We start from the raw sequence: 115,343 nt of genomic DNA, 5'->3' as shown, positions 1-115,343 counted from the left end.
GAGGACAACGCGGACGCGGCGGACATGCTCTCCGAGCTGCTCGGGCTCTGGGGCTACGACGTGCGGGCGACGAAGAGCGGCGAGGAGGGCGTGTCGGTCGCGGCGACGTTCTGTCCGCACGTGGTGCTGCTCGACATCGGTTTGCCGGGCATGGACGGGTTCGAGGTGGCGCGGCTGCTGCGGGCGACGCGGCCGACGTCGCAGGCGCTCCTGATCGGCGTGAGCGGGTACGGGCAGGAGGCGGATCGACGCAAAGCCGAGGAGGCGGGGATCGATCATCAGCTCATGAAGCCGCTCGATCCGCAGGTGCTCAAGGGGCTGCTCGAGCGCGCGAAGGGGCGGCGCGCGCGTAGTTCGTAGGGGCTCAAACGACCGGCACCAGCTTGTAGACATCGACGTCGACGCCGGGGCTGTAGAGCGCGAGCGGCTCGCCGGAGGGCTCGGGCAGGCCCGCGGCCGCGACCATTCCATCACGCCACGATTCGACCTTCACCTCGTGGAGCGGATACGGCACGTGATGCACGCGTCCGAGCGACAAACCCGAGCGGGTGCGGGCATAAAGAATGTACCGCTCGGCGAAGAAATGCGTCAGCGTCCCGGGTTTGGCGGAGCCGATCGATTCCCCGATATGGTAACGCGCCTCGAACTCGGCCGGCTTCGGGCCGGGGAAGAGGCGCTTGCTCCGGTAGTCGACGGTACTCCCGGAGATGTCGAGCTTCATCGAGGCGCGGTGGTACGGCAAGTGCCAGCCGGCGCGCGCGACCGCCACGGCAATCGTCGCGGCCGCGTCGAGGCTGAAGAACCAGACGCCCGGATCCTTGCCGCGGAGATGGACGTACGTGCGGACGTTGAGCTCGTGGAAATGCGAGATCCCCGGGACGGACGGGGACCAGCGGGGCGCGACGTCGCGCATCGTGAAGGGCACGACCCCGACCCACGCTTTTCCCTCGAACGTGTCGACCGAGAGCTCGGCAGGCAAGAGCCTCGCGATCGCCTCCGCGGGCACCTCCCAGTGCAGAAACAAGAGGGTTCGCCATCGCTGGAAGCCGGCGGGCCGATCCGGCGGACGTAGGGCCGGAGAGATGCGGTCGATCATGGCGGGGAACATGGTACCTCTTCCCGCGCTTGACGCGCCCCTCCGAAGGGACGAACGGAGAGACCCGTGACGCCCGAGCAAGCCATCCAGGAAGCCACGAAAGGGAACTTGCGGCCCGTCTACCTCGTGCTCGGCGAGGAGCGGTACCTCGCCGACAAGGTCGTGCACGCCATCAAGGAAGCAACGATGAAGGGCGGCATCGCGGGCTTCAACGAGGACAAATTCACGGCCGGCGAGTCGAACGTGGACGCGGTCCTCTCGGCCTCGAAGATGGTGCCGATGATGGCCAAGCGCCGGTTCGTCCTGGCGCGTGGCCTCGAGCGCTGGGAGAAGAAGGGCGACAGCGACGACGACGACGGCGGCAAGGGCCCAGCGGAGGGCAAGCGCGGGGTGAAGGACGGAAGTCCGCTCGACGCGCTCGCCGAGTACGCGAAGGCGCCGGCCTCGAGCACGGTGCTCGTGCTGTCGGCGACGAAGCTCCACGCGCAACGCAAGATCGTGACGGCGGCGAAGAAGGAGGACTTCCTCGTCAACTGCGAGCCCGTGAGCCGCAAGGCGCTGCCGACCGTGGTGCGGCAGATGGCCAAGGAGCGCGGGCACGACATCGCGCCGGACGTGGCCGATCACCTGGCGGAGATCGCCGGGCCGGAGCTCGGCTACGTGGCGGACGCGATCGAGCGGCTGAGCTTGTTCGTCGGGGAGGGCAAACCGTTCACGGAGGACGCGGTCGTGACGATGGTCATGAAGGTCCGGCCGGGCTCGGTGTGGGACCTCGTCGATGCGCTGACGCGGCGGCGGCTCGACAAGGCGCTCGCGGTGCTGGCGGAGGTCGTGGATTCGAAGGACGGGGGGCTGCCGCTGCTCGGGCTCGTGGCGTCGAACGTGCGTAAGATGGTGAAGATGGATTCGGCGCTGCGGGCGGGGGCAAACGTGAACGAGGCGGCCGCGCGCGCGGGCATTCCGCCGTTCAAGGCGCAGGAGACGGCGCAGACGTTGAAATCGCTGCCGCGGGGGACGCTCCCCGCGTGGGTGCGCCTGCTCGCGGAGGCGGATCGAGCGCTCAAGGGCTCGAAACGCTCGCCGCAGGCGGTGCTCGAAACGATGTTGATTTCGATGTGTCGGTGAGGCTCAGGCGGGGGGCGAGGCTTCGATCGCGGCCGCGGCCGTGGCTTTTGGCGCCTCGTTTTCGCCGCTCTCCTCCTCGGAGGGCAGCGTGGGCATCCACTTGCCGAGGCGCTCGAAGGCCGCCGAGATATCGCCGCGCACGCGCTCGCGCAGGGTTTCGAGGTCGTCCATCGTCATGCCTTTCACGTCGATGGGCGGCAGGACCTCGATGCGGGCCTGGCATTTCACGCCGAAGACCCACGAGTTCTTGGGAATCGCGTGGCGGGTGCCGGCGACCGCGACGGGCAGGATGGGGATGCCCGTCTCGAGGGCGAGGCGGAAGGCACCGTCCTTGAAGGGCTTGATCTCGCCGTCGGAGGAGCGCGTGCCTTCGGGGAAGATCATCACGCTCATGCCGCGGTCGAGGTACCATTTGCAGCGCTCCATCGCCGATTTCGCGCTCTCGCGCTCGCCGCGGCGGAGCGGGATGTCGCCGGCCATGCTCATCATCCAGCCGAGGCCCGGGACCTTGAAATTGCTCTCCTTCGAGAGCCATTTCATTTCCCAGGGCAAATAGCTGATCGCCGGAATGTCGGCGATCGACTGGTGATTCGCGACGACGATGAAAGGCCCGCTGTTCGCGGGGCGCTTCCATCCGGAGACCTTCACGCTCCAGAGCGGATTCAAGCGGACGAGCATCGTGCCGCAAATGCGGAAGAATCTGCCCGTGATTTTGCGGACGCGATCGAATGGTGCGGTCGTGACAAACACCGCCGCGACCGCGCCGGTCGACAGGGCCACGACGCCGATGATCTCGAACCAGTTCCAGAGCGAAACAAGCTTGGCCTTCATGAGGGAAGGCCCATCTTTACCCGACCCCAGAATAGCGGGCAAGAGGAGGGAAGGCCGTTTTCGGCATGACGCAATGCGCGTCTCGCACTGCGTCGTTGGATTTCGTGCAATCGTGACGAGAACCTGACAGAACGAGGGCGAAAACCCTACATTCGTCTCGCGAGGCGGTTATTTTTTGCCGCCCTTGCCACCGCCGCCGCCGCCGCCCTTCGCGTCACCGCCGCCGCCCTTCGAGCCGCCGCCGCTGCTCTTCGCGCTGCCGCCGCCCTTCGAGCCACCGCCGCCGCTGCTCCTCGCGCTGCCGCCGTGATCGTCGTGGCCGCCGCCCTTCGAGCTGCCCCCGCTGATCTTCACGCTGCTGCCGTGATCGTGGCCGCCCTTCGCGCTCGGGCCGCGATCGTCGTCGCCGCCGCCCTTCGCCTTGCTGCTGCCGGGGTGCACGGCGTCATCCTGCTTGAAGCCGCCGCTGTCACGCGCGAAGGTCCCATCCTGGCCGAAATGCCGGCCGTTGTTGCCCTTCCTGTGATGGTCGTGGTCGTCGTCGTCGCCGTGGAACCTCGTCTTCACGTGGGCGCGGCCATAAACGTCCACGCCGCTGTCGAAGCCGCCCTGCAGGCTGAATCGAATGCGCGGCGCGCTGGCGATGCGCACCGTGGCCGTGGGGGCATAAATGCGGATGCCCGGTCGATAGCCCCAGATCGCCGCGTGCGTGACCGTGCCGATGCTGAGCGACGCCGTCACGCGCAGCGGATTGAGCAGCGACGCCGAGGCGCCGAGCCGCGCCGAGAAAAAGAAGCCCGACGGCTCGGGATCGAAGTTCACGAACGTGGTCTTCTCGGCGACGAAGCCCATCCGCAGCTTGCGCGACTCGATCCGCACGGGCTTGAGGTTCACGTCGAGCACGTACACGCGCGTCTCGCCCGAGCTCGCGTCCGCGACCATCTCCAGTCGATCGTCACCCACGATCTGGATCGTGCCGCCGTGCGGGCCCACGGTCTCGTCGGGCAGCTTCGCCTCGGCCGTCACCTTGGCGCCCGCCACGAGCTCTGCCGTGCCGCCCACGGGCACGTGCATGACGCCGGTCCAGGGTTTGCCCGAGACCGTCACCGTGTAGTTGACCTCGGTGAGATCCGCCTCGAGCTTCGGCCCGGCCGCGACGAGCAGGCCCGTCTTCGCGTCGAGCACGAGCGGCACCGTGCGCGGCTCGGCGCCCTCGACCTTGTAGATGAGCGAGCCGCCGACGTCTTCCTTGACGCGACCGGTCGCCGTGGCGGTGACCGCGGCCTTCACCTGGCCGTCGCTGTCGATGCGCCAGGCGACGGTCCCCTCGTCATGCTCCTCGACCAGCGCCTCCGCCCCGAGATCCGCGTTGACGGCCGCCTCGGCCTCGACGTTGACCGCTGCCGGTGCCGTGGCCTCGGAGCTGCTGCACGCCGACGCGAACACGAGAACGAGAGACACGAGCGATACGTGAGCGAAACGGGTCATGAGGTTCCCTCCGTCCTTCTCTCCGTGCATACACTGCGCCTGACGGAGAGATCATCAAAAAGGTCCAAATCCCCTCGAAAATACCTCGCATCGGCACGGTTTCGACGCTATCCGGTCACTACAGATACCACCCGACAAGACCAACCGCGCATTCATTGTTGCAGATGGGACGGCCTTTTCCCATTTCAACGGTCCGCAATGGCCGCGACAATGTTATGGCGCACCCGCGTCCCCGGCGGCGGCCGCGTCCGTCCGCGGGCGTCCGGGAGGCGTTTCGCCGTTCGCTGGGGGGTCTCGGGCGCCCGTGCTAGGTTCGGCGCCGATGACGACCCAAGCTGGATCCTCCCTCACCGCCATCGTCCTCGCCGCCGGACAAGGCACGCGCATGAAGAGCACGAAGCCCAAGGTGCTCCACCCGCTTTGCGGCCGGCCGATGGTCGACTACGCCATCGAAGCCGCGCTCGCCGCCGGGTGCGGGGACGTCGTGGTCGTCGTGGGGTATGGCCGGGACGAGCTCGCCGCGCATCTCACGAAAGCGTTCGGCGATCGCGTGCGGACGGCGGTGCAGGAAGCCCAGCGCGGGACCGGGGACGCGGTGCGATCGGCCCTGCCAGCGCTGGATCCCTCGGCCGAGCGGGTGCTCGTGCTCTGCGGGGATACGCCGCTGCTCGATCCGGCCGAGCTCGTGCGGCTGGCGGGCTCGATCGAGGGCGGCGCGCCGCTCGCGATGCTGACGGCGATGACCGAGGATCCGACGGGGTACGGGCGCGTGCTGCGGGACGCCGAGGGAAAGATCTTCGCCGTGCGGGAGCAGCGGGACGCGACGGAAGAGGAGCGGCGCGTGCGCGAGGTGAACACGGGCGTGTACGTGGCGCGGGCGGGCTTTTTGCGAGAATCGGTGGCGGGGCTTTTGCCGAACAATGCGCAGGGCGAGCTTTATTTGACGGACATCGTGGCCGTCGCGGCGAAGGCAGGCGGAGTCGCCTCCGTGCGGGCCGAGAGCGCGGCGGCGCTCGTGGGGGTGAACGATCGGGCGCAGCTCGCCGCGGCCGAGGACATTCTTTACGGGCGCATCGCGGACCGGATCCGGCGCGCGGGCGCGACGGTGCGGGCGACGGCGCGGATCGACGCGACCGTGGTCGTCGAGCCGGACGCGGTGATCGAGCATTACGTGGTTCTGCGCGGAAAAACGCGCGTCGGCGCGAATGCGAAAATCGACGTGGGCTCGGTGCTGACGGACGTGGAGGTCGCGCCGTCGGCCCTGGTAAAACCTTATTCGATCGCGAGTGATTCGACGATCGGCGAAAATGCGCAGATCGGACCCTTTTCGCACCTGCGCCCGGAGAGCCGCATCGAGGCCGAGGCGCACATCGGCAATTTCGTGGAGACGAAAAAGACCGTGGTCCGCCGCGGGGCCAAGGCCAATCACCTCGCGTATCTCGGCGACGGCGACATCGGCGAAGGCGCGAACATCGGCGCGGGGACCATTTTCTGCAATTACGACGGGTTCAAGAAGCACCGCACCGAGATCGGCGCGGGCGCGTTCATCGGCAGCGATTCGCAGATCATCGCGCCGGTGCGGATCGGCGTGGGCGCCTACGTGGCCACGGGCACGACGATCACGCGCGACGTGCCCGACGATGCGCTGGCCATCGCCCGGGTGAAGCAGGAGAACAAAGAGGGCTACGCTTCGAGGCTCAAAGCGCGGCTCAAGGCGGGCTCGACCAAGAAGTCGGGCGGCTGAGCGTCACTCGGCGTCGATGTTGTCGGCGGGGGCGAGGAGCGCCGCATCCAGCGGCGGCAGCGAGTGCCCCATTCGCACCCGCTTCGCCTCCAGATACCCCTGGCTGAACGGGTTCGTCTCTACAATCGAGGGCTCGCGCGCCTCGACCCGCGTCCCGAGCTGCCGGAGCGCCTGCACCTTGAGCGGGTTGTTCGTCATGAGCTGGATCGAGGCCACGCCGAGGTGCTCCAGCATCGCCGCGGCCGGCGCGTAATCACGCGCGTCGTCCGGAAGCCCGAGCAGCCGATTCGCGTCCACGGTGTCGTGCCCCCGCGCTTGCAGGTCGTACGCGCGGATCTTGTTCGAGAGGCCGATGCCCCGGCCTTCCTGGCGCAGGTACACGACGACGCCCTGCCCCCGCCGCGCGATCTCGGCCTGCGCCGCCTCGAGCTGACCACGGCAATCGCATTTCAGCGAGCCGAAGACCTCGCTCGTCAGGCACTCCGAGTGCACCCGGACGAGGACGGACGACCGTCCACGCACATCGCCCATCACCAGCGCCACATGGTCCGGAGAGAGCCCGCTCTCGGCGGTCTGCTCACCGTACCGGAACACGATCATCTCGAACAAGCCCGTCTGCGTCGGCACCGGGGCCTTCGCTAGAATCTCGAGTCGAGGCCGTATCACCATGTCGGGGACGTACATCTCGCTCTCCTCTGCGTTTACGTGGACGTGTATAGCATCTCCTGGGCGCTCCCAGGACCTCGGGATCTCCGGGGACGTCTTACGTAGCGTAAGGCCCGGGGTGTGACAAGGTCGGGGGCGCCCGCACGCCCCTCGCAAAGATTCCAGAAAGACAAACCCGAAACCGCTGCTCGACCGCTTTTTTCCGCTGCCGAGCCGTCACGCTCTGCTTCGGAGCACACTCTCGACGCCGACACCGACCCCGTGACGGCCGCGCCCCCTCTCCCGTCAGGAAGAAGCCCCGAAGAAGCCCCCGCATGAGCCACCTGCCGACGCTCGTCGTGTTCATTGCGACCTACGTGCTGATCGCCTTTCGGCGCCTGTCGCTCCTGCCGATCGGAAGGCCCGCCGGCGCGCTCGCAGGCGCGTGCATGATGGTCGTGCTCGCCTCGATCGAGCCGCGCTGGGGCATCGACGCCAAGACCGCATTTGCCGCGGTCGAGCCGAACACGATCGGGCTTTTGCTCGGGATGATGCTGCTCTCGGCCGCGCTCGCAGAGGCCGGGTTCTTCGAGAGGGCCGCGTCGTTCCTGCTCGAGCGGAAACCCTCGCCGGTGGGCCTTCTCTACGGCACGACGATCGCCTCGGGCCTGCTCTCGGCCGTGCTGGTGAACGATCCGGTCTGCGTGCTCTTCGCGCCCGTGGTGGACGCGACGGCGCGGAAGGCAGGCCTGCCACGCGTGCCGTATCTGCTCGCGCTGGCGATGGGAGCGAACGCCGGCAGCGCGATGACGCTCGCGGGAAACCCGCAGAACATGCTCGTCGCGCACCTGTCGGGTCTGTCGTACCGGAGCTATTTGCTTCGTGGAGGGCCGGCCGGGTTTCTCGCGCTCTTGGTGACGGCGGCGACGCTGCACTTGCTCTTCCGCAAGCGCCTGCGGCCCACGAGCGCCGCGCAGATTGACGCGGACGTAACCGTCGCCCCGCGATCCCGCAGCGAGCTCATGATGGCGCTCGTCGTGATCCTCGGCGTCTCGATCGCCTTCCTCGCCGGCGCGAACCTCGCGTTCGCCGCGCTCACGGGCGCGGCGGCGCTCCTCGTCCTTCGAAGGCGTGATCCCGCGTCGCTCTTCTCGGGCGTGACGTGGACCGTGCTCGTCTTCTTCGGCGCGCTCTTCATCGTGGCCGCCGCGTTCCAGCGCACGGGCCTCGTCGACGAGACGCTCGCCGCGGCGCGCCCGTTCATCCCGGAAGGTCGTGGCGCCGCCATGGCCGCGCTCTCCGCGATGTTCACGCTCGGCTGTCAGGTCGTGAGCAACGTGCCCTTCATCCTGCTCGCCGAGCCGATGATCCGCACGCTGCCCGATCCGACGCTCGCCTGGACCGTGACGGCGATGGCCACGACGCTCGCCGGAAACCTCACGCTGCTCGGCTCCGTCGCGAACATCATCGTCGTCGAGGCCGCGCACGCGGAGGACGAGATCGGATTCGTCACGTACCTCCGCGCAGGTTTGCCCGTCACGATCGTCTCGATGGTCGTGGCGATCGGGTACCTGCTGCTCGTGGGTTAGTCGGTCGCCGACGAGAGAAGCGCGTTGAGCACGTGGCGCGCGTAGCGCCCCTCGCTCTCGCTGAGTCCGTGGTTCGGATCGGTCACGCACGTCCAGAACACGGCGTTGATGACGGTCTGGAGCATCAGGCGGAGCTTCGTGGCCTCGGGATCCATCGTCTCGGTGCAGATCGCGCGGGCGAGGTGGCCGAGCGCGCGCTCGACCTGGGTGTTCTCCTCCTCGCTCGCGAGACAAACGACGCCGAGCGACGACTCCTCTTCCGGCGCGAGCCGCAGCGGGAAGCACAGGATCCAGCGGTAGTGCCGCGCGAAGAGGCGGTGATGGTCCGGGCTCGGCTGGTAGATGATGCTCGTCGTCGCGTGCGCGTCGCGATGCCAGGCCGCGGCGATGTTGAAGCGGAAAGCGTGGCCCGCGACGCCGCTGCCGCAGGTGAAGCGCGCCGCCCAGGACTGCGGCCAGAACTGGCCGAACGCCGGGCAAAGGACGCGCAGGTTCGCGTCCCAGATCATGCCCATCCACGATCCGCGCTCCGAGAGCAGCCCGCTCCGCACGATCGGCGCGGTCTGCACGCCCCACGGCGAGGCCGTGGCGATCTTGTAGATGGAGTTGCCGACGGCCTCCGTGAGCTTCGCCGAGAGCGAGTGGTTCGACATCGGCTTGCCGCAGCAGCGCTCGAGCAGTGCGCGCGCGGTCCACTTCGCGGCCTCGGGGTACTCCTTACCGGCGCCGCCCGGGCGATACGCGAGCGAGTACCGGTAGCCCACGATCGGCCCCGGGATCTTGAGCTCCACGTGCGTCTTGCCCACGATGAAGTGCGAGCGGCACCGCTCCTGCTCGAACTCGACGGGCTCCCAGCGCGGTTCGCCGAACTGCTCGTAGCAGCGCTCGACCATGGGATACGCGTCCTCGATCGTCGCGCCCGAGCTCTCCGCGAACACGAGCGCCAGCGTGAGGTGGTCGGACTCGAAGCGGACGACGTGCGAGCGGACGTCGTAGCCGTCGATCAAGTTGGGGTACCAACGATCACGTTTTTCCAGCAGGTTCAGCTCGGCCTGCGTGAGCGCGACCGCGTTCGAGAGATGGTAGCTCCACGTGAGGTACCGCTCGGTCTTGTCCGCGCCCTGCAGCATGAAGCGCACGCGCCCGCCGCCGAGCGGCTCTTCCTTCACCTCGCGGCGGCCGCGCCACGTGGTCGCGCGTGGCTCGGCCTGGACGTTGTTGTAGGGCGGTTCGAGCACGGCGATCGGCGTCTCGACGGGCGCCACGAAGTCGCGCAGCTCCACCTCGACGAGCGCGATGCCATCGTCCCCGACGCTCCAGATCCGCGTGTGCTCGCGGGCCTTCACGAAGCGCTCGGCCTGCGCGACGGGCTCCCAGTTCACCTCGAAGTACTTGCGCTTCGGCTCGAGCGCGTACTCGCCGGCCTCGCCGTCGCGCTCGTACACTTCGACACTGACCGTGCTCGGGCTGAGCCGCACGACCGAGAACTGGTTGCCCACGGCGCCGGGCCGCTCGTGCGCGGCCGAGCCGAGCGATCCCGTGGAGATGATGACGAAGCGGCTCTTGAAGAGCTCGACGAGCTTCGAGCTCTCCTGGTGCGTGTGGCCGTGAAAGCCGATGCGGAAGCCCGCGGCGTAGAGGGTGCCGACGTCCTGCAGCGTAAGGTAATCGGGACGCCCGCGTTCACTGGTGAAGCCATGGTGCCAGACGGCGACGCGCAGCGTGTCCCGATCGAGGCCGTTCGCGAAGTCGCGCGCGGCGGAGACGGCGCGCGTGGAGATGCAGGCACCGGTCCAGTACTTGTCGTTCCGGTGGCAGGAGTTGAAGCCGAAGAACGCGACCTTCTCCTGGGGGAAGACGTGCGCCGACCAGTGCTCGCGTTCGTTGGGGTCGAGGAGATCGAAGGCGCGGCCGCGTCCATCCAAGGACTCGCCGTAGAAGCGGTCGAAGAATCGCTGGACGTTCGCGAAGCGCTTGTTGTACTCCGCGCCCGCCCGCAGCTTGACGAGGTCGAGGTGTCCGTAGCGGCCCACGTCGATGCGCAGATCCGAGAGATCCGGCGAGCGCTTGAGCCGCTGCATCTCCTGCTCGAGGAGGTCGAAGTCGTGCGCGGTACGCAGCGAGGTGACGCGCACGGGCTCGCCGATGTCGGCGCCCCAGTCGACGTCGTGGTTGCCCGGAACGAACACGACACGCGCGCGCTCGCGGTTCACGACGAGCGGCAGGACGCGGTGCTCCGCGAACTCGAGCAGCTCGTCGTACTCCGCGGCGCTCCCGCGCTGCGTGAGATCGCCGCTGACGACGACGAAGTCGAAGGGGGCCGGGTGCAGCGTGCCCAGCGCTTGCGCCGGGTGCATCCACACGTCGTCGAGCGTTTGCCCGGGCTCCGTGACGTGAAGATCCGACAGGTGGAGGATGTACATTCGGTCCCAGCGCTACGTCGACGCGCGGACCGCTTTGGAAGTTCTAGCGGCCGCTCGCAGTCCGTCGCCTCGAGGTCGACGGGTTGGAGGATGGCACGGACTCACGTTGTGCGTTCGGCGCGAAAGAGCCGGACAGGAGCTCCTTCGTGTAGCGGATGGCCTGCATGGCCACCGTCCGGTCGATGACGAAGGGTTCACGAACGAGGACCACTGCATCCTGAAACGCCGCTTCGCGAGGAGCAACAGCGACGGCCGGGGCGTGAGGTCGGTTCTTGGCGCTCATCGTTCATCTCCCGAAAGCCGATTTTTCAGATTTTCCAGGGAACCCTGCCCTGGGAGCAAGAAAAGATTGTTGCCGGTGGGTCGTGAAGAGGGGGAAGGCGCGAAGGGAGCGCCGTGTTTGCCCCGGCACCGAGTGTGCGCGGCGCGATCGTCTCTTGGATCGCGGCAGCGTGACACCCTCGGCCCCCAGCAGTCGGCATGCGCCAATCCTACACGATGTGCAGAAGAAGCAACCCTTCTGCGTAACGGTTTGTGCACGTTCGTGTCGCCCGAGGCGAACCCCCCACCGTCCAGGCTGCGGAATACTCTTTGCAGCATGAAGTCCTCGCGGCGCACCTAAAGCCGAGCCTCCCAAACGGCAACAGCTTCGATCGATTTTTCTGCCGGGACGGGAGGGCGCAAGCACGAGTTGGTCGGTGGAGTTTCCACCCGAGACCCGTCGCGTCAAGCGTGAGGCGGAGGCGGGACCGGTTCGGCGAGCGGTGGCGAAGACGTGCGACGGACGCGCGCGAGGCGCGCCGCGATGCGATCGGCGACGACGTAAAACGCCGGCACCACGAGGAGGCTCAGGCCCGTGGAGATCACGAGGCCGCCGATGACCGCGATCGCCATGGGCGCGCGCACCTCGCTGCCTTCGCCGAGCGCGAGCGCCGAAGGCACGGCCGCCATCAGGGTCGCGATGGATGTCATCAGGATGGGCCGGAGACGAACCGGGCCCGCTTCGAGCATCGCGTCGAGCGCGTTCTTGCCGTGGTTTCGGAGCTCCGTCGCGTAATCGACCAGGATGATCGAGTTTTTCTTCACGATCCCCATCAAGAGGACGATCCCGATCATGCTGAAGATGTTGAGCGTCTGCTTCATGAGGAGCAGCGCGAACGCAGCGCCCGCGACGGAGAGCGGGAGGATCGTCAACACGGTCACCGGGTGCAGGAACGAGTTGAACTGCGACGCGAGGACCATGTACGCGACGATGATCCCGAGGATCAACGCGAAGACGAGGCCACCCATGGACTCGCGGAAGGCGACCGACGCGCCGCCGAGCACCACGTGGTAGCCAGTCGGTACGTCCTTGCCGAGCTTCTCCACGAGCGCGAGGGCCTCGCTCTGCGACTTGCCCGGCGCGACGTTGCCGAAGAGGGTGATCGCGCGTTCGCGATCCCGACGCGTGATCGCCTGGAGCGCAGGCTGCTCCTCGTACTTCACGAGCGTGGAGAGCGGCACGAGCTCTCCGCTTTTCGCGCGGACCTTGAGGCGCGAGAGATCCTCGGGCCGCGAGCGCTGATCGGCGAGCAGGCGCATGCGCACGTCGACACGTCGCCCGCCCGCGCTGTACTTGCCCACGCGCGTGCCGCCGACGAGCGCGTTCAGGGTCGTCGCGATCTCCTCGACCGAGATGCCGAGATCCGCGGCGCGCGCGCGGTCGGGCACGATCCGTAGCTCGGGCATGCCGAGCTGGTAGTCGGAGTCGAGGTCGACGACGAGGCCTGCCGCCTGGAGCTCGGCCTTGATGCGCTCGCTGTGCGAAACGAGCTCACCCCACTCGGGACCGCGGATCGAGAACTCCACGGGGAAGCCACGCGACGCGGTGAAGCCCGACTGCGAGAGGTCCTGCACGATGGCGCGTACGCCCGGGATTCCGTTGAGCTCCTTGCGCAGGACGGCGGCGAACTCGTTCTGCGTGGCCTTGCGCTCGTTCCGAGGCTTGAGCGTCACGAAGATCATGCCGCTGTTCACAGCGCCCGTGCCGAAGCCGCCGACGACCACGAGCGTGCGCTGCACCTCGGGCGCGTTGTTCACGATGGCCTCGGCCTTCGTCACGATCTTGTCCGTCTCGCGGATGTCGGAGCCGACCGCGGTCGTGAGCCGGACCATGAGGCGGCTCTGATCCTGCGAGGGGACGAACTCGCCGGGGAGCGCCTGGAACGCGAAGACCGCGCCCACGAAGAGGCCGATGGAGGCGACGAGCACGAGCGAGGGGACCTTGAGGCCCCGCGCGAGGAGCCAGCCGTAGCCGGCGGAGAGTTTGTCGAAGGCGTGATCGACGAAGATGCCGATCTTGCTGCGGCCCTCGCGCGAGGTCGTGAGGAGCTGCGCGCAGCGCGCGGGCGCGAGCGTGATGGCCTCGACGTACGAGAGGGCCACGGCGATGCAGAGCGTCACGCCGAACTGGAGGAAGAAGCGCCCCATCACGCCTTCCATGAAGATGACGGGGATGAAGATCGCGATGACGGCGACCGTGGCGGCGAGCGCGGCGAACGTGATCTCGGCCGTGCCCTCGCGCGCGGCACGCACGCGATCCTTGCCCTGCTCGGCGTGCCGGAAGATGTTCTCGAGCACCATGATCGCGTCATCGACGACGATGCCGACGGCGAGCGAGAGGCCGAGCAACGTAAAAGTGTTCAGCGTGAAGCCGAGGAAGTAGATCGCCGCGATCGTCCCGAGCAGGCTCATCGGGATCGCCAGGATCACGTTGAGCGTGCTGGAGAGCGAGCCGAGGAAGAGCCAGCAGACGAGGGCCGTGAGCGCGACCGCGAGGATGAGCTCGAGCTCGATCTCGTGGACGGATTGCTCGATGAAGCGCGTCGAGTCGAAGTTGATCTGGAGCTCCATGCCCTCGGGCAAGGTCTTCCGGATCTCGTCGAGCATGCCCTTCACGCCGTTCGCGACGGCGACGGCGTTCGAGCCGCGCTGCTTCTTGATGCCCATGCCCTGCGCGGGCTGGCCGTTCACACGCGACATGCGCCGCATGTCCTCGAAGCCGTCCTCGATGATCGCGACGTCCTCGATGTACGTCGGGACGCCCGCCTGCTCGCGCACGACGATGCGGCGGAGCGTGTCGAGGTCGAGCGCCTCGCCGAGCACGCGCACGTTGACCTCGCGGCCCGTGGTCTCCAGGCGCCCCGCCGGCAGCTCCACGTGCTCGCGTCGCAGCGCCGCGATCACGTCCGTGACGGTGAGCGATTTGGCCGCGAGTTTGTCGGCGTCGAACCAGACGCGGACGTTGCGCTCGAGGTAGCCGCCCAGCATGACCTCGCCGATCCCCGGCACGGTCTGGAGCTTCTCCTTGACGCGGTAACGCGCGTAGTCGGAGAGGGTCTGGGGCGAGTACGGACCCGACAGACCAATCCACATGATGGGCTGGTCCTCGGGGTTCGACTTGGAGATGACGGGCGGGTCGATGTCACGCGGCAGGCGCGACTGGGCCTGCGAGACCTTGGCCTGCACGTCCTGGAGCGCGGAGTCGACGTCGCGCGAGAGGTCGAGCTCGACCGTGATCGAGGCGCCGCCCTGGCGGGACGAGGAGGTGAGGGATTTGACGCCCTCGACCTGGACGACGGCCTCCTCGATCTGCTCGACGATGTCGTGCTCGACGGCCTCGGGCGCGGCGCCTTCCCAGGAGACGTTGACGTTGATGGTCGGGAAGTCGACGTCGGGGAACTGGCTGATGCCGATGCGCGTCGCGGCGACGATGCCGAAGACGATCGTCGCGAGCATCATCATCCACGCAAGGACGGGCTTGCGCAGGCACGCTTCGGTCAGGCTCATGGCGCGCTCCCTCCCTTCGAAGGCGCGCCGACGCCTTCGGAAGGCGCGCTCGTGGTGGCCGGCGGAGCGGCCGCGCTGGGCGCCCCGGGCGGACCTTTGCCGGGCCCTTGCCCCAGCGGCGCGACGCGCACCGTGGTGCCATCACGCAGAGGTTCGGCCCCACGCACGACGAGCATCTCGCCGGGCTTCAACCCTTTGCGGACCTCGACACGCCCGTCGGCCGTGCGCATGCCGAGCGCGAGCACGCGCTCCTGCGCGACGTTGTTCTCCACAACGAACGCCAGAAATCCCTTCTCGCTCGGACGAATCGCAGTCTGCGGGATGACGGGCGAGTTCTCCGTCGCGCCGACGCGCACCGTGACGTCGGCGAACGCGCCGGGCCGGAGCGTGTCTTTTTTCTCGTCGGCGACCTCGGCGACGATCGGGACCATACGCGTCGCGGGATCCGCGGCGTCCGCGACGAGCGTGATCTTCGCGGTGAAGTCGTGCTCGATGCCCGTGACCTTGAACGAGACGTTCATGCCGGTCGAGAGGCGCGGCGCGTCGGCCTCGGGGACCGGGAAACGAAGCAGCAAGGGATCGCGGCGAAGAACCGTGCCGAGCACCGTGCCGGGCTGGACGAACTGGCCGGTCTGGACCGTACGCGTCTGCATCTTGCCCTCGATGGGCGCTCGCACGTACGCGTCACGCAGGTTCAGGTTCGCCTCGTCGAGCGCGGCGCGGGCCTCGGCGACCTGCGCCGCGCCCGTGCGCGCGCGCGTCCGCCAGCCATCGACGTCTTCCTTCGAGAAGACGCCCGCGCCGTCGGCGCCCGCTTTTTCGCGGCGTTCGAGGTTCTGCTGGGCCTCGGCCGCGGATGCCTGCGCGCGCTCGAGCGTGGCCTTGGCGCTGCGGACGGCAAGGTTGAAGCGCGCCGGGTCGATCTCGACAAGGACCTGGCCCTTCTTGACGACGTCGCCCTCGGCGAACCGCACGTGCTCGATCACGCCGGACACGCGCGCCGTGACCTGCACACGCTCGTACGCGTCGACGGTGCCGACCGCGGTGACGGTGTACTCGACGCGCTCGCCGGAGACGGGCGCGAGCTCGACGGGGAACGCCATCTTCCCCTTGCCGCCCGCGGGAGGGCCGCCCTCCTCCTTCTTCGAACAGCCGAAGAGCAAGAGCACGAGAAGCGTGGCGGCGAGGGAAAACCAGACCGAAAGCCTTCGGGGTGTTGCGAAAAAAGGCATGATCACGGGGCCGATGGAGCGAGGACCACGCCGCCTGCGGGGCTGTTCGTGGTCATCCACGTGGTGAGCGAGTCGTACCATTTGGTGACGTCGCCCTGACCGTCGTCGGTTCCAGCCAGGGGATCGATGTGCGTGAGGTCGACGATGTCGAGCACGACGAACGCGTCGGATTCCGTGCGGGGTTTGCCCGCGAGGGGCCGGCCCGGTCCGATGGGAACGTTCTGAACGAGAGCGCGCAGCGGGTCGAGGGCGGCGGTGTCGCCGACGAGGCCCGCGACGGCGGCGAAGATCGGGAGGTCCATGGAAGCGCCGTGAATCGCGCGTAGTCCGTGGTTTGCACGGGGCCAGTCGGTGTCTTTCAGGACGAGCGTGGCCGCGGCCTGGGCGTCGAGCGAGAGGCGCGCCGGGAAGTACCACTCGCCGAAGTCGAGCGAGGGGCCCTCGAACCAGGAGCGCGAAATGTCTTCCAGCGAGGTGTGCTCGCGGGGGTTCGTGGCGTCGTACTCCACCCAATCGTACGTGGCCGTAGGATCGGAGGGCTGGACGAGCTTGGTGCCGAAGAGGCTGTCGTACTCGGCGAGCGCGCCGCCCTTGCTCGCGCCGCAGGAGACGGCCGCGAAGGAGACGCCGTTCGAGGCATCGTCCATCGCAAACCCCATGGCCGCGCGATTCGTCATGCGCGGAACGTCGGTGAGCGAGAGGAGCGTGAGGAAGGCGCTATCGCGGTAGGGATCCTCGGTGATCGCGGTCGGCGACCAGAGCGCGCGCATGCCGGCGATCGCGGCGACGGGGTAGACCTTGAGGCCGAGCAAAGGGAGCGCGATGTAGCGCGTGGTCTTGCGGATCGTTTCGAGGCCCGGAGTGAGGTAGGCGTCGACGTTCTGGGACGAACCTTTCAGGTAGTCTTCCTCGGTGATCGTCGGAGCCGCGGCGCCCTCTTGCCGCGCGACGCCGTCGACGAGGACGAGGCCCGCGAGCTCGCCGTAGCCGGGTTTGCCGTCGAAATCCCAGGCCGCGTACTCCTCGGCGATCGTGGCGCCGAGCGAGTGGCCGACGAGGAAGACGCGCGCCTTGCGCTCCTCGGGCGCGACGATGTCGACGACGCGGCGGAGGTCGCCGATCGTGGTGTCGAGGCCCCACTCGGAGGCGTAATCGACCGCGGTTTGATCGAGGAAGCCCGGGAACGTCTTGCCCTCGGCAGGCTCCTCCTCGAAGTAGTAACGCTTCGCGATCTCGGGGTCCTTGCGGAACTCGGCGACGTCGAGGCCGTGGTGATCCTCGAGCAGGTTCGAGCGTCGATCGATGGCCCAGGCCTCGAAGGCCTCGCCCTCCTTGGATCGGCGAACGATGGCGCGCGCCATCGGATCGTAGCTATTCGCGCCGCCAAGGAAGCCAGGCATGAGGACGGCGACCGCGCGGGCAGGAGCCGGCGGATCGGCGTCGACGCGGTACCGAACGACGCGGACGGCGTTGTATTCGGCGGGCGTCGCGCTGCCGGTGACGGGGTTCGGCGGCGGCGTGACGCCGGGGACGAGGAAGACGTCGCGGCGAATGCGCACGGATCCCTCCTCGACGACGGCCGAGCTCGGAGGCGGCGCATAAGGCGCGGGCGGGACCGGGAGCTCGGCAGGATCGGAGCAAGCAACGAGGAGGGCGGCGGCGCTCGCGAGGGCAAGCACCGAAGGACGCATGCGGCGCAGGGGCATGCGGGGCATCATGAAGGAAGGCGGGGGCCCTCGGGAGGGGTTCGCCCGGTTTCCGACGCCGATGGATCGCGGGATCAGGGCCGCGTCGTCCGGGCCTCGGCGAACGCGAGGACCTCGGCGCTCGAAGCCTCGTCGCCCTTGGCCTCGAGCGCCGCTTGCAGCGTGGCCTTGGTGTCGGGCGCGGCCGTGAGGTCGACGGCGATGCGCAAGCGGCGCAAGTTCTCGTCGTCCTGCGAGGATGCGAGCGCGACGAACGCGGCGGCGCGATCGACGGTCGGCGCGCTCGGGCTCTCGGCGATGCGGAGCAGCTCGTCGGCGGGGATGGGCGAGGTGCGCATGCCTTCGTGGGCGCCGGAGCCGATCGCCCGAAGCGCGCGCGCCCAGGCGTCGTAGGGCCTGCCGCCGCGGCCGAGGGCCTCGGGCGCGCGGGCGGGGCGGCGCGCGCTCGCGGCCTCGATGGTGACGCGGATCAAGCTGAGGAGCGCGTCACGCTCGGCCCAGCGATCCTTGAAGACGCTGGTCGCGAAATCGACGGCGTGGCCCGAGCGAAGGGCGATGTTGATGCCGGGGTTGCGAAAGTAGAACCCGTCGGAGGTCTCGACGTAGGCGATGTCCCGATAGGGGATGAAGCGCGCGCCGACCCAGACGAGCAGGAGCCCATCCTCGCCGACGATGAGCTTGCGCGGAAAGAGCACGATGACGAGGATCGCGAGGACGAGGGCAGCCCAGAGCGTGACGCCCCAAGGTCCCTCGCGCGTGAGCCCGGGCGCGAGGAGCGCGACGGCGACGCCGAGAAGGAGGGCGAGCCAGGGGAGGAGGGGCGAAGGCAAGGAAAAGACGGGGCGCTCGTCGGGCGCGCGGCCGAGATCCCGGAGCAGGACTTCGCGGGAGGGCAGGCCCGTGGGGGAAGGGCGTGCAGCGCGCGTGCTGCTCGTTTTCGGCCGGCTCATCCGCGGGGCATGATGACATAAGTGACCCCATGCTTCGGGCCCGGGCCCCCTCCTTGATCGTCGCCCTCCTCGCGTCGCTCGGCCTCGCCGCCGATGCGCACGCGTCGAGCGGGGTGCGTCTGCGATGGTCCGCCCCGGAGGGGTGTCCCACGGCCGAGGCGATCTCGGCCGAGGTCGATCGGCTTCTCGGGGGGCGAGGCGCGCAGACGGAGCCGCTCGACGTGACGGCCGAGGTGAAGCGCGACGCGGGGCGGTATCGGGTTCGTCTGGAGACACGGGGCGAAGAGGGACCACGCACGCGTGAGGTCGAGGCCACCACGTGCGCCGCCCTCGGTGAGGCCGCGGCCCTGATCATCGCCATGATGATCGATCCCGACGTGATCGCCGAACCGCCGCCGGAGGTCCCCCCCACGACGCGAACCGAAGCGCACATCACCCCGAGCCCTCCCGCCACGACCCCAACCGATACGCGTATCGGTCCGAGCCCTCCCGCCACGACCCCAACCGATACGCGTATCGGTCCGAGCCCTCCCCCCCACGACCCAAACCGAAGCGCGTATCGGTTCCAGCCCTCCCCCCCACGACCCGAACCGATACGCGTATCGCCTTCGAAGGTCCCTCTGTCGGTATCCCCACAACCGCCACCGCCGCCGATGGCCCTCTCCGTGCGCGCCCTCGCCGACGTCGGCGCCTTCCCCGCGCCCACCGTCGGCTTCGGCGCCGCCCTCTCCCTCTTCGTCGGCCGTTACCGCCTCGAAGCCGGCATCTCCTTCCTCCCGACACGCACCTTTCCCTTCCCCAACCTCGACACCGCCACCGGCGACATCGACCTCACCCTCGCCCATGTCGGCGCCTGCGCCGCCTTCCTCCGGCGTCCCCCCTTCGAGCTCGGCCCCTGCGTCTCCTTCGAAGCCGGCCGCATCCAGAGCACGAGCGCCGGCATCTCTTCCCCGGGCCAGGGCGCCGCCGCCTGGCTCGCCGTCTCCGCGGGAGGACGTTTCACCTGGACGTTCGCGCGCCCCGTCGCCCTCGTCGCGGGCCTTGGCGCCGGCGTCCCCGTCGTCCACCCGGAGCTCGCCGTCTCGGGCCTCGGCGCCGTGCACCGCGCCTCGCCTGTCCTCGGGCGGGCCGAGCTCGGCATCGAGGTCCGGTTCTGAGATTTTTGATCACGGAACCCGAAGGCGCTGGCCACCAAGGACAAGCTTGCCTCCTTCCGCTTCCTTCCAGGCCACCCTCCCCTCGCCGCTCGCCCCCGAGCCCACGGCCGCGGCGCGCTCGGGTGGCGGCGAGGCGGTGTCCGTGCCGCCTTTCGAGTCCGTCTACGAAGAGCATTTCGACCTCGTCTTCCGCAACGTCCGCCGCCTCGGCGTTCCCGACGCGCTCGTCGACGACGCCGTCCAGGAGGTCTTCCTCGTCGTCTATCGCCGCCTCGGCCAGTTCGAGGGGCGCTCCTCGCTGAAGACGTGGATCTGCTCCATCGTCACCCGCGTCGCGCGTGATCACCGGCGCACGCTCCGGCGAAAGAGCCCGCACGCCTGCGGGAAGGCCGAGGCCGTCGACGTCGATTCGGTGCCGGACGAGCGCGCCGAGGGCCCGCACGAGCATACGGTGCGGCTCGAAGGCGCGCGCCTTTTGCACAAGCTGCTCGACGAGCTCGAATTCGACAAGCGCACCGTGCTCGTGCTGGCCGAGCTCGAGCAGATGACCGCGCCCGAGATCGCGGACGCGCTCGGGGAAAACGTGAACACCATTTATGCGCGGCTGCGGGCGGCGCGGCGTGATTTCGAGCAAGCGGTCGCCCGGGAGCGGGCGCGCGATACGTGGAGGCTCCGATGAGCGAGCTCGGCCCCGAAGCGCGGGCCATCCTTCTTGCAGGGCGTGACGGAGACGATCCCTCGCCCGAAGACCGCGCCCGCGTGCGCCGCGCGCTCGCGGCCGCCATTGCCGCAGGTGGAGCGGCTTCGGTCGGGGGAGAGCGTGTCGCCGACGCCGCGACGGCAAAGCTCGGCGAGGCCGCCTCCGCGACGAAGATCGCGTCCGCAGCCAAGGCCGGCGCGGTGTTTTCCCTCGGCGGCCTGGCGTGGAAAGGAATGCTCGCCGTCCTCGTGGGTGGCGCCGCCTCCGCCGTGGCGATCCTCGGGCCGACGGCGACGCACATGGAGACGCCTCCGGCAGCGACGCATCTCGAAGCACCTGCGGAGCGGGGACAACCCCCGCCCGCGCAGATGCCGGTGGAAGCGCCGCCGCCGGTGGTTGCCCCGACGAACGACCCGCCGGCTCCCCCGGCGCCCGTGCTTCAGAATACGCCGTCGGTGAATGCTCCGGCCAAGCGTCCGGCGCCGACCGTCGCCACGAGCGAGCCTCCCCCCGCGCCCACGGACCCGCTGCTCGCGGAAACGCGCCGCCTTCGCGCCGTGCACGGCGCCATGCAGGGCGGCGATCCGGAGCAAGCTTTGCGTTTGCTCGACGAGAATTCGGCGAGCGCGGAAGGGCAATCGCTCCGCGCCGAGCGCACCGCGGCGCGCGTGCTCGCGCTCTGCAAACTCGGCCGGGTCTCCGAAGCCCGCGCCGAGGCCGCCCGATTCCTTTCGGAAAGCCCTGGCTCGCCCCTCGCCGATCGCGTCCGGAAAGCCTGCCCCACGAGCCCTTAACATTTCCTCACGGATCGGCTGACCGCCGGCCACGAAGGCAGACGAAGACACGGACAGCCGCGCCGAGCGTCCTTTGCGGGGACGAACGGCCGCGCGCGCCCCTCCATCCACGAGAGAGACGATCACGCCATGAAAAACTTTCGCGCTTCCTTCCTCAAGGCCCTCCTCCCCCTCGGCGCCCTCTTCGCGATCGCGCCGTTCGCCGGGTGTATCGATCACGTCCTCATCGGCGGCAATGAGCAATGTAACGTCGCCTCCGACTGCGCCGCCGGCCAGTTCTGCGTGAACGGCGTTTGCGTCTTGCAGAACGACGGCCCCCAGCCCGAGGTCTGCAATGGTGTCGACGACGATCTCGACGGCCAGATCGACGCGACCCCGAACGGGCCCGTCATCTGCGCCGACGGGAGCATCTGTCAGAACGGCATGTGCGGCGGCGGGGCGCAATGCGACCAGGACCACGCGTGCCCGCCGAACTCGTATTGTGACCCGAACGGCGTGTGCCAGCTCGTGTGCGACTGTCCCCCCAACCATTTCTGCGACATGTTCGGGATGTGTGTCCCGGACCCGGTGTGCAGCGCGCTCCCCGAGCAATGCGACGGCATCGACAACGATTGCGACGGCTCCGTCGACAACCCCACGCCCGGCGCGATCCTCTGCCCGAACGGCGGCGCCTGCGTGGCCGGCGCCTGCGTGGTCGTGCAATGCATGACCGACGCCGAGTGCCCCGCCGGCCAGCTCTGCAACCCGATGGTCGGCGTCTGCTACCCGGGCGGCTGCGTCCCGGCGCCTGAGGCCTGCAACGGCCTCGACGACGATTGCAATGGCATCCCCGACAACAACGCGTTCTGCGCCGACGGCAGCGCCTGCGTCAACGGCCAGTGCGGCGGCGTGTGCACGCCCGGGCTCGAGCTCTGCGACGGCTACGACAACGATTGCGACGGCCTGATCGACGAGAACACGCCCGGCGCGACCCTCTGCCCGATGGGCGGCACCTGCGTCAACGGCATGTGCGCGTTCCAGGGCTGCATGGCCGACGCCGATTGCCCCGCCGGGCACGTCTGTGATCCGGCGACCGCGACGTGCGTCAACCCGAACGGCTGCATCCCGCAGCCCGAGGCCTGCAACGGCGTCGACGACAATTGCAACGGCTCGATCGACGAGAACACGCTCTGCGCCGACGGCACCCTCTGCGTCAATGGCCAGTGCGGCGGCATGTGCGCGCCCAAGGCCGAGTACTGCAATGGCCTCGACGACGATTGCGACGGCCAGGTCGACGAGGTCACGCCCGGTGGGCTGCTCCTCTGCCCGAACGGCGGCACCTGCATCATGGGCTCGTGCGTCGCGGAGTCCTGCCAGATCAACGCCGATTGCCCGCTCGGCCAGATCTGCACGCCGAACGGCGTCTGCACGCCCAGTGGCTGCACGCCGAGCAACGAGACGTGCGACGGGATCGACAACGACTGCGACGGCGTGGTCGACGACGTCACCCCGGGCTCCTTGATCTGCCCCGCGCCCCAGTTCTGCCTGAACGGCAACTGCACGATCATGCAATGCGCGAGCGACGCCGACTGCCCGGCCGCCACGACCTGCCAGAACGGCCTCTGCAAGTGACGCCCCGCCGCGCCCGCCGGGCCTGACGAGCCCGGCCGGACGCTCGGCCCGTGGCACGTGCGCTGCTTCGCCCGACCTCGACCGCGAAAGGAGTGCGCATGGCCACACAGACGCAGCAAAAGCAGACGGGTGCTTCGAACCTCGAATACGACATCGTCGCGGAGATGCACGAGCTGCTTCAGGGCAACTCGGCGCTGGAGCAATACATCCAGGACGCACGCCAGGCCGGGGATCAAGACGCCGAGCGTTGCTTCCAGCAGATCCACGACCAGAACAAGCAAAACGTCACGACGCTCCGCACGCTGCTCGCGAAGCACATCCAGGCCACCAAGGCCTCGTGACCCGGGTCGCCTGACCCGGAGACGGCGCCGGTCGTCCGTCCCTTTGCAATTCTCGCACGGCTCCGTGAAGAACACGCGAGGGGACGCGGCGACCGGGGCGCCTGCACCCGGAAGTCCGGCCGTACGTTCCGGCCGGTGAACATTTTTCGTCACATCGGTTCGCAGCGGGAACTCTCTCGGAGATGGCTGGGGGGCCGTCCGTCCGGCCCGGGACCTTTGGTTCGTTCTTCCGAGGAGAGTTCGCCATGATCAGTGGGCACATCGGCGCAGGTCAGTACATCCTTTTCCAGCGCGATCCGCGCGTTCCGAGCGCGCCGCTGCTCGAGGTCGGTCGCCTCGTGGTCACGGAGCTCGACGGGGACACCCGCTACGAGCACTGGTTTTTGTACACGAGCGCGCCCGTCGGTTCTGGCTACGCCGCTTACATTCGCCCGAGCAGCGCGTTCCTGGGTACGCCCGTGGGCCTGTCGCTCCGGGGCACGGGCGCGCCGCCGCCCGAGTTCAACGTGAACGATTGCCTCGCCTGGCTTTCGCTCTCGACGGGCTGCGGCGTCGCGTACATCGAGGCCCGTTGCGCCCGGCTCGCCTCGAACGACGCCGGCAGCATCTCCGCCGCAATACCGAGAAAGCCGCAGCAGGTCGACCTCGGCATCTACGACATCACCCAGGGAAGCCGGCGCGTCGGCGTGCTCGTCGTGACGCGCATCGCGGGCGGCACCCTGGAGACGTGGCACCTTTTCGACCGCGTCCCGACGTCCACGCCAAACCCGCTGAGCGCGCACACGCAGAACGAAGGCCCGTACAGCGTCCCCGACGCGAATATCGGCGGGACGTACGCGCTGACCTACCTCGGCGCTGTCAGCGCCCCCGATCTCTCGGGCCACGCCGTGGTGACGGTGAACGCGCTCTGCGCTGTCGCTGCCTGAAATGTCTCTCGTGCTCGTAGGAGACCGCCGCGCCTACACCTACACGAATATACCACTGTAGTGCGTACACGAGTGCGCGGTTACGTTCATGCTTGACGAGCCTCCGTGATTTCGACCACGATGTACGTGCGAACATCGTCTTTGCTCGGAGGTTTTCTTGAAGCATCAAATCAGCTTGCTCGGCACGATCGTGGTCATGATGGGCGTCGCGACCGGCTGCGGCGCGAACGACGCCGCATTCGAGGACGAGGAGGTCGGGGAAGCGGAGCTCGCTCAGGTCGACCTCGGCCTCGACTGGCGCTCCTATACCGTCACCTACGAGAACTCCTTGCCGTTCGGCACGATCCTCGTGACCGGCTCCAACGTGAGCGGCAATTTCAGGCCGAACAGGGAGTACTGGTACGTCAACGCCAGCAATCTGCAATATCTCGGCACCGAGGACCTGAATTTCTCGTACACGGACGGGACCGGCACGCCGCCCTCGTACAGCGGCACGCAGGAGTTCAATCTCCCCGCCCTCGCGACCTGGACTGCGATCTCGAGTGATACGACCTCGGGTTATCGTTATACGTCCGGGAACCTGAACCTGCGCCTCTTCACGAATTCGAGCGGCATCTCGCAGGTCGTCTGGTATCAAACGATCTGGCCCACCTCGACGCCGGCCAACGTGACGCCGAGCGGGACCTTCACGACCAACACGGGCGCCGTGGGCACCAGCTTCAGCACCGGCATTACCACGTACAAGGTGGATCAGACCCTCTGATTCGATGACGACGTCAGCCGCCCCTCGATTCGCTCGGATCGGCGACCTCGCCGCCCGTGTCGAGGGGCGGCGCCTGCCCACGAACATCGTTTTTGCTCGGAGGTTTCCTTGAAGCATCAAGTCACGTTGCTCGGCTCCATGGTCATGATGAGCTTCGCGATCGGCTGCGGCGCGATCGATGCCGCTCAAGGCGAAGAGGATGTCGCCTCAGCGGAGCTCGCCCAGCTCGACCCCGGTGACGGGATCTGGCGGATCTACACCATCAACTACGACAACAGTGCGGAGTTCGGTACCATCCTCGTGTTCGGCAGCTCGGCCCCCACGGGTTTCAGGGCCAATTACGAGTACTGGTACGTCAACGCAAGCAACCTGCAATACCTCGGTACCGAGGATCTGAACATCTCGTACACGGACGGGACCGGCACCCCGCCCTCGTACAGCAACTCGCAGCAGTTCACGCTCCCCGCCGTGGTGACCTGGGCCGAGCTCGCGGAAGATTCGAGCTCGGGATACCTCTACGACAACGGGAACGTGCACCTGCGCATCTTCAAGAACAGCAGCGGCATCACGGGGGTCAAATGGCTTCAATCGATCCCAACCGGCTCGACGCCGGCCAACCTCTCGCCGAGCGGTACGTTCACGGTCGGCTCCGGCACGGTGACCCCCGGTAGCGGCCAGGTCACTTACTTCGTGTCGCAGGCCCTCTGATTCAATCGCTGGATGACCTCCGCGGCCGAACGCGGCCGATCCGCGGGGTTCGTCGCGACGAGCTGATCGAGCACGAGCGCCACGTCGACGGGCAAACCCGGGACGAGCGTGCGCAAGCTCGTCGCTGGCTCGTTCAATCGTGAGAGGATGAACGCGCATTTGTCGCGTTTCTCGTGGGGAACACGCCCCGTGAGCGCGAGATAAACCATGATTCCCACGGCATAGAGATCGGTGCGCGCCGTGGCGCGTTGCTCGCGGAACTGCTCGGGCGCGATGTACGAGAGGGTGCCGACGATCTGCCCCGCGTCCGTGATCGGTTCCCACGACGTGGCGGACGGCGACGAGAGGCCAAAATCGAGGACCACAGGCCGCTTGTCCGGCCCGACGAGCACGTTGTCCGGCTTGAGATCACGATGGACGATGCCCGTGGCATGGATGCACGCGAGCGTCTCGAGGAGGCCAACGAGCACGGGCTCGAGCTCGTCCCAGGAGCAAGGGACGCCCACGCCGGGGAAAGGCCGGCCCAGGATGCGCTCGGTCACGAGGAAGGGGCGGTCGCCTTGCAGACCCTCGCCGACGAGACGCACCACGCCGGGCAGACGCAAGAGCCGCAGCGCCGCGATCTCCCGCTGCGCGCGCGCCGCGCACGTCGCCGACATCGAGCGCAGCACCTTCACCGCGACCCGCTCGCCCGTGCGCGTGTCCTCCGCCTCCCACACCGCCCCTTGCCCGCCACTGCCGAGCAGCGCGACGAGCACGTACCGATCCGCGAGCAGTTTGCCCGCGCGCTCCTCGCGCTTGCGGGGCACGGGCACGTCGTCGATGCGCGCGACCTCGCGCAAGAACGAGTCGTCCGACGCATCCTCCGACGAGGCTGTCGACGCGAGCGTGGGGTCGAGCCTGGCGGAGCTCTGGGACGACATCGTGCTCACCCGTCCTCGTCGAGCAGACCCTCGCGACGAGCCATCTCGCGCAGGCGCTGCTTCAGGATCTGGAACTTCTTGCGCAGCCTCGCCCCCTCGCGGCGTTTGTCCTCCGCCGAGAGGGGCGCCTCGTCCTCGCCGCGCAGCACCACGGCGAGCTCCTCCCAGGGCAGCTTGCGGTCCACGCGCAGCATGAGCAGCACCTGGTCCTCCTCGGGCAACGAGGCGCGGAGCGTGGCGAGGCGGCTCCGCGTCGTCGTCCGCAGGTACGCGGCCGTGCGCTCGCGAACCTCGGCCATGACGCCCGAGATCTCGGCGCTGTCGAGCTCCTCCTCGCGCTTGCGACGACGCGCCGCGTCTCTCCGGAAGCGGACCGAGGTTCGTCGCGCGACGGCGTACGCGAAGGTGCGGAAGGAGCCCTTGCCCTCGAAGCGCTGCAGGCCCTGCCAGAGCGCCTCGCCGAAGCGGGAGAAGACCTCCTCGGCGTCGCTCTCGTCGCGGTGCAGGGCCGCGAGGAACGCGTAGATCTCGGGCCCGTACGCCGCGAGCACTTCCGTCGCGGCGCCCTTTCGGTCTCCTGTGGCAAGGCGGGTCAAGAGCTCGCGCTCGAGATCGCCCCGATCCTCCGCGGTCATGGTGACGTGGTCCCGGAACCCGAACGCCGAGCGACGTCGGGCCCCGGTCCATCCTACACCATGGGACGGGCTTCCGATCGCGGATGTCCCGGGCCGTCCGCGCCCTACCCCTTGGCATCCCGTGCGCACCGGAATCCACTCATCACCATCCGGTAGCGCGGCGGATGATGGACGCGATTCGTCGAGCGCAGGCCCGTCGCGTGATAATTGAATCCGCCGCCGCGCAGGACCCGCTCGCATTCGGTGGGGATCTCGTTCGACCCCGTAAAACCCTGCTTTCGTTTGCGCCGGAGCTCCGCGTAGGCTTCGAGGGTCTCCTCGCACGTGCCGCCGCGGCCCTCGGCGGCGCCGGGGCGCCGGTAGGCGAACGGGTCGTAGACGTCCTCGGCCCACTCCCAGACGTTGCCGGCGAGGTCGTGATGCCCGTAAGGACCACGCCCCGCGGGGTGTGTCCCGACATCCGCCGTCACGCTGACCGCGAAGACCGCGCGCTCGGGCCCGGGCGGCGAGTGTCCCCAAGGATAGAGCCGGCCGCTCTCGCCGCGCGCCGCTTTTTCGAGCTCGGCCTCGCGCGGGAGGCGCTTGCCCACGAACGTGCAATAGGCGCGCGCGCTCTCCCAGGAGATGCTGCTCACGGGCTGCTTCGGGCCCCGGAAAAGTTTGTCCGGGCCCACGCCATTGCGATCCGCGTTGCTCGGCTCGGGCGGTGGGCAGATCTTGGCTTCGATGCAGCGCGTGTAGTCACCGTTCGTCACCTCGAATTCGTCGAGGTAATACGCCGGCAGCGTCACCGTGTGCGCCGGCCATTCGTCGGGCTCGCCGCCGCTGTCGGCGCCCATCGTGAAAGGACCCGCGGGCACGAGGACCATGCCGTCCACGCGTGTCGGCAGCGCGCTCGTCTCCGGGGGCGCGGGCGGCGGCGCAGGCTCCACCGGCGCGGGCGGCGGGGGCTTTTTGGGTTCGAGCGGCGGCGGGGCGATCGACGGCGGATTCGGGACGACCGGCAGCGGCGCGGGCGGCGGCGCGGAGGGCCCGACTTCGGGCGCGGGCCCCCGGCTCGTGCATGCGGTCGCGAGGAAAAGGGCCCCGAGGAGGAGGGGCTCGCGGAGGGATCGAATCATCACTGGCAGCGGCGAACGACGACGTCGTCGAGGTTCCAGGAAGACATCGTGTACAGGTCCACGGTGTCGCCGATCGCGAACCCGAAGCGCACGCGCAGGTTCGCATTCTTGTGCGTGGTGATGTCGTGCACGATGTTCTTCCAGGAGCCATCCTCGATGGACGTCGAGGAGCTCTGCCAGACGACAATCCAGCTCGACCCGTTGTAGACCTCGATGGCGTTCGTCATGTAAGGCGAGTAGTCGCTGTTGAGCCACCGCCAGAAATCGAGGACGATCGAGCCGGCGCCGGCGGTGTTGATGATGGGGCTCGTCAGGTAATACATCGCGTGCGTGGAGGCGGTGCTGGCGTTGCCGCCGATGACCACGCCGGCGAGCTTGTTGTCGGCCGTCGTCGTGTGATCCGTCGACGGGTCGCCATACCCGTCGTCGTGCCCCGTGGAGGCCGTGGCCGTGCCGATCTGCCATTCGGTGCCGAGCGTCCAGCCGTTCCAGCTATTCGCCGCCGTCGCGGTCGCGAACGTCTCCTCGAAGACGTTCGCGACGCCGCAGACGAGCACGCCGTTCTGGCAGATCGTCTTGTTGTTCGTGCAGGGCGCGGCATACGCTGTCCCGCAGGCCACACCGCCGCCCGGGTTGTCCTCGTCGACCGTGCCGTCGCAATCGTTGTCGAGCCCGTCGCAGATCTCGGCCGACGGCGTCTTCGTGGCCACGCACGAGAGCGAGCCGCCCTGACAAACGTACGTGCCGGTGCCGCAGACGCCCTGCTGGCCCGTCGTGCACGCGGCGCCGCCGCCCGGGTTGTTCTCGTCGACCGAGCCGTCGCAGTCGTTGTCCTTGTTGTCGCAGGTCTCGGTCGTGGGCATGGTCGTCGCGACACACGAAATCGTGCCGTTCTGACAAACCTGCGTGCCCGCGCTGCAGAGGCCCGGCTGGCCCGTCGCGCAGGCCGAGCCCCCGCCCGGGTTGCCCTCATCGACCACGCCGTCGCAGTCGTTGTCCTTGTTGTCGCAGGTCTCGGCCGAGGGCAGGGTCGTCGGGGTGCAAACGATGCCCCCGTTCGTGCACGTCGACGTGCCAGCGCTGCAGACGCCCTGCTGGCCCGTCGCGCAGGCCATGCCGCCGCCCGGGTTGTTCTCGTCGACGGCCCCGTCGCAATCGTTGTCCTTGTTGTCGCAGGTCTCGGCCGAGGCCATCGTCGTGGACACGCAGACGAGCGCGCCGCCCTGGCACTGGTAGGTGCCCGCGGCGCAGACGCCCTGCTTGCCCGTCGGGCACACGCCGCCGCTGCCCGGGTTGCCCTCGTCGACCGTGCCGTTGCAGTTGTTGTCGAGCCCGTCGCAGATCTCCAGGCTCGGCTGGTTTGTCTGGACGCACGTGGTCTGGCCGTTCTGGCAGGACGTCGTACCGGTCGCGCAAACGCCCGATTTGCCGGTCTGGCAGGACACACCCCCGCCGGGGTTCTGCTCGTCGACCGCGCCGTTGCAGTTGTTGTCGAACCCGTCGCAGGTCTCGACGGTGGGCTGAGCGTTCGGATTGCAGACGGGAGCGCCGTTCTGGCAAGCCGTCGTGCCGGCCGCGCAGACGCCGAGCTGCCCCGTGTTGCAGGCGCTCCCGCCGCCGGGGTTCTGCTCGTCGGTTTGTCCGTCGCAATCATCGTCCTTGCCATTGCAGGACTCGGCCACGGGCTGGACCGTGGGCATGCACTGGATCGTGCCGCCGGTGCAGACCTGCGTCCCTTGCGCGCAGGCGCCCGAGAGCCCCGTCGTGCAGCCCGCGCCGCCGCCGGGGTTGCCCTCGTCCGTGTTGCCGTCGCAATCGTTGTCGATGTTGTCGCAGACCTCGGCCGACCCGAGGCCCGGCATGCACGTCTGCGCCTGCCCGCCGATGCACGCTTGCACTGTGGTGTGGCAAGCGCCGAGACCGCAGGAGAGGGTGCCGAGGCCGTCGTCGATGAGCAGGTTGCAATCGTCGTCGACGCCGTTGCACGTCTCGGCCTTGGGATTGCCTGGCGAGCACGTCTGCGGCACGCCGCCCGCGCAGGCCTCGATGCTGACGAAGCAGGCGCCGGCGCCGCAGGTGAGCTGCCCGAGATCCTCGTCGGTTTTCCCGTCGCAATCGTCGTCGGCCCCGTTGCAGGTCTCGACGCCGGGCACGGTCTCGCCCTCGCAAGCGCCCCACGCGCCGCCCACGCACGTCTGCGTGCCGGACTTGCAAATGCCGACGCCTTGCGTGCCCGCGCCGCCCGAATAACAGGACTGCGTGTCGCCGTCTTCGCAGGAGCAGCCCTCGTCGATCATGCCGTCGCAATCGTCGTCGACGCCGTCGCAGGCCTCGACGGTCGCGGGCGGGAGCGGCGTGCATTCGGGGACCGTTTGGTCCACGCAGCCCGGGACCTTCACCTGGCACTGGCCGAGCCCGCAGGTCACGTCCGCGATGTTGTCGTCGACCTGGCCATTACAATCCTCGTCCTTACCGTCGCACGCTTCGGAGGCAGGCAAGACCTGGCCCGTGCACGCGCCCCAGACCGAGCCTGTGCACGTTTGCGTGCCCTGCTTGCATTCGCCCTTGTCGGCGGTGGCCGGATCGGCGTCATAACAGGCGCGCGTCTCGCCGTCGGTGCAAGCGGCGCCGCCTTGTCCACCTTGTCCACCTTGTCCACCTTGTCCGCCGCCCTGCCCGCCGGTGCCACCTTGCCCGCCGGTGCCGCCTTGCCCCCCGGTTCCTCCTCCGGCCGCGCCCGCGCCGCTGTTCGCGCCATCACCCGCACAACCGGAAGCCCCCACGAACGAAATCGCGAGGCCGAGAGACAACAAGGAAGCACGCGTGAATCGCCTCATGTGAGTATTGGAGAGCAACGCTCGCAAAGTGTCAACTTCAATAGGTCCCGGGGAGCGGGAACCGCTCGATGGTGGCGCCGGAGGCGGGCGTGGCGTTCACGTGGTAAAGATAGTTGTCGCGCGCGAGCGCGATCCGGCCGCTCTTCGTGCCCTTCGCGAACAGGCCGAGGTCCTTGCCGGATCCATCGAGGTCGTGGATCTCGCCACCAAAAAGCGAGACGTAGACGTGGCCGGTGAACGGGTCGCGCGCGAGGCTCGTGATGTTCGCGGAGAGGGCCGCGAAGGGCGTCGTCGTACCGGCGTTCACGTCGAGCAGCACGATCTCCTTTGTGGCGAGCGCAACGAGCAGGCGGCTACCGTCGTACGGCGAAGCGGCGTAGACGCGGGCCGGCAGGGTGGCGACGAGGCCCTTCGTGCCACTGTCGAGGTCGACCGTGTGGAAATCGCCGTCCGTATCGACGTTGCCCACGTAAAGCTTCTTGGTGAGGCCCCAGGTGAGGCCCTGCGGGCCGGTGTCGAGGTAGCCGCTCTGGAAGGGGCCGCTGCCCGTCGTGATCTTCGCGCTCGGAATGACGAGCGGCAAGGCATTCGTCGCCTGGTCGTAGAACGCGACGCCCTGGGGTGTGCCCTGACAACCACAGTTTGCACAGCAATTGTACGTGAGCCCGACCTCGGTGACGCTGCCGCCGAACGTGCCGTTCTGGCCCTGAATCGCTGCGACCTCGCCCATGTTGAGGTTCGTGACGCCCTGGACCGTGGAAACTTGCCCGGTGGGGCTGACCTTGCGCAGGTAATCGGGTCCGCTGAGAACGGTGACGCCCCAGGCATTGCAGGCGAGGTCGAAGTCGATGTCGACGAGGCCATTTACGAAGGCCGGGACGTTGAGCTGGTCCAGCGTGGCGCCGGCGCAGGTGGGCGGGGGGCGCTCGCAGGGGCAAGCGACGCCGTGACAAACCGTGCCGATGCACGCGATGCCGGCGCAAGGCAGGGACGCGACGCAGGTGTTCGTGGTCGGATCGCAGGTGCTACCGGGGCCGCAGGTCGAGGCGCCACAAGGGACGAGCGGGCCGGTGACGACGCAGCCGGAATCGGGCGCGACGCAAGCGCCGGGGTTCTGGTCGCTCACGTTGCAGACAGTGCCCGCCGCGCAAGGGTTTGCCCCGGGAGGAACACAATCGGCCTTGCAAGCGCCCGCGGCGCAGATTTCGCCGGGCCCGGAACACAACGAGGCGTCTTCGTCGATGGCGCCGTCGCAATCGTCGTCGATGCCGTTGCAGACCTCGTCCGTGCAAGCGACGCCGCCCGCGCCGCCGGTCGACGAGGACGAGCCGCCCCCCACGCCGCCTGCGCCGCCGCTGCCGCCCGCGCCGCCGGTCGATGAGGACGAAGCCGAGGAGGCGCCGGCCCCCGAGGACGAGGCGGCGTCGCCGCTACAGCCGGACGCGGCGAGGCAGGCGGCGAATGTGAACGGCGCGGCAAAATGGAGAAGGCGCATGGGCGTGGGTGCTCCCTTGGGAAAACGCCCACGATCGTACCGCGCAAAGCCGCGGCGCCACAAGGCGCATGCGGCGCGGCGCTCAGCGCAAAAGCTCTTCCGGCACGAACCCGTATTCGGGCTTCTTCTCGCTCGTGCTCGGCTTCCACTTGAAGACGGAGTCGTTGCGGAGAAGCATCACGCAGCAGATGCCGAGCGCCGCCACGAGCGGGACGAACCCGAGCACGCTGCTCACCCACGACCGCTGCACGACCTCGGCGTCCCGCACGACCTCGAGGACGTCCGGGTGCTCCGCGAGCAGCTTGTTCCAGAGCGCCCCGTGCACGCGCTCCGCATCGGCCCGCATCGGGCCCACGGAGAGCGAGGCGTCGATGCAGGCGAGCGTGAACGCCGCTTCGAGATACTCGCGATCCCGCATCGACGGCTCGAGCGCGAGCACGCGATAACCGGCCTTCACGGGGCCGCCTTTGCGGTAGTTCGCGCCCGTCATCGCGGCCGCCGCGCGCTCCTCCAGGAAATCACGCAGCTTCTGGGCGATCGAGCCGCGCATGTCCTCGTCGAGCACCGAAGGATGCACGGGGTGCCCGAGGAAACGCGCGTAGATGAGCCGCTGCGCCTTCTCCTCGCGGCTCAGGCGGCCGATCATCGAGAACGCCGCCGTGGTCAGGCCCGCGCAGACGACCACGAGGCCCGCGCCGACATACGCCGTCGGCACCTTCGAGGTGCCCGCCATGGCGAGGCCCGGGATGAGCGCGATCAGGCTCGCGGCGATGCCGTACGCGCGGAGATACCCCGTCGCCACGCTCTTCCAGTGCGTCTTGATGTGCACGACCTTGTGCGTGTCGGCCGAGCCCTCGGCGACGACGATGTGCGACTGCACGGGGAAGAGCGGAAAGAACTGGAGGAAGGCGAACGTCGTCGCGATGTAGGTGCTGCCTACCTGCTCGACCTTGCCGTAGAGGCGTCTCCCACCAACGACGAACACGCCCGAAGGCTACCTGTGTCGCCCGCGTTTTTCAACGCCTGGATCAGCGCCGGTTGCGCTTTCCCGTGGCCTGCGCAATCGGTTCAATCACGCGGTACTGGCCCGTCGGGAACTCGCGGCGCGGGGGATTGCGGCGGAGCGCGAGCAGGGTGATGTCGTCGAACTGCGCGGCGCTGCCGATGTGGTTCCGGAGCGCGGCCACGACGTCGCCGAGCATGGCCGTGACGGAGGGCGCGCCGCCGCGCAGGATCGAGAGGAACGCCTCCTCGCTGAACGGGCGCTCGGACGGATCGAGCGCGTCGCTCACGCCATCCGTGAAGGCGACGAGGGAATCGCCGGGGAGAAGGATCACGCGGCCCGTCTCGAATTCGACGTCGCAAATGGCGCCGAGCGCGGGGCCCGTGGATTCGAGGCGCGTCTCCTCGCCCGTCGCGCTGAGGATGATCGGCGCGTCGTGCCCACAATTGATATAGGAGAGCTCGCCGCTCTCCGGATCGAGGAGCCCGAAGAAGAGCGTCGTGAACATGGCCGTGCGGCCATGGTTCTCGGCGAGGTAATCGTTCGTCTGGGTGATCGCCGTGAGGGCCTCGGTCGGATCGGCGGCGTGGAGCGCGAAGGCGCGGAGGAGGCCGCGGACGAGGGACATGAAGAGCGCGGCGCCGACGCCCTTGTCGCAGACGTCGGCGATCGCGACGGCGACCTCGCCGGAGGCGAGCTGAAAGACGTCGTAGAAATCGCCCGAGAGCTTTCGCGCCGGCAAAAAGCGCGAGGCGATCTGCCAGCCGGGCAAGGAGGGCAGCTCGCGCGGGAGGAACTCGGATTGCAGGACGCGGCCGATCTGCATCTCGCGCTCGACGGCCGCGAGGCCATTCTCTGCGCGCTCGCGGGCCACGGCGAGCTCCTTGTAGAGGCCTTCGAGCTCGAGGAGGCGTTGCTTAAGCGCCTCGTCCGTCTGCCCGAAGAGCTTGGCATTGTGGATCGCGATCGCGGCCTGCCCCGCGAACGCCTCCAGCAAATCGAGCTTCGACTGGGAAAACTGCCCGCTGAAGGCGCGGTTGTCCACGTAAAGGACGCCGATCACCTTGCCCCGGATGCGGAGCGGCGCGGCCATGATGCTGGTCAGCCGGAACATCGCCACGCTGCGCTGGAGCGCGAATCGCTCGTCCGTCTGCGCATTGCTCGTGAGGACGCTGCGGTCGCTGCGCAGGACCTCCTCGACGACGGAGCTCGAATACGCAAACTCCATGCTGCGAATCGTGTCCTGATCGAGGTTCCGCGCGACCTGGACGTCGAGGTTGCCCTGCTGGTCGGCGAGGACGAGGTACCCACGCTCGGCCTTCGTCAATTCGATCACGGAGTCCATGCACTGGTTCAGCACGGTCTTCAGATCGAGCGAGGAGGTGATCGCCTTGCCAACCTCGAAGAGCGCGGCCTGCGCCTCGCGCGACATCGCGCCCTCCTGCTCGCGCCGATCCGTGTCGAGGCTCGCGCGAAAGCTCGAGAGCTGCGCGACCACGGCGTCGATGTCGTTCGGCAGGTCCCGCGCGTGCTCGCCGCCGCGCTCGCGCAGGAGGCTAGAGACCCTGGCAAGCTCGATCTGGAGCCGCGTGGCGTCGCGAAGGATGCGCTCGGGGTCCAAGGCGGTAGGCTCGTCGGGGGCTCTTCGGGTGGCGGTCATGAGCGGTCTCTAGGGGCGGCAGCACGAGATCGAAGGGACGGCGCATCTTACGTGGCAAGCCGGCGCGCGCCCACCGTCCCGCGCAGCGCGGCGCAAACGTCAGCCAGCGTTCGGATTCGATGTCCGCGGCGAACGAGGCCCCGCGAGCCCCCCCTCCGCGAGGAAACCACAGCCGAGGCCCTTGGCTCGCTTCTCGACGTCGCGCGCCGTGGCCGATTCCTTCGGATTGCTCCAGCGGGAAAGGACGCCGCGATACGCGCTGCAAGCGCCGGGTTTGTCGCCCTTGGCCTCGCGGGCGAAGCCGAGGCGCGCCTGCTGCTCGACGTACCGCAGCGCGTTCCCCGGCGTGGGGCAGATCCGCGTGGCCTTCTCCAGATAGGGAAGCGCTTCGACTTCCCTGCCGGCGAGGAGGCGCACGTGACCGAGCGCCCCGGACCCGCTGGCTTCTCCGGTGTCGAGCTCGCCGGAGGGGAGCCGCACGAGCTCCTCCTCCTTGGCGAGGGCCTCCCGCGCGAGCTCGGGCGAATACGCGGGCAAGGCATACGCCGCCTCCCAGGCCCGTTTCCGCCGCAAGGCGCTTCCGAGGTCTTGCTTCGCGAGCCACGAAGACCGCGCCGCCTCGTATTCGGCGCGCGACGCCTTGCCGGCGCGGAGCCGGAGCGAATGCATGTACACGGTGGGATCGACGACGCCGTCGGGCTCGGAGTACGACGCCCGGAGAGCGCTCTTCGCCAGGTACTCGTCCGCGACCGCGGCCGCTCCCTCGATGTCGCCGAGCTCGACCCGCGCAAACGTCCGCAAACCATACAGGATGAGCTCCTCGTGCGGCAGCGGCGGGGTCATGGAAGCCATCGAATCGGCGACGCGGGCCGCGGTCGCGAACTCGCCGAACGCAGCCGCGCGGCGGGCCACGAGATCCTCCGCTTGCCAGAGGAGGCCCGCCGCCCGGAATCGCCGCTCGGCCTGGTCGAGCGCGGCGCGGACGGCCGCCTCGGGCTCTCCCGCGCCGTAGAGCGCGCCGCCGAGCATCAGGTGCGGCTTCGGCGAGGAGGGCTCCTTGGCCATCCACCGCCGCGCCGTCTCCGCCGCGAGATCACACTGGCCGAGCGACGATACGATCTTGATCTTGTCGTTCAAGCAATCGACCGCGCCGGCCGAGACCTCGATGCATTTTTCGAGCGCGATGAGCGCCTCCTCGTTCCGGCCGAGGGGCTTCAGGGCAAACTGCTTCGTCTGCCAGCAGTCGGCATATTGAGGGTCGAGCTCGACGCAACGGTTCGCGAGCGCGAGGACCCCCTCGGGATCGCCGCTCTTCGTGGCGTTGAGCTGCTGGCGCGCCTGCCAGAAGACGAGCTCCGCGTCGCCCGGCCATTTCGTCACGAGGGCCTCGAACCGCCGGGCCGACGTGGCGCAATCGCTGGGATCGTTCTGGATCATCGGCTCGAGCGCCTCGAGGAACGCCTGGTCGCGCTCGGCGAGCGCGGCGCGGAGGCCGATCGCCTTGCGAAACGCCTCGCGGGACGCGTTGATGTCGAACGAGGTCTGGAGCGCCGCATACCGAAGGTGCGCCGCGGCCATGCCCGGATCGGCCTTGCGCGCCCGATCGAACGCGGCAATCGCCGTGTCCCACGTAGCGTCTCGGATCGCCTGGAGCCCTTCGCGAAATGCGAGCCGCGCCGCCGCGCTGTCCGTGGGCGGAATGGGCAAATCGGTGACGGCCGTGGGCGCGGGCTGCGGAGGCGCGGCCGCCGAGGAAGGCGGAGGCGTCTGCACGTCGGTCGGAGACTTGCGGAGGGCAAACGTGGCGCCGCCGGCCGCGAGCAGGGCGACGAGGGACGCCGCGATCACCCAGGGCCTGCGCGCGGGCCTCGCGGGCGGGATCGAGGCGGCGACGGGCGCGCGGGTGTCGCCGGTCGAGACGAGGACGACGTTGCGGCGGCTCGTGATGGTCCGCGTGTCCTCCGCAGTGACGAATACGTGGAGGTTCTGGGCGACCTCGTCCATCGAGGCGAACCTGTCCTCGGGCTCCTTGGCGAGGGCGCGCGCGAGGATCTGCCAGACGCCGTCGGGCACACTGGTGAGCCGGGGCGGCTCGTCGCTCAGGATCGAGGCCATGAGGCTGACGGCGCCTCTGTCCGAGCGAAACGGGAGCTTGCCTGCGAGCAATTCATACGCGACGACGCCCCACGCGAACTGGTCGGCGCGCGCGTCGATCTCTTCGCCGCGGAGCTGCTCGGGCGCCATGTACGCCGGGGTGCCGACGAGCGCGCCTTCGGCCGTCATCGTGGAGAGCGCGCCGTCGGCCGTGGGCCCGAGGGGATCGGCGCTCGTGCGCGCGAGCTTGCGGGCGATTCCGAAATCGAGGACCTTCACGGCGCCGTCGGCGCGCACGACGACGTTCTCGGGTTTGACGTCGCGATGCACGAGGCCCGCCTGATGCGCGGCCGAGAGGGCCCGCGCGATCTCGAGCAGGATCCGCAGGCGCGTGCCGAGGGGTTCGTCCCCGCCGACGAGGGCCCGCAAAGGGCGGCCTTCGACGAGCTCCATCGCGATGAACGGAGCGCCCTCTTGCTCGCCGACGTCGTAGATGGCGACGATGCCCGGATGCGAGAGCGCCGCGACCGCGCGCGCCTCGCGCAGCATGCGCGCGACCGCGCGTCCCCAGGTCTCGCTGTCGGCCTCGTCGCCGCGGCGCAGCACCTTGAGCGCGATTTTGCGGCGCAGGCGCGTGTCCTCGGCGCGGTACACCTCGCCCATGCCACCTTCGCCCAAGAGCGACTCGATGACGTAGCGGTCGAAGGACTCCCCCGGCGAGAAACGCATGGCAAGAACATCGTAGCCCGTCCGGACCCTCCCGCCCAGGGACGATGGCGCGGTTCGTCAGGGTCCGCGCCGGGCTCACAGCCGAGCGTCTTGGCGCGACGCCATCAAGACCAGGACGGTATCGCTTCCTGCCTCGCCGCGGTCAGAGGCTCTCGAGGAGCTTGAGGAGCTCGAGGTTGGGCGTCGCTCGCTCGGAGGCGGGGATGTAAAGCGTGCTCGCCGGGGTGAGCCGCGCCTTGTCCAGGTCCTGAATGGCGACCCAGTCCTCCCTCGGCTTGCAGCCGGGGAACATGGCGGACTCGTAGATACAAACCTTGTGGTCCGTAGGATAAAACTTGGCGAGATGCTCCACGAAATAGTGGAACCCTTTGAGCTGGTAGTTCGAACGGCTGTAATCGCCGCGGCCGAAGACCCCAACCTGCCAAAGAATGAGCGCCGCCTTCGGGTTCGGAACGTGGCCATTGATGACGAAGGCCGTGGCCTCGTAGCTCTGGCATCCGGTCGTGGCCGGATCGACACCGAGCTCGGCGAAGAGACAATCCTCAGCCGAGATGCCCGGCAACATGAACGCCTCGTACCCCTGCTTCCGAAGCCTCTTGATGGCCATGTGCGTGGGATAAGCAAATACCCCAGGGTGGCCGTAGTAGGCGGCGCACGTGCGCATGCCCGCATGGACGCTGGCCATCATGCGCTCGATCATCTGCTCGTAGGTCTCCATGCGGCGCTTCCCCTCTTCGTAAAGCCCGGTGAGCGATTCCGACTTCCCAGGGTTGAGGCGTTGAATGACGCCTTCGGCGACCGGGTCGGAGACCACGTAAAAGACCTTGTCCGCTGCCTTGATCCAGGCGAGCGCCTCCTGGGTCAGGTGACCCACCGTCTTGATCCCACTGCCCACGACGACCAGTGAACCCTTTTTGCTATCCAAGGCTTTCCTCTCCGCGGCGTCTCGTTCATGGACGCTGACCGGCGATGACCGAGTCAATGGCGATGATATTCCAAGCGACAGCGCTGGCACGCTCGTCCTCTACGGGACAGATGCGTGCAGCGCTGGAGTGCTAGGTAAGTATGTTATGTGCGGACGGGGGCGGCGGGCTGGTCCTTCGATGACCCCGCCCGCGTGGGACGACGGAGCAGGAGTCGTCCGCAGCTCGTCAAACGGTCTCGCCCGTGTCGTTGGGATAGTACGGGTAATTGTAATTCGTGATGGCTTGTGCGCTGCTCGAGAGCGGGTCATTGGGATCGTACGTCCGCCCCTGGATGCGCGCGTAGATGATGTCGGGGTTTCCGGTCCGCAGCGCCCGCTCATCGTCCGCCGAGAGCTGCGCCGATTGGATGGCCGACTGCGGATCGGTCAAAAAGACCATGAGCTGGTCGTGATCGAGTGCCGCATCCGTGAGAAAGTCCTTCAGTCGCGAGTCCATGTTCTCACCTCCTGAACACGCGCAGACGCATTGACGTTGCCGCGTGTTCGTTTACGCGTGATCCGAGGCAGAAGGTAACAGCCCTCTGTGAGGGGCAGCAAGTAGTTTCTACACGGAGCCCGCTTTCACCTCGCATCGCGAACCGCTCGCAGCAAAGGAGGACGTACGGTCCGATGGGAACAAAGCCGCGTCCTCCTCCCTCCGGGCTCCCCTCGCCGGCATGCGCCTACGCAAGCGTGACCGCCATCGACTCCCCCCGGAGGGTCCCCGACCGCTTCGCATTGCGTGCGAGGTGCCTCCCGAGGGGTCCGATACGCAAGGCGGAGCGGTGCGAGGCGCCCTCGAGGGGTCGAAATGGGCTCGGGGATGTGAGATGGAGAGCCTCAGGAGGCCCGAACATCGCTCACGCTTGCGATGAGGGAGGCCTCCGAGGCCCGACCCTCGCAAGGCGCTGCGCCCATCGACCCCTCGAGGCCAGGCCAACCGAAGCAGGAAGCGCTCCTTGGCCCTCCGAGGGTGCCCCTCGACGGTTGGTCTACGCACCAAAGGAGGCCTCGAAGGCCCACGCACCGCAACGTCGAGCGTTGCCCTCCCCCTCGGAGGGCATTCGGCACGCTCGACGTTGCGGTGCATGCCCCCTCGGGGGGCCCGGAGTGCGCTTTGCCTTGCGGTTCATGCCCCCTCCGGGGGCCTGAAGAGCGCAACGCCGTGCGAAACGACACGCCCAGCGCGGGCCATCAAGGTCCGGGCCGGGACTCGCAGCCGAGCGCCTTGGCCCGACGCGCGACGTCGCGCGCAGTGATCGAGTCCTTCGCCGCGCCCCACCGCGAAAGGACGGACCGGTACGCCTCGCACGCAAGGTCCTTTTCGCCCCGCGTTTCACGCGCGACACCGAGGCGATGCTGGTTCTGCAGATAATGAACCGGATCCAGCAACATGCCGCAATGGGAGGAGGCCTCGACGAGGTCCGGGAGGGCCCCGTCCATGTCGCCGGCGAGGAAACGGACTTTTCCGCGCAGGGCGGCGGCAGACCGGGCGCGGTAGTAAGGGAGGCCTTCAGGAAGCGAGGGGCGGGAGGGCATGGCGGCGAGGGCCTCGCGCGCCTCGTCGGGCGTCGTTGCTGGCAGGGCATACGCGCCGTACCAGGCGCCTGCGGCGTCACCCTCCTGCACGCAGCGGCGTATCCAGGACTCCCGATGGGAGGCTCGCTCGGCCTCCGAGAGCAGGCCCGCGCGATGCGCGGCGGCGTAAAACGACGGCTCGGGATCGACGGTACAATCCATGGTGCCCGAACGGAGCGAGGCGGTCTGCCGCGCGAGAAAGTCCTGCGCGACGCGGCCCGCGTCCTCAGTGCGTCCGAGCTCGATCAAAAGAAAGACGTGTTTGGCCGTGGGGCCGGCCTCGTGGTCGATGTCGCCGACGACGCCCGTTTGTCGCGCGATCCGGAGCGCGGACTCGAAATCCCCCGTGCCCGCGGCAAAGCCGAAGTCGAGCGTCAAGGCCTCCACCTGGAATCCCGAGGCGCGGAGCTTTTGCGTCGCCGTGTCCACGACGGCGCGGACGGCGGCGTTCTCGCGGCCCTGCCCATAAAGCGAACACGCGAGATAGCTGTGCGCCCGGCCGAGATCGGGCTCGCGCGCGACCCAGCTCCGCGTGACCTCTTCGAGGCCCACGCATCGGTTCGACATGATCTCCACGGCCGCCCGGTCGAACATGCAGTCGCCCGCGGTGGGAGCGACTTCGACGCACCGATCGAGCGCGCGCCGCGCTTCCTCGTGCCGCCCGAGCGCGATGAGCGCGCGGGCCTGGATCTGCAAGCAATCGGCATATCGATCGTCGAGCGCGAGGCAACGCTCGGTGAACGCGAGGAGATCGGCCGGCTTGCGCTGGGGGATCGGGAAAAACTCCCAGTACACGAGCTCGGCGTCGCCGGGGTACCGGGCCGAGAGGTCCGCAAAGCGGCGGCGCATCTCGGCGACGTCGGGCGGGTCGCGCTGCAAAAAGGGTTCGAGCGCGTCGAGCAGGGAGCGATCCCGGTCGCTGAGCGAGGACCGCAAGAGGAAGGCGACCCGGTAGGCCTCGCGCGAGGCGTTGAGGTCCTCGCTGTCCATCGCGACCATTGCATAACGCAGGTGCGCGAGCGCGAGCGAAGGATCGGCCTTGCGGGCCCGATCAAAGGCGAAGCGCGCCGTCGTCCACGAGGCGTCGCGCACGGCCTGGACCCCCTCGCGATACGCGACGAGCGCTTCGGGGTTGTCCGTGGTCGGGAGCGGTAGATCGGTGATCGCAATCCTGACGAGCGGCGCAGCCGATGGAGTCGGCGCGACGGGCGCGCTGTCGACGGGTTTTTCCCGGCGAAACAGAAACCATGCGGCGGCGGCGAGCGCGGCAAGGACGGCGACGAGGGCGAGCGCGCGGGTCGCAGAAACACGGGCCGCGGCGGGCGGGAGCGGCGTGGGTTCGGGTTCGGGTTCAATCGACAGGAGCGCGAGCTCGTCGGCGAGCACGGTCATCGAGGGGAATCGATCCGCGGGATCCTTGGCGAGCGCGCGTTTCACGAGGGCCCGGATTGCCTCGGGCGCGCGGTTCATGGGCCTGGGCTCGTCGGCGAGGATCGAGCTCATGAGGGCTGCCGGGCCCTTGTCCGCGCGGAACGGGAGCTCGCCCTCGAAGAGCTCGTGGGCGACGACGCCCCAGCCAAACTGATCGGTGCGCGCATCCAGCGCCTCGCCCGTGAGCTGCTCGGGCGCCGTATACGCGGGGGTGCCGTGGAACAGGGACTCGGCGGGCTCGGCCTCGAGCGTGCGCGCGCCCGGATCGGTCTCGCGATCGAGGCCACGCGCAATGCCGAAATCGAGCACCTTCACGGTGCCCGCGCGGCTCACGACGATGTTCTCGGGTTTGACGTCGCGGTGCACGAGGCCCGCCTGGTGGGCCGCGGCGAGCGCACGCGCGACGTCGTGGAGGATCTGGATCTTGCGCGCATCTGCCGCGTCCCCGCCGACGAGCGCGCGAAGCGGCTCGCCCTCGGCGATCTCCATGGCGATGAACGCCGTGCCGTCGAGCTCGCCGACGTCATAGATCGCCACGATGCCGGCATGCGAAAGCGCCGCGGCCGCGCGCGCCTCACGGAGCATGCGCGAGGCCTCGTGCGCCCACGCGTCCTCGGAGAGATCGCCGTCCTTGCGCAGGACCTTCAGCGCGACCTTGCGGCCGAGGCGCGTGTCGAGCGCGCGATACACCTCGCCCATGCCCCCCTCGCCGAGGAGGGATTCGACGACGTACCGGCCGAAGGTCTCGCCGCTCGAAAACCGCGTGGACTCGGCCATGCGTCAACCGGCCTTCGATTCACACCCGAGCGCCTTCACGTGCGCGCGGGCCTCGGACGCGGTGCGCGAGGCGCGCGCCCCGCCCCAGCGCGCGAGGACGCGGCCGAAGGCGTCACAAGCGCCCGAGCGATCGCCGAGGGCCTCGCGGACGAGGCCGAGCTGGTGGAGGCTCTTCGTGTGGCGCATGTGCTGCGTGGACATCATGGGCTCGATGAGGCCGCCGCACGAGACGGTGGCGGCCGTGAGGTGCGGCAGCGCGGCCTTGGGGTTCCCCGCGAGCCAATACGTCTGGCCGAGCGCGCTGTCGAGCACGAGGCCGAGGTGGAGGGAAAAGCTCCGATCCTTGGTCAAGGCCTCTTGCGGCATCGCGGCGAGCGCGGCCTTGGCGTCCTCGGCGTCGCGGGCGAGGAGCGCATATCCGGAAATCCAGACGCCGATGCGATACAGGGGCTCGGGGTGGCTCTTCACCCAGGCCGCGCGCTCGGCCTCGTACGCCTCCCGGGTGACGAGCCCGGCAGCGAGCTCGGCGCGCAGGAGATGCAGGGAAAAATCCCCGCTGAGCGGCTCGGCGATCAGCGCCCCGCGGCGCGCGCGGAAGCTCTGGGCCTCGCGGCCCGCATCCGCGTCGCGGCCCATTTCTTCGAGCACCTGGACGAGTGTGATCGCAGCCCAGCCGTGCGCCCCCGCGGCCGGATCGTTCGCGACGAGGCGCTGGTGATCGCGGAGCATGCGCTCGGCTTGCTCGAACCTCCCCACGGCGATCTCGTGCAGGATGAGGTGCTTACTGGCCTCGGCTTCGAGCCCCTGCGCGCGGAACTGCGCCGCGGCGGTCTCGACGGCGGTCTTCACGGCGGCCTCGGGCGCGCCGCGCGCGTACATCGCGGCCGCAAGCTGCATGTGGGCGATGGGCGCGGAGCCGACCTTGGCGATCCATTCGCGCGCCCCGGTCTCGACGAGCGAGCATCGGCCGAGCGCAATGTTCGTGTCGCCGCGATCCATGAGGCAATCGGAGGCGGCCGGCGTGGCCTCGATACACCGCTCGAGCGCCGCGAGCCCCTCCTCGACTTGCCCGGTGCGGCGGATGAGCAGGCGCGCCCGACCCTGCAAGCAATCGCCATAGAGCGGATCGAGCGCGAGGCATCGATCGACGAGCGGGAGGACCTCGGAGGGCGGCAAGTAGCCGATCGCGAACATCGAATAGTAGTTCGCGATCTCGGCGTTGCCTGGGAATCGCGTGGTGGCGAGCGCGAGGCGTCGGACGGACTCGCCGACATCACTCGGCGTGCGCTGAATGAGAGGCTCGTGCGCGTCGAGCAGGGCCTGGTCGTGCGGTTCGAGCGTCGCGCGGCCCATGACCGCGCGGCGAAAATGCTCCCGCGCGGTCGTGACGTCGGCATCCCAGATGACGATGGCCATGCGCAGCCAGGCCGCGGTGAGGCCCGGATCAGCCTGCGTGGCGCGCGAAAAGGCGGCATACGCCGTCCTCCAGGCGCCGTCCCGCAACGCCTGAAGCCCTTCACGATACGCCGCGCGCGCCTCTTCATTGGCGAACGAAGGCAAAGGCAGGGCGGTGACGGCCGTCGGGACCGGCGTGAGCGCGGTCCGCGCGAGCACGGGCGGCGGGGCGGTTCTCGCCTTGCGCGCGAGGAAAACGCCGGCCGTCGCGAGGCCCACGGTGACGACGGCAGCGAGGCCGAGGAAGCGGCGCGAGCGCGAGGGAGCACGCGTGCTCGTCGCGGGCGGCGTGTGATGCGTGGCAGCGCGGCGCGCGGACGAGCGGGTCGTCATGGCGCGCGAGGAGGTGTTCGCCGGCGGGCGCGGCTCCTGCACGGAACGACGCGCGGCGCTCGCGGGCTCGTCGTTTCTGCGCACGAGCGTGGTGATCGGCATGGCGAAGGGCGCGAGCGCCGCGGCGATGGCCTCCATCGAGGCGTAACGATCGGCGGGCTCCTTGGCGAGCGCGCGCCGGACGACGGATTCGATCTCGGGCGGCACGCCGTCCATCGGCGGCGGGTCGTCGCTCAGGATCGAGGCGATGAGGCTCACGGGCCCGCGATCCGAACGGAACGGGAGCTTGCCCATGAGCAGCTCGTACGCGGTCACGCCCCAGGCGAATTGATCGGCCCGCGCGTCGATGGCCTCGCCCTTCACTTGCTCGGGCGCCATGTACGCGGGGGTGCCGATGAACGAGCCGTCGCCGGTGCGCGTGGCGAAATCGTCCTGTCCCTCGGCCGCGAGCTCGTCGTCGGTGCGTCGCGCGATGCCGAAATCGAGGACCTTGATGGCGCCGTCCTCGCGGATCATCACGTTCTCGGGCTTGACGTCGCGATGCACGAGCCCGGCGCGGTGCGCGCAGCAGAGGACCTCTGCGACCGCGGAGAGCAGGGCGATCCGCTCGCCGATCGGCGCGTCTTTGCGGATGAGGTCGCGCAGGAGCTTGCCCTGCACGAGCTCCATCGCGATGAAAGGCGTGCCCTCGTGCTCGCCGACGTCGTAGACCGCGACGATGCCGGGATCACTCAACGCCGCGGCGATCCGCGCCTCGCGCAGCATGCGGCGCACCTGCCGGCCCCACGTCTCGCTCGCGCCCTGGGCGTCGCGGCGGAGCACCTTGAGCGCGACGGCGCGACCGAGACGTGTATCCAGCGCGCGATACACCTCGCCCATGCCGCCTTCGCCGAGCAGCGCTTCGACGACGTACCGATCGAACCTGTCTCCAGGCGAAAGGGGCATGGCGCAGAGGGTAGCGCGAAGGAAGGTTCGCCGGAAGGATGGCGAGGGCGCGATTCAGCGCTTCAGGTGCTCGGATCTGATGCTGAGCGCGCCGCACGTCTCGTCGTCGAGTTCGTCGCGCAGGGCCGGGGGAACGTAGAGCGTGGTGGCGGGGCTGAGTTCGGCGTCGACGAGGGCGCCGAGGGGGATGCGCTCGATACGCGCAGGGCAGTTGATGAAGATGGCGGCCTCGTAGAGCGTGACCTCGTGGCTCGGGGAGTAATGCTCGAGGAGCCGCTCGACGAGGAGGTGAATCCAGCGGCCTCGATTGCGCTGGGGCTGATACGTCGGGTCGCCGAAGCTGCCGACCTGCCACAGGACCAGCGCGGACGTGGGGTCGATGGGCTTCCTGTACAGGACGAACCGCGTGGCCTCGTGGCTCACGCAGCCCGGATTCGCGGGGTCGACGCCGAGGTCGGCGAAGAGGCAATCCTCGGCCGAGATGGCGGGGAGCATGATGGCGTCGTAGCCCTCGGCGCGCGCCCTGCGCACCGCCTCGTGCGTCGGGAAGGCGAAGACGCCGGGATGGCCGTACGCCGCGAAGCACGTCCGGTGGCCATCACGCACGGCGCTGAGGACGCGCTCGACCATCGCGTCGTACGCCTCCTTGCGAGCCCCACCAAGCCGGTAAAACCGACCGAGCGATTCCGCGGCTGGCTGAATCTGCTTGATCACCTGCTCGCCCACGATGTCGGCGACGAGGTAAAACACCTTGCTCGCCGTCTTCAACCTGGCAATGGTGTCCCCGTTGAGCTGACCGACCGTCCTGATGCCGGTCCCCACGACAGCGAGCGACCCCTTTTCTTTGATCATCCTGCGCGATGCCTCCCATGCCCGCGGACGACACGCGCCGCGCGCGTCATTCGCCGCATTTCAATGTTTTCGCCCGAGCCGCGGCCGCCTGGGCCGTGACCGAGCCTTTTGTACGACCCCAGCGCCCGAGGACGGTGCGGTACGCGGCGCACGCGCCGGGTTTGTCGTTTCGTTGCTCCCGCACGAGGCCGAGGCGGAAGGTCGCGACGGTATGCTGAATGGGTTCGTCGAGCGCCGTGCAGGAGCGAGCGGCAATCTCGAGGTGCGGCAGGGCGCGTTCCGGATCCCCCGCCAGGCTATGAATGCCGCCGAGCCACATCTCCACCTTGGGCGCCATTTGCGTATAAAAAGCCGCGGGCTGGAGCGGCGGCTGCGCCGCGAGGGCCTCCCGCGCATCGGTCTCGCTCCGGGCGGGCGCCGCGTACCCGACGAACCAGACGGCCGCCTGCTTCGTATCGCCCGTCCCGTCGACCCAGCCGTTCGCCCACGCCTCGCGCGCCGTGGCGTATCCCGCAGCGTCGAGCGCTCCTCCCCGACGCTTCGCCTCCAGGAAGGCCATCGTCGAATCCCACCAGGTCAATTGAACCACCGGCCTCGTCCACGCCGAGCGTTGCGCGAGGAATCGATCCGCGACCTCGGCGGCACGTTTGTCTTGGCCGAGCTCCTCGTAGAGCTGGACCAGCGCGAGCGCCGGGACGACGTGTTTTTCCTCCAGTGATTCGCCCGCGATGTCCTTCTCCAGATCGCGGGCGAGTCGCTCGGCACCCTCGAAGTCGCCGAAGACCAGGGCGTGATGGATACGCAGCCGGCCGGCCTGCTCGTTCCGACCCTGATCCCGGAACCTCTTCGCGGCTTGCTCGACGGCGGCGTTCACGGCCGGGGGCGGCTGCCCTCCGGCGTGGAGGGCCACGGCGAGCTCGTTATGCGCGATCGCCGAGGTCGGGGCCTTGGTGATCCAGCGGCGCACGTCCGTCTCGAGGAGCTCACATTGGCCGAGGTACTTGCGCGCGCGAATCCGTTCGAGCAGGCAATCCACCGACGCCGGCACGAGCTCGACGCAACGATCGAGCGATGCCAGCGCCTCCGTTTGCCGTTCGACGCGGAAGAGCGAATAAGACCGCACCTGCCAGCAATCGGCATACTTGGGATCGAGCTCGATGCAGCGGTCCGTGAGCGCGAGGACCTTCGAGGGCTCGGCGCGCGCCTGAATGGCCACCTGCAGCTCGACGAATTCGGCGTCTCCCGGATACCGCCGGGAGGCCTCCTCGATACGCTTGACCCCCTCGGCCACGTCCGGCGGATCGCGCTGCAAGAGCGGCTCGAGCGCATCGAGCAGAACCTGGTCGCGCTCCGTCATCGTGGCGCGGAGCTGCATGGCGCGCTGAAATGCCATCCGCGTCCCGGCGGTGTCCGCGCGGAATCGTTCGATCAGCGCCAGACGCAAATATGCCGTGCCAAACCCATTGTCGGCCTTCGTCGCGCGCTCGAAGGCCCCACGCGCGACCTCCCAGGACGCGTCCCGCAAGGCCTGCAGGCCCTCCCGGAACGCAGCGATGGCCTCAGGGTTCGACGATCCGGCAATGCGCAGCTCCGTGATCGGCGTGGACGCGGGCGCGGGCGTGGCCGTGGGCACGGACGGCGGCGGCGGCGCGATTTTCTTCCGATACCAGAAGGTCCCCCAGACCGCCGCGGCCACGACCCAAATCGCGCTGAGGCCCACCACGGCCCATCGCGGCAATCGCCGCCCGAGCCTCGGCGGGGGCATCGTATGCATGGCCGGCGATTCGAGCGTGGTCACCGCCGTCGTCGTTTTCCCCGCGTTCCCCGGCATCTCCACGCGCACAATGGGCGTGGGCGGCGGCGGCGGCGTGGTCCGCCCGCTTCGGTCGATGTCCGGCGAGCGCATCGTATGCGTCGGCAGCGCGCCTCGCGGGGGCGGTGCGGACTCCGACTTCGCCGCGATCGGGATGCTGGGCCGCGACCTCCGGACCGGCAAGACGCGCGCATTCGGCGCCACGTCCTCGGGGGCCAGTGTCTCCGGCTGCGTCGAATCGGGCCCCGGGATCAAGACATCGTGCAGGCCGCCCGCGTTCTCGGAAGCGACGTAGGGCGCGAGCGCGTCGACCACGAGATCCATCGAGGAGAATCGGTCCACTTTGCGCTTCGCGACCGTGCGCTTGAGGACACGCTCGATCACCGGCGGCACGAGGCCTTCGAGCGACGGTGGCTCGTCCTGCAGGATGGCCGAGAGCAGCTTGATGCCTTCGAGGTCCGCGCCGAACGGCACGCGTCCCGTGATGAGCTCGTAGGCGAGCACGCCCCACCCGAATTGATCGGTCCGCGCGTCGACCGGATCGCCCGTGAGCTGCTCGGGCGACATGTACGCCGGGGTGCCGACCATCACGCCTTCGCTCGTGACCGTGTCGGCCCCGCGCATCGATCCGACCTTGGCCAGATCTGCGCCGCGCCGCGTGGAAGCGACGGCCTCGTCGGCGTCGAGATGCACGCGCCGCGCGATGCCGAAGTCGAGGACCTTGATGGCGCCATCCTCGCGCAGCATCACGTTTTCCGGCTTCACGTCGCGGTGGACGAGGCCGGCGCGGTGGGCGGCGGAGAGGGCGCGGGCCACGTCGAGCAGCCACCCGAGCCGCGTGGGGATCGAGGCGCCGCCGCCGATCAAGCGCCGGAGCGACAGGCCCTCGATGAGCTCCATCGCGAGGTAGGGCAAGCCCTCGGCCTCGCCGATGTCGTAGATGGAGACCGTGTTCGGGTGGTTCAGCGCCGCGGCGGCGCGGGCCTCGCGCAGCATGCGAACGAGGGCGCGCTGCCAGCCCTCGGGATCTTCGGCGGCCTCTTTGCGCAGGACCTTCAGCGCGACGCGACGTCGCAGGCGGTTGTCGCGCGCCTGATACACCTCGCCCATGCCCCCCTCGCCGAGGAGCGCTTCGATCACGTACCGGTCGAAGGTGTCGCCCGGGCGCAGGCGCATGGCGTCATGCTACCCCGGTGCGGGCGCATTCGCTAAGAACATGCTACGCGGCAAATTTTAGACAGGTGGAAGCCCACGCGGGCTCACCCGCGGGCCGCTGAGAAAGCAGCGCTCCGTATGAGGGGCCCCCCCGGGGAACTCAAAACATCATGAGGACCGGGCAGTTCCACGGCGCCGAGGCGGGTCCGCCACGCTCCGTGCAAAGCCAGTCCGACATCAGCGCGGCGTTCGCGCTCTGGACGACCAGGCGCTCTTCCTCGCCCAGGTTGACCTGCTTCATCAGCTCGTCAGGGTCCTGGAGGAACGCGGCCAAACGGGACGGATCGAGGGCCATATCGGCCAAAAACCGACCAAGAGAAGCTTCCACGTGGGACTCCCTACGTCGTGCGGCTCTGAATCGACGATGACTCCATCGCCCAATTCGAAGGGACGACAGGCCGGCAGTGTTCCCAGTTTACGTAGGAATGCTCGCCCAGGGCAAGCATTTTCTGTCTGGTGGGATCTTGCTGGTTTGGAGGGCCGGGGGCGCGGGCGCGCCCCCCCGTCAGAACTCGGCGGGATCGGAGTGCGTGCCCATGACCTCGCGCAGGACGTCGCAGATCTCCTGCTCGGTGCAGTAGGCCTTCGCGGCGGCGATGATCGGCGGCATGAGGTTCGACGAGCCCCGCGCCGCCTCGCGCACGGCCGCGAGCGCCTCGCGCACGGCGTCGGCGTTGCGGCTCGCCTTCACCTTGGCGAGGTTGTCGCATTGCGTGCGCTGCACCGTCTCGTCGATCTTGAGGAGCGGGATGTTCTTCTCCTCGGACGCGACGAAACTGTTCACGCCGACGATCACGCGCTGCTCGTCCTCGATCTCGCGCTGGAAGCGGTACGCCGAGGCCGCGATCTCGCGCTGCGGATAGCCCTTCTCCACGGCCGCGACCATGCCACCCATCTCGTCGATGCGGCGGATGTAGTCGAGCGCCTCGGCCTCGAGCTTGTCGGTCAGCCATTCCACGTGATAGCTGCCGCCGAGCGGATCGATCGTGTTCGCAACGCCGCTCTCGTGCGCGATGATCTGCTGCGTCCGGAGCGCGATCGTGACCGACTCCTCCGTGGGCAGCGCGTACGTCTCGTCGAGCGAGTTCGTGTGCAGCGATTGCGTGCCCCCGAGGACGGCCGCGAGCGCCTGCAGCGCGACGCGCACGACGTTGTTGTACGGCTGCTGCGCGGTGAGCGAGACGCCGGCCGTCTGCGCGTGCGTGCGGAGCTTCAAGCTCTCGGCTTTGCGCGCGCCGTAGCGCTCGCGCATGAAGCGCGCCCACATGCGACGCGCCGCGCGGAACTTCGCGATCTCCTCGAAGAAATCGTTGTGCACGTCGAAGAAGAAGGAGAGGCGCGGGGCGAAGTCGTCGACGTCGAGCCCACGCGCGATGCCGCTCTCCACGTACGCGAGGCCGTCCGCGATCGTGAAGGCGAGCTCCTGGGCGGCCGTCGCTCCGGCCTCGCGGATGTGGTAGCCGCTGATCGAGACCGTGTTCCAGCGCGGCACCTCGCGCGCGCAGAACTCGATCATGTCCGTCACGATGCGCATCGCCGGCCGCGGTCCGACGACCCAGGCGTGCTGCGCGATGAACTCCTTCAGGCAGTCGTTCTGCACCGTGCCGCCGATCTTGTCGCGCGGGATGCCCCGTTTGTCGGCGAGCGCGATGTAGAAGGCGAGCAGCACGATCGCCGGCCCGTTGATGGTCATCGACGTCGTGACCTTGTCGAGCGGGATCCCGTCGAAGAGGACCTCCATGTCGCGCAGCGTGTCGACTGCGACGCCGCACATGCCGACCTCGCCGAGCGAGCGCGGCGAGTCGGAGTCGTACCCCATCAAGGTCGGGAAATCGAAGGCGGTGGAGAGGCCCGTCTGGCCCTCGGCGAGCAGGTACTTGAAGCGCTGGTTCGTCTGCTCGGGCGTGCCGAAGCCGGCGAACATGCGCATCGTCCAGAGCTTGCCGCGGTACATCGTCGGCTGGACGCCGCGCGTGAACGGGTACTCGCCGGGCAGGCCGAGGTCGGCCTTGTAGTGGATGCGTTTGTCGGCCGGCGTGGCGACGTCGAGGACCTCGAGGCCGCTCCAGGTGGTGAACTTTTGCTGGCGCGGCTTCACCTTGCGCTCAGCCTCGGCGACAGGGCCGATGCGCCAAGCGGCGAGCGCCACGCGCAGCGCGCGCAAGCCCTCGTCATCGAGCCCCAGGCTCTCTCCACCGTCGCCGTTCGTAAAGCGCCGCTCGTCGGATTCGAGCGTGCGTGCGTCGTCGTGTGCCATCGGTCGCGAACCTTCCGGCCGCAAATGTAGCGCGCGAAAGCCCGGCTTGTCTTCTTCCTGCGGCCTTACGGGCAACCGGTCGGCTTGAACACGTCGGAGGCGACAGAGGTGGCGCCGACCTCGAGGCTGTCCTGGATGGTGCCGGCGATCCGAACGCCCGCGGGCAAGCAGACCGTGTCCGCGGTCTCCTGCGAGATCGTCTCGTCGAGCTCGAAGTCGATCGTGACCTCGCTGTCCGGCTGCACGGTGACGGGGAACGGCTGCGTGGAGATGAGCGAGAAACCCGACACGATGGACTGCTGGTTCGGCGCGTCGGTGATGGCGACCGCGCCGAGCTGCACGGTGCTCGGCCCACTCGCGCGTGGACCGAGCACGAGCTTGAGCGTGAACGAGCCGGTCATCGTGGCGCCGAGCACGCCGGCTTTGACGTCGGCGGTCGGCGCCTCGATGCGCGGCTCCACGAAGAGGATGTCCTCGTTCTCGCCGATGCACCCCGCGAGGAGCGAGGAGAGCGCGAGGAAGGCAGGAAGGGCGCGGAGGTTCATCATGAAGAGACGATAAATCAAGGCGACGGCACGCGGCGCGAAGATGCGGCGCATTGCGGGGCGGCGGGGCCACGTCAATGCGGAGGAGCAATGGCGCGGGCGCCGAACCCCTCGATTTCGATTTCCAGAGAGGAATCGCTTCAGGGCGAAGGCGAGCTGATCCCCTTCGATCGCGCCTTCTCGCAGCCGAGCTCGACGCCCGTGGGACCGGCGTCGGTCCGGACGATCTTGAACTCGACGCGGCGGTTCTTGTCCCAGGCGACGGCGTTGTTCGCGGGATCGACCGGACAGAACGGGCCGTAGCCCATGGCGCGCAGGCGGCTCGCGTCGACGCCGCGCTCGATGAGCGCCTTCACCACGGACTCGGCGCGGGCCTGCGTGAGCTTCACGTTCGCGAACTCGGCGCCGCGCACGTCGGCGTGGCCCTGCACTTCGAGGAGCTTCAGGCTCGGGTTGCCCTTCAGCGTGGCGGCGACCGCGTCCACGATCGGAAGCGACTGCGCGAGGATCTCGGCGCTGCCCGTCTTGAAGAGGATCTTCTCCAGGATGAGCACGTTGTTGTCCTGCACGATGACGCTGCCCTTGTCGGGGCAGCCGTCTTCATCGTCCTTGCCGTTGTACGTCTCGGGTTCGTCCGGGCACTTGTCCTCGGCGTCGGCCTTGCCGTCCGCGTCGTTGTCGTCCTCGGGACAACCGTCGTCGTCCTTGAAGTTGTCCTTGTCCTCCGGCGTGTTGATGCACTTGTCGCGCACGTCGGGGATGCCGTCCTTGTCGTTGTCCTCTTCGGGGCAGCCGTCGGTGTCCTCGAAGCCGTCCTTGTCCTCGGCGTTGTCCGGACAGCCGTCCTCGGCGTCGAGGATGCCGTCGCCGTCGCGATCGCCGCTGCGAACCTGCACGGGCTCGTCGACCGGATCGTCCTCGGGGCAGCCGTCGGTGTCCTCGTCGCCGTCCTTGTCCTCGGGATCGCTCGGGCATTGATCGACGTCGTCGGGGATGCCGTCCTTGTCGCGGTCCTCCTCGAAGGGTTCGAAGACGAACGCGAGCATGCCGCGCTGCGAGGCGGACTGGAAGCCGGGCAGGTAGCCGACGCCGCCCGCGAGAGAAAGGTACGAGTTCTTCTGGATGAAGACCTTGAAGCCGCCGAGGACCTCGGCGCTCAGGCGTTGCTTCGCGTCGGAGTCGCCGCCGAGGAGGTAACTCGCGTAGGTCTCGGCCGTGATGTCGAACTTGTCGCCGATGCGCACGCTCGCCGCAAAGCCGCCGGTGCCGAGGTTTCCGTACTGGAAAACGCCCGATTTGAGCTGCGCGAGTCCGGCCTGATCGAGGCCGAACGTGGGGTTTGTCCCAGTGTGGCCGCGGTAGCCGGCGTTCAGGCCGAGGCGCACGACGTTCGTCTTGCCGAACTGCTTCTCGACGATGAGCTGGGGCCAGTAGAAGAAGCCGGGATCCGCGCCGAAGTTGCGTTGCCCGCCGATGCCGTAGCCGCCCTGGACGAGCAGGGCGAGGCCGATGGGTCCGTCGGGCGAGAGCAGGCGGAGCTTTGCGTGCAGGGCGATGTGGCCGAGGGCCTCCGCGGTGAGGCCGTCGTCGTCGTAGTTGCCGGCGGCGCCCGGGCCGATGTCCGTGACGCCCGTGCCGTAGTTGAGGACGACGGGCGCGGTGAGGCCGAGGACGAGCCGATCGGCGATGCCGTAGTTGAAGCTCAACGTGCCCTGCAGGGCGTGGTCGACGAGGTAGTCGGAGCCGTGGCCGGACGCGAGCTCGAGGAGGTTTCTGCCGTAGTCGAGGACGAGGCCGAAGCTGATGGCGTTGCCGGGCAGGACGCCCGCGCCGTTCACCGAGAAGAAGCCACGCGAGTCGACGGCGGGCCGGAAGAGGTGCAGGTCGGCGCCCTCGCCGTTCGACGCGGGGATACGCTCGGTGCTCGTGGTCTGCGCGCTCGCGGGCTCGGCTTGGAGGAGGAGGAGCGCGGAGAGCGCCACGAGCGTCGCGACAGGGCGGCGACGCAGGCCGGTGAGCAAGCCAAGGGTCGTCATGACTCGGTCCTCGTCAGGCGGATCGTGAAGCGCGATTTCGCGGAAGCCTGAAAAACTCGTATCACCAGGCCTATACAACTGCAAAAGGATCGCAAGGATCGCGCGGCCCTCTCCGTCCACGTTCTCCGTCGATCTGCTACCGTGCTCGGCCGTGCGCCGCCCTCGCTCCTTCGCACGTCACTCGCTCGCGGCCCTCGTGATCGCCGCGACGACAGCCTTCGCAGCGAGCGCGAGCGCCCAGGGCAAACCCACGCTGAGCGGGTCGTGGTCGGCGAGCTCCGTATCGGAGAGCTGGTCCGTAGGCGGATGGGTGGATGCCTGCGGGCCGAAGCCGAAGGGCCAAGGCGGAGGCGGCGGATCGGTGCAGATCCGCGAGCAGGGCGGAGAGCTGTCGATCGTGGGCGCGGGGCGCGCCTGGAGCACGGCCGAGTGCTGGGAGCAAGCGCCGGGGCTCGGGCGCGTGAGTCACTCGCAGTCGGGCGGCGGGCGGTTCTGGCGGACGCGGTGCAGCCTCTCGAACGAGAAGCAACGCATCACCGTGACGACGACGGTGTCGGCGACGGACACGTCGATCACGATGCAAGAGACGTCGGAGCACAAGGTCACGGCCGAAGGCGCGACGTGCACGGCGACGGCGAGCCGGTCGCGATCGTTCGGGCTCGTGAAGCGCGACGGCGAAGAGGCGGCGCCGAGCGCATCGGCGAGCGCCTCCGCGAGCGCAGCTCCTTCCAGCCCGCCCCCGAGCCCACCCCCGAGCGCCGCCGCGAGCGCCGCGGTGCCCGCACCCAAGGCGCCGCCGAAGGTGTGCAAGGTGGCGGGAGACCCGGCGCGCCTCGAGGTGTACCCGGCGAGGAAGACGCTGCGGCCGGGGGATCGTTTTTCCTTCCGAACCGTGGTCACGGACAGCGAAGGCTGCGCGGTCTGGGTCAAGCCGACGTGGGCGGTGACGCCCGGTCCCTTCGCGGCGAAGGTGACCGTCGACGGGAGCGGGACCGTCACGGTGGCCGAAGGCGCCGAGGAGGGGCGGGTCGAGCTCGTGGCGACGGTGTCCGGCAAGGGCGTGCCCGTCGCCGTGGAGATCACGAGCCCGACGAAGTACGACGCGCTCCTCTCGGCAGGCACGCTCGACCCGCAGGGGTCCGAGCAAGGCGCGGTAGCGGTGATCGCCACGGGCGCCGTGGGCGGGCGCAAGGGAGTCGCGGACGACGTCGGCCAGGAACGCAAGCAGACGTTCGTGGCGATCGTGATCGGCCTCGCCTTCGCCCTCGGCTTCGCGGGCCTCGTGCTGATGCGGCGCGGGCGGAGGCCGGCGGAGGCGGAAGCCGAGGCGGAAACCGAGCCTCACGAGGAAACGGAAGCCGAGGCAGAAGCGGAGGCCGAGGCGAACGAGGACAGCGAGGCAGAGGCCCCGAAGGCCCAGGCCCCGGCACGATCCACCCCTACACGCGCGGTGGCGCCGTCCGGGAAGGTCTGCCCGACGTGCGGGGAGCGCTACGGCGCGGAGGCGCAGTTCTGTGGGGCAGACGGCACGACGCTGGTGCCGCTGAACCGGTGATGTCCATCGGTAGACCCGGGCGGCTGACTCGCACGTCGGAGGAGCAGCTGTAGGTTGCTTGATCGCGCTCGTGCGAAACCGTTATGCTTTGTGACGGCGTACGGAGAGGCCGGTAACGACCGGACCCGAGGTCCTCGGCGAGAGAGCAAGACGATCGTTCGTGCACGTGCGCGAGACCCGGAAGGGCAGCTTTCCCCATGAAGATTACGTGTCAGTCGTGCCAGGCGAAGTACACGATCGCCGACGAAAAAGTCGTCGGTAAGACCGTCAAGATCAAGTGCAAGAAGTGCGGCTCGGCCATCGTCGTCAACGCGAACGAAGCCGCACCCGACGCACACGGCCAGGGGGGCCAATACGAAGACGAAGACGACGGGGCGACCCGCGTCTTCTCGGGTGATGCGAACGCAGCCGCACCAGGCGGCGGCGGTGGCGAGGAGTGGACGGTCAACGTCGGCGACGACGATCAACGCACGATGTCGACCGCCGCGATCGCAGCCGCGTACGCAGCCGGCACGGTCACGAACGACACGTACGTCTGGAAGGACGGCATGTCGGACTGGCTGCCGCTGTCGCAGGTCGCCGAGCTCATGGCGGCTGTCGGTCGCAGCAGCGGAGTCGCCGCAGCCGCACCGCCGCCCGGGGACGACATGAACGCGACGCTGATGATGCCCGAAGGCGCGGGTGCACCCGCAGCCGCGCGGGCCCAGGCGGCGGCGCGCAAGACGGGTGGTCGTCAGGGTCAGGATCTCTTCGGTTCGTCGAAGGGCGAGCCGGAGCCCGCGCGCGCCTCAGTGCCGCCCGCGGGGCCGAAGGGCAACGCGGTCGGCGAGCGCAACGAGAACTCGGTGCTCTTCTCGCTCTCGGCGCTCACTGCGGCCGAGAAGGCCGCCACGAAGGACGAGCCGAAGAAGAAGGACGGCCGCGGCGGCCTCGACGACATCATGAACCTCGGCGGCGGCGGCCTCGGCGGGCCGATGCTCGCGCCGCCTCCGCTCATGGCGCCCGTCGTGGAGCCGCCTCAGCAGCCGATGATGGCCATGATGACGGGCACGCAGCTCCCGATGACGGGCACGCAGGTGCCGCTCACGGGCACGCAGCTCCCGCTGACCGGCACGCAGGTGCCGCAGGTCGTGATGGTGCAGGTGCCCGAGCAGAAGAAGAGCTCGGCGGGCCTCGTCATCGGCATCGCGCTCGGCATCGTGGTCGCAGGCGCGGCCGCGTTCTTCCTCCTGCGCGGACAGCCGCAGAACACGATGACGACCGAGAACACGACGACGTCGGCGACCCCCACGGCGTCCGCCGCGCCCACGACGCCCACCGCGGCGCCCACGGACACGATCGCGGCGGCGCCCTCGACGACGACGAGCGCGGCGCCGACCACGGACACGACGACGAAGGTCGGATCGAGCGGCGGCGGCCCGATCGGCGGCACGGGCCCGAAGCCCAACAACACGGCCGCGCCTACAGCGACGACGGCGGCGCCGACCGCGACGGCCGCGCCCACGGCGGAGCCTCCGCCTGCCGAGGGCGGCAAGGAGTTCAACCGCGGTGCGGCTTCGTCGGCGCTCGGTTCGGCGGCCGGCGCGGCGAAGAGCTGCAAGACGCCGGACGGCCCGACGGGCACCGGCAAGGTGAAGGTGACGTTCGCGCCGAGCGGCAACGTGACCTCGGCGCAGGTGCAAGGCCCGCCCTTCGCGGGCACGTCGGTCGGCGGCTGCGTGGCCGGCGTCTTCCGCGGCGCGCGCGTCCCGCCCTTCGACGGCGCGCCCGTCAGCGTCACCAAGTCCTTCACGATCAATTGACGGCCCGGGGCTCGCAAACGCGGGCCCTTCCCCGTACCCTCGGCAGCCATGTCCCAACGCCGAAGCTTCGTGCACCTCGGCCTCGGTGTGCTCGCCGTGGCCGGCATCGCCCTCGCCGGCGCGTCATGCGCGGCGAGGAGCCCAAGCAGCGTCGCGTGTGGTGCGGAGGTGCGTCCCTCCATCGACTGCTCGAGTGAGATCCCCGAGGGCGACATCGGTGTCCTGAACCTCGCCTCGGACACGGCGTCGTTCGAGGATGTCGCGATCCGTCGCATCTCGGCGGAGACCGAAAAGTTCGTCGCGGCGCACACGCGCCTCTGCCGCGACTACAACGCGTGTGCGATCGACAAGGCGACGTACGACGAGGAGAAAAAGGCGCTCCTCAAGCTCCTCACTCCCGTTGGCTCGCTGGTCGCGGCGGTGAAACAGGCGTCCTCGGAGGAGGAGCGGCAAGCCGCGCTCGACGCGCTGTACCAGCACACGGTGCCGGAGGCGGAGCGCAAGGAAGAGCTGACGCTCACGCTGTCGATGGAGGCGGAGCTACCGGAGAGCGCGGGCGGCGGGACGCGCACCGTGAAGCCGGACGAACCGCTGCCGACGAACACGCGCGTGTTCTTCAAGGTCGAGGTCAAGCCGCGGGCGTACGTCTACATCTTCCAGAACAACGCGACGAGTGGCCTCACGGTGCTCTTCCCGGACGAGCGGATCGGCACGAAGAACCCGCTCGACGCTAGCCTCGCGTCACGCATCCCGAACGGGGACCTCAGGTTCCGTTTGAACGACAAGGACCTCGGCTTCGAGGACATCTACATCGCCGCGTCGCGCACGCCGCTGCAGAACCTGGACGAGGCGCTCGCGCGCGTGCGTGACGGGAAGGTCACGCGCATCAAGGACGACAAGCTCCTCGACGGGATGAAGCACCTGCCGGTCGAGGGCGCAGGCGCGAAGAAGGACTCGAAGTGCCGCGACGCCGGGCTCGAGAGGTGCCCACGCATCCGTGGTCTCGAGCTCGACCTCAGCGGTGCGTCGGGGAGCAAGCCCGGGAGCAAGCCTCCGTCGTTCATGGCGCGCACCGAGCCGGGCGATGGGCTCCTCCTGAAGGTGTTCTCGTTCCAGCACACGAGCGAGGGCGCGGCCTACAAGGACGCGGCGGAGAAATACGCGAAGCTGCCGGCGCCAAAGACGCGCGGAGGCATGGTCATCGAGCGTGCACGCACGCGCGGGGGCATGGTCATCGAGTGATCGCGCCTGGGTTCGAAGCGGCCTCGGCGCGCCGCCGCGCCTCCTCGAGAAGTCGCCGCGTCGGCACGCGAAGGGAGGCTTGCCGCGCCTCCACGCTGCGCACGACCTCGTCGAGGATCCTCGCCGTCGCGGCGGTGTCGGTCTCGTCACGCGTGACGTAGAGGCTCGACCAGAGCTCCGCGCGGGCCACGAGGTCCGCGTCCCCGGCCGCTTCGGCGCGCGAGCGCGCGAGCTCGGCGTCGGCTCTGGCCGAGGGATCTCCGAGCCGTGATCGGATCTCCGCGCGGCGGAGCATCGTCACGATCGCGTGATAGTCGTGGCCCGCTGCGACGGCGAGCGTGATCGCCTCGTCCGCGGACGCCTTGGCTCTCTCCAGATCACCGCTCTGGAGCAGCGCATCCGCGCAAACCGACTGCGCGCCCGTGAGCGCGACGTGGTCCCCCGCGGCGCGCGCGGTCTCCGCCGCCAGCTTCGCGGCCATGGCCGCTTGCACCGGGTTCCCTGCGCGGAGGTGCGTGGTCGCGATGTTCACGAGGACCTCGCGGTGCAGCTTCCCGAACTTGAACGTCTTGGCCCGCTCGGCGATGCTCTCGAACTGGCGCACGGCGTTCGCGAAATCGGACGCGTACATGTGCGCGATGGCCAGGTAGTTGTCCGCATCGAGCTCGGCCCACGGCGACTTCAGCTCCCGCGCCGCGGCGCGCGCCGCCTCCACGGCCCGAACGAGTCGCCTCTGGTCGCTCGGATCGACCTCGAGGAGCAGCTCGAGCCGCATCGCGAGGGCGCGGTAGCGGAGCTCCAGCGGGCTGTCTGCCGCGAGCGCGATCGCCTCCTCGGCCAGTACGAGACCGCGACGCCCACGCACGAGGCGAGCCGCCGCGAGACGCGTCTCGATGCGCAACACGAGGTCGCCATGCGCGTCCGCGTCGGCGACGAGCGAGGCGTCGTGGTCGGCCGGCAAGTGCCGGAGGATCGCGGCAATCGCGAGCGTGAGCACACGAGCTTCGAGCCGCACGCCCATGTCCACGACGCCGTCGAGGTGGATCCTCTCCAGCCGATCTTTCGCCTCGGCCGCGCGACCCGCGCGGAAGAGCGCGTCGACCACATGCAGCTCGGCGCGCGCGCGCTCGGCCCCCTTTGCCACCTGCGCGAGTTTTTCCGCGAGCTCGATCGCCCGTTCGAACTCACCGCCCGCGAGCGCCTTCGCCACGGCCTTGCCGTACCAGCGCGTGGCCTCCTCACGATCGCCGAGCGATTCGTGACCGGCTGCGAGGAACGCCGCGTTCTCCTCGGCCACCTCGCTCCGTCCCACGGCTTCGAGCAGACTCCGGTGGGTGCGCCGGAACCACGGCTTTTGCCGCACGTCTTCGAGCGCCGCCTGCCGCACGATTTCCTGCGCGAACCCGTGCTCCTGCCGCTCGCCGCGCACGATGAGCAGGCCCGACTCGACGAGCAACTCGAGCGCCTGCTCCACGCTCCGCGCGTTCGTCCCCGCGGCTTCCACAGCCGCGACGAGCTGCTCCACCGGCAAACCCGAGCCGTAGAGCGCGACGCACGCGAGCACGTGTTGCGCGGCCCGCTCGCCGTCCGATCCCGGATCGAAGAACGAGTCGAGCCGCGCACGCAAAAGGTCCCGCACGCCCGGCACCGAGGCGCGCAAGATCGACTCGTCGCGCGGTCGCCACGCGGCGTCACGCCAGACGAGCGCGCCGGTCTCGTTCCACACGAGGAGCGGCTGCACGAGGAAAAACGGCACGCCGCCCGCGCCCTCGACCACGGCACGCTCGATGTCCTTCGCGATCGGCGCGACGTTCTGCACGAGCGCGGAGGCATCCTTCGTGGAGAGCGCGTCGAGCATAACGCGCGTCGCACCCGCGCCGATGCCTTGCTCGACGCGACCCACGAAGCGCCGCAGCGAGACGCTCGGGTTCGGTTCGTCGCGTACGGTCACGATGACGAAGAGCCGCCCACGCCCCTTGCGGATCGCTCGATCCGTCAGCATGCGCAAGAGCCCTTGCGTGTGCTCGTCCGCCCACTGCGCGTCGTCCATGTCGAGCACCGTGGGCTCTTCGAGGCTCGCCTCCACGAGCGCCTCCTCGATCGCCTCGATCGACGCCTCCAGCGCGGCGCGTGTCATCGCGGCCTCGACCGAGAGCGCGCGCTCGATGGCATCACGCATGCGACCGAGCCCCTTCACGCCCTCGATCGCGGTGCGCAGCGCGCGGAGGGGCGTCCTGCGCTCGACCGAGCAACGCGCGTCGATCACGCGCCCGAACCCGTACGCCGCCGCCGCCGCGACGATCTCGTCCGCGACGCGTGTCCTTCCCACGCCGAACGATCCCGTCACGAGCGCGACGCGCACGCTGCCTGCGGCCGCCTCCTCCGCGGCGCGCTCGAGCACCTTCACCGCCGCGTCCCGACCGACGAGGCGTGGCCTGTCCGTGAGCTCTTGCGGCGCGTTCTTATCTTCGCCCACGAGCTTGCGAACTGCGCGATCGATCGGCGGATGCTCGCGGTGCTCGCCGATCTCCGGATCGGTACAGCGCCACGGCTTGCCGGGCGCGTGCGGGCCGTCCGCGAAAAGCAGCCGTTTGTCGACGAGCGGCAGGTACGGCGACACGGGCATCCACGTCCCGTCTTCGCGCACCACGTACGCCACGCCGGCCTCGACGCCCGCGGGCAGCGCGCCTTTCGTCTTGCGCCAAACCCCGCCCCGGAGCGGCGTGCCCATGCGCGCCTCGTACGTCGACGGATCGAGCGACACCACGCACCGAAGCGACAGCGACAGGAGCGCCTCGGTATTTTCGAGGAGCGCCATCAGCTTCTCCAGCGCGTTGTCACCGGAGCCGCCCCGATGGATGAAATCGTTACGAGCAGAAACGAGCTCGGTCAGCGGACGCTGCGAGGTGAACGCAAGCATCTGCGCGAGCGCCGGGTCGTACGACTTCAGCGCGTTGCCGACGGTGCGCGTGAGCTCGCACCACATCCCATCCGAGATCCGCGCCGCCCGCGCGAGCGCCTCTGCCAAAGGCCTCGGCGCCGCCGCGCCGCCGAGCTTCGCCACGAGCGCGGCGAGGCCGATGGAGAATCCATAACGAACGATGCCGATCCCGAGCTCGAAGAGGCGCTTGCGCACGCCGGTCGCGTCCCCCTCGGCCCGCGCGATCTCCACGCCGACGGCGAGTGTGGCGACGGGCTCGGGCATCGTCGCGATGCACGCAGCGAGCTCGTCGAGCTTGTCCTCGTCGAGCGGCTTGGGCGGCCGGAGGCTGCGGAAGGTGCGTCGCTCCGAGTTCCCCTCGTCGGCGGGGAGATCGTCGCGCGCCTCTTCCGAGGCCTCGCCTTCGTCCAGGGGTTCGACCACGGCGATAGCGTAGCGCGTAGCCGTCTTCGCGGCGGCAGAACACGCCGTAAAATCAGGTCGTTGGGTGCCCCACGAGGTCCTCGACCTCCTCGGGCCGGAAGCCGAGCATCACGGGCTCCGGCACGAGCCGCACGCCGAAGCGCGCGAGCACGCCGTCGCGGATGCGGCGCGCGAAGCGGAGGATGTCCTCGGCGGTCGCGCCGCCGCGATTGACGATCGCAAGCGCGTGGCGCGTGGACAGACCGACCGGGCCGTCGGCCGTGCCCTTCTTGAACCCAGCGCGCTCGATGAGCCACGCGGCCGGGATCTTCACGCGACCCGGGCCCGCGACGAATTGCGGAAGGGTCTCGCCGGGCTCGAGCACGTTCGCAGCCTCGATGCGCGCGCGGGCCTCGGCGAAGGCCGCCTCGTCGAGCGTCGGGTTCACGAAGAACGAACCGGCGCTGCGCCCGTTCTCATCACCCGCCTCGACGAGCATCGACTTGCGACGGCGCAGCTCCAGCACGGCCTTGCGCACCTCCGCGAGCGAGGGCGAAGGGCCGGCGCCGATCTCGCGCAGGTACCGATCGAGCTCGGCGTACCGCACGGCCGCCGAGCCGCCGCGCTGAAGGGAAAACGTCACGCCGACGATCACGAACCTTCCGCTCGCCCGGCGCTTGAACACGCTGTCGCGATACCCGAAGCGGCAGCCGAGCCGATCGATGCCCACGGTCGCGCCGCTGCGCCGATCGATGCCGTAGACGAACGTGATCACGTCGCCCGCCTCCTGACCGTACGCGCCGATGTTCTGGATCGGCGCCGCGCCCACGTCGCCCGGGATGCCCGAGAGGCACTCGAGCCCGGCCCAGCCTTGCTCGACGGTCATCGCGACGATCGCGTCCCACGACTCGCCCGCGCCCGCGCTCAGCGTGACGCGATCTCCCTCGATCGCGTGGTTCACGCCGGAGACCGCGACCCGCAGGACGAGGCCGTCGACGCCGCGATCCGCGACGAGCACGTTCGAGCCGCCGCCGAGCACGGTGACGTCGAGGCGGTGGTTGCGCGCCCAGGCGAGCGTGTCTTGCACGGCCTCCTCGGTGCGTGCCTCGACGTACCGCGCGGCCGGGCCGCCGACGCCGAGTGTGGTGCGCGGCGCGAGTGGCACGTCGAAGAGCATGCCCATCGGCGCGCGCGCCGACTCGGGCGGCTGAGGACGCATCGTACGCAGGCTCAGGGCGCCACCTTCACGCGCGTGCCCGCCATGAACCCGTCGTCCACGGCGCGCACGCGCTCGACGAAGCTGTCGTAATCGTTCGCCGACACCGTGCCCGTCGGCAGATCGAGCAGGAACGACTCCTCGATCACGCCCTCCTTGTACGTCCCCGCGCGGGAAGCCGAGAAGCCGTCGTGCGCGACCTTCACGGACGCCGGCGCGCGCGCGATCGTGGCGCCCTTGGGCAGCTCGATGCGGCGACGCACGCGGTACTGGAGCGGCCTGTCGATGGTGAGAGCGCTCTCGCGGCCCGCGCGCGACGCGTAGAACGAGGCGAGCGTGCTCGAAAAACCCCGCGCGAGGTGCATCGGTTCGAGGCCCGGAAGCAGCCACGTCTTGCCGTCGCGGGTCTCGGGCTGCGAGTAGCCGAAGATCGCGATCTTCGCGCGCACCGAGACCTCCCACGATCCCTCGCTCGATCCGAGCTCCACGTCCTCGACGTCGGCCCAGGGCACCCACGTGAGCACCACGTTGCGCAACATCTCGCGACGATCCGTGCCGACGACCATGTCGAGCGAGTCCGCGAGCGACTGCGCCTCGCGCCCGCGCAGCGCGATCGAGAACGTGCCACGCGCGACACCCGACGCGTCGAGCGCGAGCCGGATCTCGATCTCGTCGCCCTTCTCGCTCGCGTCGCCCTGCACCGTGACGAGGCTGCCGTCGGGCAGGATCGCGTTGCGGCCACGAAGCTCCGGGCTCACGCGTCCCGGAGGCAACGGCGGGCCATCCACGTCCGCGTCGATCCAGAGCTCACCCTCGGGCAAACGCGCGACGACGAGCGGATACCGGAAACGGCCCACGTGCGGCGGGAAATCCGCGGCTCCGCTGAACGGCTCGGTCTCGGCGATCGCGAGGCGCGCGTCCACGCCGAGCTCGCGCAACGCGCGCCACACGACGAGCGCGCGGCTGCCCTGACCGAGCTCGAGCACCGTGCGCGCCGTCGTCTGCTGCGGGCCCGTGCCGTACATCGCCGACACGTCCGAGAGCTCGCCGCCGCCGGGCACCTTCACGCGCTTGCCCACGGCCGTGACCACACGCTCGACGAGCGCGCGCGACGGCGCCGTGACGGTTCCTGCGGCTTCGCGGGCGAACCGCGCGACGTACGGATCCTTGTCTTCGAGCGCGCGGACGTGATCGTCGAGCAAGCGCCCGAGGTTCGTCCAGGTCTGCGTGCCGAAGCTGATCGTCACCGACTGTTCGAGCCGCGGCACGCCGTCCTCGATGCGACGCGGCTCCTTGTTCTCGATGCGCCAGACGCGGATCTCGTCGCCTTTGTCTGTGCGCACCTGGGGCTTGCCGAGCAAGGGATGCGACCAGAGGCCGAGCGCGAGCGAGGCCGGGCGTCGGAGCTCGATCTCGGCCTCGCGCACGCCGGTGCGGGCCGGCAGGAGATCGGGCCCGTCCACCACGATCTGCCCGCCCGCGTCCGGCACCACGAACCCTTCGAGAATCTGCTCGACGTAGTCGCCCTTTTCGAGCTCCGAAAGATCGCTGTGGCTTTGCGCGGCCATCGCCACCTGATCGGGCTCGACCACGCGGCCGTCGCGCTTGTGGATCCGGCGCCGGAGCAAGCGCTGCGCGGCGTTTGCCTCGATCGCGGGCCCGTACGAAACGGCGCCCTCCGCGACGTCCGTCGTGCCCGACACGCGCCGCAGATCGTAGACGAGGTACCGGAGCACGCCGCCCGCATCCAGGGCGTATCGCTCGACGTGCCGCAGCACCGCCGTGCCCGCGCCGGGCATCACGTTCGTCGCGCGATCCGCCGAAACGAGGCGCGCGCCTTCGGCCTCGAGCTCGCGCGCTTGATCCGGTTCGAGCGCGAGGATCCGGCGCAGGATCGGGATCGCGTACGGCGCGTCGGTCGCCACGCGTTGATCACGTTCGAGGCGCGGACGTACGAGGTCGGATCGATTCCTGCCAGCCGCGAAGCCGAGCGCGTCGAGCAAACGCCTGCGCGCAGGCGGCGTCGCGTCGTAGGCCGCGATCGCCCCGTCAAGATCTCCCGCGAGCACGTGAAGCCCGACTTCCGAATCGCGAAACGCATCCGGCGCCGAGCGCAGGCGCCGCACGCGTCCGAGCTCTTCAAGCGCCGCGCGCGTGTCCCCGCGCTGCTGATGCGCGTACATGCACGCGAGATCCGCGCGGCTCGTCCCTCCCGTACACGCCGCCTTCACCGCATCTGCGCCGACCCGCCCGTGCAGATACGTATCGACCCGCGCGAGCAGCGGCGATCCCGGCACGGCCGTCTCCAGCGTGCGATACGCATCCTCCGCGACGTCGAGCATCTGCCCGCGCTTCGCCGCCGCTGCCACGTACGTGAGCGTCATCGGATCCGTCACGGCCTTCTCGGCCGCGGGTTTGTCCGCGGGCTGCCCCGTCGCCGGCGGACGCACGCCGAGCTCGCCGAGCGCGTCTGCAAGCCCCTCGACCACGCGCCTCCGCTCCGTCAGCGCCGCGCGCGTCACGAGCGCCTCCCAGGCCTTCGGCCAGCCCGCGAGCGTCTTCTCCGTGTAGGCGCGCAGCCGCTCGATCTGCTTCGAATCGGGCAGATCGTCGGCCTTCGCCGTCGCGCGTGCGGCCAGCAAGAACAGGCGTGGGCTGCTCGTCCCCGGCAAACCTCGCTCTTCGAGGAGATGCTCGGCGTCGCGCGCCTCGCCGAGCCCGAGCAGCGCCGCCGTCGTCAGCGCGAGCGTCGTCCCGCCGGGCCTCCCCCACGTGATCTCGATTGGCGTCGCGCTGCCGGCCTTGCCCACCGTGGCGACGTCCCCCGCGCTCGGCGCGCGGAGCCGCAAGGGCAGACCGTCGTCGCCCCACACGTCGAGCTCGATCTGATCCCCGTCGCTCATCTGACCGACCCGCACGACCACACGTGCCCGCCCTGCCGGCAGGTCGATCTGCCCCAGCCGCGTCACGGCGCCGTCGCCCGCCTCGAAGCCGCGACGAAGCACGCGTGTCCCCGCGACGTCGACGACCGCCGCCGACGTCGACGCGAGCGACAGAAACACCTTCTGCTCGCGCGGGTTCTCGATGTCGACCACGAGCGCGCGCACGCCCGGCAGCGAGAACGTCGCGTTCACGTCGAGCCTGCACGCGTCCGCGCGCACCACGTGCGGCGCCACCTCGGCGAAGAACGGCCGCGCGCCCGGGTACGTCGCGCCAAACGCGCCCGTCGGCGCGACCTGCGAAGGCTCGGCGAGGCCACGCAGCGCAGCGAAGTCGAGCGGCGCGATCAGGGCCGCTTCCCGCGCGCATCCGCGCCGCTCGCCCCACACCATCGCCGCCTGCTCTTGCCCCACGTACATCGCGAGCTCGTGCAGCGCCGTCGCCAGCATCCCGCGCATCACCGGGAGCTTGCCCGCATCGCCGCCCTGCGCGAGACGCTCGCCGGCCTCGGTCCACGCCGCGCGTAGCTGGTCCACGACCGCGGGGATCCCGTCCCGCGAGCGATACGCGACAGCCTGTTCTCCAGGCAACCCGAGCGCGTCGACTTCCCGGAATACGAGCGCATCGAGCGACGCGACGACCGTGGCGAGCGCCTCGGGATCACCCGCATTCTCGATGGCCCGATGGATCGCGTCGAGGTACTTCTGCGACGCGAGCGGATCGACCGCCTCGGCATCGAGCGCCTCGACAAACGACTCCGCCAGCTTGGCGGACAGCGGTGCTTGCGGCGCGACGGGCGTCGGGCCGAGACAAGCGGCGACGAGGAGCGCCGCGGAGACGAGCCCGAGGCGGGCGGAATGAAGGCGCATCGGCGGGCTCCATGCTGCCTCATCCACGCGCGCTTGGCACGCGCGGCGAGGTCACGCGCAGGCTGCTAGGCGGCCGGAGATTCTTCGTACACGCGAAGGCCGTACTTCTCCATGCACCAGAGCAGCCCGATGACCAGGCTCCGCTTGTCGTCCACGAACGAAGGTTTTTTCCCTTCGAACGCGTGCCCCACGAACTGGAAACCCCAGCCCACGGTGAACAATGCCCCCGCGAGCGGCAGGCCGACGAGCGTCGCGCCCACGGGGAAGCTCATCGCGATGAGGGGGATGCCGATCTTGTGGCAAGCCTGGTTGCGCGGATCGCGGTGATCGTCCTGGTACTTGTGGAGGAGACGGGTCCACTCGGCGTTCAGGGAAATCATGGTCGGGCGCGGAGCCTACCACGAGCGACCCGCGCGCTGCCCCCTCCGTGACCCCGGACCGAAGATCCGCGACGGAGGCCCCGAAGGCGGCTCCGCGCCCGCGAGCAGTTGCGTCGCCTCCTCGCTCACCGCCGCGCCCTCGGACGCCTCGCCGCTCGACGTGAGCGCGTCCCCAAACCGCCACAGCGAATCGGCGAGCTGGTAACGCACCTCCGCGTTCTTCCCGCTCTGCGCGTAAAGCTTCCGATCGATCGCCACGGCCTCGCGATACGCCGCGACCGCGCCGATGACGTCGCTCGCGTGCACACACGCGTCCGCGAGTCGCTTCAGCGAATACGACACCTCGCCGAGCGCCTCCGGTCCCTCTCCCATCGCCGAAAGGACCCGGCGCCGCAGCAAGAGACACTCCGAGAACGCCACCGCCGCGTCCGCCGGCTTGTTCGCGGCGAGCCGCGCATCCCCGATCCGCTCGAGCGCGTCCGAGAGCTCGAACAGGGCATCCGGCCCCTCGTCGCCTTGTCGCATCGCGCGGATCGCACCGAGCGCGAGCTCCTCGAAGCGCGACGCCGCCACGTGTTCGCGCCGCTCCCGCGCAATCCGCGCCGCCAGGCAATACCAGGCCGGCGGCACCTGCCCCGGCATCCGCGCTCCGTACATCGCGAGCGCCTTCTGCACGTGCACCGCCGCGCGCGACAGATCCTCGTTCTCCGTCGCGATCGCCGCGAGCACCGCGAAGACGCGCGCCTCGTCGAGCGCATCCCCTCGCACGCGGAGCAGCGTCGCCGCCTCGTCGGCCGCGTCCTTCGCGTCCTGCAGCCGACCTTGCCGCAAGAACCCTTCGGCCGCGTCGACGAGCGCATGCGCGCGAATCACCTCGGGTCGCGGCGGCGGAGGCGGCGGCGTCGGCCGCGAGCCCAGCGTCGCGGGCGGGAACGACGCCGCGGGCATCGGCGGACTCGACGTGCGCGCCGAGTTCTCGGCTTGCCAGGCCTTGAGCCGCTCCGGGCTCTGCGAGATCGCCACGAGGTCGTCCGGATCGACCGGCGCGACGCGCATCGAGCTCGTCGACGGTCGCGTCCCGCCGCGCACCGGCAGCGGCGTGCTCGGCCGCACCGCGCCCGCATTGCGCGGCGTGATCAGGAACGACATCGCCTTCACTTGCCAGAGATCTGGCGCGGCCTTCGACACGGGATCCACGACGCCCGGCGGCGCGGCGAGCACGATCCCTCCGAGCAGAACACCGCGCAGCTCCTCGAAGAGCGCCTCGATCTCGATCACCGTCTGCTCCCACGCGCGCGTCCACGGCGTCTCGGGCGCGCCGGGCGCCTCGGCGTGGAGCGCCTCGATCCACACGAGCGATGCGTTCGCGAGGCTGCGATCCTCGAGCAGCCGCGTGGGCAGGCCGAGCAGCTCTTCCGGCGTGCTCGGCACGAGCGTCACCATCGCGTGATTCTCGCCGGTCACGTGTCGCTCGACCCGCTCGCGCAGCGTGCGCAGCTCCGCCGGTACGGGGGTAAACACGAAGCCGACCCAGAATCCGATCACGTTGTCGAGGCGGTCGCGGAGGTACTCCCACGCCACTTCGCCGCGGATCGCCGGTGCTTTCGGCGCCGGTTGTTCTCCCTGTCCCCAGCCTGTCATCGGTTCATGACGCGCGAGAGCCGCCCTCGAGCGGCTTTCCGGCTCCTGGCGAACCTTATCACCATCACAGCCGCGTGGGCCTCTCGCACACGCGAACCTTTACGCCCTCGCCCACCTTGGCCTACCCTACGAACACCTCATGGCGCGCCGAGTCACTCGATTTCTTCGTTCCGTCCCGCACGCGGGGCTCGCAGTCGTCCTCCTCGCCTCTGCGTGCGGCGGTCAGCAGACGCAGACCAAACCGAAGCCCGTCACGAATGCGAACACCGAAGCCACGGAGCCCGAGGACGACGGCCCTGCGCTCGGCCCGCTGACGCTCACCCTGCCCGACGCCGCGGCCTCGGCGTGGGTGGGGCAGCGCGGCAACTACGTCGATACGCTGAGCGGTATCTGGGGCCTCGACAAGCTCGTGATCGCCGTCGGCGGCGGCGGGACGATCCTGCGCAGCGAGGACGCCGGCATCAACTGGACGCGTCAGGCCTCGCCGAAGGACGCGTGGCTGCGTTGCGTCTGGGGCAGCGGCCCGGACGACATCTACGTCGTGGGCGGCAATGCGATCATGCACTCGACGGACGGCGGCATCACGTGGTCGCCGCAAAAGATCCCGATCACGGGCACGTTTTTCATGGCGGTCTGGGGGAGCGGCCGCGACGACGTCTACGTCGTGGGCGGCGATGGAAACATCCTGAACACCACGGACGGCGGAAAGACGTGGACGAAAGACAATAGCGGCGTGGTCGGCACGCTCTACGACGTCTGGGGCAGCGGCGCGGACGACATTTACGTGGTCGGCCAGGCGAGCAAGGACGGCGCGCCGATCGTGCTGCAATCGAAGATCGGCGGGCACCTCTGGTCGAAGCTGCCGGTGGACTCGCTCGACTCCCCGCTCCGGCAAATCGACGGGGCGAGCGTCGATTACCTGTACGCGGTGAGCGCGAAGGGCACGGTATACGAATCGAATGATCGCGCGGCGAGCTGGAAATCGATCGGGAGCTTCGACGGCGACGAGCTCCTCGGCATTCGCGTGGTCGGCAAGGGCGACCTCTACGTGGTCGGCAGAAACCAGCAGTTCCAGCACACGACGGACGGCGGCAAGACCTGGAAAGACGAGCTCAACTGGCCGCACGGCGCCGCGGCGATCCAGGGCATCTGGGGCAAGGGAAGCACCGAGTTGTTCCTGGTCGGCGAAGGGACGCTCGAAGCCGGGCAGAAGGGGAGCCTGGTGCGGCGGAGGTGACGACGGATCACCCGAGGTGATCCCGAGCCCCCGCTGACCCCCCATTTTTTTCCTTCACATCCCGGAACCTCCGCAACCACCGGTCGAACGGCAGGACGATGCGGCCCCGCGCCGCGCTTCGCCTGCGCTCCCCGACCTTTTCTGCGGCCACGCCGACGGCGGCGTGCCGGACGGAGGATTCCATCATGCGCATCACGGCCTCGCTCTCGCTTTCCCTCTTCGTCCTCCCCCTCGCCCTCGGCGCTTGCGTCGACCAGGGCGCATTCCCCGGCGATCTCGAAGGCGACGACCTCGCCGAGCAGACCACAAGGATCCGGATCACGGTCCTCGATCACGACGACAATGGCGAGCAGACCGAGAAGGTCGTCGACATGGATGCGCGTGAATTCGCGGCGCTCACGGCGAAGCGCCCCGGCGCGCCCGCGGGCTCCGCTCCCGCGGCGCAGGGCGAGGACGACGTGGGCACGTCTGCGCAGGCGCTCACGGTGCAGAGCAACGCGGCGAATTGCACGTCGAAGGGGCTCCTCATCTACTCGCAGCCGAATCTCGGCGGTGAGGTCCTCTGCTTGATGACCGTGGGTCACGAAGCCGCCGGCACCACCGGCTTCTCGCTCCCGTGGGACTGGCGCCGCGAGAACGGTGGCAAGTATCCCATGAGTTACTGGTCCGGCGACGACGCCGGTCGGTTCGCCGCGTACTTCTCGGAGATCTCGTTCGGCCCCTGGATGGTCGTGAATTACGCGCCCTATCCGGCCACGGACGCCGTGTACGTGTACATGCAGCGCTTGCTCGGCGCGCCGGCGACGGATCCGTCGATCGCGGTCCCCTCGAATTACCCCCTCGTCCACAAGATGGCCGCGAAGGGGCACCAGATCTACGTCTGCGACGGCTCGCAATGGGTCCTCTCGGCGCCCTCGGCCGTGCTGCTCGACCCGCACGCGCCCTTCGACGTGCTCGGCCACCATTATGCCGGCCCGCAATGGCGCGGCAATGACGGCAGCACCATCCGCGGGCGGAAGGTCTCCGAGGTCCCGTCGCCCGATCCGAATGCGATCCCCTGGCTCAAGATCGAGGTCATCGAGCGCTCGGGCAGCGGCGTGTTCTCGCCGATCGCGTTCATCCAGCGCGTCAACACGGCATCCGGCAAGGCGCCGGCCACGACGTGCAGCGCGGGCAACCGGAACCAGCTCGTCTGGGTCGACTACACGGCGGACTACTACTTCTACGCCGCCCCCACGGCGCCCGCGGGCTGGGTATGCGCGCCCTCGTACTACAATGGAAATGACGGCTGCCACTGCAACTGCGGCGTGCCGGACCCGGACTGTGTGAAGGAGAATCAGTGGCTTTATGGTTGCGGCGGGCAGTGCACCATCTCCAAGACTTGTGTACCCTGATTATCTCGCGGAAAGGACGGTGAATGCCATGGTCATGCACATCGAGGTCGGGAAGTACCAGATCAAGCAGAACGGCAAGGAGGTCGGGAAGCTCGCGGTGGTGGACGGTCTCCAGTATTATTGGCTCTACCTCAATGTCCCCGCGGGGTCGTCGACGTATGCCATCTACACGGCGCCCAGCCAGCGGCGGCTCGCCGCCGACCCGGGCAAGCGATTCGCGAGCGCGCCCGTCGTCACATTCGATTTCGTCTACGAGGGCGCCGTGAGCAGCCCGTTCGACGTCCACGAGTGGAAGGCCCGGAGCGTGCCGACCAGCGTCGTCGCCTCGTCGATCGTGGCCATCCCGCCGCTCTCCTCGATCGCGAGATCGAATGCCCCGGCCGTCAACGGGCAGATCGATTGGGGCGTCTTCCGCCTCGAGCAGGTTGAGTATACTGTGGGATATGTCGACGTGCAGTCGAGGTCCGGCGGGCTGCCCACGGAGAGCTGGTTCCTTTACGAGGCCGGAGGCACACATCCCGCGTATCGTGCCCCGGGGACGTCCGGTGGGCAGTATACCCTGCGCTTCGTGAGCGGCGCCGCGTCCGCCCTCGATTGCGTGCCCACTGGGGTGGCGTACGCGCGCCACGAGTTCGAGTGCAGCGCGGTCGTCATCACCTCGATGTAATCAAACGCGCGAGGGCCTCCTCGATCGAGAGCACATCGAGCCGGCGCGACGCATGCTCCGCCGGCACCGTGCTCGCCATCTCGGAAAGCGCCGCCTGCTCCACCTCCACGGAAACCCCGCCCTCCGCGAGCAACGCGAGCACCTGGATCCCCACGCTCGGCACCGGACAGGCGCGCGCCTTCGCGAGGATCACCTCGACGTTCTCCTCGGACAAACGCTCCCCCGCCGCGACGAGCAAGGCCCCCGCGAGCAATCTCCCGAGCGGATGCCCCGTCCCGGAAAAACACCGAAATGCCCGCCCGGCGAGCGCCCGCGTGGCCTCGGCATCCCCTTTCCGATACGAAACCGCCGCCTCCGCGACCGAAACGAGACCCTCGACGTGCAGGCTCCCGAGCCGCGACGCGGCCTCCACGAGCTCCTCGTCCGGCCCCTCGCCGTCCGTCTTCCCTGCGCGATAATCGATGCAGCGGCGCAGCCACGCAGCCCTCGCTTCGAGCATGGGCAGCCGGAACCTCCGCGCGAGCTCCGTGGCCACCGCCGCGCCCACGGCCGCGCGCTCCAGTTGAAACGCCTCCATCCACGCCGACGCCGCATCCAGCCGCGCCGCGATCTCCATCGATCGAAAGGGCGTACCCTCCGCCGCCTCCTCTTCGAGCCGCGCGGCCTCCTCGAATCGATTCTGACAATACCTGAGCCTGCCGAGCCACGCCGCGTGCGCCGCCCGCGCCGCGCGATCCCCGCTGGCCAAAGCCCAGGCCCGCGCCTCTTCGAGCACCGCCTCCTCGCGCGCGAGCGACACGCGCCGCGCCGCGAGCACCCGCACCCCGTAACGCAATCGTTCGAGGCGTGGATCCGAAAGCGACGGCAAACCCTCCGCGAGCTCGGCCGCGCGCTCGGTCCATGCATTCACCGCGAGCGCCACGCGCACGAGCCGCTCGAGCGCGCGCGTGAGCTCTGTCCCCGGCCCCGGCCGGCACAGCTCGTACAGCGCACGATCGAGCCCCTGCGGCGACCCCTCGGTGAGCGCGATCTCGACCCATTGCGAGTGCAATCGATCGAAGGCGTCCGCGGGCACTTCCGAAAGACCTCGCAACGCCCGAAGCCCCTCTTCGAGATGGAGAACGGCCCGCGCGAGCCGCCCCTCCGCCGCGAGCGCGGCCGCCGATGCCATCGCCTCTTTCGCAATGGTGAGCGCCGGCTGTGCGCCCTCGGCCACGAGCATGCTCGCGAGCCGCACCGGCGTTTCGAGCGCGTCGATCGCCTCGCGGTTCATCGCCAGCAAATCCCCATCCCACCGGCAGAGCCCCGCGCCCATCCAGGCCTCGATTTCCTGCTCGATCCGGGCCGGATCCCCGCCGGTGCGCGAAAACAAAAGCAGCGCCGCATCCTCCCGCAGGTGCAGCAGCCGATCCGGGCCCGCGAAAAGCGCTCGCAGGTCCGCTTCCTCGATGGGTTTGTCGGATGCGATGATTGCGTGTACGGCCGACGGTGTTCGCGAAACGCACCCTCCCCGAAAAACCTCGGCGACCTCGGCGGCCGAGCGCGGGCGCTCGTCGGAATCCGTGGCGAGCAGCCGATCCACGACGGCCGCGACATGCGCGGGCCCCCCCTCCACGAGCGACGCGAGCGCGGGCGGCCGCTCCGTGAGTTTTCCGCGCAAAAGCTCCGCGAGATTCTCCGACGCATGCGGAAATCGGCCCGTGAGCGCATGAAACGCCATCACGCCGACCGCATAGAGATCCGTCCGCGCGGAGAGCGGCAGCTCGGCGATCTGCTCCGGCGCGAGATACGCCGCCGTGCCCACGAGCATCCCCACGCCCGTGATTCGCTCGGCCGTCGCCGCGCTCAGGCACGAGAGCCCGAAATCGAGAATCGTCGGCCGCCCCGCCCCGTCGACGAGCACATTGCCCGGCTTGAGATCCCGATGCAAGAGACCCACGGCGTGCACCCGCGCGAGCGCCTCGCAGAGTTTTACGAGTGGCCCTTCGAGCGCGGCCCACGTGCAGGGCACGGCCACGCCCGGAAAAGGCACGCCCTCCGCGCGTTCCATCACGACGAACGGATGCTCGTCCTCGATTCCCTCGTCGATGAGCCGCACGATCCCGGGGAGCCGGAGGAGCCGGAGCGATGCGACCTCCCGGCAAGCGCGCGCGGCGAGCTCCCCCGTCCCGGGCCGCAGGATCTTCAATGCGACACGCTCGCCCGACAGGCGATCGTGCGCGTCCCACACCTCGCCATACCCACCGCGCCCGAGGCGCCCCTCGAGCCGATATCGCCCCGCGATCCACGCGCCTTCCCGCGCGAATTGCGGCAGCGGCAACACCCCGCTCACGTGCGCGGCGGCCCGCAGAAATGCGTCCGACTCGCCGACGTCGTCGAGCCCTTCGAGATCGAGCGATTCGAGCGATTCGAGCGATTCGAGCGATTCGCCGGCCGCAGAATTCATTCCGTCACCGATCGTCATCCTCGGGGATCAACCCCTCGCGGCGCGCCCGCTCGCGGAGTGCGTCCTTGACGAGCTGAAATCGCTTCCGGAGCCGCGCGGCTTCACGCTTCAGCGCCTCGCCTTCGAGCGGCGCCTCGTCCTCGCCGCGCAGGACCTCCGCGAGCTCGAGCCACGAGAGCTGCCGATCCACGCGCAGCACGAGTAGCTCCTGGTCCTCCTCGGGCAATTCGGCGCGGAGCTCGGCGATGCGGCTCTTCACCTCGGAGCGCTCGAGCGGCGTGGTCGCGCTGCGAATCGCGGCGGCGACGCGCGACACCACGGATCCGCCGTCGAGCGGCGCCTCGCGCTGGCGCCGCCGATGCGCCTCGCGGCGATGGTAGAGGGACGTTCGTCGCGCGACGGCATACACGAACGTGCGGAGCGAAGACATCCAGGCGAAGCTCGGCAGGCTCTTCCAGAGCGCCTCGGCGAACTGCGCGAATACGTCGTCCTGCTCGCCGCGGTCCTGGTGCCGCGCCCCGAGGAACGTGTAGACCTCGGCGCCGTACGCCTTCAACGCGACGGTCGCGGCCCCCTCGAAGTCCCCGCGTTCGCAAAGGATCCTCGCCTCGGACTCCAGATCGTCGCGCTTCCGTGCCTCCATGCTCGTCCGAGGATACACCATTTTCGAGAAAACGCGACTACATTGGCACGGCCGGCAGCCACATGCGGACCGTCGTCCCCTCGCCGAGCTTGCTCGTCACGTGGAGACGTCCACCATGGTCCGTGACAAACCTTTGCGTGAGCGTGAGCCCGAGGCCCGTCCCCTGCCCCGGCGGCTTCGTGGTGAAGAAGGGGTCGAAAATGCGATCGAGGTTCTCGGCGGGAATCCCACATCCGTTGTCGCGCACCTCGATCTCCACGCCGGGCGTGGTGTCCTCCCCCCATTGCCGCGGCCGCGCGAGGACGGAGACGGCGCCGCCCTCGGAGACCGAGTCGAGCGCATTGCCGACCACGTTGAGCAGCGCCGCGTCGAGCTGCGCCATGTTCGCGTGCACCGCCGGCGGCGCCCCGGAATCCTGCGATACATCGAGACGAACCCCGCGCGCGCGCGCCTGCGCCGTGGTGAATTCGAGCACGCGGTCGAGCGCTGCCCGCACGTCGCACGGCTCCTGGCCCGTCGGATGGCCGCGTGAATAGTCGAGCAGCGTGTGCACGAGGCCCGAGCAGCGCGTCGCGTGCGATTCGATGGTGCGCAGCGACTTGCGGAGCGCGGCCTCGTCGAGGTTCGGCCCCTCTGTCGCGCCGAGCCTTCGAAGCGAGAGCTGCGCATTCATCAGGATGATGGCGAGCGGATTGTTGATCTCGTGCGAGAGGCCCGCGAGCATGGTGCCCACCGCGGCCATCTTTCCCGCCTGCACGAGCTCCTCCTGCGTCTCCGAGAGCCTCTCCAACGTCCGCGCGAGCTCGCGGTTTTTCTCGCATAGCTCCGCGTGCACACGATGCAGACGCTCGGCCGCGCGCACGCGCGCCACGAGCTCGGCCGGATCGAACGGTTTGCCCAGGTAATCGTCCGCGCCGGTATCGAGGCCCCAGGCCGCCGCGGCGTGCCCGGCCCGGGCCGTCAAGAGGATGACCGGAATATCCCGCAACGCGGAATCTTGTTTGAGCCGACGGACGAGCTCGAAGCCATCCATCTCGGGCATCATCACGTCCGACACGATGACCTCGGGCCGCCTCGCCTCCACGGCTTCGAGCACGGCGCGGCCATTCGTCACGAGCTCGACGTCGAATTCGGCGGAGAGGATATCCACCAGGTATGACCCCATGTCCGGGTTGTCCTCGGCCACGAGCACACGCGGGCGGTGCGCGTTCGTCGGGACGTACCGAGCGAACGCCACGGGCGTCGTCGGCGCGGCCGCCTCGAAATGGCCCGCGTGGGGCGCGGGCAACCGTGCATCCTTGGGCTCGGGCGCGAGCTCTGGCGCGCTGACGCGGTCGGCGGCCCACGGGAGCCTGACGAAAAATCGCGAGCCGATGCCGACCGCGCTCTCCACGAAGGCCTTCCCACCCATGAGCTCCGCGAGCTCTTTGACGAGCGAGAGCCCGACGCCCGTCCCTTCGTGCTTGCGCGTCGCCGAGGCGTCGATCTGCTGGAATCGCTGAAAAAGCAAATGTTGCTTGTCCGCCGGAATGCCCGGCCCCGTATCCTCGACCGAAAGCTCGAGCTCGGCGCCGACCTTGTGCAAACGCACCACGATGCTCCCCCCCTCCGGGGTGAACTTCAAGGCATTGCCGAGCAAGTTCAGCACGATCTTCTCGAATTTACGCCGATCGAGCGGGACCGGCTCCCGGACCAGGGCCGTGAGCGAGAGCTCGACACCGGCGCGCTCGGCCGAGGGACGCGCGGCGTCGACGATATCGGCGCAAAGCTCGGCGGCGTCGACGGCCTCCCAGTCGACCGTGAATTTGCCGGCCTCGATCTTCTGATGATCGAGGATATCGTCGACGAGGCGATGGAGCCTGCGCGCGTTGCGCTGGATGCGCTCGAGATCCGTGCGCACCCGCGGCGAGATGGGCTCGCAATCGCTCTCGCCCTTCGAAAGCAGCGACGCGAGCGGGCCCAGAATCAACGCGAGCGGCGTACGCAGCTCGTGGCTCATCACCGTGAGAAACTGCCCCTTGGCGCGGGCCGCATCGTCCGCCGCCTCTTTCGCTTTCTGGAGATCGATCTCCATCTGCTTGCGCTCGGTGATGTCCGCGTAAATGCCGAGGAGCCCCGTCACCTCGCCTTGCTCGTCGCGGAGCGGAACCTTGCTCGTGAGCAGTGTCCGATGCGATCCGTCCGTGCGGAGGACGGGCTCTTCGATATCGAGGATGGGCGTACCGCTCTCCATCACCTCGCGGTCGACCTTGACGAACCCGTCCGCGTCCTCGCGCCGGCTCCAGATGTCGTAATCGGTCTTTCCGACGAGGTTCTCCAGCGTCTTCGTGCCCGTATCATTCAAAAAATTCTGGTTTGCGCCCAGAAACCGACCCTGGCGATCTTTCCAGAAGATGGCGTGAGGGACGTTCGCGATGACGTACTTGAGCACGGCTTGTTGTTGCTCGAGGGCCTCCTGCGCGCGCTTGCGCGCCGTGATGTCCGTGGCGACGCCGAGCACGCCCGAGCTCTTGGTCTCCGGTAATTGAAGCGGCATGTATGAACCTCGTACCAGGCGCCCTGGAACTCCCCAACCGTGCGCACGCACTCCCCGGCGAGCGCTCGCCGCGCGGCCTTGGGGACCCACGGGTAATCCCGGTACACCTCGAAGACCGAGGGCGCCACGGTGACGATATGGGGGCATAATGCAGGCTCAGTATATACGGCGCCTACATCCACGTGGAGACGAACATCTCCCGTTCCGCTTGTTTTCAGGCCGCCGGACAGATTCGTCAGGAACGGACTGTGGTCGGCCCGAGCGGCCGCTTCACGGTTTCAAGAAGAACGGATTCGACGCCGCGAACGGCCGCCTCCCTGGATGCAGCGGAGCGAGATCGCCGCCGCCTTTCGCATGGAATAGCACCCAGTTCCGCGGACGCGACGGATCCAGCGTCACCGTGACCTGATTGACGAATTTTTTCGACGGACCGGCCCAGCCATCCACCGGGACCAGCGCCTCGGTCGATAGCGTCTTTCCATTCACGATCGTCTCCAGCATGCTCGCATCCACCCAGCTCGCCGCCTCGATCGTCAGCGTGAACGTCGCCATCCCGCCCGCGCCGGTCTGCACCATTTGCCCGGGTGATTCGCCGTTCGGGCCCGTCGCCGTCATGAACAGGCCGCCGCTGATCGTCGACCCGCCGCTCGCGACCGCGTCGCGCACCAGCTCTTTCGTCAGCTTCGTCGGATCGTCGTGCCCGAACGATAGGCACGTCCGCGGATACCCCACCGGGCTCGTCCGCACATGGTGGCTGTCGGAGCTCCCCACGGCCCAGACCGTCATCCCCGCCTCGAGCAGCGCGAACCAATCCGCGATCGACTCATCCCGGTTCGCCTCGAAATCGGAGTCGTTGAAGACCTCGATCGCGTCGAAATCGTCGCTCCAGAACCCGTCCCGGCCCTTGCCGGTCTTCCGATCGAGCGCCGCGGCGCTGAAATACGCGCCAAATCCGCCGCCGCTCGGGTGATTCACGATGAGCACGGGGTTGTCGGGCAACGCGCGCACCAGCGCGAAGACGTCCTTCGGGTCCTTCCCGATCCAGTCGACCGCGCCGTTGTTCGCCTTCTTCGGGTCCGGCGTCATCGGCACGACTCCGAAATGACCCCACGTGAACGTCGTGAGCTCCTCCGACGCCATGCCGAACGCCCATTGCGTGAGGCCCATGTTCTGGACCATGGGCTGGAAATCCGCGACCCACTCGTGCTCGCTCGACACGGGAATGTCGAGCCCGTCCGCGATCGCCCCCCGCAACTTGTGCTCGAACCGATCATTCGAATCCGCCGAGAACTGCGAATGAATGTGAAAATCGGCGCACATCACGCCCGTCGTGTCGACCGAATGCGCGAGGTTCGCCGGGACCTCCAGCGTCTCGCCCGCCGCGACCGTCACGTCCGTCGTGAGCAGCTCCCATTCGTAGCCGCGCGATACGATCACCGTGTGCTCGCCCGGCGGCACCGACACCGTCGCATTGCCGTCCATCGCGAAGACCTGGTGCAATCGCCCATTCGCCTCGTCGAGCACGCCGAATGCCTCGGGCGTTCCGGCGAGCGCGTCCTTCGGCACGACCTGCACGCGCACCGGCAGCGCCGCGCCCGAAGCCGTCTCCTTCGCGACCACGTGAATCGTGCCGTTCGGATCGAGCGGAATGGTCGCCGTCGCCTCGTCCGCGCCGACCCCGAAGCCCGCGTGCGGCGCATATCCTTGCTTTTGCGGCACGAGCGTCACGGGCGCGCCCGGCGGCACGTGCACCACGAACGCCCCGAACGAGTCTGTCCGCGTCCGGCTCAAATACTCGCCTTCCGGGCTCAACGCGTGCAGCCACGCGCCCACGATGCCCTTGCCCTGCGCGTCCTCGACCGTCCCCTTGATCTCGCGCCACGGCGCCTCGCCCGAGACACGCCGCACCGCCTCGCGCAGGCCGTCGTAATCGGGACCGCCCGCGATGATCTCCGCCCGATCGATCGTCTTCGCCGAGCAAGCATCCACGACGAATCCAGGGCCGTAAAAGAGGGAAAAACCACTGACCGTCAGGCCATACGCGAGCTCGTGGCCCGGAATGCGGAACGCAAAGCCGAAATCGCCGCCGTCGAAGCCCGCCCACGCGACGCGGCCCGAGGGCTCCGCAAAGCCGGACTCGGGCGTGACGAGCTGCGCGTTCGAGTAATGGAAGAAGCCGAGGAGCTCGTCCGGATCCGGCCGTTCGACGCCGAGATCGATGGGCTCGTTCGTCTTGTTGACGAGGCCCATGCGCATCGTCACGCGCTCCTCCCCCGGCCGGAGCACGTAATCGTAGGCCGCCTCGACCTCGTACGTCCGCGGGAACAGATACGAGAGCGGCCCCTGCATGAACGGGATTTTCGAGAGCTTGCCCGCGACCCGCACGATGGCCTCGCCGCCGTCCGCGCCGTCCTTCAGCACCGTGACGCTCGTCGGATCGATCATCTCGATCGAGAGCCCCGTCAGCGTCTCGTTGTACTTCGAGACCCCCGTGGGCTTCCCGTCGGCGTTCGCCTTGTCGACCGAGAGGATCTCGCCGCCGAAACGCGCATACCCATCCGAAAAATCTTTATCCTCGATGAAAACGACAATCTTGTCGTTCGCGAGGACAAAATCCCCCGGCTCGATCTGCTGCCGGCCATGCCCCGGCTGCGCGATGCCCGAAAGGTCGGTGACCCGGCCCGCGCGCGCCTGCCCCGCCGCCTTGGCGCCGAACGGATCCTTGTGCCCGTTCGGGTCGCCGGCCTCGAAGGCCAAGGCGTCGCAATTCCCGTCCGGCGGGGGCTCCTCGTCGGGGCCGCTGCACGCAGCGACGAGGGGCACCTGGACGAGCACGCAGAGAAGTGCACGGAAGGAAGGCGCGGCAAGCGAAGGACAACGCATGAGACCTCCTCGCGAGGCGGAATGCCCGACCTCAATGGATAAGTCTTACGTTTCGGTGACGGCCTTGTGAAGCCCCCAAAGACGAAGCGCAAGCCGAACGTTTGGGCTCAAAATGAAGAGAAGGGCTCCTTCAAGAACGCGATCTCCTCGTCGGTCGAGGCGCGCCCGAGGATCACGTTGCGGTGCGGGAAGCGGCCGAAGCGCTGGATGATGTCGCGATGCCGCACGGCGTAATCGAAGTACGCCGCGAAGGCGCCCCGCGCCTCCCCGGTCACGACGTCGAGGAGTTTTTCGAACCGCGCGACCGCGAGGTTCTGCACGGCAAGGTCCTCGGCGTGCTCGAGCGGCAAGTACACGAAGAGCCGCTCGATGGGCCGAAGCCGGAGATCCTCGTCCGCCGCAATCATCGCCCGCGACGTGGCGAGCGCGAGGGGATCACCCTCGAACGCGCGCGGCGTGCCGCGAAAGATGTTCCGGGTGAGTTGATCACAGACCACGAGGAGCGCGAGCCGGCCGCGCTGCGTCTCGCCCCATGAAGTGATCTCGCCGCGCAGGGCGCGCGCGACGAGATCGCCGAACGTTTCGCGCAGGAATCGATCCGTGGCGTCACTCCGAACGAACCAGAGCGCGTGCTGCCGCTTCACGATCGTGGCGTCGTCCGCATCGGGGCCGAACCACGCCGAAAGGACGTTCGAGATCTCGGCCGGGCCCCCCTCGCCGCTCATCGCGCCTTCTCTGCCGTCTTCTGCGGCGCCGTCTTGCTCGCGTCTCCTGGCACGAGCCGCACGACCCGGTGCATCAGGCCATCGACCCGCTGCAACCACGCGCGCCACTTCGTGTACTTGTCGACCGGGATCGTCGACATGTCGAACACGAGCGTGCGCTTCACGACGACCGCGCCTCCCTCGCCCGGAGAAAACTCGATCTTCGCGCGCCCGAACTCGCCGCCCGCCTCTTCGCCGCCCGGCGGCAGCTCCGCGAAGACGTAGCCCTCGGGCGGCACGATCGTGATCGCGCGTGTCTCATGCCGCGGCGCGAGGAACGGCGGCAGCACGACCGGAAGCGTGCGCGACGAGAGCGGCGCGAGCTGCGACGTGAGCGTCGCCGTGTCGCTCACCGGCACCACGAGCTCGCTCCCTTCACGCCGCGCGATGCCCTGGCTCGTCGCCTCGTACGAGAGCTTCGCCGCGCCGCCCGGCAGCGCACCGTCGAAGCCGACCTCGCCCTTGAGCTCCACGCCGGGCACCCACTTGCCCGTGAGGTACGTCTCGGCCCATTGCTTGCGCGCGTCCGGCTCGACGAGGTTCGTGCGCGCCTCGAAGGCCGCGTCGCCGACGTGCCGCTCGTTCGCGGTGAGCTTGCCGCGGCCCTGGACGTCGAGCTCGATCCGCCACTCGGCGTCGATGCCGTGATCGTCGGGCGAGCTCGCGGGCGTCTCGATCATCTTCGCGGGGCCGTCGTCGATGAAGAACGCGAGCGTGCGCGCATCCATCGCCGGCAGCGGGCCGAGGCGGCTCTGCGGGCTCGTCGCGTCGAGCCACATCGCCGGCGCGCCGTCCTTCGCGGGCAGGTACGCGATGCCGTGATCGAACATCGGCACCGCGACCTTCTCGCTGCGCAGGAGCATCGACTGCCCCGTGTAGCGCGTCTGCACGAGCACCTCGGTCGCCTCGATGCCGATCGCCTTGAGCAGCGTGATGAGCAGCATCGCCTTGTCGTCGCAGTCGCCTTGCTTGCGCGCGAGCGAGATCTGCGGGCGGTTCGGAAGCCACGCCTCCCCCGAGACGTAGTTCACGTATCTGATCGAGTCGGCGACGTAGTCGAAGACCGCGCGGATCTTCTCGTCGCGCGTCTTCTTGCCCTTCGTGAGCTCGGCCGCGAGTTCCTTGATGCGCTCGTCAGGCGTGGAAAAACCCTCGACCGCGCTCTTGTACCAGGTGCGGAAATCGCCCCAGCCCGCGAACGTCGAGCCCACGACGACCGGCACCGTCTCCGCGATCGGCGGCGCGAGTGGCTCGTCACGCACGTTCGTCGGGTTGTCCCATACGAACCGCTGGACCACGCGATCGCCGACGGTCTTCGTCTCCGCTCGATCGGCCTTGCCATTGATCACGTCGACGGCGAGCGGCGAAGCCGCGGGCGAGTCCACGATGACCTCGTTGAACAGGATCGGCCGCGTATCCATCGAGCCGACGTAGTCGATGAAGTAGAACGGTGCATCGCCGCGACGACCCACGGGATCCCGCGTCCACGAGCGCACCGCGATCTCGACGACGTCGCCCGACGAAAGCTTCGGCCAGCGCACGTACGCGCCGCGCCCGCCGCCGCCTTGCTCCTCGGGCAGCGCGATCGAGCCGTCCTTCCGGTGCACACGCGCGAAGAGCAGCTCCGTGCGATCGCCCTCGGCCGGGATGTCCGGCTCGAAGAGGTCCATCTCCGTGCGCGGCTCGACCACGATTTCCCGCGCGTAATGCATGAGCTGCGAGACGCGCCGATCCGGGTGGTACGTCACGACGCGCGTCCAGTGGAGCTGCCGATCGAAGACCTCGCCCTTCTTCGCCGGGTTCGCCTTGGCCCGCGCGAGGAAGACGCTCGGCTGCACGATCGCCTGCTCGTCGGGCATCGCCGTCTTGCCCTGCGGCATGCGCGTGCGGAGCGCGATCTCCGCCTTGCGTTGCTGATCCGTGGGCTCGAGCGCGAGCGCGCGCGAGAGCGCCTCGGTCACGCGCTCCGCCGGCTCCGACGGCGGTTTGCCCAGCCGCACCTCGTCCGCGAGCACCGCTTTGCGCGCCGCCGCGAGCCCATCGAATGCCGACGCCTTGTTCGGCGAGAGCAAGGTCGCCACGTAAAACACCTCGCGCGCCCATGCGTTCCGGCCCGCGTCGAGCAGCTGCCGCCCGATCGCCACGAGCTCGTCGGCCGATCGCTGATGCGCGAGGCTCTCGGCCGCGGCGCGCTCGAGCTCCGCGCCGCCCTGCACCCGGAACGCCGACACGTAACGGCTATCCCGCGCGCCCGCGCGCTGCTCCACGAGCTTGCGCGCCGCGACGAGCGCCGTCTGCGGATCGGCGCGTGTCACCGAGGAGAGCTCGGCCCACACGGCCGTCGGCGCGCGCCCGCGCTCCTCGCCCGTCATCGCCATCAGCTCGTCCCGATGCGCCCGGTACGCGCCCTGCGCGCCCATCTGCGAGCGCCCCGCGATCTTGAGCAGGCGCGCTTCGAGGTCCGTCGCGGTCGCGAGCGGCGCCTCGCGGACGCGCGCGAGCGCCCAGTCGGGATAACGCGCCGCGAGCGACGATTCGAAAAGCCGCCGCTGCGCGAACGCCGCCGTCGCCTCGTCGTTCGCCGCTTTGCCGCGCTCGAACGCGAGGTTCAGCCGCTCGCTCCGCTCCGCGCCGAACGGCGAGACGTACCCCGCGAGCGCGAGCACGTCGGGCGACGTGTCCTTGCCTCGGAGCGCCGCTTCGAGCAGCCCCGGCGCACGCGGCGAACGCGCGTCCTCCGCGCCCCCGAGCGTCCGCAGGATCGCCGCCCGCAGCGCTGCATCCGGACTCGGATTCGCGCCCACGTCGAGCCCCACCTCGAGCTGCGTTTTGGCCCGCGTCACGCCCTTCGGCGGCTTGATCTCCGCGGCGACCCGCGCCTCCTTCGCCGGATCCGCTTTCTGCGCTTTCCCCGGCTTCTTCTCGGCGACAACCGGCAGCGTCACGCTCGTGATGTCCGACGACGACGACACCGTGATCGCCGCGCCCGCTTCATCCGTGAACCGCAAGCGCACGCGCCCCTCGTCCGAGGTCGCGCCCGAGCAGACCTTCACCGCGACGAGATGCGGCCCGGGCGCTGGCTCGATCCGCGCGGCCAGCCGATCCAGCACGAGCCGCGGATGCACTTCCTCGCTCATCGCGACATCGGCGCCGTCCCAGAGCAGCCGCACCTTGCCCGTCGACGCGACATGCACGACCACGGGCTTCTGCGCCTGGCCCGCGGGCGGGTTCGGGAAGACGACCTTCGACGCGAGATACGTGCAGCTCTCGGCACGCGGATGCACGTAGAGATCGAGCGGAACCCCACGCCACGTCGACGACTGCGGCAGGATGCGCCGCCACGCGACGTCGTAGACGCCCCACGAGTACCGCGCCGACGTGTCGTTGAATTTCTGCCCCGGTGCCTCCGGGCCTTCCTTGTCGCGAATCCCTTCGCCCTTGTCCTGGAACGGACCGAGGATCGCAAAGGACCGCACGAGCCCACTCGTGTCGGGCGCGACGTCGTACGAAATCGTCTTCGAGGAAGCCCACGCAGGCCCCGCCGGGTTCGGCGTCAACCACGCCGCGAGCGCCCGCGCATCCCCCGCGACCGGCGACTTCGTCGTGGCCACCGAGCGCAGCGCTCCGCGCACTTTTCCGAATGTCGCGCGCTCATCCAGCGTCGTCGCCACGAGCAACCCCGCGAGCGCATCCGGCCCGCCTGCCGTCGCGCGCTGGATCCCGAGATCCACCATCGGATCCGGCTGCGCCGCCGTCCACCGCGAAGGCGCCTTCGGCAAGGACGCCTGGACGCCCTTGTTCTTGTCCTGGACGCCCTTGTCCTTGTCCTGGACGCCCTTGTCCTTGTCCTGGACGCCCTTGTTCTTGTCCTGGACGCCCTTGTCCTTGTCCTGGGCGCCCTTGTTCTTGTCCTGGACGCCTGCGGCGGGTTTCTTCGTCGTCGCGGGATCGGCCTTTTTCCCGGGCGATTGCGCGAGCGCCGTGCTCGAGACGAGCCCCAGCGTGATCACCCACGCGATGCCCCTCTTCCACGACGCCCCGGCGCGCAGACGTCGTGTTCCCTCGCCGATGGCCTGCGCGCTCGAAGACCTTTCCATGGGTACATCGATGCATAGCGCGGCACGTCGGGGGGATCGAGCCCCTCGGCCCGGTTCTTGGCCCGCCTCGCCGCGCGCCTCTACCCTCCCGCGCATGCGCCGCGTCTCTCGTTTGATCGCTGCCCTCGCGCTCGCCTTGACCGCCTCGCTCGCGCCCGCTTCGAGCGCGTTCGCGCGTGGCAAGGCCACCGTCGAGTGGACCCGCGTCGACGCCCCGGAAGGAAAAGAGGGCGACCGGATCGCCCGCACCCTGCGGGGCCTCCTCAAAGAGGCCAGCCGCAAGGCCGATTTCGGCAAATCCGGCAAGGTCGCGCTCCGCGCCAAGATCACCGAGTACGTCGTCGAGAAGAAGGGCGACGTCCTGCGCATCCGCTGCACCATCGTCGGTCGTGTCGAGGGCGGCGCCAGCGCGAAGAGTCGCATCTCCTTCGGCGGCGACCCGAACGACCCGAAGGCCCTCGAAAAGCAAGTCCTCACGATGGTCGCGCACGGCGTCACGAGCCGCCTTGCCGCGATCGCCCGCTCCCGCGCCGAAGCCGAGGAAAAGAAGAAAAAAGCGGCTCGTGAGGTCGAGGACTAGACCGCGACAGCTTTCCGAATCGCCTCTCGACCCTCGCGGCAAATTGATTTAGTCCAGGGAGTCGACATGGAATACGACCGCATGCTCGCGACGCTCTTCGAGGAAGAGGACCGCGCGCGCGAGATGGCGAGCAAGCTGATGAAGGTCTCCCAGGAGTCGCGCGAGGCGGCCTCCGCGGAGCGTCAGAGCCTCGTCGCCTTCCTCAAGGGCCCGATGGAACGGCACATGGCGTACGAGGAGCGCGCCGTCTTCCCGCAGCTCGACCGCCGCGGCCTCGGCGCCGAAGTGCAAGTCGCGCTGCGACACCACGCGATGATCCGCGAAGACGCCGAAAAGCTCGCCGCCGCGAGGCCCGGTGACGACGTGAGCCAGCTCATCTTCGATGTGGCGCGCCGCATGCTGCACCACACGAACTTCGAGGGAGATTACATCTATCCCGAGCTCACCTACGAAGCTTGGCGTGATCTCATGAAGGAGACCGCGGGGTGAACGCCGCGCTCTCGACATCTGCCCCGGGCGCCACGTACTCTGTGGGTTCCTGATGAGCCTCGAGGCAGGCCGCGTCCTCAGCACCCGCTACCGGCTGGTCCGACCCCTCGGGCAGGGCTCGCAAGGGGCCGTGTGGATCGCGGACCACCTCGCCCTCAACACGGAAGTCGCGGTCAAGCTCATCGACCCCGAGCTCGCCAAACGCGAAGACGCGGTCGAGCGCTTCAAGCGCGAAGCCACCGCCGCCGCGCAGCTCCGCTCTGCCCACGTCGTCCAGATCCTCGATCACGGCATCGACGAAGGGCAGCCCTTCATCGTGATGGAGCTGCTCGACGGCGAAGACCTCTTCGAGCGGCTCAACAAGCGCGGTCGTCTCTCGCTGCGCGAGACGTCCAAGGTGATCACGCAGGTCTGCCGCGCCCTCGCGCGCGCGCACGCCGCGGGCATCGTGCATCGCGATCTCAAGCCCGAAAACGTCTTCCTCTGCAACAACGAGGACGACGAGGTCGTGAAGGTGCTCGACTTCGGCGTCGCGAAAGTGACCGACCCGGCGAAGGCCACCATGCAGCGCACCAACGTCGGTACGCTCATCGGCACGCCGCACTACATGAGCCCCGAGCAGGTCAAGGGCATCTCCGAGATCGATTCTCGCACCGATCTCTGGGCGATCGGCGTCATCGCCTACCAGTGCGTCGTCGGCGAACTGCCCTTCGACAGCGAAGGCGTCGGCGATCTGCTCATCAAGATCTCGGTCGCCGAGCCACCCGTGCCCTCGAAGGTCTGGAAAGGCGTCCCGCCCCAGTTCGACGCGTGGTTCGCGAAGGCCTGCGACAAGGACCCGGGCAAACGCTTCCAGAGCGCGCGTGAGCTCGCCGAGGCCCTCGCCCGCGTGGTCGCCTCCGTGCCCGAAGCGATGCGCGGCGAGCTGCCGCCACGGCCCGCATCGATCCGCCCGCCGCCCGTCGCGCCCACGTCGTCGCCCGGCACACCCGCGCCCACGACCGCAAAGCCGAAGAGCTCGAAGGCCCCGGCGCTGCCTCCGCGCGCCACCGCATCCCCGGCCAAACCACCCCCGCGCGCCGAGCGCGCAAAGACGGAGCTGCTCGATCCTTCCGACGTCGAGGTCCTCGCCGACACGACGACGCGCGGCCCCGTCTCCGAGGACATCGACGACTTCGAGTTCGACTTCGACGACGAGCCGCCGGTCATCGTCTCCACGGCGCCTCCCGCCGTCGTCGCGCCAGCGCCCGCGCCCGCGCCGAAGCACGCCTCCGGCGTGCGCGCGCCGATGCCCTCGCCCGCCGCGACGCCGCTGCCCGCTGCAGCGCCCGCGCAACGCGTGAGCGCGACGCCGCCGCTCTCCGCGAACCCGTTCCTCTCCGACCTCGGCGCGCCCGTCCTTCCCGCGGGCCTGCTCGACGCGCCCCCGCCTCGTCCTTCGGCCCCAGCCCCGGAGCCCGTGCAGGCGGTGATCCCGCGGCATCCCGCGCCGATCACGGCGCCGGGCGTGGACAGCGGCGATCGGATCTCCGCGCCTCCCGAGATCGACGGCTCGCGCCGCAAGCGCGTGCTCGCGTTCGTCGGCGTGGCGTTCGTCCTGGCCGCGGGCGGCATCGCGTACGTCGTGGTCCAGTCGAACATGTTGCCGCCCGGCCCGGTCCCGGCCGCGTCGGTGCCGCCTCCGCCCGAGCCCATCGAGCCGCCGGCCGTGGTCGCCGTCCCTTCGCCCACGGCGAGCTTCGGCTCGCCGATCCCGACCACGAAGAAGCCCACGGGCAGGCCGGGCACGACCACGAAGAAGACGACGTCCCCCTCGAACACGTCCAAGACGACGGCGACGGCCAAGCAGCCCGACCCGCCGCCCGACGACGGCACGATCGTCATCCCGGATCCGCCGAGCGAAGTCCCGCCGGCGGACTGAGAGGGAAAAGGAAAAACCCCGCCACTGCTGGTCGCAGCGCGGGGTTTTTCGTTTAGAGACGCCAGAGCGTGTTCGCCGGGGCGTCCTCGTTTCTACGGATCAGGAGCCCTCTTCGAACTCCGCGTCGATGACGCCGTCCTTGCCCTTGCCACCGGCGGGCGGGGGCGGCGCGCCACCGTTGCCGGGCGGCGCACCGGCCTGCGGACCGGCCTTCTCGTACATCACGCTCGCGATGCGGTGCATCTCCTTCTCGAGCTTCTCGAGCGAGGCCTGCACGGCCGCGTCGTCCTGCTTCTCGATCGCCTGGCGCGCCTCGGCGACGATGCCGTTCAGCGCGGACACGTCGCTCTCGGGCACCTTGTCCTTGTTGTCGGCGATCGTCTTTTCGATCTGGTAGCAGAGGTTGTCGAGCTTGTTGCGCCGCTCGATCTCCTCGCGCCGACGCTTGTCCTCGGCCTCGTGCTCGGAGGCTTCGCGGACCATGCGCTGAATCTCGTCCTCCTTGAGACCGCCGGAAGCCGTGATCGTGATGCGCTGATCCTTGCCCGTCGCCATGTCCTTCGCGTGCACGCTGAGGATGCCGTTCGCGTCGATGTCGAACGTCACCTCGATCTTCGGCACGCCGCGCGGCGCCGGCATGATGCCTTCCAGGTGGAAGCGGCCCAGCGTGCGGTTGTACCGCGCCTCGGTGCGCTCGCCTTGCAGCACGTGCACCTCGACCGAGGGCTGGCTGTCGGTCGCCGTCGAGAACGTCTCCTTCTTCTGCGTCGGGATCGTCGTGTTGCGCGAGATCATCACCGTCATCACGCCGCCGAGCGTCTCGACGCCGAGCGAGAGCGGCGTGACGTCGAGCAGCACGAGGTCCTTCACGTCGCCGGAGAGCACACCCGCCTGCACCGCGGCGCCGACGGCCACGACCTCGTCCGGGTTCACGCCCTTGTGCGGCTCTTTGCCGAAGAACTTCTTCACCGTCTCCTGCACGAGCGGGATGCGCGTCGAGCCGCCGACGAGCACGACCTCGTCGATCTGCTGCGGCGTCTTCTTCGCGTCCGCGAGCGCCTTGCGCACGGGCTCCATCGTCCGCTCGATGAGCGGCCGGATCATCTGCTCGAGCTTCGCGCGGCTGAGCTGCTTCTGCAGGTGCTTCGGGCCCGACGCGTCGGCCGTGAGGAACGGCAGGTTGATCGTCGTCTCCTGCACGTTCGACAGCTCGATCTTCGCCTGCTCCGCCGCGTCCTTCAGGCGCTGCACGACCATCTTGTCGTTCGAGACGTCGATGCCCGTGTCCTTCTTGAACTCGGCGATCAGCCAATCCATCACGAGGTGGTCGACGTCGTCGCCGCCGAGGTGCGTGTCGCCGTTCGTCGAGATGACCTGCACGACGTTGTCGCCGACCTCGAGGATCGAGATGTCGAACGTGCCGCCGCCGAAGTCGTAGACCGCGATGACCTCGTCGTTCTTCTTGTCGAGACCGTACGCGAGTGCGGCCGCGGTCGGCTCGTTGACGATGCGCTTGACGTCGAGGCCGGCGATGCGGCCGGCGTCCTTCGTCGCCTGGCGCTGCGAGTCGTTGAAGTACGCGGGGACCGTGATGACCGCCTCGGTCACCTTCTCGCCGAGGTAGTCCTCCGCCGCCTTCTTCAGCTTCTGCAGGACCTTCGCCGAGACCTCCGGCGGCGAGTTCTGCTTGCCGCGGATCTCGATGATGGCGTCGCCGTTCTTGCCCTTCACGACCTTGTACGGGACGCGCTTGACCTCTTCGCTCACCTCTTCGAAGCGGCGGCCCACGAAGCGCTTGGCCGAGTAGATCGTGTTGAGGGGGTTCGTGACGGCTTGGCGCTTCGCGATCTGCCCGACGAGCACCTCGCCCTTGTCGTCGAACGCGACGACCGACGGCGTGATCCGTGAGCCCTCCTCGTTGACGATGACCTTGGGCTCCTTGCCCTCCATCACCGCGACAACGCTGTTCGTCGTGCCGAGATCGATGCCGATGATCTTGCCCATGGAACCTTTTTCCTCCGAGACGGTCGCGCACGAAGTTCGGCGCATGCGAGGCAGAGCGGCCGGGGAGAGCCTGCCTGGAAACGCTACAACCCTACGTAAATGAGCCGGAAACCTTCGAAATCCTTCTTATTTTTCGAGTCGCTCCGGCTTTGCGGGTCGCTTCGCGGTCGAAAGTAACCACACGCTCCTTCACGTCAACGGAAGCGCTGGCAGAACTCGGAAAAATCCATGCCCGAGCCCGGACGTCCTCGAAGAACCTGCCGGCTCGTGATGGCCGTCCCTTGCGATCTCTGGGAGGTGCGTGCTAAGAGGCTCGGCCCTTCTTCGGAGGAAGGACCTGCGCCATGAAGCAAGGCATCCACCCCAATTACGTCATGTCGACGATCAACTGCGCCTGCGGCTCGGTCGTCGTCACCCGTTCGACCCGCGGCAGCTTCACCACCGACATCTGCTCCGCGTGCCACCCCTTCTACACGGGCAAGGCGAAGGTCATGGACGTCGCCGGCCGCGTCGACCGCTTCCGCAAGAAGTACGCGCAGACGCAAAAGGCGACCTGATCCCGCGCGGAATTTCCCATTCCGCCGGTCTCCCCCCGTGGGGCGCCCGCTCTGCGGGGGGGCGCCTCCCACTCGGGTACTTCCCGCGCTAGAGTCTTGCCGATGAGCCAGGAAGTCGCGCGCCCGTACATCGGCGGGCAAGCCGTGATCGAGGGGGTCATGATGAGATCCCCTCGCTCGCTCTCCATCGTGTGCCGCAGACGCTCGGGCGAGCTCGTGGTCCGTGAACGGGCCGCGCCCACGCTCGCGCAAGGCCCGCGCACCTGGCCGCTCGTGCGCGGCATCGTCACCGTCGTCGAGTCTCTCAAGCTCGGCTCGCAAGCCCTGCGCTGGTCAGCCGATCTCTTCGAGCAAGACCTGGACGACGAGGACAAGCCGGCGTCGAAGAAAAAGCCGCCGACCGCGAGCAATATCCTCACGGCGCTCTCGCTCCCCATCCTCTCGCTCGTCACCTCGGGCGGAGAGGCGGCCCCGTCCACGGGGAGCAAGGGTGCGGGCGGGTTCGGGTTCATCTCGATCCTGTTCGCCGTGGGCCTGTTCGTCGCGGCACCGCAGGCCGGCGCCGAGGGCATCAACAAGCTCTTCAAGCTCGGCCTCGACGTCAGCTCGCCGGGCTTCCAGGCGCTCACGGGCGCCGCGAAGCTCCTCATCGTCGTCGGCTACATGCTGCTCATCCGGCAGGTCGCCGAGATCCGCCGCGTGTTCCAGTACCACGGCGCCGAACACAAGGCGATTTCGACCTACGAGGCCCACGAAGAGCTCACGGTCGAGAACGCGGCCAAGAAGACCACGCTCCACGCGCGTTGCGGCACCACGTTCCTCGTGATGGTCGCGCTCGTGTCGATTCTCGTCTTCTCGGCCATCGGCGCGCTCCTGCCGACGATCCCCGGCGGACGGCTCGCGCAGAGCGTGGGCTTCTTCTTCATGAAGCTGCCCTTCCTGCCGTTCATCGCCGCCATCACCTACGAGCTGCAGCGCTTCTTCGCGCGCTTCTGCACCGTGGGCCCGCTGCAGGTCCTGCTCTGGCCGGGTTTCCTCGTCCAGAAGATCACGACCGCAGAGCCCGAGCCCGCGCAGCTCGAGGTGGCGCTCGCGTCGCTCCGCGCGACGCTCTGGCGCGAAGCCGCGGCCACGAGCGCGCCCGCCGAGGTGCCCGACCGCGTCTTCCCCGATTACGGCCGACTCCTCGCAGACCCGGGTTACGTCGGCGCGCGCGTCTGAACTCGGACCTTACCCCATGTTGCCGATCACGAAGCTCGAAGCCGTGGCGCGGCGCTTCCGGGAGCTCGAGCACCTGCTCTGCTCGCCCGAGGTGCTCGCCGATCACGCGAAGCTGCAGAAGCTCAACAAGGAGCGCACGGACCTCGAGCCCGTCGTGGCGCAGTTCGCGCGCCTGAACGACGTCGAGCGTCGCATCGCGGAGGACCGCGAGGTGCTCGCCGATCCCGAGCTCGGCGAGCTCGCACGCGCCGAGCTGCCCGAGCTCGAAGCCGAGCGCGAGGTGATCACGAGCGAGCTCGAATTGCTCCTTTTGCCGAAGGATCCGAACGACGCGAAGAACACGATCGTCGAGATCCGAAGCGGCGAGGGCGGCGAGGAAGCGGCGCTCTTCGCAGCCGACGTCTTCCGCATGATCGTCCGGTACGCCGAGACGAAGCGCTGGAAGGTCGAGATCCTCAGCGTGAGCGAGGCCTCGGCGGGCGGGTACAAAGAGGTCATCGCGCTCGTCACGGGCCAGGACGTCTATTCGCACCTTCGTTACGAGGGCGGCGTGCACCGCGTGCAGCGCGTGCCCGCGACCGAAGCGCAGGGCCGGATCCACACGTCGACCGCGACCGTCGCCGTGCTGCCCGAAGCCGATGACGTCGACGTGCAGATCGACGACAAGGACCTCGACATCTCGATCGCGGCCTCCGGCGGTCCCGGCGGACAGGGCGTGAACACGACGAACAGCGCCGTGCAGATCCGCCACATCCCGACGGGCATCATCGTGAAGTGCCAGGACGAGCGCTCGCAGCTCAAGAACAAGGCGAAGGCGCTCAAGGTGCTGAAGAGCCGTCTGCTCGACATCGAGCGCAAGCGGCAAGAAGACGCGCTCAGCGCCGAGCGGCGCACGATGGTCGGCTCGGCCGAGCGATCGCAGAAGATCCGCACCTACAACTACCCGCAGAACCGCGTCACCGATCACCGCATCGGCCTCACGCTGCACAAGCTCGATCGCATCATGGACGGTGACATCGACGAGCTCATCGCCGCGCTTCGCACGCATCGCCAGGCCGAGCTCCTGAAGCAGGGCGGCTCCCAGGAGCGCCCCGCCGAGATCGAATGATCGCGCGGCCCGACCTCGAGGCGCTGCTCGTCGCGCTCGTGCTCGTCCCGGGGACGTACTCGCGCAATCGCTTCTTCGCGCTCTACACCGACCCCGAGGCGGCCCGCGTCCGCCGTCGCGCCAAGCTCCTCCGCAGCGTCATCGCCGAGGTCACGCAGAACGATCCCGCGCGCCGCGGGCACATCGTCGCGATCGACGAACAGAAGGACGGCGGCGCGACATTTACGTATGTCGTCCCGTCGCTGAACCTGCGCCGCACGACGACGCTCTCCGAGCTCGAGCTCTCGATCGTGCGTTACGCCCTGGCGTGCCGCGCGGGTTCGATCGCGCCGGCGACGCCGCCGGACGAGAAGGCGTTCGCGCCGCTCGGCGAGGACGATCCGGTGCGGGCGCGCATCGAGGACACCCTGCGCAAGCTCGCGCCGGACCTCGCCGCGCTCACGTCGAGCGGCGCGCTCGCCACGGACGAGGCCTGTGACCTCGACGAACCGTGTGATCCGGACGAACGTGACGAGCCCACGGAAGCTTGTGCGCCTTCCCCCGCGCCTTCCGGTCTTTCTTCTTTACCCGAGGGGGCGACCGAGCGATAACGCGAGCTTCGTGCATCCGGGGAGGACGAGATGTGCATCTTCTGCAAGATCGCGAAGAAAGAGATCCCGGCGAAGCTCGTGCTCGAGGACGATGACCTCGTAGCGTTCCACGACATCAACGCGCAGGCGCCGATCCACGTCCTCGTGATTCCCAAGCAGCACATCACGGGGATCGGCGAGGTGACCGACGAACACGTCACGGTGCTCGGCAAGCTGCTCGTCGCAGCGCGTCGCATCGCCGAGGACGCGGGGCTTTCGCAATCGGGTTTCCGCGTGGTCGTCAATCACGGCCAGCACGCGGGTCAGACCGTGCATCACCTCCACGTGCACGTGCTCGGCGGAAGGCCGCTCGCGTGGCCGCCGGGCTGATCGAGGCGAGGGACACGATGCGAAACGTTTTCTTGCTGGGTTGCGCGGTCGCGTCGGCCGCGCTCGTGGGCTGCGGCGACGAGAGCAACGGCGCGCCGGCGCCGGATTACATCAGGAAGACGATCGAGCTCGTCGAGCACGCCGACAACGAGACGGTCACGCACACGGACGTGGCGATGATGGATTCGGTCGGCGACATCCTCACGTTCGCGAACCCGGTGTTCGACAAGGCGAATGCAAACCAGGTCGCGACGGACCAGGGGTATTGCATTCGCACCGAGGTCGGGAAGTCCTGGGAGTGCGAGTGGACGATGTTCCTCGCCGACGGTCAGATCTCGGTCGCCGGGCCGTTCTTCGACACGGAGGAGTCCGTGCTCGCAATCACCGGCGGCACGGGCATCTACGCGCAGGCGAGCGGCGAGATGTACCTCGGCTTCCGGGACGTGGCGCCGCCGAAGGTCGAATACGATTTCGTGTATCACGTGATCGTCCCGTATTGAGGGACGTCCCCGTCAATCGACGCGCGAGGCGGCCCCGGCCATTCGGTCGATCCAGGCCGCCTCGGTCGCGCCGAGCGGCGGATTGCGTTCGAGGCGCGCTTCGAGCGGGCGCGGGCGGGTGAGCGGATCTTTGGAATGCGCTCGCAAATGCGCCGAGCGAATCACGCCAGCGCGGCCGTTCATGCCGAAGAAGAGCGCGAAGAGGTCGGGACCGACGGCGCGGCGTGGTGAGGGGCGCACCTCGAATTCGGCGCCGGAACGCAGGCGCGCGGTGAAGCCGGCGACGAGGTGATCGGCCGGATCGAGCCACGGATCGGGCGCGCCGGGGGCGCCACGCGCGAGCCAAGCATCGACGGTCGTCCCAGCGAGGTCGGGCGCGCCGCTGCCGAGTCCGAGCGTGAGGCCCGACCGAGAGAGAAACGTCTCCACCTCGGCGAGCGTGGCCTCGCCGCTCGCATGCACGAGGAGCGAGGCGCGGTCGAGCGTGGGGCTCTGAGGCGGCGGCGGGACGGGGCGACGCTCGGGCGGGTCGCGTGGCAAGAGGTTGCCGGGGTTCATGATGCCGCGCGGGTCGAGGACGTGCCGGAGGGCGTGCACGACGTCGATGCCGCGCCCGAGCTCGGCCCCGAGCCGCGGCGCCTTGCTGCGGCCCACGCCGTGGTGGTGCGAGAGCGTGCCGCCCGCGCCGATCGCCGCGTCGAGCGCGGTGCGCCAGGTCCAATCGTAGACGGATTCCATCGCGGCGGGCGTGGGCGCGCTGCCGGCGAACGTGAAATAGATGCTGCAGCCGTCCGGATAGGCGTGCGAGAGGTGCGCCATGACAAACACGTTCTTGCCGAGCGCCTCGCGCACAGAGCGGTAAAGCTCGCCGAGGCGCGACCACGGAGCCGCAACCTCCATCGTGTCGCTGAAGGCGCCCGCCATGAAGACCGGCGATTGCCGATAACTCACGCTGTATCGATGCGAGAGCCAATGCCGGGCCGGCCCCTCGCCGAGGTCACGCGCGCCGCTCGAGAGCGCGATCTGCCTCGCCCGCACGAGATCCGCCTCGCTCTGCGCGGCCTGCCCCTCGAAGACCAGGATCAACGTGGCGCCGCCGAGCCAATCCGACGGCGCCGCATCGACGATTCGATTGAGCACGCCCGGACGGCGCAGGATCCGCCGCAGGACAGCCGCGCCAAACCCGGCGCCCTCGCCCCGTTCTTCGAGCGTCTTTTTCGGCCCGGCATGTTTGCGCCGGCGCACCGAACCGAGGCGGGCGATGAACGAATCGAACACGTCGTACAGGCGCGCGACCGCGGGGCGGATCCCGCTCTGGAACATCTGCCGCATCGCCTCCCAGCCGGCCTCGACCGTCGGGAACGAGAAGGCGCCGAACGCGCGCGCCGCGGGCGCTGGGTGGAGCCTGAGCCGCGCGGAGGTGACCACGCCGAGCACGCCCTCGCTGCCGATGATCAGCGGCGTCGCGTCGGGCCCGTGGAGGCGGCGATCGAATCGGACGATCTCGCCCTCGCCGACCACACATTCGAGCGAGGCGACCATGTCCTCGATCTTGCCGTAAAGCCCGGAGCATTGCCCCGCGCTGCGAGCAGCGACCCAGCCGCCGACGGTCGAGCAGAGAATGGACGAAGGAAAATGCCCGAGCGTATGGCCCGCGGCATTGAGATCCTCTTCCAGCCGGATCCCCAGCGCGCCGGCCTCGACGTCGAGCACGCCCGCCTCCGCGTCGAGCCGTCGGACGCGGTCCATGCGCTTCAGGTCGAGGACGACCGTGCGTTCGTCCGGTAAAACACCGCCGCACACGCCCGAGCCCGCGCCGAACGGGACGAGCGGGATGCCTTCCTTCGCGCAGAAGCGGACGACGGAGGCGACGTCCTCCGTGTTGTTTGGCCAGACGACCACGCCGGGCCGGTGGTCGGCGATGCGGCCGTCGGAGACGGCGAGGTGGTGGCGTGGCCAGAGATCGCGCGCGTAGGCGATTCGATCGACCGGCGAGGCCGAGACCGTGAGGTTCGGCAGGGCCTGACCGAGCGCCGCTTCGAGGTTCACTTGCGCTCGGCCACGATGACGAGCCGCGGCGACTCCGAGCCGAAAAAGACGCCCGGATGCGCGGGGTGGCCGGTGACCTCGACGACCTTGAAATCGGCGTCGTGCATCATCTTGCCGATCTCGTGCAAGGCGTAGAGGCGGATCGAATAGTCGATTTCACGCGAACGGCCGTCGTCGAACATGGCCGTGCGCTTGACCTTGAGGCGGCTCGTGAAGAAATCGACCTGCATCTCATCCATGCACACGCAGCCGTCGCCCTCGAACCAGACGAGGCTCGGCTGGCGAGGGACCACGTAATCACGGTTGATGATGTCGAGCACGAGGATGCCGCCGATGCGCAAGGCGCGGTGCATGCGGCGGAGGACGTCGAGGTTTTTCTCGTCGTCGAAATAACCGAAGCTCGTCGACCAGCAATACAGGCCGTCGAAGACCTGGTCGAACGCCATCTCCCGCATGTCGCCCTGCAGGAAATTGAGTTTTTGTGCGCGGCCCTGGGCCTCGTCGGCCGCGAGCGCGAGCATGTTGAGCGAGAGGTCGTAGCCGACGACGCCATACCCGCGGCTCGCGAGCTCGACAGCGTGCTGGCCCGTGCCGCAGGCGAGGTCGAGGATCGTCGCGCCTTTCTCCAGACCAAGGCACGCCTCGATGAAATCGGCCTCGCGACGGATCACCTTGGACTCGGTGCGATCCATCGTGCGGATCATGTCGTCGTCGAAGAGGTCCTCCCACCAGGGGCGCTGACGACGGCGGCTCGGCTCAGGAAGGCTGGGCGGCTTGGATGACGCAGCCGCAGGCGGCGGGGTCGCCTGCGCGGCCGGCGGCGGGGGCGGGGCCTTGGGCGGCGGGAGCGAGGTCGACGTGGTCGGCACGACGCCCGGGTCGGGGACCGTCGGCGCCTGACGCCTCGGCGGCGGCGGCGGGGGCGGCGGCTTCTTCGGCGCGGACGCCTGCTGCGCGTCCGCCAGAGATGCCTTTCGCTCGCCCTCCGAGACACGCTCGGGCTCGATCTCCTCGAACGCCTCGACCTCGTCCGCCCTGGCCTCCTCGGCGACGGCGGAAACGAGGTCCTCGTCCGCCTCCTCCTCGGCCACCTCGACCACGAGCTCGGGCGCCGATTCGAGCGACTTCGCCCGCGGAGCCGCCTCGAGCTTCTCGATCGGCGTGACCGGCGTGTCCATCGCGGGTCGGGGCGGGGCCGCGGGCGGCGGCGCGAACGCCACGGTCTGCGCCTGCTCGGCCGCGAACTGCGCGGTGAGGACCGCGACCTCGGGCGGACGCGGCGTCCAGCCCTCCTCGACGAGCTCCTCTCCGGGGAGCTTGGCCGGCGGGACCCACGAGCCCCGCGGCTTCGACGTCGTCGCCTCGGCCGCGGGCATCGCGGGCGGCGGCTCCGAATAGACCTTGACGGGCGGAAGATCCTCACCGACCGAGAGGATCCGCATCGGCTGGATGACCTCGGCGCTCGCATCCGGCGAAGCGGGGAGCGGCTCGGGCGGCGCGGCTTCGGCCACGGGCTCCGGTGCCGGCGTCGCCGTGTCGTCCGGCAGGACGATCTGCCCCTCGGACGCGGGCATCGTGTCGTCCTCGGTCCTCACCGCGCGGCGCGAGCGACGGCGCGGCAGCGGCGGGGGCGCGGCGCGCTCCGGCTCGACGGCGGCGGCGGCCGGCGTCTCCGTGGGCGTCTCGATCTGGGGCACCGCGGGCGCGGGGGGCACCGCGGGCACGGGGGCCGCTGCGGGCGGGTTCGACGCGCGGGGCGGCGGGACGTTGGTGTTCGGGCGCGGCGGCGGGGACGAGGCGCTCGCGGGCACGCGCGAGGGGCGCGGCGGCGCCGGGACGCTGCCTCCCGGGCGGGGCGGAAGGGGACGAGGCGGCGCCCCGTCCACGCTCCCCACGGCACCGGCGACGTCCGGGACGCCGGGAGGGGGCCCGTCGATCCCGTTCGAGGTTTGCGTCGCCGTGGAATCTTCAATCCCGCGGGGAGGTGTCTCGTTCATCGGCTGTCGGCTCCGTGCAGAGACTCGCCCATCCGGATCGGACCGCCCTGGATCCCCCAGGGACGGGCCTTGCCCGGCTCGACGAAGAGAACGGCGGTCGAGCCGAGATGGAACATGCCGATCTCGTCCCCGCGCTTGACGGCGTACCCCGGCGCGATCGTGTGCTCGCCGTACGGCACGTCGCGCGCCTCGATCCCGCTCACCGTGATACGACCGACGATCATCGCGGCCACCATCACCACGGTGATGCGCCCGTGCGCCTCCGTGTCGATGCAGATCGCGACGCGGCGGTTCACCGAGAAGAGCTTCGGCACGTGCATCTCGCCGATCGAGTTCACGGGGAAGTACTCGCCGGGGAACGAGCGCACGAGCGAGATGGTGCCGCCGGCGGGGGCGTGCACGCGGTGGTAGTCGCGCGGGCTCAGGTAGACGATCGCGAACTGACCGCCCTCGTAGCGGCGCGCGTCTTCGGCGTCGCCGACGAGGTCGAGGGCGGAGTAGTCCTTGCCCTTCACCCGGAAGACGCCGTCTCGTTCGATGAGCCCGAACGAGTCGATGCGCCCGTCGGCTGGGCTGAGGAGGGCCCCCTCGTCGGGGCAGAGGGGTCTGGCGCCGTCATGCAAGGGGCGCGTGAAGAAGGCGTCGAAGCACGAGAAGCCCCCTTCGGGGCACACGGCTTCGGCCATGTCGACGCGATAGGCGCGGGCGTAGATCCCGACCACCGCGGACGTGACCGCTTGGGGTAACGGGAGGTCGCAGAGACGGCCTACGGCACGGGTGATGCGCTCCCGCGGGAGCGCACGCAGGATCTGGGCGGCAGCGTACGTGGCGATCATCGTAGAGATCGGAAAAAGTCGGCCTGGCGGAGCTTAGGCACCGGGCGGGATTAGGGTCAACGGCGGAGCGCGACCGCGGAATCGGTTTTCACGGGGTTTCACTCGTACGACCCTGCTGCCCGACGCACGGATGGGTGCGCCTGGACGGTTGGGTCGTGAGGCGTGTGTGTGTTCGGACCAACATGACGGCCCCGCACCCCCTCGTCAACGTGGACGGGCGCCCGCCTTTGGGGTGCCGCGCATGGGGCGATCCGTTTCGGCGCGGCGCCGCTCGGTCTTGGTGCAGTGCCGGCGAGGCTTCCTCGCGATCTGCGGGAAAAGGGCGGGATTTCGCGTCGGCACGGCCTTCGCAAAGGGGAGGCATCGAAGGCAACGACGAGGAGGAATCACATGGAGATCACGTTCTGGGGCGTTCGCGGCAGCATTGCTTCTCCGGGTCCGGACACGATCGGCATCGGCGGCAACACGAGCTGCGTCGAGGTTCGCTGCGGCTCGACGAAGTTCATCCTCGACGCGGGCACGGGCATCCGCGCGCTCGGCGACAAGCTCATGCGCGAGGGGTCGGTCGAGGCGACGCTGCTCCTCTCGCACGTCCACTGGGACCACATCCAGGGCATCCCCTTCTTCGTCCCGGCGTACGTGCCGAGCTCGAACATCCAGGTGGTCGGCAGCGCGAACGGCGTGATGTCGCTGCGCGACGCGCTCGCCTACCAGATGACGGCGCCGGTCTTCCCCGTGCGGCTCGACCAGCTCGGCGCGAAGATCGACTGGCGCGAGGTCCGGAGCGGCGAGCGCTTCCAGATCAACGACGTCGTCGTGCGTGTGGCCCGCCAGAACCACCCGGGCGGCTCGTTCGCGTACCGCCTCGACTGGAACGGCCGGAGCGTCGTCTACGCGACGGACACCGAGCACTTCGCGTGTATCGACCCCGAGCTCTACGCGCTCTCGCGGGGCGCCGACGTCCTGATCTACGACTCGCAGTACACGCCCGACGAGTACCGCGGCACAGCGCCGGGCAACTCCAAGGTCGGCTGGGGTCACTCGACGTACGTGGCCGGCGTCGAGCTCGCGAAGGCGGCGGGCGTCGGGCAGTACGTGCTCTTCCACCACGACCCGCGCCGCTCGGACGCGGGGGTCTTGGACCTCGAGCAGAGGACGCGCGAGCTCTTCCCGAACGCCGTCGCCGCGCGCGAGGGCATGGTCATCGGCCTCGACTCCATCGCCAGGGCGGCCTGATGGGCCTGCCCGCGCTCCGCGTCCGGGACGAGCCGACGATGGTGACGTCGGCGGCGTGGCACCTTATGCTCGAGCTCGCCCCAGGCTCCATGTCGCGCCTCTCCCTCCTCGTCGATCTCGCATCGCTCCTCGCGCGCGAGGTCGACCTCGACGCGCTCCTCGGCACCGCGTGCGAGCGCCTCGCGCAGGCGATGTTCGCCGACCGCGCGACGATCTGGCTCGTCGACGCCGAGCAAGGCGACCTCGTGACGCGCGTGGCGCTCCTGCCCGAGCTGCCCGCGCTGCGCCTTCCGCTCGGCCGTGGCATCGCGGGATACGTGGCCCGCACGGGCGAGGTCGTGCGCGTCGGCGACGCCGCGACCGACCCGCGCTTCGATCCGACGGCGGACCGGGCCACGGGCTACACGACGCGCTCGATGCTCGTCGCGCCGATCCGCGAGGAGGCGCGCGCACCGGTGCGCGGCGTGGTGCAGCTCCTCAACAAGCAGGGCGGCGGCAGCTTCGACGAGGAGGACGAGCGGTACCTCGTCGCGCTCGCGAGCCAGCTCGCCCGCGCGCTCACGATGACCACGCTGCGCGCGGCCGACGGGGGCAATCCCGGCCTCGTGCTGCAAGGTCCGTTCAACCGCATCGTCGGCCGCAGCGCGCCGATCACGGCCGTCTACGAGAAGATCCAGCTCGCCGCGCAGACCGACGCGACGGTGCTTCTGCGTGGCGAGACCGGCACCGGCAAGGGCCTGTTCGCCCGCGCGATTCACGTGAACTCTCGGCGCCAGGCGCGCCCGTTCGTCACGGTCGACTGCACGACCCTGCCCGCGCAGCTCGTCGAGAGCGAGCTCTTCGGCCACGAGCGTGGCGCGTTCACAGGCGCGGATCGTCGCGTCCCGGGCAAGGTCGAGCTCGCCGAGGGCGGCACCTTGTTCCTCGACGAGCTCGGCGACCTGCCGCTCGACATCCAGGGCAAGCTCCTCAGATTCCTTCAGGATCGTACATTCGAGCGGGTCGGCGGGCGCAACACGATGCGCGGCGACGTGCGTGTCGTGTGCGCGACGCACCGCGATCTGGAGAAGGCCGTCGCCGAGGGTCGCTTCCGCGAGGACCTCTACTACCGCGTGCGTGTCGTGGAGATCGAGCTGCCGCCGCTCAGGACGCGCGGTCGCGAGGAGATCGAGGCGCTCACGCGGCACTTCGCCGACCTCTACGCGCAGCGCTACGGAAGGCCGACGCCCACGTTCGATCCGGCCGCGCTCGCCGCCATCGGCAGCCACACCTGGCCGGGCAACGTGCGCGAGCTCGAGCACTGGATCGAGAGCGCCATCGCGCTCGCGCCCGACGGCCGCATCACGCCGGCGCACCTGCCCCGCAGGCGCCCGACGACCATCTCCGACGGGCGCTCGAGCAGCGAAGAGGAGGTCCGCTTGCCGCTCCACCTCTCGCTCGACGACGCCATCGAGCGCTACGTCGGCTCGGTGGTGGCCGCGTGCGACGGCAACAAAACCGAGGCCGCGCGCAGGCTCGGCGTCGGTCGAAACACGATCGCGCGCGCCCTCTCGCGCCGCCACGGCGGAGGCCCGACCTCACGCGGGCCCGACTCACTCCTCGGCGGCTCGCACAGCCGCGGCGACGACGACTGACGACGATTCCTAACGAGGCATGCGGCGCGCGGCTTCGCAGATCGCCGCGCGGATCGCGTCTTTCGGCAACTCCGGCGCGGCCTTCTCCTCGCACGCCACCGCGGGTTCGAGCGGGTCGAGCGCGATGCCGAAGCGGAACGGGCGATCGAGATCGCTCGCGTCCGGGTGCAAGAGACCGTTCAGCGAGTGCCACCGCCCGAAGCGGTTGTACACGTCGTCGATACGCTCCACGAGCGGCGCGGCGTTCTGCGTGTCGCCCATCGCGAGCAAGGACTCCGCGAGGTGGCACCGCACCGACGCCTCGTGCGGGATGAGCGCATGCGCGCGCGCCCGCTCGATCGACGCCGCCCGCGCGTGCCCTCGACCCTGCAAGAGCTCCCCCAGCCGGATTCTCCGCGCGATCTCCTTCACGTTCGCCGGCATCGCGCCCGGCTCGAGCTCCGGCGGCAGATCCTTCGGCAGGCTCGTGATGTGCCCGCGCCAGCGCTTCACCCACGTCTGGAAGTCCGCTGCGCTCACGTCGGCGATCGCCTGCTCGAAATCCTTCGAGCTCTCGGCCGCCTTGAGACGCACCACGAGCTGCGGCAGCGCTTCTTCTCCGGCCTCGCGCGCCCAGTACCGCACGAAGCTCGCCACCTCGGCGAAGGCCACCTGCGCCTGCTCTGCCGACGGCAGCATCGCGATCGACGGCCCGATCTTGTCGAGCTCCACGCCGAGCCCCTTGTCGAGGCCCACGCGCGCGACCACGTCGGCCGCCGGGAAATCATCGAGCGGCTCCTTCTCGCGCCACCGCACCTCCTGCCGCTTCGCCACGCCTTCTTGCAACCACAAGGGCGCCTTGTCGCGCGTGCCCCGCGTGAGCGCGAGGTGCGTCAGCTCGTGCGCCAGCGTGTCGAGCCACGCGTAACCGTTCGTCGTGGCGCGCGGCGAGATCATCGTCACGCGCCCCCACTTCGCCACGGCCACCGTGCCCGTCGTCTGCGCCGCCTCCTCGGGCAAACCCGTCATCGCCGCGAGCGTGAACTGATCACGCACGAGATCGATCCGCATCGGCAAGGGAAGCTCCACGCCGAGCTCCTTCGCGAGGTTCTCGCGAGCCTTGAGTGCCACGTCCACGATCAGCGGCACGAGCGCGCGATCCTCGTCGTCTTGCAACCGCACGATGACGCCGCGCTCGTCGTCGCGCACCGTCACCGTCCCGGCCGTCGCGCGCGCGCATCCGCGCGACACGTCGCCGAGGTCCATCGCCTCCGGCCGGTTCGTCAGGTCCGGCCGCGACAGCACGGCCACGGCCCCGTCGCAGTCGCCTTCGTAGAGCAGGAGCCGCGCCGTTTCGAGCGCGAGCGCCGTGTCCGACGTGTCCGCGCCGTCCAGAATCTTGCGCGCCGCTGCTACATCGAGCTCCAGCGTCGCTTCCCGCGCGCGCCGCGCCCGATCGAGATCGCCGAGCAGCGGCACGTACGCCTCGCTCGCCGCCGTGACGCTCATCGACGTCACGACCGCGAGCGCGCCCAGAAGAACCTTCCGCATCGCGACAGACCTCATCGCAGGAGCCCCTCCGCGTAACGCTTCACGGCTTCCTTCAGCAGCGGATCCGACGAACCGCCGAGCCCTTCGAGCACGCGCTTGCGGAACGCGTCGGGGCCCTTGTGCCCTTCTTTGCCGGGGATGTCCGCCTTCTTCGCCATCGGGCCATCACTCGACTCGGACCGCTCCTGGCTGTTCTCGTTCTCTTCGTTGTTCCGCTCGCCGCGCGCCATCTCCAAAAGCCGCTGCGCGTTCTGCTGATGTTCGAGCCCCGCCTCGCCGTCCCCCTCGGCGAGCGCGCGCTCCGCGTCACGCATGCTCTTCTCCGCGCGGTCGAGCAGATCGAGCGTCTCTTCGGGCAGACTTCCATCACCCGCCGCTCCCTTCTCCCCGAGCTTGCGCGCGCGCTCGGCCATCTGCGCCTCGCGCTTGCCGCTCTTCTCGAGGTCGCCCTTCGCGCGCTCCGCGGCCGATTTCCGCAGCTTTTCGAGCGCCTCCTCCGCCCACGCGAGCTCCTCGCCGAGGCCTGGCCGCGCTCGCTCCGCCTCGCGACCGGCGCTCTGCTCGCCGAGGTCCCATTCCTGGGCCGATTGCCCGCGCTTCTTCGCGTCTTCGAGCGCGCGCATCGCCTCCTTGCCGCTCTGCACCGCGTCGCGCGGACGACCTTGCTCCAGCGCGTCGGCCATCGACTCCGCGAGGTCACGCGCTTGTTTGCCCGCGGCCGTCGCCGAACCCGGCTCGCCCGCGCGCCTCGGCAGATCCTTGATCGCCTCGCGGATCGCCTCCGCGTGCTTCTTCGCCTCGTCCTTCAGCTCGTCGAGCTCGTCCTGCGAGAACGCTCGTTCGAGCGCCTGCTCCACGTCTTCGAGCTCGTTCGCATGCTCGCGGATCAGGTCTTCGAGCTCTTGCTCGCCCGCCTCGGCCGCATCGTCCGCGCTCGAAGGATCGCCGTCGCCCGTCCCGCTCCCGCCCGCGGCCGACTCCGTCCCGCTCCCGCTCCCGCCGCCACCCGCGAACGACGGATCCGGATTTCGCAGACGCGCCGCGAGGTCTCTTGCCGCGAGCTCCGCATGAAACAGATCGTTCGCCTTCCGCGCCCGATCGATCCGCCGGAGCCCATTCGCCACGATCTCCCCGAGATCCAGCCCGAGCGTCCCGAGCCTAAGGAGCTGCTTCCCTCCCCCGTCGAGCACGGTCACTGCCGCGTCGAGCCGCACCACGCCGTTCGCCGTATCGCTCCCGCGTTGCCCTGCCGCGACGGCCGTCGCCTCGGCGGCCTCGTCCGCGACCACCGCGAGCCGCTTTGCCACACGACGCGTGTCCGACGTCCCGAGCGAGCGCGCGGCCGCGTCGATCGCGAGCAGCACCTCCTCGCTCTCCTCGACGAGCTTCTGGTGCGTCGTGGCCGACGGCTGCTTCTGCTCCTCCGCGAGCGCGACCTCGAGCCTGCGAAGCTGCCCGCGCGCGAGCGCGAGTGCGCGACGCGGAAACCGCAAACCGCCGTACGTCCCGGCGAGCGCCTCCTCCACCACGCCGAGCGCCTTCTCCTGCGCCTCGCGCTCCTTCTTCACGTGATCGGCGTTCTGCGCGCCCTTCGGCGCGTCCTCCACGAGCCGCATCGCGACGAGGTCCGTGAGCGCGTCGCGCGCCCGCACGAGCGCTTCATACCGGAGCGCCTCCGGCTCACCGACCTGCGGCGGGATCACCACGATCGCTGCGCTCTTGCCCCACTTCGATCCGACGATCGGATCGTTGTCGCGCGCCTCCACCGTGATCTCGACAGGCAGGAAGTTGCGCTTGAAGAACGCGTCGCCGCTGAAGACGATCCGGTGCGATCCTCGATCCGACCTGGGATCACCCTGCGGCCGCGACAACACGCGCCGCGCCTCGCGCCCGCCCGAGCGGTACACGAGATCCACCTCGCGCAGGCCGTGATCGTCCGTCGCCTCGTACGACACGACGATCTCCGGCTCGTCGAGCATCCGCACCGTGCGCGGCGCGTCCTCCACCAAGACCTTCGGCGCGAGGTCCGGGATCGACGTCACCTGTTGCTCATCGGCCTGCGGAATCCGCACGTCGCCGAACCGCGCCGCGATCCGGAGCGTCGCCGTCTCACCGAGCTCCCACCGCGCCACCACGCCGCCCACGCCATCGAACGCGAACGGCACCTCCACCTTGCCGTCCGTCAGCACGAGCGTGCGGCTCGGGTACGTCGGGCGCCCGTGCACCGTGATCATCGTCCCGCGCGGTAGCGACGTCGCCTCGAACGTGTCGATCACGCGCCCGTGCTGATGCAGGTACTCGGGCGGTTTCGCGACGATGTTCACGTCCTCGAGGTACGCGAGCGGCAGCGGCGCCTCGCCGCCCCGCGCCACGAGCACATCGAGCCCCTCGATCACGCGTTGCTCGATCGCCGCGCCGAACACGGCCACGAGCGCGAACACGAGGCCCGCCACGGACCAGCGCCGCGCCGTGACGGAAGCACGCTCCGCGATACGCTCGATCGACGCGCGGCTGAGCAAACGCGCCAGGTGCAGACGCGCGAGCGACGGCGATCCACGCGTCGCGTCCTTCGCCGTCTGCTCCACGAGCCCGAGGCCTCGTACCGTCGCGGCGGCGAGCTCCGGGTCCGTCGGACCGATCGTCTCCAGGATCGTGCGCCGCGGGTCTTGCCGACGCCGATGCAGCACGATCGCGCGGGCCACGAGGAACACGCAGAACGCGGCGAGCAGCGCGGCCACGGTCGCTCGCACGGCTGGCGTCCCTCGGCGGGCGAGGTGAGCCAGGCCGATCACCAGGGCGGCGGCGAGCGCGGTCAGCGCGCGGCGCGCGGAGGGACGGATCTCGGCTTCCCAGGTGGAACGAAGCTGGGCGAGCAAGGCAACCGGGACGTCGTGCTCCACGGCGGAGAACGTAGCAGACCGGAGGCTCGTCGCTTCTCCCCTCCGTTGCCGCCCTCGGGCGCCTCCCGTACGATGCGAGAGCGGCCCTCGTCCTTGCGGCGCCCGGGCTCCTGCTTGCTCACGCATCCCGACATCCGGGAGATCTCGCTTGGCGAACATCGGCTACATCCAGGTCGTCCGGCATTGCAACCATTTTTGCGGGTTCTGCTCGAACCCGACGACGCCCTACGTGCACACCTTCGAAACGATGAAGGTGCTCGTCGACGATCTGGTGAAACGCGGGTATTTCGGGGTCATCCTCACCGGCGGCGAGCCCACGCTGCACCCGGAGCTGCCGCGCATCGCGGCGTATGCCTCCGCGCAGGGCCTCCACGTGCGCATGATCACGAACGGCTCGCGCCTCGCGGATCCCGAATTCGCGCGCAGCCTGGCCGAGGCGGGCGTGCGGCTCGTGCACGTGTCCGTGTATTCGGTGCGCCCCGACGTCGAGGCAATCCTCCGCGGCACGGACGGCACGCTGGAGAAGGCGTTCGCCGCCGTGCGCAATGCCCACGAGAATGGGATCGAGGTCAACATCAACTGCGTGATCAACAAGCTGAACGCCGATCACCTCGACGAGAACATCGACCACTTTATCACGCACCACCCGTACGTGCGCCATTTCGTGTGGAACAACCTCGACCCTTCGATGGGCCGCGCCGAGGTGAACCAGGCGCAATTCACGCCGCGCCTCTCCGATTTCGAGGTCTCGCTCCAGCGCGCGATGCGCAAGCTCCACGCCTCGGGCCGCTCGTTCCGCGTGGAAAAGGTCCCGCTCTGCTACATGACCGAGTTCGCCTGGGCGAGCACCGAGACGCGCAAGATCGTGAAGGGCGAGGAGCGCATCGTGCATTTCCTCGACAACAAGCAGACCGTCCGCCAGACGGACTGGGAGCACATTTACGCGCCCGCCTGCAACCATTGCACGCTCCGCCCGATCTGCGGCGGCCTCTTCGATCGCGGCGCGGCCTACGACCCCGAGGAGCTTTATCCCGTCTTCGTCTCCATGGACGCGGTCGTCGATACGATCATCACCGACCCGAGCGATCCGAGTTATCCACTGCGCACCTTGCCCGCATGGAAAAAGGATTTTGAACATCGCCTCGCCGCCGCGCGCTCGGGCGAGGACAAACCACACGCGTCCGCCGAGGAAATGCGCCCGCCGGATGCGCCGCCCGTCGGCATCGTGACGGAGAAGGGCCTCCGGCTCTTCGAGGCGAAGCGCAAGAGCGAGGCGAAAAAGGCCGAATCCCTCGGCGTATCGATGGAGCGCGTCGATATCGCCCTGCCCGAGGACGGACCGAACGGGGTCTAGGATGTACCGTGCGAAGTAAACTCGATTCGGCGGATCTTGGCGGCGAGCTCTGGGCCGGCCCGTATCGACTCGACTCGCTCATCGCCCGCGGCGGCTTCGGGTTCGTCGCACGCGCGACGCACGCGCCCACGGGCCGCGCCGCCGCGGTGAAGGTCATGCACGCCGACCTCTTCGCCGATCCCACGGCGATCCCGCGGTTCGAGCGCGAGGCGGCCATCATCTTCGAGCTCCCCCACCCGAACGTCGTCCGCGTGCACGAAGTCGGCCGCCTCGCCGATGGGCGCCCCTATTTCGCCATGGAGCTGCTCACCGGCCAGAGCCTCGACGCGCGCCTCGCCGACGCCGGCAGGCTCGCGATCGACGAGGTCCTCGGCATTCTCGAACCCCTCGGAGGCGCGCTCGCCGCCGCCCACGCACGCGGAATCGTCCACCGCGACATCAAACCCTCGAACGTCTTCCTCGCCGAGGGCCGCGCCGAAGGCCGCGTCGTCCTCCTCGATTTCGGCGTCGCCAAGCTCCTCGACAACGCCGGCCCCTCGCTCACCGCTTCCCGCGCGACGCTCGGCACGCTCCCCTTCATGGCGCCCGAGCAGGTGCTCGGCCAGCCGCTCGATACACGGGCGGACGTGTATGCGCTCGGCGCGCTCGCATTCGCCATGCTCACGGGAAAACCGCCGTTCGGCGATCAGGCCACCGCCGTCGTCCGGCAGATCCACCTCCACGCCCGCCCGCCCAGGCCGAGCGAGCGCGCGCCCGTCGATCCCGCGCTCGACGAGCCCCTCCTCCGCGCGCTTTGCCGCGATCCCGCAGGCCGATATGCCACCGCGCCGGAGTTCGTCCGGGCACTCCGCACCGCAAGCTCTGCCGCGACGAGCCCGCCAAACCCGAAGCGCCATGCTGCTTTGATTCGCCCTTCCATGGCCGTCTCCGTCGCGCTCCGCGCCGATCCGGCCGCGCTCGCGGACGGCGACGAGGCGCTCCTCACGGCCCTCGAAACGAGTTTGCCCCTCGTCTCCGCCGAGCTCACCGCGGCCGGGCTCGTGCTCTCCAAAGAGACAGCGACAAACCTGCTCGCCGTATCGCCCACGCCGCCCGACCCGCCCTTTGCCCGGCGCGTGCTCGAAGCTTGTGTCCGCGCTTATCGCCGGGTCCTCGCGGGTCCCTTGTCCGGACAACCTGCCGACCTCGGCATCGTCGCGCACGTCGGCGTGCTCCACACGAGCGAAGCCGGCACGATCCTGCCCGGCGGCCTCCTCGATGTCACCTCGTGGTCGCCGGCACCGGTACGGGGCGTCGTCGCCACGCAGCAAGCGCTCGACCGCCAGGACCTCCCGCGTTCGCCCTTCCCGAACGACCCGCGGTTTTTCTTTCTGGAACGATGACGAGCGCCGTCACTCCTCCGTGGCCGAAATCCCGTGCCGCCGCAGAAGCTCCCGCAGGTGATTCCGATCCATGTGCGCCGAGCGCGCCGCGCGGGATAGATTCCCTCCGCTCTGCCGCACCAGCGTCTCGATGTATCCACGCTCCCACCGCGCCACGGCGCGCTCCTTCGCCGCGCGGAACGAGCCGAGCGCGATATCGTCCTCGTAATCGGTCGTGGCCGGCGCCGCCGCCTTCGGCGTCGAACCGGGTGGCGCCCCGAGCGTCGCCTCGAACCAGAGCTCCTGGTCCTCCATCAGGATCGCCCGCTCCACCGCCGCCCGCAATTCCCGCACGTTCCCCGGCCAATCCTGCTTCGTGAACGCCGCCACGAGCTCCGCTGGCGGCAGCGGATCGCCCGACCGCGCGAATTGCTCGTAAAAATGCGCAACGAGCGGCGGGATGTCCTCACGCCGCTCCCGCAGCGGCGGCAATCGAATCCGCACGATGTTCAGCCGATAATAAAGATCCGAGCGGAACGTCCCGCGGTTTACCTCCTGCCTGAGGTCGCGGTTTGTCGCGGCGATCACCCGCACGTCGAGCTTGATCGGATCGAGGCTCCCGATGCGCCGCACCACGCGCTCTTCCAGGGCCCGGAGCAGCTTCGGCTGCATGTCGAGCGGCAGCTCGCCGAGCTCGTCCAGAAACACCGTCCCGCCCGCCGCCGCTTCGAACGCGCCCGCCCGCGATTGCAACGCCGTCGTGAACGCGCCGCGCATGTAGCCGAAGAGCTCCGCCTCGATCAACGTCGGCGGGATCGAGCTGCAATCGATCACCACGAACGGCCCTTGCGCGCGTGCGCTCTTCTGATGAATCACCTCGGCGAGCAGGCCCTTGCCCGTGCCGGTCTCGCCTTCGATGAGCACCGTCGAGTCCGAGGTGGAGATCCGCGGCAGGGCCGCGAAGAGCCGGCGCATCGCCATGCTCTGGCCGAGGATCCGGCCATAACGCTCCTCGTCGGCGAGCGGCTCGACGATCTCGTCGGGCAGCGGATCGAAGCGCAGCGTCGATTTGCCCACGCCGAGCACGGCGCCGGCGCCGAGGTAGGCGCCTTCCACGCGGAAGCCGGAGACCCGCGTGCCGTTGCGGCTGCCGAGGTCGCGCACGAGAAACCCGCGGTCCGTGACGGTGATGACGCAATGGTGGCGCGACACGGCGCCGTCGGTCAGGACGAGGTGGTTACCGGCGGCCGTGCCCACGGAGAGCTCGGCGCCGTCCGAGACGCGCTCGACGCCTCGATCGGGCCCCGCCGTGACCTGGAGGCGAAAGCGGCCGATGGCGCACTCGCGTGGGCGAACGACGAGGGCCACCGTCTCCTTCGCGTGCGGTTCCTTGCTCATGGTGCGGGCACGGTATATCAGCTACTCTGACACGACGCACGAGGTCATGGTCCAGAACCGAGACAGGGTCTACCCCATCAAGGCGCCGGACCCCGATGGGATGCTCTCTCCGACCCGCAAGATATGGTTTCGCGAGCGGGCGACGCTGTGGAGGCAGTATCTCGACGAGCGCGAACCTCGGAAGTACGAATTACGTCGGCGAGGGGCATTGCCCCCAATGCGGCGCGGTCGCGATGAGGCCGAGCACGAACCCAACGCGTGCGGCGCGTTGTGCGCCGATCCGGGGCGCGGATAGCATCACGGCGCGATGAGGCTTGCCTCCTTGCTCTTGCCGGCTGCGGTCGCGGCGACGCTCGCGCCGGCGTGTCGCGGCGTGCCGGATACGGCGAAGCCTGACGCGCAGACCAGCACGGACGCGGATGCGCCGTCCTCGGGGTCGAACGAAGCTGCGTGCCTGAGCCTCAACACGTGTGGCACGTGGAGTGGGTGCGTGAAGGCGCGGCCCCAGCCGCTCCCGTTCTCGGTGTCTCCGGCTGACCCGCCAATCACGCGCGGCGACTGGTACCGCTTCGACTGGGACGACCGGCCGAACCAGGTCGGCGATCGCAGGCCGATCTGCGTGGGCGACGCAGGCGCGTGCTTCGAGGGGCTCAATCACTTGATCCCTTGTCTGCCTTATTTCAGCCCGACAGCGCCCGACTATCGCTGCGAGATGATTGACGGCGTATGCACGAAAGTCGCGGCGTTGACGCCGCCCGCCCAGGTCCGCTGAATCCGCCCTTCGTTTCGAACGCTCCTCGGCATTCAATCGCGCGCGGCGTCGCGCCGACGGCAGGTCCGCCGGGACCCCGTACCGGCCCTCGTGCTTAGAGGACCGTGCAGCCAGAATTACACTGTCGACGTCAGCCGGCAGGAGCTCCCCGAACGAAGCCGGAGAACACGAACTCCCATACTTGCTCGCCCGAAGCAGTTGCTCTTCGTCGGGCGCTCGGTACCATGCCCCCGGATGATTGGTCGGCAGCTCCTCACCGACTACGAGATCGTCCGCGTGCTGGGTCAAGGCGGCATGGGGACCGTCTACGAGGCGAGGAGCACGAAGACCGGCCGTCCCGTGGCGATCAAGTGGCTGCACGTGCGCCCGTTCGCCCCCGACGATCCGGACCTGCTCCGCTTCGAGCAGGAGGCGCGTATCGCCGGCTCGCTCGCCTCGCCGCACGTCGTCGCGGCCTTGGCGGTGGATCACGATCCCGAGACCGGCGTGCCGTTCCAGGTGATGGAGCTGCTCGACGGCGAGGATGTGCGCGCGCTCCTCGGGCGCTTGGGCCCGCTCCGCCCCGACGTCGCGCTTCGAATTCTCGCGCAGGCTTGCGAGGGGCTCGCGGCAGCGCACGCGGTGAACGTCATTCACCGCGACATCAAGCCCGAAAACCTCTTCCTCGCGCGGGGCGAGGGCGGCGACATCACCGTAAAACTCCTCGATTTCGGGGTCGCCAAGATCCGGCGCACGCCCGAGGCTGTGGGTGAGGGCGGCGCGCTCACGGCGCCCGCGATATCGATGACGCAGAGCGGGCAGGTCATCGGCACGCCGCTCTACATGGCGCCCGAGCAGATCGAGAATCCCAAGAAGGTCGACGCGCGTTGCGACGTGTATTCGATGGGCGTGACGCTCTACGCGATGCTCGCGGGGGCACCGCCGCACGCGCACGTAAAATCGCTCGTGGAGCTGCTTTATGCGATCACGACGCAGCCGCCGCCGCCGCTCGCGGAGGCCGCGCCCTGGGTACCGGCCGAGATCGCGCGGTTCGTGGACAAGGCGACGGCGCACGTCCGTGAGGACCGTTTTCCGACCGTCGAGGCGATGCGCGACGCGCTCCGCCCGCTCCTGCCCGAAGGTTTTTCCTTGCGGCAGGAAGCGCTCACCTCCGTGATCGAGGACGAGCGGAAGGTTGTCGCGACGAACCCGGCGGCTCTCCCACAGACGAAGACGGAGCGGTCGGCGGAGACGGTGAAGACCGCGCGGGCGGGCGCGGCAAGGCGAGCGTGGATGGCGGCCGCGATGGCGATCATGGTCCTCGCCATCGCGGCGTTTTTCCTGGTCGGCCGTTAGAAGCAGGCGGTGGACGTTTCGCGGCGCGGCGCACTCCGGACTGTCGCAATCGGAGCTTACAAGTCGTACCCCTCCTCGCGCCTGGTGATGTGCCTGTTCCCCGACGAACCGCATTGCAAGACGCCGCCCAGGGGGTCGTAGGAGCACGCGGAGTCGCAGTTCCCCACGACGTTGAGATTGCAAGAGGGGTTCGTGCCGCAAAGGCGCTCGTCGAGCAGTTGCTCCGCGTCGCAAGTGTCCGCCACGTCATCGAAGTAACAGACGTTGGCGACGAAATTCGGCGCGAACAGGTTCCCCCATGCGCGCGACTCCGACACCGGGAACTCCGTAAGCTGCGCCGAGGTCGGCTGGAGCTCCGCGCGATCTCCCTGGAGGAGGATGGGCATCACGATGCCGTATCCATTGAGGTGGGCCAGCAAGCAAGACGTGACCCACCATTGATTGTTGCTGCTGAGAGAGCTCGTCCGCCACTGCCCCGCGAGCCCGAGCCAACCCGCGTAGGTGATGCCCGTATCGGGGTCCGTCATCGATGTGCCTCTGGGCAATGCGCACTCCGCGAGGTATTTGAGGGCCTCGCTCCTGCACGCGTTCGAGACCGCGGACAGATCCGCGACGCCGCCTTCGGGGAGGTTGCCCTCCGCATCATTGTGGAGCGGCTCCTGCGAGAGGTTCCTGTACGCCGACTGGACGCTCGGGTTCCAGAAGCAATCGACGCTGAAGCCATTGGTGTTGCCCGGCGGATTGTCGTCCGGCCCCAGCGTCTCGAGGCCCACCGCGAAATCGTCCTGCTCGAACGGATTCGAGTTCGCGGCCACGCAGCCGGAGGCAAAGGTGCCGGTCAGCAAGGTAAGAATGGCAAATGAGCGCATTGCAGTCATGGGGATCTCCTTGTGTTGACGGGGGACGTGCACGTTCCGGGCCAAGGGCGAGATCCTTCCAACGTGAGGCTTTTTCGAGGAAGCCTCGCGCCCCGGGGCGGGCGACTGCGGGGGCGGGCCTGCAGCAGGCGCAGGCCCGCGCCATCACCCCCCGTGGAGCAGCGCGGCGCGGCTCACTCCGGGATTTCGCAATCGGAGCCGTACCAGTCGTAATCCTTCACGCGCACGCTGATGTGCTTGTTCCCGGACGAACCGCAGTGCAAAAAGCCGCCGATCGGGTTGTAGAAGCACGCCGTGTTGCAGTTCCCCACGAGATTGAGATTGCAATACGGGCTCGTGTCGCAGATGCGCTCGTCGAAGAGTTGGTTCACGTAGCAAGACGTCGCCATGTTCGTGAAGTAACACACGTTGGCAACGAAATTCGGCGCGAAAAGGTTCCCCCACGCGCGCGATTCGGGCACCTGGAACTCCGTGATCTGCGCCGAGGTCGGCTGGAGTTCGGAGCGGTCTCCCTGCAGCAGAATGGGGACCTCGATCCCGTACCCATTGAGGTGCTCAAGCAGGCAAGACGTGACCCACCACTGGTTGTCGCTGCTCAGCACCTGCGTCTTCCACTGATCCGCGAGGCCGAGCCAGCCGTTGTACGTGATGTTCGTATCCGGATCCGTCATCGAGGAGCCCTCGGGCAATGCACACCGGGCGAGATACTTGAGG

81 protein-coding genes (2 of these 81 only partly in view) are annotated in these 115,343 nt (G+C 69.1%); 33 read left to right on the top strand and 48 right to left on the bottom strand.

Features of this window, described 5'->3' with window-relative positions; all coding sequences use genetic code 11:
- On the top strand, positions 1 to 360 hold the 3' end of the coding sequence (locus tag KEG38_RS03510) for a hybrid sensor histidine kinase/response regulator (protein ID WP_272417545.1). 1,371 nt of this gene lie to the left of the window's left edge; the window shows 360 of its 1,731 coding nt (coding positions 1,372-1,731); its start codon lies off the left edge, out of view; its stop codon occupies positions 358 to 360.
- A 4-nt stretch (positions 361 to 364) separates the two neighbouring features.
- On the opposite strand, the gene KEG38_RS03505 is transcribed toward KEG38_RS03510, so the two are convergent.
- On the bottom strand, positions 365 to 1,096 hold the full coding sequence (locus KEG38_RS03505) for a YqjF family protein (protein ID WP_272417544.1): 732 nt from the start codon (positions 1,094 to 1,096) through the stop codon (positions 365 to 367).
- A gap of 66 nt (positions 1,097 to 1,162) precedes the next feature.
- On the opposite strand from KEG38_RS03505, the gene holA reads away from it, so the two are divergent.
- Positions 1,163 to 2,221 carry a DNA polymerase III subunit delta gene (holA, locus tag KEG38_RS03500; RefSeq protein WP_272417543.1) on the top strand — a complete coding sequence of 353 codons (1,059 nt, stop codon included), beginning with the start codon at positions 1,163 to 1,165 and terminating at the stop codon, positions 2,219 to 2,221.
- A 3-nt stretch (positions 2,222 to 2,224) separates the two neighbouring features.
- Here holA and KEG38_RS03495 read toward each other — a convergent pair whose 3' ends face one another.
- On the bottom strand, positions 2,225 to 3,052 hold the full coding sequence (locus tag KEG38_RS03495; protein WP_272417541.1) for a lysophospholipid acyltransferase family protein: 828 nt from the start codon (positions 3,050 to 3,052) through the stop codon (positions 2,225 to 2,227).
- 168 nt (positions 3,053 to 3,220) lie between these two features.
- Positions 3,221 to 4,540, bottom strand: coding sequence for a hypothetical protein (locus KEG38_RS03490; RefSeq protein ID WP_272417540.1), 1,320 nt, complete (start codon positions 4,538 to 4,540; stop codon positions 3,221 to 3,223).
- 322 nt (positions 4,541 to 4,862) lie between these two features.
- Between KEG38_RS03490 and glmU the strand changes: the two genes are divergently transcribed.
- Complete coding sequence (gene glmU / locus KEG38_RS03485; protein WP_272417539.1) at positions 4,863 to 6,284, top strand: bifunctional UDP-N-acetylglucosamine diphosphorylase/glucosamine-1-phosphate N-acetyltransferase GlmU; 1,422 nt, start codon at positions 4,863 to 4,865, stop codon at positions 6,282 to 6,284.
- 3 nt (positions 6,285 to 6,287) lie between these two features.
- Here glmU and ribA read toward each other — a convergent pair whose 3' ends face one another.
- Positions 6,288 to 6,968, bottom strand: coding sequence for a GTP cyclohydrolase II (gene ribA / locus KEG38_RS03480; protein ID WP_272417538.1), 681 nt, complete (start codon positions 6,966 to 6,968; stop codon positions 6,288 to 6,290).
- A 296-nt stretch (positions 6,969 to 7,264) separates the two neighbouring features.
- On the opposite strand from ribA, the gene KEG38_RS03475 reads away from it, so the two are divergent.
- Entirely contained in the window at positions 7,265 to 8,518 is a 1,254-nt protein-coding gene (locus KEG38_RS03475) for an ArsB/NhaD family transporter (RefSeq protein ID WP_272417537.1), read from the top strand.
- Here KEG38_RS03475 and KEG38_RS03470 read toward each other — a convergent pair.
- The 6 genes from KEG38_RS03470 to KEG38_RS03445 all read right to left on the bottom strand — a co-directional run bounded on the left by KEG38_RS03470 (position 8,515) and on the right by KEG38_RS03445 (position 18,657).
- Complete coding sequence (locus tag KEG38_RS03470) at positions 8,515 to 10,941, bottom strand: metallophosphoesterase family protein (RefSeq protein WP_272417536.1); 2,427 nt, start codon at positions 10,939 to 10,941, stop codon at positions 8,515 to 8,517. The genes KEG38_RS03475 and KEG38_RS03470 overlap by 4 nt on opposite strands.
- Positions 10,942 to 10,984: 43 nt before the next feature.
- Positions 10,985 to 11,224, bottom strand: a complete 240-nt coding sequence (locus KEG38_RS03465) for a hypothetical protein (RefSeq protein WP_272417535.1) — start codon at positions 11,222 to 11,224, stop codon at positions 10,985 to 10,987.
- Positions 11,225 to 11,667: 443 nt separating this feature from the next.
- Positions 11,668 to 14,769 carry an efflux RND transporter permease subunit gene (locus KEG38_RS03460; protein WP_272417534.1) on the bottom strand — a complete coding sequence of 1,034 codons (3,102 nt, stop codon included), beginning with the start codon at positions 14,767 to 14,769 and terminating at the stop codon, positions 11,668 to 11,670.
- Entirely contained in the window at positions 14,766 to 16,001 is a 1,236-nt protein-coding gene (locus KEG38_RS03455; protein WP_272417533.1) for an efflux RND transporter periplasmic adaptor subunit, read from the bottom strand. Before KEG38_RS03455 ends, KEG38_RS03460 begins: the two co-directional genes overlap by 4 nt.
- Before the next feature lie 2 nt (positions 16,002 to 16,003).
- Entirely contained in the window at positions 16,004 to 17,719 is a 1,716-nt protein-coding gene (locus tag KEG38_RS03450) for an alpha/beta fold hydrolase (RefSeq protein ID WP_272417532.1), read from the bottom strand.
- A 62-nt stretch (positions 17,720 to 17,781) separates the two neighbouring features.
- Positions 17,782 to 18,657, bottom strand: a complete 876-nt coding sequence (locus tag KEG38_RS03445; RefSeq protein WP_272417531.1) for a hypothetical protein — start codon at positions 18,655 to 18,657, stop codon at positions 17,782 to 17,784.
- A gap of 29 nt (positions 18,658 to 18,686) precedes the next feature.
- Between KEG38_RS03445 and KEG38_RS03440 the strand changes: the two genes are divergently transcribed.
- The 8 genes from KEG38_RS03440 (at position 18,687) to KEG38_RS03405 (ending at position 25,657) form a co-directional block, all read left to right on the top strand.
- The gene (locus KEG38_RS03440) at positions 18,687 to 19,814 is read left to right on the top strand and encodes a hypothetical protein (RefSeq protein WP_272417530.1); all 1,128 of its coding nucleotides are present in this window, start codon (positions 18,687 to 18,689) and stop codon (positions 19,812 to 19,814) included.
- A gap of 46 nt (positions 19,815 to 19,860) precedes the next feature.
- Positions 19,861 to 20,493, top strand: a complete 633-nt coding sequence (locus KEG38_RS03435) for an RNA polymerase sigma factor (RefSeq protein ID WP_272417529.1) — start codon at positions 19,861 to 19,863, stop codon at positions 20,491 to 20,493.
- Complete coding sequence (locus KEG38_RS03430; RefSeq protein ID WP_272417528.1) at positions 20,490 to 21,308, top strand: hypothetical protein; 819 nt, start codon at positions 20,490 to 20,492, stop codon at positions 21,306 to 21,308. The genes KEG38_RS03435 and KEG38_RS03430 overlap by 4 nt, the downstream gene beginning before the upstream one ends.
- A gap of 129 nt (positions 21,309 to 21,437) precedes the next feature.
- Positions 21,438 to 22,919, top strand: a complete 1,482-nt coding sequence (locus tag KEG38_RS03425) for a MopE-related protein (protein ID WP_272417527.1) — start codon at positions 21,438 to 21,440, stop codon at positions 22,917 to 22,919.
- A gap of 98 nt (positions 22,920 to 23,017) precedes the next feature.
- Positions 23,018 to 23,260, top strand: coding sequence for a hypothetical protein (locus tag KEG38_RS03420; RefSeq protein ID WP_272417526.1), 243 nt, complete (start codon positions 23,018 to 23,020; stop codon positions 23,258 to 23,260).
- 245 nt (positions 23,261 to 23,505) lie between these two features.
- Entirely contained in the window at positions 23,506 to 24,186 is a 681-nt protein-coding gene (locus tag KEG38_RS03415) for a hypothetical protein (protein ID WP_272417525.1), read from the top strand.
- Between the two features lie 157 nt (positions 24,187 to 24,343).
- Positions 24,344 to 24,949 (top strand): hypothetical protein, encoded by a 606-nt coding sequence (locus KEG38_RS03410; RefSeq protein WP_272417524.1) that lies wholly within the window; start codon positions 24,344 to 24,346, stop codon positions 24,947 to 24,949.
- 108 nt (positions 24,950 to 25,057) lie between these two features.
- Complete coding sequence (locus KEG38_RS03405; RefSeq protein ID WP_272417523.1) at positions 25,058 to 25,657, top strand: hypothetical protein; 600 nt, start codon at positions 25,058 to 25,060, stop codon at positions 25,655 to 25,657.
- Here KEG38_RS03405 and KEG38_RS03400 read toward each other — a convergent pair.
- The 18 genes from KEG38_RS03400 to KEG38_RS03315 all read right to left on the bottom strand — a co-directional run bounded on the left by KEG38_RS03400 (position 25,633) and on the right by KEG38_RS03315 (position 54,355).
- The gene (locus KEG38_RS03400; RefSeq protein ID WP_272417724.1) at positions 25,633 to 26,580 is read right to left on the bottom strand and encodes a serine/threonine-protein kinase; all 948 of its coding nucleotides are present in this window, start codon (positions 26,578 to 26,580) and stop codon (positions 25,633 to 25,635) included. The two genes, KEG38_RS03405 and KEG38_RS03400, sit on opposite strands and share 25 nt — an antisense overlap.
- 5 nt (positions 26,581 to 26,585) lie before the next feature.
- Positions 26,586 to 27,215, bottom strand: a complete 630-nt coding sequence (locus KEG38_RS03395) for an RNA polymerase sigma factor (protein WP_272417522.1) — start codon at positions 27,213 to 27,215, stop codon at positions 26,586 to 26,588.
- Between the two features lie 104 nt (positions 27,216 to 27,319).
- Entirely contained in the window at positions 27,320 to 28,336 is a 1,017-nt protein-coding gene (locus tag KEG38_RS03390; protein ID WP_272417521.1) for a formylglycine-generating enzyme family protein, read from the bottom strand.
- Positions 28,336 to 31,173, bottom strand: coding sequence for a MopE-related protein (locus KEG38_RS03385; protein WP_272417520.1), 2,838 nt, complete (start codon positions 31,171 to 31,173; stop codon positions 28,336 to 28,338). The genes KEG38_RS03390 and KEG38_RS03385 overlap by 1 nt, the downstream gene beginning before the upstream one ends.
- Positions 31,174 to 31,210: 37 nt before the next feature.
- The gene (locus tag KEG38_RS03380) at positions 31,211 to 32,668 is read right to left on the bottom strand and encodes a hypothetical protein (RefSeq protein WP_272417519.1); all 1,458 of its coding nucleotides are present in this window, start codon (positions 32,666 to 32,668) and stop codon (positions 31,211 to 31,213) included.
- 82 nt (positions 32,669 to 32,750) lie between these two features.
- Positions 32,751 to 33,653 carry a hypothetical protein gene (locus tag KEG38_RS03375; RefSeq protein ID WP_272417518.1) on the bottom strand — a complete coding sequence of 301 codons (903 nt, stop codon included), beginning with the start codon at positions 33,651 to 33,653 and terminating at the stop codon, positions 32,751 to 32,753.
- A 43-nt stretch (positions 33,654 to 33,696) separates the two neighbouring features.
- The gene (locus tag KEG38_RS03370) at positions 33,697 to 35,331 is read right to left on the bottom strand and encodes a PP2C family protein-serine/threonine phosphatase (RefSeq protein ID WP_272417517.1); all 1,635 of its coding nucleotides are present in this window, start codon (positions 35,329 to 35,331) and stop codon (positions 33,697 to 33,699) included.
- Between the two features lie 99 nt (positions 35,332 to 35,430).
- A complete protein-coding gene (locus tag KEG38_RS03365; protein WP_272417516.1) occupies positions 35,431 to 38,154 on the bottom strand; it encodes a serine/threonine-protein kinase in 2,724 nt (907 codons plus the stop codon).
- Positions 38,155 to 38,296: 142 nt separating this feature from the next.
- Positions 38,297 to 39,079, bottom strand: a complete 783-nt coding sequence (locus KEG38_RS03360) for an SAM-dependent methyltransferase (RefSeq protein ID WP_272417515.1) — start codon at positions 39,077 to 39,079, stop codon at positions 38,297 to 38,299.
- 226 nt (positions 39,080 to 39,305) lie between these two features.
- The gene (locus KEG38_RS03355) at positions 39,306 to 39,575 is read right to left on the bottom strand and encodes a hypothetical protein (protein ID WP_272417514.1); all 270 of its coding nucleotides are present in this window, start codon (positions 39,573 to 39,575) and stop codon (positions 39,306 to 39,308) included.
- Positions 39,576 to 40,312: 737 nt separating this feature from the next.
- Positions 40,313 to 42,904, bottom strand: coding sequence for a serine/threonine-protein kinase (locus tag KEG38_RS03350; protein ID WP_272417513.1), 2,592 nt, complete (start codon positions 42,902 to 42,904; stop codon positions 40,313 to 40,315).
- Positions 42,905 to 42,907: 3 nt separating this feature from the next.
- On the bottom strand, positions 42,908 to 45,637 hold the full coding sequence (locus KEG38_RS03345) for a serine/threonine-protein kinase (RefSeq protein WP_272417512.1): 2,730 nt from the start codon (positions 45,635 to 45,637) through the stop codon (positions 42,908 to 42,910).
- A 54-nt stretch (positions 45,638 to 45,691) separates the two neighbouring features.
- A complete protein-coding gene (locus tag KEG38_RS03340; RefSeq protein ID WP_272417511.1) occupies positions 45,692 to 46,489 on the bottom strand; it encodes an SAM-dependent methyltransferase in 798 nt (265 codons plus the stop codon).
- A 46-nt stretch (positions 46,490 to 46,535) separates the two neighbouring features.
- Positions 46,536 to 49,478 carry a serine/threonine-protein kinase gene (locus tag KEG38_RS03335; RefSeq protein WP_272417510.1) on the bottom strand — a complete coding sequence of 981 codons (2,943 nt, stop codon included), beginning with the start codon at positions 49,476 to 49,478 and terminating at the stop codon, positions 46,536 to 46,538.
- Between the two features lie 139 nt (positions 49,479 to 49,617).
- Entirely contained in the window at positions 49,618 to 49,845 is a 228-nt protein-coding gene (locus KEG38_RS03330) for a hypothetical protein (RefSeq protein WP_272417509.1), read from the bottom strand.
- A 177-nt stretch (positions 49,846 to 50,022) separates the two neighbouring features.
- On the bottom strand, positions 50,023 to 51,774 hold the full coding sequence (locus tag KEG38_RS03325) for an acyl-CoA mutase large subunit family protein (RefSeq protein WP_272417508.1): 1,752 nt from the start codon (positions 51,772 to 51,774) through the stop codon (positions 50,023 to 50,025).
- 65 nt (positions 51,775 to 51,839) lie between these two features.
- A complete protein-coding gene (locus KEG38_RS03320) occupies positions 51,840 to 52,373 on the bottom strand; it encodes a hypothetical protein (RefSeq protein WP_272417507.1) in 534 nt (177 codons plus the stop codon).
- A gap of 86 nt (positions 52,374 to 52,459) precedes the next feature.
- Positions 52,460 to 54,355, bottom strand: coding sequence for an OmpA family protein (locus KEG38_RS03315; RefSeq protein WP_272417506.1), 1,896 nt, complete (start codon positions 54,353 to 54,355; stop codon positions 52,460 to 52,462).
- A gap of 151 nt (positions 54,356 to 54,506) precedes the next feature.
- Between KEG38_RS03315 and KEG38_RS03310 the strand changes: the two genes are divergently transcribed.
- The 3 genes from KEG38_RS03310 (at position 54,507) to KEG38_RS03300 (ending at position 58,954) form a co-directional block, all read left to right on the top strand.
- The gene (locus tag KEG38_RS03310) at positions 54,507 to 55,910 is read left to right on the top strand and encodes a hypothetical protein (RefSeq protein WP_272417505.1); all 1,404 of its coding nucleotides are present in this window, start codon (positions 54,507 to 54,509) and stop codon (positions 55,908 to 55,910) included.
- A gap of 197 nt (positions 55,911 to 56,107) precedes the next feature.
- Entirely contained in the window at positions 56,108 to 57,712 is a 1,605-nt protein-coding gene (locus tag KEG38_RS03305) for a zinc-ribbon domain-containing protein (protein WP_272417504.1), read from the top strand.
- A gap of 48 nt (positions 57,713 to 57,760) precedes the next feature.
- Positions 57,761 to 58,954 (top strand): DUF4384 domain-containing protein, encoded by a 1,194-nt coding sequence (locus KEG38_RS03300; RefSeq protein ID WP_272417503.1) that lies wholly within the window; start codon positions 57,761 to 57,763, stop codon positions 58,952 to 58,954.
- On the opposite strand, the gene KEG38_RS03295 is transcribed toward KEG38_RS03300, so the two are convergent.
- The 5 genes from KEG38_RS03295 to KEG38_RS03275 all read right to left on the bottom strand — a co-directional run bounded on the left by KEG38_RS03295 (position 58,944) and on the right by KEG38_RS03275 (position 69,343).
- Positions 58,944 to 62,318, bottom strand: coding sequence for an AAA family ATPase (locus tag KEG38_RS03295; protein ID WP_272417502.1), 3,375 nt, complete (start codon positions 62,316 to 62,318; stop codon positions 58,944 to 58,946). The two genes, KEG38_RS03300 and KEG38_RS03295, sit on opposite strands and share 11 nt — an antisense overlap.
- A gap of 52 nt (positions 62,319 to 62,370) precedes the next feature.
- Positions 62,371 to 63,516 (bottom strand): UDP-N-acetylmuramate dehydrogenase, encoded by a 1,146-nt coding sequence (locus tag KEG38_RS03290; protein ID WP_272417501.1) that lies wholly within the window; start codon positions 63,514 to 63,516, stop codon positions 62,371 to 62,373.
- 11 nt (positions 63,517 to 63,527) lie between these two features.
- Positions 63,528 to 67,322, bottom strand: a complete 3,795-nt coding sequence (locus tag KEG38_RS03285; RefSeq protein WP_272417500.1) for a hypothetical protein — start codon at positions 67,320 to 67,322, stop codon at positions 63,528 to 63,530.
- 65 nt (positions 67,323 to 67,387) lie between these two features.
- Positions 67,388 to 67,702: an Mpo1-like protein gene (locus KEG38_RS03280; protein ID WP_272417499.1), complete on the bottom strand. Its 315-nt coding sequence runs from the start codon at positions 67,700 to 67,702 to the stop codon at positions 67,388 to 67,390.
- A gap of 15 nt (positions 67,703 to 67,717) precedes the next feature.
- Positions 67,718 to 69,343 (bottom strand): tetratricopeptide repeat protein, encoded by a 1,626-nt coding sequence (locus KEG38_RS03275; protein ID WP_272417498.1) that lies wholly within the window; start codon positions 69,341 to 69,343, stop codon positions 67,718 to 67,720.
- Between the two features lie 139 nt (positions 69,344 to 69,482).
- On the opposite strand from KEG38_RS03275, the gene KEG38_RS03270 reads away from it, so the two are divergent.
- The 3 genes from KEG38_RS03270 (at position 69,483) to KEG38_RS03260 (ending at position 72,641) form a co-directional block, all read left to right on the top strand.
- Positions 69,483 to 70,580, top strand: a complete 1,098-nt coding sequence (locus KEG38_RS03270; RefSeq protein ID WP_272417497.1) for a WD40/YVTN/BNR-like repeat-containing protein — start codon at positions 69,483 to 69,485, stop codon at positions 70,578 to 70,580.
- Positions 70,581 to 70,765: 185 nt separating this feature from the next.
- Positions 70,766 to 71,974 (top strand): DUF3455 domain-containing protein, encoded by a 1,209-nt coding sequence (locus tag KEG38_RS03265; protein WP_272417496.1) that lies wholly within the window; start codon positions 70,766 to 70,768, stop codon positions 71,972 to 71,974.
- A 28-nt stretch (positions 71,975 to 72,002) separates the two neighbouring features.
- Positions 72,003 to 72,641: a hypothetical protein gene (locus KEG38_RS03260; RefSeq protein ID WP_272417495.1), complete on the top strand. Its 639-nt coding sequence runs from the start codon at positions 72,003 to 72,005 to the stop codon at positions 72,639 to 72,641.
- Here the strand turns inward: KEG38_RS03260 and KEG38_RS03255 are convergent.
- The 6 genes from KEG38_RS03255 to KEG38_RS03230 form a co-directional block, all read right to left on the bottom strand.
- Positions 72,628 to 75,087, bottom strand: a complete 2,460-nt coding sequence (locus tag KEG38_RS03255) for a serine/threonine-protein kinase (RefSeq protein WP_272417494.1) — start codon at positions 75,085 to 75,087, stop codon at positions 72,628 to 72,630. The genes KEG38_RS03260 and KEG38_RS03255 overlap by 14 nt on opposite strands.
- Positions 75,088 to 75,091: 4 nt before the next feature.
- Complete coding sequence (locus KEG38_RS03250) at positions 75,092 to 75,730, bottom strand: RNA polymerase sigma factor (protein ID WP_272417493.1); 639 nt, start codon at positions 75,728 to 75,730, stop codon at positions 75,092 to 75,094.
- A gap of 37 nt (positions 75,731 to 75,767) precedes the next feature.
- Positions 75,768 to 78,266: an ATP-binding protein gene (locus tag KEG38_RS03245; RefSeq protein WP_272417492.1), complete on the bottom strand. Its 2,499-nt coding sequence runs from the start codon at positions 78,264 to 78,266 to the stop codon at positions 75,768 to 75,770.
- Between the two features lie 270 nt (positions 78,267 to 78,536).
- Positions 78,537 to 81,149, bottom strand: a complete 2,613-nt coding sequence (locus KEG38_RS03240; protein WP_272417491.1) for a CehA/McbA family metallohydrolase — start codon at positions 81,147 to 81,149, stop codon at positions 78,537 to 78,539.
- A 107-nt stretch (positions 81,150 to 81,256) separates the two neighbouring features.
- A complete protein-coding gene (locus KEG38_RS03235) occupies positions 81,257 to 81,874 on the bottom strand; it encodes a DUF924 family protein (protein WP_272417490.1) in 618 nt (205 codons plus the stop codon).
- The gene (locus KEG38_RS03230) at positions 81,871 to 86,010 is read right to left on the bottom strand and encodes a transglutaminase-like domain-containing protein (protein WP_272417489.1); all 4,140 of its coding nucleotides are present in this window, start codon (positions 86,008 to 86,010) and stop codon (positions 81,871 to 81,873) included. The genes KEG38_RS03235 and KEG38_RS03230 overlap by 4 nt, the downstream gene beginning before the upstream one ends.
- A gap of 94 nt (positions 86,011 to 86,104) precedes the next feature.
- Here KEG38_RS03230 and KEG38_RS03225 point away from each other — a divergent pair, with 94 nt between their 5' ends.
- The 3 genes from KEG38_RS03225 to KEG38_RS03215 all read left to right on the top strand — a co-directional run bounded on the left by KEG38_RS03225 (position 86,105) and on the right by KEG38_RS03215 (position 89,000).
- On the top strand, positions 86,105 to 86,590 hold the full coding sequence (locus KEG38_RS03225; RefSeq protein ID WP_272417488.1) for a hypothetical protein: 486 nt from the start codon (positions 86,105 to 86,107) through the stop codon (positions 86,588 to 86,590).
- Between the two features lie 66 nt (positions 86,591 to 86,656).
- Positions 86,657 to 87,079 (top strand): hemerythrin domain-containing protein, encoded by a 423-nt coding sequence (locus KEG38_RS03220; RefSeq protein WP_153820869.1) that lies wholly within the window; start codon positions 86,657 to 86,659, stop codon positions 87,077 to 87,079.
- A gap of 52 nt (positions 87,080 to 87,131) precedes the next feature.
- A complete protein-coding gene (locus tag KEG38_RS03215) occupies positions 87,132 to 89,000 on the top strand; it encodes a serine/threonine-protein kinase (RefSeq protein WP_272417487.1) in 1,869 nt (622 codons plus the stop codon).
- 99 nt (positions 89,001 to 89,099) lie between these two features.
- Here KEG38_RS03215 and dnaK read toward each other — a convergent pair whose 3' ends face one another.
- Positions 89,100 to 91,004, bottom strand: coding sequence for a molecular chaperone DnaK (gene dnaK, locus KEG38_RS03210; protein WP_272417486.1), 1,905 nt, complete (start codon positions 91,002 to 91,004; stop codon positions 89,100 to 89,102).
- 344 nt (positions 91,005 to 91,348) lie between these two features.
- Here dnaK and rpmE point away from each other — a divergent pair, with 344 nt between their 5' ends.
- The 6 genes from rpmE (at position 91,349) to KEG38_RS03180 (ending at position 95,349) form a co-directional block, all read left to right on the top strand.
- Positions 91,349 to 91,561, top strand: a complete 213-nt coding sequence (gene rpmE, locus KEG38_RS03205) for a 50S ribosomal protein L31 (protein ID WP_136927255.1) — start codon at positions 91,349 to 91,351, stop codon at positions 91,559 to 91,561.
- A 102-nt stretch (positions 91,562 to 91,663) separates the two neighbouring features.
- On the top strand, positions 91,664 to 92,782 hold the full coding sequence (locus KEG38_RS03200) for a DUF1385 domain-containing protein (RefSeq protein WP_272417485.1): 1,119 nt from the start codon (positions 91,664 to 91,666) through the stop codon (positions 92,780 to 92,782).
- Between the two features lie 16 nt (positions 92,783 to 92,798).
- Complete coding sequence (prfA, locus tag KEG38_RS03195; protein ID WP_272417484.1) at positions 92,799 to 93,890, top strand: peptide chain release factor 1; 1,092 nt, start codon at positions 92,799 to 92,801, stop codon at positions 93,888 to 93,890.
- Complete coding sequence (locus KEG38_RS03190) at positions 93,887 to 94,480, top strand: hypothetical protein (RefSeq protein ID WP_272417483.1); 594 nt, start codon at positions 93,887 to 93,889, stop codon at positions 94,478 to 94,480. Before prfA ends, KEG38_RS03190 begins: the two co-directional genes overlap by 4 nt.
- 30 nt (positions 94,481 to 94,510) lie before the next feature.
- Positions 94,511 to 94,849, top strand: coding sequence for a histidine triad nucleotide-binding protein (locus KEG38_RS03185; RefSeq protein WP_272417481.1), 339 nt, complete (start codon positions 94,511 to 94,513; stop codon positions 94,847 to 94,849).
- A gap of 17 nt (positions 94,850 to 94,866) precedes the next feature.
- Positions 94,867 to 95,349, top strand: coding sequence for an allene oxide cyclase family protein (locus KEG38_RS03180; protein WP_272417480.1), 483 nt, complete (start codon positions 94,867 to 94,869; stop codon positions 95,347 to 95,349).
- Positions 95,350 to 95,361: 12 nt separating this feature from the next.
- Here KEG38_RS03180 and KEG38_RS03175 read toward each other — a convergent pair whose 3' ends face one another.
- From KEG38_RS03175 to asd, 3 genes are read right to left on the bottom strand one after another with little or no spacing between them, the layout of a single operon-like run.
- Positions 95,362 to 97,398: an FAD-binding oxidoreductase gene (locus tag KEG38_RS03175; protein ID WP_272417479.1), complete on the bottom strand. Its 2,037-nt coding sequence runs from the start codon at positions 97,396 to 97,398 to the stop codon at positions 95,362 to 95,364.
- Complete coding sequence (locus tag KEG38_RS03170; protein WP_272417478.1) at positions 97,395 to 99,395, bottom strand: class I SAM-dependent methyltransferase; 2,001 nt, start codon at positions 99,393 to 99,395, stop codon at positions 97,395 to 97,397. The genes KEG38_RS03175 and KEG38_RS03170 overlap by 4 nt, the downstream gene beginning before the upstream one ends.
- A complete protein-coding gene (gene asd, locus KEG38_RS03165; RefSeq protein ID WP_272417477.1) occupies positions 99,392 to 100,231 on the bottom strand; it encodes an archaetidylserine decarboxylase in 840 nt (279 codons plus the stop codon). The genes KEG38_RS03170 and asd overlap by 4 nt, the downstream gene beginning before the upstream one ends.
- Before the next feature lie 390 nt (positions 100,232 to 100,621).
- Here asd and KEG38_RS03160 point away from each other — a divergent pair, with 390 nt between their 5' ends.
- Together KEG38_RS03160 and KEG38_RS03155 are read left to right on the top strand one after the other, a co-directional pair.
- On the top strand, positions 100,622 to 101,467 hold the full coding sequence (locus tag KEG38_RS03160; RefSeq protein WP_272417476.1) for an MBL fold metallo-hydrolase: 846 nt from the start codon (positions 100,622 to 100,624) through the stop codon (positions 101,465 to 101,467).
- Positions 101,467 to 103,101 (top strand): sigma-54-dependent Fis family transcriptional regulator, encoded by a 1,635-nt coding sequence (locus KEG38_RS03155; protein ID WP_272417475.1) that lies wholly within the window; start codon positions 101,467 to 101,469, stop codon positions 103,099 to 103,101. Before KEG38_RS03160 ends, KEG38_RS03155 begins: the two co-directional genes overlap by 1 nt.
- Positions 103,102 to 103,110: 9 nt before the next feature.
- On the opposite strand, the gene KEG38_RS03150 is transcribed toward KEG38_RS03155, so the two are convergent.
- Together KEG38_RS03150 and KEG38_RS03145 are read right to left on the bottom strand one after the other, a co-directional pair.
- Positions 103,111 to 104,631, bottom strand: coding sequence for a hypothetical protein (locus KEG38_RS03150; protein ID WP_272417474.1), 1,521 nt, complete (start codon positions 104,629 to 104,631; stop codon positions 103,111 to 103,113).
- A gap of 11 nt (positions 104,632 to 104,642) precedes the next feature.
- On the bottom strand, positions 104,643 to 107,531 hold the full coding sequence (locus tag KEG38_RS03145) for a DUF4175 domain-containing protein (protein WP_272417473.1): 2,889 nt from the start codon (positions 107,529 to 107,531) through the stop codon (positions 104,643 to 104,645).
- Between the two features lie 148 nt (positions 107,532 to 107,679).
- Between KEG38_RS03145 and KEG38_RS03140 the strand changes: the two genes are divergently transcribed.
- A complete protein-coding gene (locus KEG38_RS03140; protein WP_272417472.1) occupies positions 107,680 to 108,885 on the top strand; it encodes a radical SAM protein in 1,206 nt (401 codons plus the stop codon).
- Positions 108,886 to 108,893: 8 nt separating this feature from the next.
- Positions 108,894 to 110,267 carry a serine/threonine-protein kinase gene (locus tag KEG38_RS03135; protein ID WP_272417471.1) on the top strand — a complete coding sequence of 458 codons (1,374 nt, stop codon included), beginning with the start codon at positions 108,894 to 108,896 and terminating at the stop codon, positions 110,265 to 110,267.
- Positions 110,268 to 110,276: 9 nt separating this feature from the next.
- On the opposite strand, the gene KEG38_RS03130 is transcribed toward KEG38_RS03135, so the two are convergent.
- Entirely contained in the window at positions 110,277 to 111,644 is a 1,368-nt protein-coding gene (locus KEG38_RS03130) for a sigma 54-interacting transcriptional regulator (protein WP_272417470.1), read from the bottom strand.
- A gap of 307 nt (positions 111,645 to 111,951) precedes the next feature.
- Here KEG38_RS03130 and KEG38_RS03125 point away from each other — a divergent pair, with 307 nt between their 5' ends.
- Together KEG38_RS03125 and KEG38_RS03120 are read left to right on the top strand one after the other, a co-directional pair.
- On the top strand, positions 111,952 to 112,416 hold the full coding sequence (locus KEG38_RS03125) for a hypothetical protein (protein WP_272417469.1): 465 nt from the start codon (positions 111,952 to 111,954) through the stop codon (positions 112,414 to 112,416).
- A gap of 234 nt (positions 112,417 to 112,650) precedes the next feature.
- Positions 112,651 to 113,751, top strand: a complete 1,101-nt coding sequence (locus tag KEG38_RS03120) for a serine/threonine-protein kinase (protein WP_272417468.1) — start codon at positions 112,651 to 112,653, stop codon at positions 113,749 to 113,751.
- 56 nt (positions 113,752 to 113,807) lie between these two features.
- Here KEG38_RS03120 and KEG38_RS03115 read toward each other — a convergent pair whose 3' ends face one another.
- Entirely contained in the window at positions 113,808 to 114,629 is an 822-nt protein-coding gene (locus KEG38_RS03115; RefSeq protein ID WP_272417467.1) for a hypothetical protein, read from the bottom strand.
- 173 nt (positions 114,630 to 114,802) lie between these two features.
- Positions 114,803 to 115,343 carry the 3' portion of a hypothetical protein gene (locus KEG38_RS03110; protein ID WP_272417466.1) on the bottom strand. Its footprint extends 317 nt past the window's final position, so 541 of the gene's 858 nt are visible here — the last part of the coding sequence; the start codon falls outside the window, past its right edge — the gene reads right to left on this strand; the stop codon is at positions 114,803 to 114,805.

The sequence above is a fragment of the Polyangium jinanense genome (assembly GCF_028435265.1).
In the GTDB taxonomy this organism is placed as follows: domain Bacteria; phylum Myxococcota_A; class Polyangia; order Polyangiales; family Polyangiaceae; genus Polyangium; species Polyangium jinanense.
This window is presented reverse-complemented; position numbering and strand designations above follow the sequence as displayed.

Coding starts and splice junctions, on each gene's coding strand:
- rpmE (WP_136927255.1), top strand. CDS start 91,349: ATGAAGCAAGGCATCCACCCCAATTACGTCATGTCGACGATCAACTGC.
- glmU (WP_272417539.1), top strand. CDS start 4,863: ATGACGACCCAAGCTGGATCCTCCCTCACCGCCATCGTCCTCGCCGCC.
- KEG38_RS03395 (WP_272417522.1), bottom strand. CDS start 27,215: ATGACCGCGGAGGATCGGGGCGATCTCGAGCGCGAGCTCTTGACCCGC.
- KEG38_RS03260 (WP_272417495.1), top strand. CDS start 72,003: ATGGTCATGCACATCGAGGTCGGGAAGTACCAGATCAAGCAGAACGGC.
- KEG38_RS03290 (WP_272417501.1), bottom strand. CDS start 63,516: ATGCGTCCTCAGCCGCCCGAGTCGGCGCGCGCGCCGATGGGCATGCTC.
- KEG38_RS03490 (WP_272417540.1), bottom strand. CDS start 4,540: ATGACCCGTTTCGCTCACGTATCGCTCGTGTCTCTCGTTCTCGTGTTC.
- prfA (WP_272417484.1), top strand. CDS start 92,799: ATGTTGCCGATCACGAAGCTCGAAGCCGTGGCGCGGCGCTTCCGGGAG.
- KEG38_RS03335 (WP_272417510.1), bottom strand. CDS start 49,478: ATGCGCCTGCGCCCGGGCGACACCTTCGACCGGTACGTGATCGAAGCG.
- KEG38_RS03115 (WP_272417467.1), bottom strand. CDS start 114,629: ATGACTGCAATGCGCTCATTTGCCATTCTTACCTTGCTGACCGGCACC.
- dnaK (WP_272417486.1), bottom strand. CDS start 91,004: ATGGGCAAGATCATCGGCATCGATCTCGGCACGACGAACAGCGTTGTC.
- KEG38_RS03430 (WP_272417528.1), top strand. CDS start 20,490: ATGAGCGAGCTCGGCCCCGAAGCGCGGGCCATCCTTCTTGCAGGGCGT.
- KEG38_RS03225 (WP_272417488.1), top strand. CDS start 86,105: ATGCGCCGCGTCTCTCGTTTGATCGCTGCCCTCGCGCTCGCCTTGACC.
- KEG38_RS03185 (WP_272417481.1), top strand. CDS start 94,511: ATGTGCATCTTCTGCAAGATCGCGAAGAAAGAGATCCCGGCGAAGCTC.
- KEG38_RS03190 (WP_272417483.1), top strand. CDS start 93,887: ATGATCGCGCGGCCCGACCTCGAGGCGCTGCTCGTCGCGCTCGTGCTC.
- KEG38_RS03250 (WP_272417493.1), bottom strand. CDS start 75,730: ATGGAGGCACGGAAGCGCGACGATCTGGAGTCCGAGGCGAGGATCCTT.
- KEG38_RS03415 (WP_272417525.1), top strand. CDS start 23,506: ATGATCAGTGGGCACATCGGCGCAGGTCAGTACATCCTTTTCCAGCGC.
- KEG38_RS03390 (WP_272417521.1), bottom strand. CDS start 28,336: ATGATTCGATCCCTCCGCGAGCCCCTCCTCCTCGGGGCCCTTTTCCTC.
- KEG38_RS03220 (WP_153820869.1), top strand. CDS start 86,657: ATGGAATACGACCGCATGCTCGCGACGCTCTTCGAGGAAGAGGACCGC.
- KEG38_RS03150 (WP_272417474.1), bottom strand. CDS start 104,631: ATGCGGAAGGTTCTTCTGGGCGCGCTCGCGGTCGTGACGTCGATGAGC.
- KEG38_RS03265 (WP_272417496.1), top strand. CDS start 70,766: ATGCGCATCACGGCCTCGCTCTCGCTTTCCCTCTTCGTCCTCCCCCTC.
- KEG38_RS03505 (WP_272417544.1), bottom strand. CDS start 1,096: ATGATCGACCGCATCTCTCCGGCCCTACGTCCGCCGGATCGGCCCGCC.
- KEG38_RS03350 (WP_272417513.1), bottom strand. CDS start 42,904: ATGGCCGAGTCCACGCGGTTTTCGAGCGGCGAGACCTTCGGCCGGTAC.
- KEG38_RS03365 (WP_272417516.1), bottom strand. CDS start 38,154: ATGCGTTTCTCGCCGGGGGAGTCCTTCGACCGCTACGTCATCGAGTCG.
- KEG38_RS03320 (WP_272417507.1), bottom strand. CDS start 52,373: ATGCGCCGCATCTTCGCGCCGCGTGCCGTCGCCTTGATTTATCGTCTC.
- asd (WP_272417477.1), bottom strand. CDS start 100,231: ATGATCGCCACGTACGCTGCCGCCCAGATCCTGCGTGCGCTCCCGCGG.
- KEG38_RS03285 (WP_272417500.1), bottom strand. CDS start 67,322: ATGCGCCTTCATTCCGCCCGCCTCGGGCTCGTCTCCGCGGCGCTCCTC.
- KEG38_RS03470 (WP_272417536.1), bottom strand. CDS start 10,941: ATGTACATCCTCCACCTGTCGGATCTTCACGTCACGGAGCCCGGGCAA.
- KEG38_RS03280 (WP_272417499.1), bottom strand. CDS start 67,702: ATGATTTCCCTGAACGCCGAGTGGACCCGTCTCCTCCACAAGTACCAG.
- KEG38_RS03305 (WP_272417504.1), top strand. CDS start 56,108: ATGAAGATTACGTGTCAGTCGTGCCAGGCGAAGTACACGATCGCCGAC.
- KEG38_RS03460 (WP_272417534.1), bottom strand. CDS start 14,769: ATGAGCCTGACCGAAGCGTGCCTGCGCAAGCCCGTCCTTGCGTGGATG.
- KEG38_RS03160 (WP_272417476.1), top strand. CDS start 100,622: ATGGAGATCACGTTCTGGGGCGTTCGCGGCAGCATTGCTTCTCCGGGT.
- KEG38_RS03400 (WP_272417724.1), bottom strand. CDS start 26,580: ATGTCGTCCCAGAGCTCCGCCAGGCTCGACCCCACGCTCGCGTCGACA.
- KEG38_RS03465 (WP_272417535.1), bottom strand. CDS start 11,224: ATGAGCGCCAAGAACCGACCTCACGCCCCGGCCGTCGCTGTTGCTCCT.
- KEG38_RS03170 (WP_272417478.1), bottom strand. CDS start 99,395: ATGAACGAGACACCTCCCCGCGGGATTGAAGATTCCACGGCGACGCAA.
- KEG38_RS03245 (WP_272417492.1), bottom strand. CDS start 78,266: ATGCCGCTTCAATTACCGGAGACCAAGAGCTCGGGCGTGCTCGGCGTC.
- KEG38_RS03385 (WP_272417520.1), bottom strand. CDS start 31,173: ATGAGGCGATTCACGCGTGCTTCCTTGTTGTCTCTCGGCCTCGCGATT.
- KEG38_RS03235 (WP_272417490.1), bottom strand. CDS start 81,874: ATGAGCGGCGAGGGGGGCCCGGCCGAGATCTCGAACGTCCTTTCGGCG.
- KEG38_RS03240 (WP_272417491.1), bottom strand. CDS start 81,149: ATGCGTTGTCCTTCGCTTGCCGCGCCTTCCTTCCGTGCACTTCTCTGC.
- KEG38_RS03370 (WP_272417517.1), bottom strand. CDS start 35,331: ATGACCGCCACCCGAAGAGCCCCCGACGAGCCTACCGCCTTGGACCCC.
- KEG38_RS03215 (WP_272417487.1), top strand. CDS start 87,132: ATGAGCCTCGAGGCAGGCCGCGTCCTCAGCACCCGCTACCGGCTGGTC.
- KEG38_RS03120 (WP_272417468.1), top strand. CDS start 112,651: ATGATTGGTCGGCAGCTCCTCACCGACTACGAGATCGTCCGCGTGCTG.
- KEG38_RS03450 (WP_272417532.1), bottom strand. CDS start 17,719: ATGATGCCCCGCATGCCCCTGCGCCGCATGCGTCCTTCGGTGCTTGCC.
- ribA (WP_272417538.1), bottom strand. CDS start 6,968: ATGTACGTCCCCGACATGGTGATACGGCCTCGACTCGAGATTCTAGCG.
- KEG38_RS03495 (WP_272417541.1), bottom strand. CDS start 3,052: ATGAAGGCCAAGCTTGTTTCGCTCTGGAACTGGTTCGAGATCATCGGC.
- KEG38_RS03475 (WP_272417537.1), top strand. CDS start 7,265: ATGAGCCACCTGCCGACGCTCGTCGTGTTCATTGCGACCTACGTGCTG.
- KEG38_RS03155 (WP_272417475.1), top strand. CDS start 101,467: ATGGGCCTGCCCGCGCTCCGCGTCCGGGACGAGCCGACGATGGTGACG.
- KEG38_RS03275 (WP_272417498.1), bottom strand. CDS start 69,343: ATGACAGGCTGGGGACAGGGAGAACAACCGGCGCCGAAAGCACCGGCG.
- KEG38_RS03455 (WP_272417533.1), bottom strand. CDS start 16,001: ATGCCTTTTTTCGCAACACCCCGAAGGCTTTCGGTCTGGTTTTCCCTC.
- KEG38_RS03345 (WP_272417512.1), bottom strand. CDS start 45,637: ATGCCCCTTTCGCCTGGAGACAGGTTCGATCGGTACGTCGTCGAAGCG.
- KEG38_RS03300 (WP_272417503.1), top strand. CDS start 57,761: ATGTCCCAACGCCGAAGCTTCGTGCACCTCGGCCTCGGTGTGCTCGCC.
- KEG38_RS03255 (WP_272417494.1), bottom strand. CDS start 75,087: ATGAATTCTGCGGCCGGCGAATCGCTCGAATCGCTCGAATCGCTCGAA.
- KEG38_RS03180 (WP_272417480.1), top strand. CDS start 94,867: ATGCGAAACGTTTTCTTGCTGGGTTGCGCGGTCGCGTCGGCCGCGCTC.
- KEG38_RS03425 (WP_272417527.1), top strand. CDS start 21,438: ATGAAAAACTTTCGCGCTTCCTTCCTCAAGGCCCTCCTCCCCCTCGGC.
- KEG38_RS03440 (WP_272417530.1), top strand. CDS start 18,687: ATGCTTCGGGCCCGGGCCCCCTCCTTGATCGTCGCCCTCCTCGCGTCG.
- KEG38_RS03355 (WP_272417514.1), bottom strand. CDS start 39,575: ATGGACTCGCGACTGAAGGACTTTCTCACGGATGCGGCACTCGATCAC.
- KEG38_RS03125 (WP_272417469.1), top strand. CDS start 111,952: ATGAGGCTTGCCTCCTTGCTCTTGCCGGCTGCGGTCGCGGCGACGCTC.
- KEG38_RS03420 (WP_272417526.1), top strand. CDS start 23,018: ATGGCCACACAGACGCAGCAAAAGCAGACGGGTGCTTCGAACCTCGAA.
- KEG38_RS03230 (WP_272417489.1), bottom strand. CDS start 86,010: ATGGAAAGGTCTTCGAGCGCGCAGGCCATCGGCGAGGGAACACGACGT.
- KEG38_RS03200 (WP_272417485.1), top strand. CDS start 91,664: ATGAGCCAGGAAGTCGCGCGCCCGTACATCGGCGGGCAAGCCGTGATC.
- KEG38_RS03315 (WP_272417506.1), bottom strand. CDS start 54,355: ATGACGACCCTTGGCTTGCTCACCGGCCTGCGTCGCCGCCCTGTCGCG.
- KEG38_RS03445 (WP_272417531.1), bottom strand. CDS start 18,657: ATGAGCCGGCCGAAAACGAGCAGCACGCGCGCTGCACGCCCTTCCCCC.
- KEG38_RS03130 (WP_272417470.1), bottom strand. CDS start 111,644: ATGAGCAAGGAACCGCACGCGAAGGAGACGGTGGCCCTCGTCGTTCGC.
- KEG38_RS03380 (WP_272417519.1), bottom strand. CDS start 32,668: ATGCGCCTTCTCCATTTTGCCGCGCCGTTCACATTCGCCGCCTGCCTC.
- KEG38_RS03270 (WP_272417497.1), top strand. CDS start 69,483: ATGGCGCGCCGAGTCACTCGATTTCTTCGTTCCGTCCCGCACGCGGGG.
- KEG38_RS03340 (WP_272417511.1), bottom strand. CDS start 46,489: ATGATCAAAGAAAAGGGGTCGCTCGCTGTCGTGGGGACCGGCATCAGG.
- KEG38_RS03325 (WP_272417508.1), bottom strand. CDS start 51,774: ATGGCACACGACGACGCACGCACGCTCGAATCCGACGAGCGGCGCTTT.